The sequence below is a fragment of the Capilliphycus salinus ALCB114379 genome, assembly GCF_047276495.1.
Classification (GTDB): domain Bacteria; phylum Cyanobacteriota; class Cyanobacteriia; order Cyanobacteriales; family Microcoleaceae; genus Capilliphycus; species Capilliphycus salinus.
On sequence record NZ_CP178543.1, the window covers coordinates 1,425,857 to 1,541,199 of the forward strand.

The 115,343-nt window shown below is 43.7% G+C and carries 108 protein-coding genes (2 of these 108 running past the window's edge); 52 read left to right on the top strand and 56 right to left on the bottom strand.

Annotation, left to right across the window (positions count from 1 at the left end):
* From ACL6C3_RS05860 to ACL6C3_RS05890, 7 genes are all read right to left on the bottom strand, one after another.
* Positions 1-48: the 5' portion of a HEAT repeat domain-containing protein gene (locus tag ACL6C3_RS05860; RefSeq protein WP_413166145.1), read on the bottom strand. The gene continues 780 nt to the left of window position 1, outside the view; the window shows 48 of its 828 coding nt (coding positions 1-48); it begins with the start codon at positions 46-48; the stop codon falls past the left edge of the window.
* Positions 49-54: 6 nt separating this feature from the next.
* The gene (locus ACL6C3_RS05865; RefSeq protein ID WP_413166147.1) at positions 55-396 is read right to left on the bottom strand and encodes a phycobilisome linker polypeptide; all 342 of its coding nucleotides are present in this window, start codon (positions 394-396) and stop codon (positions 55-57) included.
* Between the two features lie 116 nt (positions 397-512).
* Positions 513-1,379 carry a phycobilisome rod-core linker polypeptide gene (locus tag ACL6C3_RS05870; RefSeq protein WP_413166148.1) on the bottom strand — a complete coding sequence of 289 codons (867 nt, stop codon included), beginning with the start codon at positions 1,377-1,379 and terminating at the stop codon, positions 513-515.
* Between the two features lie 260 nt (positions 1,380-1,639).
* Positions 1,640-2,128, bottom strand: coding sequence for a phycocyanin subunit alpha (cpcA, locus tag ACL6C3_RS05875; protein ID WP_413166149.1), 489 nt, complete (start codon positions 2,126-2,128; stop codon positions 1,640-1,642).
* A gap of 105 nt (positions 2,129-2,233) precedes the next feature.
* Positions 2,234-2,752 carry a phycocyanin subunit beta gene (locus ACL6C3_RS05880; protein WP_413166151.1) on the bottom strand — a complete coding sequence of 173 codons (519 nt, stop codon included), beginning with the start codon at positions 2,750-2,752 and terminating at the stop codon, positions 2,234-2,236.
* Positions 2,753-3,411: 659 nt separating this feature from the next.
* Positions 3,412-4,437, bottom strand: coding sequence for an ABC transporter permease (locus ACL6C3_RS05885; RefSeq protein ID WP_413166153.1), 1,026 nt, complete (start codon positions 4,435-4,437; stop codon positions 3,412-3,414).
* 781 nt (positions 4,438-5,218) lie between these two features.
* The gene (locus tag ACL6C3_RS05890; protein WP_413166155.1) at positions 5,219-5,545 is read right to left on the bottom strand and encodes a hypothetical protein; all 327 of its coding nucleotides are present in this window, start codon (positions 5,543-5,545) and stop codon (positions 5,219-5,221) included.
* 2,115 nt (positions 5,546-7,660) lie between these two features.
* Between ACL6C3_RS05890 and ACL6C3_RS05895 the strand changes: the two genes are divergently transcribed.
* Positions 7,661-8,638 carry a hypothetical protein gene (locus ACL6C3_RS05895; protein WP_413166157.1) on the top strand — a complete coding sequence of 326 codons (978 nt, stop codon included), beginning with the start codon at positions 7,661-7,663 and terminating at the stop codon, positions 8,636-8,638.
* A gap of 1,623 nt (positions 8,639-10,261) precedes the next feature.
* Here the strand turns inward: ACL6C3_RS05895 and ACL6C3_RS05900 are convergent.
* From ACL6C3_RS05900 to ACL6C3_RS05920, 5 genes are all read right to left on the bottom strand, one after another.
* Positions 10,262-10,606 carry a hypothetical protein gene (locus ACL6C3_RS05900; protein WP_413166158.1) on the bottom strand — a complete coding sequence of 115 codons (345 nt, stop codon included), beginning with the start codon at positions 10,604-10,606 and terminating at the stop codon, positions 10,262-10,264.
* Between the two features lie 218 nt (positions 10,607-10,824).
* A complete protein-coding gene (locus tag ACL6C3_RS05905; protein WP_413166160.1) occupies positions 10,825-11,430 on the bottom strand; it encodes a molybdenum cofactor guanylyltransferase in 606 nt (201 codons plus the stop codon).
* Positions 11,431-11,473: 43 nt separating this feature from the next.
* Entirely contained in the window at positions 11,474-11,986 is a 513-nt protein-coding gene (locus ACL6C3_RS05910; protein ID WP_413166161.1) for a hypothetical protein, read from the bottom strand.
* A complete protein-coding gene (locus tag ACL6C3_RS05915; RefSeq protein WP_413166163.1) occupies positions 11,976-13,049 on the bottom strand; it encodes an anthranilate phosphoribosyltransferase family protein in 1,074 nt (357 codons plus the stop codon). The genes ACL6C3_RS05910 and ACL6C3_RS05915 overlap by 11 nt, the downstream gene beginning before the upstream one ends.
* Before the next feature lie 51 nt (positions 13,050-13,100).
* Complete coding sequence (locus tag ACL6C3_RS05920; RefSeq protein ID WP_413166165.1) at positions 13,101-14,078, bottom strand: LysR family transcriptional regulator; 978 nt, start codon at positions 14,076-14,078, stop codon at positions 13,101-13,103.
* A gap of 233 nt (positions 14,079-14,311) precedes the next feature.
* On the opposite strand from ACL6C3_RS05920, the gene ACL6C3_RS05925 reads away from it, so the two are divergent.
* Positions 14,312-14,668 (top strand): four helix bundle protein, encoded by a 357-nt coding sequence (locus ACL6C3_RS05925; RefSeq protein WP_413166167.1) that lies wholly within the window; start codon positions 14,312-14,314, stop codon positions 14,666-14,668.
* A gap of 71 nt (positions 14,669-14,739) precedes the next feature.
* On the opposite strand, the gene ACL6C3_RS05930 is transcribed toward ACL6C3_RS05925, so the two are convergent.
* Positions 14,740-15,999, bottom strand: coding sequence for a HEAT repeat domain-containing protein (locus ACL6C3_RS05930; RefSeq protein ID WP_413166169.1), 1,260 nt, complete (start codon positions 15,997-15,999; stop codon positions 14,740-14,742).
* 158 nt (positions 16,000-16,157) lie between these two features.
* On the opposite strand from ACL6C3_RS05930, the gene ACL6C3_RS05935 reads away from it, so the two are divergent.
* On the top strand, positions 16,158-16,607 hold the full coding sequence (locus ACL6C3_RS05935) for an SRPBCC family protein (protein WP_413166170.1): 450 nt from the start codon (positions 16,158-16,160) through the stop codon (positions 16,605-16,607).
* Positions 16,608-16,647: 40 nt separating this feature from the next.
* Here ACL6C3_RS05935 and ACL6C3_RS05940 read toward each other — a convergent pair whose 3' ends face one another.
* From ACL6C3_RS05940 to ACL6C3_RS05960, 5 genes are all read right to left on the bottom strand, one after another.
* A complete protein-coding gene (locus tag ACL6C3_RS05940) occupies positions 16,648-17,154 on the bottom strand; it encodes a lipopolysaccharide assembly protein LapA domain-containing protein (RefSeq protein WP_413166172.1) in 507 nt (168 codons plus the stop codon).
* 136 nt (positions 17,155-17,290) lie between these two features.
* Positions 17,291-18,724: a pyridoxal phosphate-dependent decarboxylase family protein gene (locus tag ACL6C3_RS05945; RefSeq protein WP_413166174.1), complete on the bottom strand. Its 1,434-nt coding sequence runs from the start codon at positions 18,722-18,724 to the stop codon at positions 17,291-17,293.
* Between the two features lie 234 nt (positions 18,725-18,958).
* Positions 18,959-20,134, bottom strand: a complete 1,176-nt coding sequence (locus ACL6C3_RS05950; protein WP_413166176.1) for an NAD-dependent epimerase/dehydratase family protein — start codon at positions 20,132-20,134, stop codon at positions 18,959-18,961.
* 82 nt (positions 20,135-20,216) lie between these two features.
* Positions 20,217-20,807, bottom strand: coding sequence for a chromophore lyase CpcT/CpeT (locus tag ACL6C3_RS05955; RefSeq protein WP_413166177.1), 591 nt, complete (start codon positions 20,805-20,807; stop codon positions 20,217-20,219).
* 47 nt (positions 20,808-20,854) lie between these two features.
* The gene (locus ACL6C3_RS05960; protein ID WP_413166179.1) at positions 20,855-22,057 is read right to left on the bottom strand and encodes an esterase-like activity of phytase family protein; all 1,203 of its coding nucleotides are present in this window, start codon (positions 22,055-22,057) and stop codon (positions 20,855-20,857) included.
* An 849-nt stretch (positions 22,058-22,906) separates the two neighbouring features.
* Here ACL6C3_RS05960 and rocD point away from each other — a divergent pair.
* On the top strand, positions 22,907-24,145 hold the full coding sequence (gene rocD, locus ACL6C3_RS05965; RefSeq protein WP_413166181.1) for an ornithine--oxo-acid transaminase: 1,239 nt from the start codon (positions 22,907-22,909) through the stop codon (positions 24,143-24,145).
* Between the two features lie 111 nt (positions 24,146-24,256).
* Here rocD and ACL6C3_RS05970 read toward each other — a convergent pair whose 3' ends face one another.
* Entirely contained in the window at positions 24,257-24,424 is a 168-nt protein-coding gene (locus tag ACL6C3_RS05970) for a hypothetical protein (protein ID WP_413166182.1), read from the bottom strand.
* A 20-nt stretch (positions 24,425-24,444) separates the two neighbouring features.
* On the opposite strand from ACL6C3_RS05970, the gene ACL6C3_RS05975 reads away from it, so the two are divergent.
* Positions 24,445-25,773 (top strand): tetratricopeptide repeat protein, encoded by a 1,329-nt coding sequence (locus tag ACL6C3_RS05975; RefSeq protein ID WP_413166184.1) that lies wholly within the window; start codon positions 24,445-24,447, stop codon positions 25,771-25,773.
* Here the strand turns inward: ACL6C3_RS05975 and ACL6C3_RS05980 are convergent.
* Both ACL6C3_RS05980 and ACL6C3_RS05985 read right to left on the bottom strand, forming a co-directional pair.
* Positions 25,733-28,069 (bottom strand): pentapeptide repeat-containing protein, encoded by a 2,337-nt coding sequence (locus tag ACL6C3_RS05980; protein ID WP_413166186.1) that lies wholly within the window; start codon positions 28,067-28,069, stop codon positions 25,733-25,735. The genes ACL6C3_RS05975 and ACL6C3_RS05980 overlap by 41 nt on opposite strands.
* A gap of 527 nt (positions 28,070-28,596) precedes the next feature.
* Positions 28,597-28,902 (bottom strand): hypothetical protein, encoded by a 306-nt coding sequence (locus ACL6C3_RS05985; protein WP_413166187.1) that lies wholly within the window; start codon positions 28,900-28,902, stop codon positions 28,597-28,599.
* 1,214 nt (positions 28,903-30,116) lie between these two features.
* Between ACL6C3_RS05985 and ACL6C3_RS05990 the strand changes: the two genes are divergently transcribed.
* Positions 30,117-30,560 (top strand): T3SS (YopN, CesT) and YbjN peptide-binding chaperone 1, encoded by a 444-nt coding sequence (locus ACL6C3_RS05990; protein WP_413166188.1) that lies wholly within the window; start codon positions 30,117-30,119, stop codon positions 30,558-30,560.
* Between the two features lie 21 nt (positions 30,561-30,581).
* Here the strand turns inward: ACL6C3_RS05990 and ACL6C3_RS05995 are convergent, their stop codons facing one another.
* Complete coding sequence (locus ACL6C3_RS05995) at positions 30,582-31,379, bottom strand: Uma2 family endonuclease (protein ID WP_413166190.1); 798 nt, start codon at positions 31,377-31,379, stop codon at positions 30,582-30,584.
* A 132-nt stretch (positions 31,380-31,511) separates the two neighbouring features.
* Positions 31,512-32,360, bottom strand: a complete 849-nt coding sequence (locus tag ACL6C3_RS06000) for an endonuclease/exonuclease/phosphatase family protein (RefSeq protein ID WP_413166192.1) — start codon at positions 32,358-32,360, stop codon at positions 31,512-31,514.
* An 86-nt stretch (positions 32,361-32,446) separates the two neighbouring features.
* On the opposite strand from ACL6C3_RS06000, the gene ACL6C3_RS06005 reads away from it, so the two are divergent.
* The 5 genes from ACL6C3_RS06005 to ACL6C3_RS06025 all read left to right on the top strand — a co-directional run bounded on the left by ACL6C3_RS06005 (position 32,447) and on the right by ACL6C3_RS06025 (position 38,504).
* Complete coding sequence (locus ACL6C3_RS06005; RefSeq protein WP_413166194.1) at positions 32,447-33,799, top strand: hypothetical protein; 1,353 nt, start codon at positions 32,447-32,449, stop codon at positions 33,797-33,799.
* A 164-nt stretch (positions 33,800-33,963) separates the two neighbouring features.
* Complete coding sequence (locus ACL6C3_RS06010) at positions 33,964-34,662, top strand: DUF3120 domain-containing protein (protein WP_413166196.1); 699 nt, start codon at positions 33,964-33,966, stop codon at positions 34,660-34,662.
* 310 nt (positions 34,663-34,972) lie between these two features.
* Entirely contained in the window at positions 34,973-35,884 is a 912-nt protein-coding gene (locus ACL6C3_RS06015; RefSeq protein WP_413166197.1) for an FHA domain-containing protein, read from the top strand.
* Positions 35,885-35,960: 76 nt separating this feature from the next.
* Positions 35,961-37,529 (top strand): phytoene desaturase family protein, encoded by a 1,569-nt coding sequence (locus ACL6C3_RS06020; RefSeq protein WP_413166199.1) that lies wholly within the window; start codon positions 35,961-35,963, stop codon positions 37,527-37,529.
* Positions 37,530-37,634: 105 nt separating this feature from the next.
* Positions 37,635-38,504 (top strand): leucine-rich repeat domain-containing protein, encoded by an 870-nt coding sequence (locus tag ACL6C3_RS06025; protein ID WP_413166200.1) that lies wholly within the window; start codon positions 37,635-37,637, stop codon positions 38,502-38,504.
* 44 nt (positions 38,505-38,548) lie between these two features.
* Here ACL6C3_RS06025 and ACL6C3_RS06030 read toward each other — a convergent pair whose 3' ends face one another.
* The 6 genes from ACL6C3_RS06030 to ACL6C3_RS06055 form a co-directional block, all read right to left on the bottom strand.
* Positions 38,549-38,752, bottom strand: coding sequence for a hypothetical protein (locus tag ACL6C3_RS06030; protein WP_413166202.1), 204 nt, complete (start codon positions 38,750-38,752; stop codon positions 38,549-38,551).
* Between the two features lie 208 nt (positions 38,753-38,960).
* Positions 38,961-40,706 carry a trypsin-like peptidase domain-containing protein gene (locus ACL6C3_RS06035; RefSeq protein WP_413166204.1) on the bottom strand — a complete coding sequence of 582 codons (1,746 nt, stop codon included), beginning with the start codon at positions 40,704-40,706 and terminating at the stop codon, positions 38,961-38,963.
* 478 nt (positions 40,707-41,184) lie between these two features.
* Complete coding sequence (locus tag ACL6C3_RS06040; RefSeq protein WP_413166205.1) at positions 41,185-42,078, bottom strand: pentapeptide repeat-containing protein; 894 nt, start codon at positions 42,076-42,078, stop codon at positions 41,185-41,187.
* Positions 42,079-42,138: 60 nt separating this feature from the next.
* On the bottom strand, positions 42,139-42,780 hold the full coding sequence (locus ACL6C3_RS06045) for a hypothetical protein (RefSeq protein WP_413166207.1): 642 nt from the start codon (positions 42,778-42,780) through the stop codon (positions 42,139-42,141).
* Between the two features lie 315 nt (positions 42,781-43,095).
* Positions 43,096-44,706: a B12-binding domain-containing radical SAM protein gene (locus tag ACL6C3_RS06050; protein ID WP_413166208.1), complete on the bottom strand. Its 1,611-nt coding sequence runs from the start codon at positions 44,704-44,706 to the stop codon at positions 43,096-43,098.
* A 181-nt stretch (positions 44,707-44,887) separates the two neighbouring features.
* The gene (locus tag ACL6C3_RS06055) at positions 44,888-45,187 is read right to left on the bottom strand and encodes an RNA recognition motif domain-containing protein (protein ID WP_413166210.1); all 300 of its coding nucleotides are present in this window, start codon (positions 45,185-45,187) and stop codon (positions 44,888-44,890) included.
* A gap of 267 nt (positions 45,188-45,454) precedes the next feature.
* Between ACL6C3_RS06055 and ACL6C3_RS06060 the strand changes: the two genes are divergently transcribed.
* The gene (locus ACL6C3_RS06060) at positions 45,455-46,522 is read left to right on the top strand and encodes an AI-2E family transporter (RefSeq protein WP_413166211.1); all 1,068 of its coding nucleotides are present in this window, start codon (positions 45,455-45,457) and stop codon (positions 46,520-46,522) included.
* A gap of 120 nt (positions 46,523-46,642) precedes the next feature.
* Here ACL6C3_RS06060 and ACL6C3_RS06065 read toward each other — a convergent pair whose 3' ends face one another.
* Entirely contained in the window at positions 46,643-46,909 is a 267-nt protein-coding gene (locus ACL6C3_RS06065; protein WP_413166212.1) for a hypothetical protein, read from the bottom strand.
* 310 nt (positions 46,910-47,219) lie between these two features.
* Between ACL6C3_RS06065 and ACL6C3_RS06070 the strand changes: the two genes are divergently transcribed.
* The 11 genes from ACL6C3_RS06070 to ACL6C3_RS06120 all read left to right on the top strand — a co-directional run bounded on the left by ACL6C3_RS06070 (position 47,220) and on the right by ACL6C3_RS06120 (position 62,454).
* Positions 47,220-48,758 (top strand): hypothetical protein, encoded by a 1,539-nt coding sequence (locus tag ACL6C3_RS06070; protein ID WP_413166213.1) that lies wholly within the window; start codon positions 47,220-47,222, stop codon positions 48,756-48,758.
* A 16-nt stretch (positions 48,759-48,774) separates the two neighbouring features.
* Positions 48,775-49,812, top strand: a complete 1,038-nt coding sequence (locus ACL6C3_RS06075; RefSeq protein ID WP_413166214.1) for a DUF1822 family protein — start codon at positions 48,775-48,777, stop codon at positions 49,810-49,812.
* A complete protein-coding gene (locus ACL6C3_RS06080; protein ID WP_413166215.1) occupies positions 49,778-54,415 on the top strand; it encodes a CHAT domain-containing protein in 4,638 nt (1,545 codons plus the stop codon). Before ACL6C3_RS06075 ends, ACL6C3_RS06080 begins: the two co-directional genes overlap by 35 nt.
* Positions 54,416-54,607: 192 nt before the next feature.
* Positions 54,608-57,133, top strand: a complete 2,526-nt coding sequence (locus ACL6C3_RS06085; RefSeq protein WP_413166216.1) for a dynamin family protein — start codon at positions 54,608-54,610, stop codon at positions 57,131-57,133.
* A 435-nt stretch (positions 57,134-57,568) separates the two neighbouring features.
* The gene (locus ACL6C3_RS06090; RefSeq protein WP_413166217.1) at positions 57,569-57,961 is read left to right on the top strand and encodes a KGK domain-containing protein; all 393 of its coding nucleotides are present in this window, start codon (positions 57,569-57,571) and stop codon (positions 57,959-57,961) included.
* 198 nt (positions 57,962-58,159) lie between these two features.
* Positions 58,160-58,408 carry an HNH endonuclease gene (locus ACL6C3_RS06095; RefSeq protein ID WP_413166218.1) on the top strand — a complete coding sequence of 83 codons (249 nt, stop codon included), beginning with the start codon at positions 58,160-58,162 and terminating at the stop codon, positions 58,406-58,408.
* A 79-nt stretch (positions 58,409-58,487) separates the two neighbouring features.
* Complete coding sequence (locus ACL6C3_RS06100) at positions 58,488-58,700, top strand: hypothetical protein (RefSeq protein ID WP_413166219.1); 213 nt, start codon at positions 58,488-58,490, stop codon at positions 58,698-58,700.
* 50 nt (positions 58,701-58,750) lie between these two features.
* Complete coding sequence (locus ACL6C3_RS06105) at positions 58,751-59,008, top strand: cytotoxic translational repressor of toxin-antitoxin stability system (RefSeq protein ID WP_413166220.1); 258 nt, start codon at positions 58,751-58,753, stop codon at positions 59,006-59,008.
* 280 nt (positions 59,009-59,288) lie between these two features.
* On the top strand, positions 59,289-60,878 hold the full coding sequence (locus ACL6C3_RS06110) for a glucose-6-phosphate isomerase (RefSeq protein WP_413166221.1): 1,590 nt from the start codon (positions 59,289-59,291) through the stop codon (positions 60,876-60,878).
* Between the two features lie 219 nt (positions 60,879-61,097).
* Positions 61,098-61,766, top strand: a complete 669-nt coding sequence (locus tag ACL6C3_RS06115; protein WP_413166222.1) for a response regulator transcription factor — start codon at positions 61,098-61,100, stop codon at positions 61,764-61,766.
* A gap of 481 nt (positions 61,767-62,247) precedes the next feature.
* Positions 62,248-62,454 (top strand): hypothetical protein, encoded by a 207-nt coding sequence (locus ACL6C3_RS06120; RefSeq protein WP_413166223.1) that lies wholly within the window; start codon positions 62,248-62,250, stop codon positions 62,452-62,454.
* Positions 62,455-62,498: 44 nt separating this feature from the next.
* Here the strand turns inward: ACL6C3_RS06120 and ACL6C3_RS06125 are convergent, their stop codons facing one another.
* On the bottom strand, positions 62,499-63,863 hold the full coding sequence (locus ACL6C3_RS06125) for a response regulator (RefSeq protein ID WP_413166224.1): 1,365 nt from the start codon (positions 63,861-63,863) through the stop codon (positions 62,499-62,501).
* Between the two features lie 213 nt (positions 63,864-64,076).
* A complete protein-coding gene (locus tag ACL6C3_RS06130; RefSeq protein WP_413166225.1) occupies positions 64,077-66,266 on the bottom strand; it encodes an ATP-binding protein in 2,190 nt (729 codons plus the stop codon).
* A gap of 499 nt (positions 66,267-66,765) precedes the next feature.
* On the opposite strand from ACL6C3_RS06130, the gene ACL6C3_RS06135 reads away from it, so the two are divergent.
* Together ACL6C3_RS06135 and ACL6C3_RS06140 are read left to right on the top strand one after the other, a co-directional pair.
* Positions 66,766-67,371 (top strand): superoxide dismutase, encoded by a 606-nt coding sequence (locus tag ACL6C3_RS06135; RefSeq protein ID WP_413166226.1) that lies wholly within the window; start codon positions 66,766-66,768, stop codon positions 67,369-67,371.
* 114 nt (positions 67,372-67,485) lie between these two features.
* Positions 67,486-67,704, top strand: a complete 219-nt coding sequence (locus ACL6C3_RS06140; protein ID WP_413166227.1) for a hypothetical protein — start codon at positions 67,486-67,488, stop codon at positions 67,702-67,704.
* A gap of 210 nt (positions 67,705-67,914) precedes the next feature.
* On the opposite strand, the gene ACL6C3_RS06145 is transcribed toward ACL6C3_RS06140, so the two are convergent.
* The gene (locus tag ACL6C3_RS06145) at positions 67,915-68,148 is read right to left on the bottom strand and encodes a hypothetical protein (RefSeq protein WP_413166228.1); all 234 of its coding nucleotides are present in this window, start codon (positions 68,146-68,148) and stop codon (positions 67,915-67,917) included.
* A gap of 206 nt (positions 68,149-68,354) precedes the next feature.
* On the opposite strand from ACL6C3_RS06145, the gene ACL6C3_RS06150 reads away from it, so the two are divergent.
* Positions 68,355-69,584, top strand: a complete 1,230-nt coding sequence (locus tag ACL6C3_RS06150; protein ID WP_413166229.1) for a hydrogenase — start codon at positions 68,355-68,357, stop codon at positions 69,582-69,584.
* A gap of 34 nt (positions 69,585-69,618) precedes the next feature.
* Here ACL6C3_RS06150 and ACL6C3_RS06155 read toward each other — a convergent pair whose 3' ends face one another.
* The 3 genes from ACL6C3_RS06155 to psbN all read right to left on the bottom strand — a co-directional run bounded on the left by ACL6C3_RS06155 (position 69,619) and on the right by psbN (position 72,021).
* Positions 69,619-70,530 (bottom strand): MBL fold metallo-hydrolase, encoded by a 912-nt coding sequence (locus ACL6C3_RS06155; protein ID WP_413166230.1) that lies wholly within the window; start codon positions 70,528-70,530, stop codon positions 69,619-69,621.
* Between the two features lie 4 nt (positions 70,531-70,534).
* The gene (aroC, locus tag ACL6C3_RS06160; RefSeq protein ID WP_413168269.1) at positions 70,535-71,635 is read right to left on the bottom strand and encodes a chorismate synthase; all 1,101 of its coding nucleotides are present in this window, start codon (positions 71,633-71,635) and stop codon (positions 70,535-70,537) included.
* A 254-nt stretch (positions 71,636-71,889) separates the two neighbouring features.
* The gene (gene psbN / locus ACL6C3_RS06165) at positions 71,890-72,021 is read right to left on the bottom strand and encodes a photosystem II reaction center protein PsbN (RefSeq protein WP_413166231.1); all 132 of its coding nucleotides are present in this window, start codon (positions 72,019-72,021) and stop codon (positions 71,890-71,892) included.
* Positions 72,022-72,105: 84 nt separating this feature from the next.
* On the opposite strand from psbN, the gene psbH reads away from it, so the two are divergent.
* Positions 72,106-72,309, top strand: coding sequence for a photosystem II reaction center phosphoprotein PsbH (gene psbH, locus ACL6C3_RS06170; RefSeq protein WP_413166232.1), 204 nt, complete (start codon positions 72,106-72,108; stop codon positions 72,307-72,309).
* Positions 72,310-72,482: 173 nt separating this feature from the next.
* Entirely contained in the window at positions 72,483-72,740 is a 258-nt protein-coding gene (locus ACL6C3_RS06175; RefSeq protein WP_413166233.1) for a TatA/E family twin arginine-targeting protein translocase, read from the top strand.
* On the opposite strand, the gene ACL6C3_RS06180 is transcribed toward ACL6C3_RS06175, so the two are convergent.
* Positions 72,737-72,895, bottom strand: coding sequence for a hypothetical protein (locus ACL6C3_RS06180; protein ID WP_413166234.1), 159 nt, complete (start codon positions 72,893-72,895; stop codon positions 72,737-72,739). The genes ACL6C3_RS06175 and ACL6C3_RS06180 overlap by 4 nt on opposite strands.
* On the opposite strand from ACL6C3_RS06180, the gene pth reads away from it, so the two are divergent.
* From pth to ACL6C3_RS06205, 5 genes are all read left to right on the top strand, one after another.
* Positions 72,894-73,526, top strand: a complete 633-nt coding sequence (gene pth, locus ACL6C3_RS06185) for an aminoacyl-tRNA hydrolase (RefSeq protein ID WP_413166236.1) — start codon at positions 72,894-72,896, stop codon at positions 73,524-73,526. The genes ACL6C3_RS06180 and pth overlap by 2 nt on opposite strands.
* 6 nt (positions 73,527-73,532) lie before the next feature.
* Complete coding sequence (locus ACL6C3_RS06190) at positions 73,533-73,799, top strand: DUF3146 family protein (protein ID WP_413166237.1); 267 nt, start codon at positions 73,533-73,535, stop codon at positions 73,797-73,799.
* Positions 73,800-73,970: 171 nt separating this feature from the next.
* Entirely contained in the window at positions 73,971-74,459 is a 489-nt protein-coding gene (locus ACL6C3_RS06195) for a type II toxin-antitoxin system VapC family toxin (RefSeq protein ID WP_413166238.1), read from the top strand.
* Entirely contained in the window at positions 74,446-74,628 is a 183-nt protein-coding gene (locus ACL6C3_RS06200; RefSeq protein WP_413166240.1) for a hypothetical protein, read from the top strand. The genes ACL6C3_RS06195 and ACL6C3_RS06200 overlap by 14 nt, the downstream gene beginning before the upstream one ends.
* Before the next feature lie 263 nt (positions 74,629-74,891).
* Positions 74,892-77,789, top strand: a complete 2,898-nt coding sequence (locus tag ACL6C3_RS06205; protein ID WP_413166242.1) for a tetratricopeptide repeat protein — start codon at positions 74,892-74,894, stop codon at positions 77,787-77,789.
* On the opposite strand, the gene ACL6C3_RS06210 is transcribed toward ACL6C3_RS06205, so the two are convergent.
* The 3 genes from ACL6C3_RS06210 to ntcA all read right to left on the bottom strand — a co-directional run bounded on the left by ACL6C3_RS06210 (position 77,786) and on the right by ntcA (position 80,636).
* On the bottom strand, positions 77,786-78,196 hold the full coding sequence (locus tag ACL6C3_RS06210) for a pre-16S rRNA-processing nuclease YqgF (protein ID WP_413168271.1): 411 nt from the start codon (positions 78,194-78,196) through the stop codon (positions 77,786-77,788). The genes ACL6C3_RS06205 and ACL6C3_RS06210 overlap by 4 nt on opposite strands.
* A gap of 50 nt (positions 78,197-78,246) precedes the next feature.
* Positions 78,247-79,896 (bottom strand): DUF3084 domain-containing protein, encoded by a 1,650-nt coding sequence (locus ACL6C3_RS06215; RefSeq protein ID WP_413166244.1) that lies wholly within the window; start codon positions 79,894-79,896, stop codon positions 78,247-78,249.
* Positions 79,897-79,997: 101 nt separating this feature from the next.
* Positions 79,998-80,636 carry a global nitrogen regulator NtcA gene (gene ntcA / locus ACL6C3_RS06220; RefSeq protein WP_009782650.1) on the bottom strand — a complete coding sequence of 213 codons (639 nt, stop codon included), beginning with the start codon at positions 80,634-80,636 and terminating at the stop codon, positions 79,998-80,000.
* Between the two features lie 545 nt (positions 80,637-81,181).
* Between ntcA and fabI the strand changes: the two genes are divergently transcribed.
* Both fabI and hisB read left to right on the top strand, forming a co-directional pair.
* Positions 81,182-81,958 (top strand): enoyl-ACP reductase FabI, encoded by a 777-nt coding sequence (gene fabI / locus ACL6C3_RS06225; RefSeq protein ID WP_413166246.1) that lies wholly within the window; start codon positions 81,182-81,184, stop codon positions 81,956-81,958.
* 171 nt (positions 81,959-82,129) lie between these two features.
* Positions 82,130-82,780, top strand: a complete 651-nt coding sequence (hisB, locus tag ACL6C3_RS06230) for an imidazoleglycerol-phosphate dehydratase HisB (RefSeq protein ID WP_413166248.1) — start codon at positions 82,130-82,132, stop codon at positions 82,778-82,780.
* Between the two features lie 56 nt (positions 82,781-82,836).
* Here the strand turns inward: hisB and ACL6C3_RS06235 are convergent, their stop codons facing one another.
* The 3 genes from ACL6C3_RS06235 to ACL6C3_RS06245 form a co-directional block, all read right to left on the bottom strand.
* A complete protein-coding gene (locus ACL6C3_RS06235; RefSeq protein ID WP_413166250.1) occupies positions 82,837-83,508 on the bottom strand; it encodes a hypothetical protein in 672 nt (223 codons plus the stop codon).
* Positions 83,509-84,858: 1,350 nt separating this feature from the next.
* Entirely contained in the window at positions 84,859-85,161 is a 303-nt protein-coding gene (locus ACL6C3_RS06240) for a hypothetical protein (protein WP_413166252.1), read from the bottom strand.
* Between the two features lie 130 nt (positions 85,162-85,291).
* A complete protein-coding gene (locus ACL6C3_RS06245) occupies positions 85,292-86,548 on the bottom strand; it encodes a CCA tRNA nucleotidyltransferase (protein WP_413166254.1) in 1,257 nt (418 codons plus the stop codon).
* 116 nt (positions 86,549-86,664) lie between these two features.
* Between ACL6C3_RS06245 and ACL6C3_RS06250 the strand changes: the two genes are divergently transcribed.
* The 3 genes from ACL6C3_RS06250 to tsaB all read left to right on the top strand — a co-directional run bounded on the left by ACL6C3_RS06250 (position 86,665) and on the right by tsaB (position 89,500).
* On the top strand, positions 86,665-86,913 hold the full coding sequence (locus tag ACL6C3_RS06250; protein ID WP_413166256.1) for a Ycf34 family protein: 249 nt from the start codon (positions 86,665-86,667) through the stop codon (positions 86,911-86,913).
* Between the two features lie 212 nt (positions 86,914-87,125).
* Positions 87,126-88,844: a protein kinase domain-containing protein gene (locus ACL6C3_RS06255; protein ID WP_413166258.1), complete on the top strand. Its 1,719-nt coding sequence runs from the start codon at positions 87,126-87,128 to the stop codon at positions 88,842-88,844.
* Positions 88,845-88,867: 23 nt separating this feature from the next.
* A complete protein-coding gene (gene tsaB / locus ACL6C3_RS06260; protein ID WP_413166260.1) occupies positions 88,868-89,500 on the top strand; it encodes a tRNA (adenosine(37)-N6)-threonylcarbamoyltransferase complex dimerization subunit type 1 TsaB in 633 nt (210 codons plus the stop codon).
* Positions 89,501-89,594: 94 nt separating this feature from the next.
* Here tsaB and ACL6C3_RS06265 read toward each other — a convergent pair whose 3' ends face one another.
* Positions 89,595-90,227, bottom strand: a complete 633-nt coding sequence (locus tag ACL6C3_RS06265; RefSeq protein WP_413166262.1) for a hypothetical protein — start codon at positions 90,225-90,227, stop codon at positions 89,595-89,597.
* Positions 90,228-90,584: 357 nt separating this feature from the next.
* Between ACL6C3_RS06265 and ACL6C3_RS06270 the strand changes: the two genes are divergently transcribed.
* The gene (locus tag ACL6C3_RS06270; protein ID WP_413166264.1) at positions 90,585-91,670 is read left to right on the top strand and encodes a CAP domain-containing protein; all 1,086 of its coding nucleotides are present in this window, start codon (positions 90,585-90,587) and stop codon (positions 91,668-91,670) included.
* An 80-nt stretch (positions 91,671-91,750) separates the two neighbouring features.
* On the opposite strand, the gene ACL6C3_RS06275 is transcribed toward ACL6C3_RS06270, so the two are convergent.
* Positions 91,751-92,758, bottom strand: coding sequence for a tetratricopeptide repeat protein (locus ACL6C3_RS06275; protein ID WP_413166266.1), 1,008 nt, complete (start codon positions 92,756-92,758; stop codon positions 91,751-91,753).
* A gap of 392 nt (positions 92,759-93,150) precedes the next feature.
* Positions 93,151-93,951 (bottom strand): adenosylcobinamide-GDP ribazoletransferase, encoded by an 801-nt coding sequence (gene cobS / locus ACL6C3_RS06280; protein WP_413166268.1) that lies wholly within the window; start codon positions 93,949-93,951, stop codon positions 93,151-93,153.
* A 672-nt stretch (positions 93,952-94,623) separates the two neighbouring features.
* Between cobS and ACL6C3_RS06285 the strand changes: the two genes are divergently transcribed.
* Together ACL6C3_RS06285 and tgt are read left to right on the top strand one after the other, a co-directional pair.
* Positions 94,624-95,070: a hypothetical protein gene (locus tag ACL6C3_RS06285; protein ID WP_413166270.1), complete on the top strand. Its 447-nt coding sequence runs from the start codon at positions 94,624-94,626 to the stop codon at positions 95,068-95,070.
* A gap of 389 nt (positions 95,071-95,459) precedes the next feature.
* Complete coding sequence (tgt, locus tag ACL6C3_RS06290) at positions 95,460-96,605, top strand: tRNA guanosine(34) transglycosylase Tgt (RefSeq protein WP_413166272.1); 1,146 nt, start codon at positions 95,460-95,462, stop codon at positions 96,603-96,605.
* A 17-nt stretch (positions 96,606-96,622) separates the two neighbouring features.
* Here tgt and ACL6C3_RS06295 read toward each other — a convergent pair whose 3' ends face one another.
* Positions 96,623-97,432, bottom strand: coding sequence for a hypothetical protein (locus ACL6C3_RS06295; protein WP_413166274.1), 810 nt, complete (start codon positions 97,430-97,432; stop codon positions 96,623-96,625).
* Positions 97,433-98,003: 571 nt separating this feature from the next.
* Here ACL6C3_RS06295 and ACL6C3_RS06300 point away from each other — a divergent pair.
* From ACL6C3_RS06300 to ACL6C3_RS06315, 4 genes are all read left to right on the top strand, one after another.
* The gene (locus ACL6C3_RS06300; RefSeq protein WP_413166276.1) at positions 98,004-98,618 is read left to right on the top strand and encodes a pentapeptide repeat-containing protein; all 615 of its coding nucleotides are present in this window, start codon (positions 98,004-98,006) and stop codon (positions 98,616-98,618) included.
* Positions 98,611-98,769, top strand: coding sequence for a hypothetical protein (locus ACL6C3_RS06305; protein WP_413166278.1), 159 nt, complete (start codon positions 98,611-98,613; stop codon positions 98,767-98,769). Before ACL6C3_RS06300 ends, ACL6C3_RS06305 begins: the two co-directional genes overlap by 8 nt.
* Before the next feature lie 356 nt (positions 98,770-99,125).
* On the top strand, positions 99,126-99,902 hold the full coding sequence (locus ACL6C3_RS06310) for an endonuclease/exonuclease/phosphatase family protein (RefSeq protein WP_413166280.1): 777 nt from the start codon (positions 99,126-99,128) through the stop codon (positions 99,900-99,902).
* Positions 99,895-100,536 (top strand): YqiA/YcfP family alpha/beta fold hydrolase, encoded by a 642-nt coding sequence (locus ACL6C3_RS06315; RefSeq protein ID WP_413166282.1) that lies wholly within the window; start codon positions 99,895-99,897, stop codon positions 100,534-100,536. The genes ACL6C3_RS06310 and ACL6C3_RS06315 overlap by 8 nt, the downstream gene beginning before the upstream one ends.
* A gap of 281 nt (positions 100,537-100,817) precedes the next feature.
* Here the strand turns inward: ACL6C3_RS06315 and ACL6C3_RS06320 are convergent, their stop codons facing one another.
* Complete coding sequence (locus ACL6C3_RS06320; RefSeq protein ID WP_413166284.1) at positions 100,818-101,777, bottom strand: bestrophin family protein; 960 nt, start codon at positions 101,775-101,777, stop codon at positions 100,818-100,820.
* Positions 101,778-102,221: 444 nt separating this feature from the next.
* On the opposite strand from ACL6C3_RS06320, the gene purB reads away from it, so the two are divergent.
* Together purB and ACL6C3_RS06330 are read left to right on the top strand one after the other, a co-directional pair.
* Positions 102,222-103,517, top strand: coding sequence for an adenylosuccinate lyase (gene purB, locus ACL6C3_RS06325; RefSeq protein ID WP_413166285.1), 1,296 nt, complete (start codon positions 102,222-102,224; stop codon positions 103,515-103,517).
* A gap of 91 nt (positions 103,518-103,608) precedes the next feature.
* Positions 103,609-104,334, top strand: coding sequence for a M15 family metallopeptidase (locus ACL6C3_RS06330; RefSeq protein ID WP_413166287.1), 726 nt, complete (start codon positions 103,609-103,611; stop codon positions 104,332-104,334).
* Between the two features lie 4 nt (positions 104,335-104,338).
* Here ACL6C3_RS06330 and ACL6C3_RS06335 read toward each other — a convergent pair whose 3' ends face one another.
* Entirely contained in the window at positions 104,339-104,965 is a 627-nt protein-coding gene (locus ACL6C3_RS06335) for a 4Fe-4S single cluster domain-containing protein (protein WP_413166289.1), read from the bottom strand.
* Between the two features lie 300 nt (positions 104,966-105,265).
* The gene (locus tag ACL6C3_RS06340; protein WP_413166290.1) at positions 105,266-106,015 is read right to left on the bottom strand and encodes an SH3 domain-containing protein; all 750 of its coding nucleotides are present in this window, start codon (positions 106,013-106,015) and stop codon (positions 105,266-105,268) included.
* Between the two features lie 216 nt (positions 106,016-106,231).
* Between ACL6C3_RS06340 and ACL6C3_RS06345 the strand changes: the two genes are divergently transcribed.
* The gene (locus tag ACL6C3_RS06345; RefSeq protein ID WP_413166292.1) at positions 106,232-107,626 is read left to right on the top strand and encodes an NACHT domain-containing protein; all 1,395 of its coding nucleotides are present in this window, start codon (positions 106,232-106,234) and stop codon (positions 107,624-107,626) included.
* A gap of 22 nt (positions 107,627-107,648) precedes the next feature.
* On the opposite strand, the gene ACL6C3_RS06350 is transcribed toward ACL6C3_RS06345, so the two are convergent.
* Together ACL6C3_RS06350 and ACL6C3_RS06355 are read right to left on the bottom strand one after the other, a co-directional pair.
* The gene (locus ACL6C3_RS06350; RefSeq protein WP_413166294.1) at positions 107,649-108,623 is read right to left on the bottom strand and encodes an AAA family ATPase; all 975 of its coding nucleotides are present in this window, start codon (positions 108,621-108,623) and stop codon (positions 107,649-107,651) included.
* A gap of 51 nt (positions 108,624-108,674) precedes the next feature.
* On the bottom strand, positions 108,675-109,454 hold the full coding sequence (locus tag ACL6C3_RS06355; protein ID WP_413166296.1) for a RibD family protein: 780 nt from the start codon (positions 109,452-109,454) through the stop codon (positions 108,675-108,677).
* A gap of 125 nt (positions 109,455-109,579) precedes the next feature.
* On the opposite strand from ACL6C3_RS06355, the gene ACL6C3_RS06360 reads away from it, so the two are divergent.
* Both ACL6C3_RS06360 and ACL6C3_RS06365 read left to right on the top strand, forming a co-directional pair.
* Entirely contained in the window at positions 109,580-110,455 is an 876-nt protein-coding gene (locus ACL6C3_RS06360) for an alpha/beta hydrolase (protein ID WP_413166298.1), read from the top strand.
* 122 nt (positions 110,456-110,577) lie between these two features.
* Positions 110,578-110,751, top strand: coding sequence for a hypothetical protein (locus tag ACL6C3_RS06365; RefSeq protein ID WP_413166299.1), 174 nt, complete (start codon positions 110,578-110,580; stop codon positions 110,749-110,751).
* Between the two features lie 147 nt (positions 110,752-110,898).
* On the opposite strand, the gene ACL6C3_RS06370 is transcribed toward ACL6C3_RS06365, so the two are convergent.
* Both ACL6C3_RS06370 and ACL6C3_RS06375 read right to left on the bottom strand, forming a co-directional pair.
* Positions 110,899-111,951 (bottom strand): Fe(3+) ABC transporter substrate-binding protein, encoded by a 1,053-nt coding sequence (locus tag ACL6C3_RS06370; RefSeq protein WP_413166301.1) that lies wholly within the window; start codon positions 111,949-111,951, stop codon positions 110,899-110,901.
* A gap of 222 nt (positions 111,952-112,173) precedes the next feature.
* Complete coding sequence (locus ACL6C3_RS06375) at positions 112,174-112,677, bottom strand: pentapeptide repeat-containing protein (protein WP_413166302.1); 504 nt, start codon at positions 112,675-112,677, stop codon at positions 112,174-112,176.
* An 86-nt stretch (positions 112,678-112,763) separates the two neighbouring features.
* Here ACL6C3_RS06375 and ACL6C3_RS06380 point away from each other — a divergent pair, with 86 nt between their 5' ends.
* Positions 112,764-113,279 carry a YraN family protein gene (locus ACL6C3_RS06380; RefSeq protein ID WP_413166304.1) on the top strand — a complete coding sequence of 172 codons (516 nt, stop codon included), beginning with the start codon at positions 112,764-112,766 and terminating at the stop codon, positions 113,277-113,279.
* Positions 113,280-113,304: 25 nt separating this feature from the next.
* Here the strand turns inward: ACL6C3_RS06380 and ACL6C3_RS06385 are convergent, their stop codons facing one another.
* The gene (locus tag ACL6C3_RS06385; protein ID WP_413166306.1) at positions 113,305-113,694 is read right to left on the bottom strand and encodes a hypothetical protein; all 390 of its coding nucleotides are present in this window, start codon (positions 113,692-113,694) and stop codon (positions 113,305-113,307) included.
* Positions 113,695-113,928: 234 nt separating this feature from the next.
* On the opposite strand from ACL6C3_RS06385, the gene queA reads away from it, so the two are divergent.
* Positions 113,929-115,071 carry a tRNA preQ1(34) S-adenosylmethionine ribosyltransferase-isomerase QueA gene (queA, locus tag ACL6C3_RS06390; RefSeq protein ID WP_413166308.1) on the top strand — a complete coding sequence of 381 codons (1,143 nt, stop codon included), beginning with the start codon at positions 113,929-113,931 and terminating at the stop codon, positions 115,069-115,071.
* A 238-nt stretch (positions 115,072-115,309) separates the two neighbouring features.
* Here the strand turns inward: queA and rpmF are convergent, their stop codons facing one another.
* A protein-coding gene (rpmF, locus tag ACL6C3_RS06395; protein ID WP_413166310.1) for a 50S ribosomal protein L32 crosses the window boundary here: on the bottom strand, positions 115,310-115,343 show its end. It continues 146 nt past the right edge of the window; the window shows 34 of its 180 coding nt (coding positions 147-180); the start codon falls outside the window, past its right edge — the gene reads right to left on this strand; the stop codon is at positions 115,310-115,312.

Below are 115,343 nucleotides of genomic sequence, written 5' to 3' on the forward strand. Positions count from 1 at the left end.
ACTCTCTGGAGGTTGACTGAAGTTGTTAAGCTGTTCTGAAGCCGTCATTGAAATTTACTCTTGGGTATCGGAATCATCAGCGCCCACTGATTTGGGCTTACCTTCCCCGTCCAAAATTTGATTGACAGCGGTCGCTTGCATTTTGGCTTCGCTGCTGCCATCAACCGTCAGGGGTTCAATACTGAGGATTTTACCACCCATGCGGTTGATCCGCTTCATTTGTTCGCTCATCCGGTTGTAGGGAACCGTGATGTAAGTTTTGCGGGTGCTGCGGATGCGATAGCTGATGCGATCGGGGTTAACATTTTGACCCATCGCTTCTACTTCTATGCGATACATCCGGCTACCGTTATCGCTGAGGGCGGTTCTACCCGTTGATGTACTTTGACCAAACATGGCTGCTCAATTGCTCCTGTTGTCTGTAGATACTGATTGAAAAATTCACTTTTTCACCAAAGTGATGGCAAGCTTGATTGCTCAAATGCTTACCACCTCATGTTGATCTCGAGAGTTTAGGTTTCGCGAACGCTGACAATCTTGGCGCCACTGCGAAGAATTTGTTGCATCCGAGAAGATAGTTCTTCGTAGGGAACTAAATAAGCCTTATTCGAGCGACGAACGTTATTATCCCGTATAGAAGAACCAATGCGGTTGGTGACTTCTACCCGATAAACCCGTTGCTGACGATTTCCCAGTCCCCCAAAGGATTTTTGGGGTGCATCCATTTTTGATTTGCCTGCAATTGGTGAAGATTGAGGAATCGTACTGGCTTGGTTGCGAGCCACTTCTTTAAACAGGCGGCCATTTTTGCTTCCGGCTTGACCGCGATCGTTGTTGGCGTAACCGCGATACAATTGGAACATCCGGCTAAAGCCTACGGTTCTCGATCCGGGCAACACTTGGAAGCCGACGTAGTAAGGAACGATGTTGTCGCCGAATTTATTTTCGTATTCTTCGCTCTCGAAGTAATAGTTAATTTCGGCATCGTAGCCTTTATCTTCGACCAAACGGGTGTGGAATGCCAGTTCTTCTTCATCGTGGGGAGGACGTCCCAACAGATGTTTGAAGTTCAGTTCTACAAAACGTTGGTTGTTATTGGGATAGAAAAATTTCTTCTTGTATAACTCAGAAAGGGCAACGGCACGGACAAAATCACGAACCGTTAAATTTCCTTGTCTGAGTAAAGATTCTGCTGAAGTCAAACGTTCCGCTTTCATGATATACTCGTTGCCGAGTACCTGTCTGTAGGTGGCACGAAAAATCGCTTGCAGATCGCTTTCTGTCCAATCTGGACGCAATTCTACTTTGGTACCATCAAACGCATCCAAGCCTAAACGTCCCGCAGCTTGTAAATTGGCGGGGACTAATAATGTTGTCATAGCTACCTCCGGGACACACGACAAATAGAATCCCGTATTTTTCAATTAATTTTTTTCAAAGAAAAATACTGGGAAAAACTCAGAACTGCTTGGGTTGTTTTAGATCAAACAGCCGAGAACAGCAAAAAGATTTTAAAAGTTGCTGATGTTATTGCTGCTTTCTATCTAATAATAAGATGCCTGGAGCGTTAAATAACTGCTAACTCAACCAATTGCCGTTAGCTAACAGCTATCTATCGTTCCAGGCAACAAACCGCTGACTAGCTCAGAGCGTTAATTGCGTAGTCGATGTAGGAATTCGCTTCTACTGCCGGATCGCCGCTCAAACCATGATTGGCTTTGATGTACTTGAGAGCTTCGATGTACCAGCTAGGAGACAGTTCAAAAGTCCGGTTGATTTCATCGATACCAGCAATCAGGTACTCATCCATCGGACCGGTACCGCCTGCGATTAAGCAGTAAGTCACCATCCGCAGGTAGTAACCGATGTCACGAGCGCACTTATCTTTACCGCGTTGGTCAGCCGCGTAGTTCGGCCCTTGCATTTGAGTGGTGTAGGGGAACTTGGAATAAACGGCTTGAGCAGCACCGTTGATTAAGCTATCAGCTTTGGAAGTCAAAGCTTTAGCCGCTTCCAAACCGGCTTGGGCTTGGCGGAAACGTCCGAAAGCAACTTGAATTTCAGTGCTGCTCAGGAAACGACCCTGAGAATCTGCGGTGGTGACAGCTTCGGTTAAAGGAGTCTTCATGCTTTTAATCTCTTCTGGTTAGGTGTACAGAGTTTTTGAATGAGTGCGAGCCATACAAATGCGACTTGAGCGCAGTTGGTCAGAATCGGTTCTAAAGGCAGAATTTTAGCCAACTGCTGCCGCAGCACGATCAAAGTAGCTAGCGATTTCAGATTGCAGAGCGTTGCAGTCGCCTTGGGTAATACCGCTGGGGTCCATAACGATTGCTAAAGCCGCTTCTTTCATTTTTTGAACGCCTACTGCAACGGAAGCACCCGGAGTACCCAGAGCTTGGTAGGTTTCACGCAGACCATTCAGGCAGCGATCGTCGAGAACGCTAGGATCACCTGCAAAGATTGCATAGGTAACATAGCGGAGGATGATTTCCATATCGCGCAAGCAGGCGGCCATCCGGCGGCTAGTGTAAGCATTTCCACCGGGTTGGATCAATTGAGGCTGTTCGGAGAACAAAGAACGAGCAGCGTTAGCAACAATGCTGGAAGCGTTGCTGGTGATGCGGTTAACAGAATCAAGACGCTTGTTGCCGTCTGCAACCATTTGGCTGAGAGCGTCGATTTGAGAGGTGCTTAACATTTCACCCCGTGCGTCTGCTTGAGATACTACCTTAGTGAAGGCGTCAAACATGGATTCAATCTCCTACTCGATTGGTTTGAGTTTACTTTCGGTTCTCTTTTTTGAGATTTCCAAATCTTTGCCAACTTTATAGTCGTTGGATAAAGACTGGAGACAACAACCCGTTATTAATGGGATTGTCATTATCCTCTGGGGTTGCGATCGCGATTTTCCAGTTGCCCGGTTTCTCACGATCTTCACCTTGAGAATCTTAGAAAATTTTACACGGTTTATGAGAGAAATTTAAACTTTCTTAATGAACAGACGTTGGGTTGATTAATCTTTAGTCTGTGATTGTTCTCCCTCAGGTATCAGTTATACAATGGAGTCCGCCCGGGTTGCATTAAAAATTATTAACGCTATCCCCGGTAAATATTACGAAGTATTAAAAAATTTGTCCAAGAGCCGCTAATCCTGTTAGGATTTTCAGACTTTTGCCGTTTTAGGAGTTGAGGAGATACAGTGACCAGTGACCCTCCGGGAACGTCCGTTGCTAAGATTGCAAACTTTGCTCTATGCGCGAAGTTCCTACAACGGGGGGAACCCCCGCAACGGACTTCGCGCTCTCGACTATTCCGCGTGGGTCCGCACTGCCTCACCAGTGACCAGTGACCAGTGGTAAGTGATAACTGATAACTGATAACTGATAACTGCCTTTTCCCTTTCCCCTATTAATATCGAATCCGGGGATCGACGTAAGCGTTCAAAATATCAATACCAATACTGGCGATCGCCACAATACCGGCAAAAAACACGACAATTCCCTGAACAGTGGGATAATCTCGCAGGGTAATCGCTTCGTAAAGCCGATTCGCCAGTCCCGGCCAGGAAAACGTCACCTCGGTCAAAATTGCCCCGCCCAACAAGGCTGCCAAGGTCAACCCCAACACGGTAATCACGGGAATCAAAGCATTTTTTAGCGCATGAGCGATCAAAATCCGTTTTTCGGGAATTCCTCGCGCCCTCGCCGCTTCCACATAGTCGGCTTGCAAGGTTTGACGCAAATTCACCCGGACGATCCGCTCAAAAATGCCACTGAGCAACAACCCCAAAGTCAAACAAGGCAAACACAGATAGTACAGCGCGGTCAAAAACTGCCCGATATTAGCCGTTAACAAACTATCGAGGGTATACAGCCCGGTCAACTGCAAAGGCGGAGTCATGCTGACCGGGAAACGAGTCCCCAGAGGAAACCAGCCCAACTGCACCGCAAACACAAGCTGAAAGACCATCCCCGCCCAAAATGCGGGTACTGAATAAGTAATTATACCAAACAAGCGCCCGACGGTATCCCAAATGGTATTGGGACGAGAAGCGGACATCGCCCCGACACTCACCCCGATCGCCAAAGCTACCAACAGACTGAATACCCCCAATTCCACCGTCGCCGGAAAATAGTCCCAGATAATTTCCCAAACCGACTGTCCGCGACTGGTCAGGGATGTTCCCAAGTCAAATTGGAGTAAATCTCCCATGTAGTCGAGATATTGTTGGACCAAAGACCCATCTAGCCCCAATTGCGATCGCAGTGCTTCTTTGGCAGCGGCCGGAGCGCGGGGGCCGAGTATGGCATCGACCGGATCGCCGGGAGTTGCTCTGAGTAACAAAAATACGACGGTTGTAATGGTCCACAGCATTAACGGGGCTAACAGCAACCGAATCAAGACGTAATATTGCAGCGCTTTAGAACGAGACATGACACCTCATACAGTCACCAGTCACTCATTACCAGTCACCAGTTTTTACAGTTATCAGTTAACAGTAAACTGTGACCCGTTTTTACAGTTTCTTTTTTAATACATAAATTGTCTATTTTGTCAAGATGAAGATTTGGGGGTTGGGCTTGGGCTTTGAAAATTCGTGCGTCGGGGTTTTAATTTTTTGGTCAGAAAATCCTGATATTTCACGAGATAATCGGGGTTTTAGGCTTTGTTTTGACGTGTAGACAGAGTAACCCCTTGGGTGGTGTTTTTTATAGCCTACCAGAACCCCTATATTTTCGTCAACTTTTTAGGAAATTTTCTCAATAAAAATTCCAATTTTTTCGATAAAATTTTGATTTTCCAAAGGATTGGCGGTTTTTAATTAGATAAACTTATGGTTTTGGGTGGGACAGTCGGGGTTGATGGCTGTGGGTTAAAGTCTATTTTGATTATCTAATTTAATAGTGGAGGAAAATTAGCTTGATATCGGTTGTTTGTACTATCAGCTTCCAAAGCAAATTTTATTTTTTTGACTTCCTTTTGCTGTGAAATCGGGAGAATTGGGCTTTTTTAAAGCTTGTCACCCCGTTAGCAGATCGGGTCTACATCAAGAAATAGGAAATTATCTGAATTGTTCTCGAATATCAATCAATCACCCGAATGGCAATTCTATCCAATTAAGGGTTTTAAATGCTTTGAATGACTGGTGTTTCGAGTTTAATCTCAATCATAATTTCCCCTTCAACAATCAATCTAATATCAACCTAAATTAGACCTATATTGCGTCCTGGCGTAACAAATTGAGTTCTTCTACTAACGCAGGGAGATTGGCTTTTGCTTCCCGATTCAATGCCGTTCTGCTATTAACCCACTCGATAATTAATTCTTGTTCTTGCTGTTCGTCCCCTTCATCCATTGCCATAAACCGATAAAAGTAGGGAATATCAAACTCAAGATAGTGACTAATGATATCGTAGGGGGCAACTGTCCAATCAATCTGCCAAACCTGTTTGGTTAGAGAGACAATAACTCGGTTGACAGGGTTATCTTGGTATTTGGCGATCGCAGCGTCGAGGGATGCGATCAATTTGTCCTTATCCATAGAAATCTCCACAAGGATTACTCTTTTTGTTTATAACCGATTAAGCTTCCCTTTTCGATATCAAAGTGTTACAAGCTTTATCATTCTCGCAAACAATCTCCAAAAATCTCAATAACCAACCGGATAGTAATTTTGTGGATAATTTGTGGATAATTTCTTCGGGTTATCTTTTAGGGGAATTTTCAAATTTAACGGACTACTATCGGCTACAAGTTTTACAAATCTGTTCGGCTAATATAAACCGGGTATTTCTTCCTATATATATATGTCGGCACGGATTCCCATTCTTTAAGAGTAGGTCAAGTCCGGGGATTTGTCAAGGGAAAATCTCGGCAATTTGGCGAATTTTTTTGAGAAATATTGAGAGAAATAACTGGTCGGTCAAAAGTGAAGCGATCTTGGTAAATAAGGGAACAGTTCAATAATGGATAATGGATAATGGATAATGGATAATGGATAATGGATAAGGAGAGGTCTTAAACCTGATTAATTAATGAGCAATTATCAATTGTCAATTATCCATTGATAATAGTCGAGAGTCGGGGAAAAAGTGATCGCTGAAAATTGAAAACACGGTTTCGGAGGCGATATGCTTTCTTGAGGTTTGACCGATATTTTTTTAGAGAAGCTGCGCGATCGCCGAATTGATCTTCTTTGCGGATGGTGGGTTAGTTCTTTTGCTGAATAACTGCCCCCCACAGATAGAATTTCTATCTCTCGAATCGCGATCGCTTATTTGTGAGTTGAAATTCTATATATATATGTCGGCACGGATTCCCATTCTTTAAGAGTAGGTCAAGTCCGGGGATTTGTCAAGGGAAAATCTCGGCAATTTGGCGAATTTTTTTGAGAAATATTGAGAGAAATAACTGGTCGGTCAAAAGTGAAGCGATCTTGGTAAATAAGGGAACAGTTCAATAATGGATAATGGATAATGGATAATGGATAAGGAGAGGTCTTAAACCTGATTAATTAATGAGCAATTATCAATTGTCAATTATCCATTGATAATAGTCGAGAGTCGGGGAAAAAGTGATCGCTGAAAATTGAAAACACGGTTTCGGAGGCGATATGCTTTCTTGAGGTTTGACCGATATTTTTTTTAGAGAAGCTGCGCGATCGCCGAATTGATCTTCTTTGCGGATGGTGGGTTAGTTCTTTTGCTGAATAACTGCCCCCCACAGATAGAATTTCTATCTCTCGAATCGCGATCGCTTATTTGTGAGTTGAAATTCTATATATATATGTCGGCACGGATTCCCATTCTTTAAGAGTAGGTCAAGTTCGGGGATTTGTCAAGGGAAAATCTCGGCAATTTTGGGATTTTTTTTTAATGTGGAATTGGGGATAATTTTTACGGGTCAAGAATCTTTTTTTATGGGTAAAAATATTCTTCGCAAGCTTCCCAGTTGTCCGTGTCGGTTGTATGGCGGGTAAAAATAAGCGGATGATTGGGGAAGTAAAGAATAGAGGAGTTCTTAGAAGTCGTGAGGCAGAAAATTTTAGGGTTGAGGCAAGATCTGATCTGGCAAGAGGTGCTTGTTGTAATCTTGCAATAGAAAAGATCGCAACTATTTTCTGGCTTAAGGAAACGCTATCGGCTAAAAAGCGGTATAAAAGGTTTGAAATTATCGTAATTCGGGTTTATATATAAGTGTTGTTTCTGAGAGAGGCACTTTTGCGCTGTTGCAATCATGGAAACGGAGAAATTGGAGAAAGATTTGAAGTGCTACTTTGATAAGCGGATTCGGTCTAACAAGACAAACTTATAAAAGTGTAGATGAGTACATCTATATTATGACGTTAGAAATGTTTGAGTTGAAGATTAAGGGTTAATGGGAACGGGGTGACGCAGAATTTAGGGAGGACGAAAGGTGTAGTTGTCGATCTTCTAAGTAACCGTTTTGAACCGAACTCAAACGAGCGAACCGGATTAATTCTCTCGGGCCGTTTATTTGGGGAGGTTGTGGGTGATTGTTTGAAAAATAAAACAACTCAAACCTCAAAATAATCGAGATTAAAATTTTAAAAGTTTTGACAATTATGACTTGCCTATCGGTTTTTAATTTGTTATAGTCTCGGGATATAAATTGCAGACAATAAGGGGGATGTTTGATGTCTGTTTGTTTTGCTCAAAATGTTGTTTTAGGATTTGCAACGAACTTGGTTAATGAACGAGTTGAGATTTTTGCTAAAACCCTGCGCCAGGTTTATTCTCCTGCCGAATGTGATTTGGTTATCTACACCAATCAGGTCGATGATCAACTGGGGGATCTGGCTGAAAAATACTCAATCCAGTTTATCTATACTCCAAGTCAATATTCCTACCGCATGGGAAAAGTTGCCAAATTTTTCAGCCGCTTCTTGATTCAGCTAGGGTTCGTTTTAGCCAGATCAACCCGCAATATCGCCTTGGTTGAAAACCTTTTCTCTGGCGTTTATCCTCTGCTGATTGAACTTTGGCATCATCCTCATTTTGTTCGGTGGCTTTGTTACCAAAGCTTTCTCAAAACCCATAAAAGTTATCAAAAGGTTTTTCTTTCTGATGTGAAGGATGTGGCATTTCAATCGCCTTTTTTTGAAAGCTTGGGTTCCGACAATATCCATTTTTACGATATGGGGATCTTTTATGGCGATCCCACCTACAAAGAAGCTCAAGTCGATACGGATTGGTATCGGGAGGCTTATGGCTTAAAAGCTTTGAAAAAAGTACAGGGTCAACCGATTTTAAATATTGGTACGGTTTTGGGGGATTTTCGAGGAATTGAATTGTTTGTTGATTTAATCTGTGAGGAAATTCTCAAGCGGCCTTTCGGAAGAATTGAGCAAGTGATTCTCAATAATTTATACTATACTTCTAATGCTTTTAGCTCGGTCATCGCTCAAGCTCAACAGAATGTAGACAGTAGTGTTCTCACGCTGATTAGTCCGGTTCAAGAACAGATTACTGTCACGGATAAGGGAATATTGAATCCCAATCGTCAACTCATACCTGTTGTTCATATGTACAATCGCTATGGTCTTACAATGGATTTCTTTTCTCAGGTTTTAGGGCATGAAATTGCCCGTCAAGGTCTGGTCAAAAATCTTTGAAAGTAAGCTTTTAAGCCAACCTGCCGTGCTTTTTCAAATTCAGTGCCAACTCCGAATCGCGACTTAGCCGCCGGTTGTGGTATGATTGATTTGCTAATGTACGGCACTATTGTCGGCTAATAGTAACTCTGGAGTTCCGGGTCGTTCAATAATTGATAATTAATAATGGATAATGGATAATTACCTCGATCCTTTATGTATAGGATTGATAGAGAGGAAATAATTTTTCTTTTTTCTCCTTGAAAGGAGAGGTCTTCAACCTCATTAATTAATGATCAATTATCAATTGTCAATTCTCCATTGATCAAAGACCTCAACAGGCTTGGTAAAACTAACCTGTAAGTCCTGCAAGCCGATTTATACACGGCGACCGACCGGGCTAAACCGATTAGTCTGAACCCACAGGCTTAAATGACTTGGGTGCTGCCCAGGTAAAAGTTCCTGGTAGTCGGTGAGGATGCCACCTCTGCTCTACTCGCCAGATGAGAAAAGCGGATCTTCTACTGCCAAGCAATCAATCCCTCGTTGGGTTCACTCAGGCTGGTGCCAAAATTCTTCGGGGTGATTGCTCGATTTATAGATTGGCTGAGTTTTCACCGATTTTTTTAGTGAATCTACGCGATCGCCAAATTGATCTTCTTCCCGGATGGTGGGTTAGTTCTATTGCTGAATAACTGCCCCCCACAGATAGAAACCCAAAATATAATTTCTATCTGTCTGCTGGCGATCGCTCATTTGTCAGTTGAAATTCTTTATATATATGTCGGCACAGATTCCCATGATTTAACAATAGGTCAAGTCGGGGGATTTGTCAAGGGGAAAGGCGATCAATCTGATTGCTCGATTTATAGATTGGCTGAGTTTTCACCGATTTTTTTAGTGAATCTACGCGATCGCCAAATTGATCTTCTTCCCAGGTGGCGGGTTAGTTCTTTTGCTGAACATTTATCCCCAAAGATAGAAACTAGATATATAAATTCTATCTATTTAGTGGCGATCGCTCATTTGTCAGTTGAAATTCTTTATATATATGTCGGCACAGATTCCCATGATTTAACATTAGGTCAAGTCGGGGGATTTGTCAAGGGAAAATCGGGGAATTTTCGGGAATTTTTTTTGAGAAATATCGATATAAATAGGTAGTTGGTCAAAAGTGAAGCGATCTTGGCAGATCAGGGAAAAGGTAATAGTCGGGAGTCGGGGAAAAAGTGATCGCTGAAAATTGAAAACATGGGTGAGGAGGTGATATGGTTTCCTGAGTTTTGACCGATATTTTTTTTAGAGAAGCTGCGCGATCGCCGAATCTATCTTCTTCCCGGATGGCGGGTTGATTGTTTGGCTGAATAACTGTCCCCCTGAGATAGAAATTCTATTGATAAGAGGCGATCGCGAGCGTTCTGTGTTGAAATTTCTATATATATGTCGGCACAGATTCCCATGATTTAAGAATAGGTCAAGTCGGGGGATTTGTCAAGGGGAAATCGGGGAAATTTTGGGAATTTTTTAATGTTGGGAAGGGAAAAAAGCGATCGCCGTTGAAGAAAGGTTCTAGATCGGGGAGGGTTTACAAAGGTTATAGATGAGAGAGGAACCCGCCCTAGAAAACTATTCTGTTTTCAAGGATTAAGAGTCATTGAGGAGGGATTCAAAAGTTGTTCGCAGGGACTTAATATCCCCAACCCGAGCAACTAACAAACTATCGCGACCGGCATCTTCTAGACGAGACTTCCAATATTGAATGCTATCGGAATTATTCACCCAAAAGCCTATCACACTATCAACCACCTCATCGATATTCCAATTTTTTTGTTGAGAAACGGTTTCCACCGAGGAAAGAAAGGTATCAAGTTTGCATTGATGATGTCCCAAATATTCAACATCATTCAATGATTTTTCCTTAAGTTCTTGTTGTTGGTAAAAAAAGGATAAAATAGGAGAAATGCCAACCAGGTCGAATGCGTATTTCATCCGGTAACTCCAAACTTGTTTTTTAAAATTATTTATAGTAGATGATAATATCGAGTTTAGCCGATTTCAATCCGTCAAATGGTTGACAATCTTGACTCTAGTTTACTCCGGCCAATCCGAAAGTCCGAAAAATTGAGGGTTTGGGATTTTAGGGGTTTTAAAAATAAAGAAAAAATTAAAAGTATTCAAACGGATGGGCTAATTTTTTTAGTTTGAGTTTAGGTTTGCGACTCCGGTTTTAACTCCTGTAAATCTTGAGGAGTATTACAGTTAAACAGCATGGGTTTCGTTGTCGGTTCCAGCTTAAGCGGATGAACCGGAACTTGAGACAACCAAGTTTGAAACGAACGTCCTCCCTGTTGAAGAAACGCCTGTAAAGCCGTCAAAGCGCTGCGGCGATAAAATCCACATAAGGGTTCCCAACCGGACTCTTGACGGGGAACAACCGCCAAAGTAGACTGAGAAACATCAGTTAATTGACTCATCCAATCTTGCAAAATTTCCGGTTGTAGCTGAGGTAAATCGCAAGCCAAAAGCAACACCCACTCTGCATCAATTTGAGTCAATCCGTCTGTTAAAGCCATTAATGGACCTTGACCAACAGGAGAAGACTCCGGTAAAAATTGCACCGATTCTGAGACAATATCCCGATACCGTTCCGGCCAGGAGGTTAACACATAAACCGATGAACAACAGCAAACTGCAACCTGACAAACCCGGGTTAAAAACGGTTTTCCTTCCCACTCAATCAGGGCTTTATCCCGACCCATGCGGGAACTTTTTCCCCCGGCTAAAATCAAAGCAGCAATTGCAGAATCAGACATGGTTTAATGTGTAACAATCAAATTCGACACCGACCAAAAACCATCAAACCGTCTTCGTGTGAGAAGCCCAACTGGTAAACAACCCGCCACCGACTCCAAGCAAAGTTAATCCCCAGATATAAGCGGACCACCGATAATCTTCATCAATTTCCAGAACCGTATTTTCTGGATTATCAACAAAGTCGTTAATTTCGGCAACCATATCTTGAGCGTAGTGGTGATCGAGACGGTAAAACGGGAGAAAAACCCGACCATTTTCGGTCAATAGTGCCACATAAAAAGCACTATAATCCGAGTCAGCCAAATCCTCAATATTCTTCTTGATGATTTGGGCGCCTTGCAAACTCTTAATCGGAATTTCGGTCGAAGTTGTACCCAATAAACCCGATTCTTCGAGATCGCATTTTCCGAGGGCTTGTTCAGTCCGTTCACAAGTTAAATTAACGGTACTAACAAAACCAATCATCATCAATCCCGGCACAACCGAAAGACTTAATAAACCCAAGGAAAGAATCGGAATTTTCTTGAGCTTTTTGAGGAGTTTTTTAGGAAGCATGATTCTCCTTTGATGAACCCTGAACAGCTAGACGAAGGGTTTCCAGTTTGTCAGCAACGCCATCAATCAATAATTGTTTGGCGGTCGATAAACCGGATTCCAAATCGGAACACACTCCACACTGCCACAGGTAAAATCCCCCATTCCAAACTGCCGCTTGCATCAATTCGCAGGCTTTCCCCTCCAAAACCGCCTGCATATCGGCCAGCAATTGAGTAGAACTTTCCAGAGAAACTTCTTTTCCGCCAAACCCGTAATCACTCGGATGCAATAACAACCGTTCGATATCGGAATCTTCAGATTGATCCGAAACTCGATGCACGCCAATAATACAAGTGCGATCGCGAGGCAAATCACAACTGCCCTCTAACCCTTTAACGGTAATAAACCGAGTCGTTCCCCGCCATTTAAACGTTTCCCGAAATAAGACTTCGGTGGGAGGATGAACGTATCCGCAGGCGAGAGTCGCCACCCCCGCATAGGGACACCACATCAATTCCATCGTTGCCAGAGGGGGACGTTTGCCAATTTCCCGACGGTAGGGAACCAAAGATGCTGCTTCGGGAAAATGACGGGAAAGATAGACAAACCCCAAACCGGTGGTTTCGAGAACCGATTGAACCTGTTCGAGGGTGAGCGCTGTCCAGTCTACCCCCAAACCCTGCCAAATTTCAATCAGGGGAATCCCTTCTTTGGTCGGCATGGTATCCCCCCCGTGCAGTATCACCGGAACGCCTGCGGTTGCCAAAATTAACGCGGTTAGCGGTGCAACCGGAGCGGTACGGGAGCGCCCATCGTAGGGACAATTCAAGAGTAGGGGAGGGGTGGGGAGGGGTTGGAGTTTTGGGGCCAACTCGTCGCAGCCATCGAGCATTCCGGCTAATTCTTCGCCTGTGGGCCGTTTGATGCGGTGGGCGATTAAAAAGGCGCCAATTTGTGCAGGAGTGGCTTCCTGTAATAGCATCATTTTCATCGCATCTGCGGCTTCGGTGCGATTGAGATTTTCGCCGGTATGGGGGCCGCTGCCAATTTTACGAAGTAGGTCTCGAAAGCGATCGCTCATTACACCAAGTTAGAGGTTAAAACAACAAGGAAGTTCCCACCGATATCGGGTTTAGGAGGTACGATGAGCGGTTAATTTGCCAACTTCTGGGAGAACGGAATTTTCGGTTGGCGGAATAAACTCTTGTACCAGCTTCCAGAAATATTCTATCGGGGGAATTTGCATTCGGTCGGAAGTGGCAACCATGACGACTTCCCGACTCCAAGCGCGATCGCCGGCGGAGGGGGGTAGGTCATTTTGGGGAGAAATGGGACGAATGGCTAAAGTTGGATCGCTTTGGGATTCAATTAAAGCCGAACGGGGGAGTAAAGCCACTAATTCTCCCTGACGGACAACTCCGCGAAAGGCATCGAGGGTGTTGAGTTCTAGAACGGCGTTGAGTTGGCTTTGGGTTTGGTTGAATTTTTCGAGAACCCAACGCTGCATTCCGTAACCGTCTTTGAACACGACCTGGGGATAACGGACCAATTCCGACCAAGGGACTTGAGTATAACTGGCGAGGGGATGGGTAGAGGCCATCAATACTTCTATGGGTTCCCAATAGAGGCTTTCGACTATCAATTCTCCGGTTGCGGTAAAGGATCGGTTGTTCATCACGATGGCGACGTCAACTAACCCGTCTCGCAACACTTTTAACGCCCGATCGCTTCCTAAGGAGGTGACTCGCAGTTGTACTTCTGGGTAAGCGTAGCAAAATTTTTGTAAGACCGGGGGCAAATAGGAGGCGCAAATGGAATGAATGGCGGCGACACAGAGTTCGGGTTGTTTTCCGGCTAGCAAAGTCGCCAGTTCTTCTTTTGCACTGTCCCAGGTTTGACAAATTTTGCGTGCGTAGGGCCAAAACCGTTCTCCTCCAACTGTCAGCTTGGCTTGGGCGGTACGATGGAATAGGGGTAAACCGAGTTCGGCTTCTAGTCCTTGCACCTGGCGGCTGATGGTTGATTGAGTTACACCACAGATTTGTGCGGCTTGTTGAAAGCTTCCGGTTTCAGCTACACACAGAAAGGATTGCAACTGCTCTAAGCGCATGAAAATTTGATTAAGATGGCTCTACTCTATCCAATTTCATGGTAATTGATTTAGTATCCCCATTTGGTACGGGTTGATACAGCTTTTACAGTCACCAGTCACCAGTCACCAGTCACCAGTCACCAGTCACCAGTCACCAGTTTTACAGTCACTCATTACCAGTCACCAGTCACCAGTGTTTTCAGTTTTCAGTTTTCAGTTTTTTTTAGTGATTAGTTTTCAGTTAGATTCCTGTGAGTAAAAATAGTATTGCTTATGATAAGGCTTATCAGTTTGCAATTAGAATTGTGAATGCCTATAAATATTTAACTGAAACTAAGAAAGAGTTTGTTCTCAGCAAACAACTTCTGTGTTCGGGTACTTCTATTGGAGCCAATTTAGCTGAAGCTAATAGTGCCATTTCTTCGTCCGATTTTAGTGCAAAGGTTTCTATTGCTTATAAAGAATGTCAAGAAACAAAGTATTGGCTATCAATACTTAAGGATACAGGATACATTGACGAAAAGGCATTTAACAGCATTTATCAAGATGCGGAAGAAATCGCCAAAATCCTCTTTGCCATCCTAAAATCTACTAATAGAACCAACTGAAAACTTAAAACTGTTATCACTGGTGACTGTTCCCTATTCCCTGTTCCCTGTTCCCTGTTCCCTGTTCCCTGTTAATTCCATTCTTGTAGCGCCATATAAATTCCTTTTTGTAAATTGGGGTCGAGATTATTTTCTTGAGTTAATTGTTGGAGTCGTTGATAAATTGGGGGAGAGTTTATGGGAACGTTTAACTGTTTTAAGGCGGCGATACAGTGAAATTGAACGGTTTTTTGAGAATCGGCTAACAGTTGAACTAAAGCATCAAAAGCGTTAATATCTCCCAACTGTCCTAAACTTAAAGCAACCAATTGTTTAAGATTTGGAATGTCTAAAGCGGGATGTTGACTTTGGAGAAATTCTATTAAAATTTGACTGGCTTTTGTTTTGGCTTCGGGTCGGTTTGTTCGTCCGATTCCTTGAATAATTTCTTGATGAATTGCCAAAGATGAGGGGTGAGAATTAGATTCTTCTGGAATGGTGAATAAAATTTGTTTAAGCTGATTTAAAGCTGCGGGGGTTTCTATCCAACATAGCGATCGCACGGCATCAATTTTAACGCTGGCGGGGGTGGTTTTCGATTGAATTTGTTCGACTATTGCCATCACCGCTTCATCGGTTCCCAAACGGGAAAGGGCAATTTGTGCCTGCTGACAAACACCGGGGTTAATATCCCATAATAAAGGCTGGAGTTGTTCAACTAAATTCAATTTGTTTACTAAATCTTCTCGCCGACTTAACCCGATAATGGCTTCTTTTCTAACCGCAGGGTAAGGATCGTTTAAAGCGTTAATTAATACGGGAGGAATACGCGGATCGTGAAAACTGCCCAAAGCTTCAATACTGGTTTGGCGAACTTTTGGGTTAGAATCGTTAACGACTCTCAGTAGCGGTGCGATCGTTTCTGAGCGACGAATTTGAGCGAGTGCTTCTGTGACAAACGGTCTTAACTGTTCGTTTTCGAGTAAAATATTGAGAGAATCAACGGCGGAAGTTCCCAAATTGGCTAAGGCGGTTGCTGCCATTTCTAGTAATGAGTTTTCTGAGGACTCTTCGGTTTTAGCGGTTTGTAAAACGTTGACCAAAGCGGGTACAACCGCATCGCTGTTAAACTGTCCTAAAGTCCGGGCGACAAACCAACGCACTTCGGGATCTGTTTCGGAGTCTTCGAGAATTTCTATCAACGGGTTAATGGCAATTGTTCCCATTTTGGTTAACTGTTTGGCTGCATCCCAACGTTGTTGAAAGTCTCCGCTTTCTAACTCCGCGATCGCTTGGGAAAGTAAGGCTTGAGATTGACTATTATCAGATAAGTTAGAAAACCGATCACCCATAAATTAAATTCTAATTCTTGAAAACAGCTATCTTTTGACCTCACCCCCAGCCCCTCTCCTACGAGGAGAGGAGTGTCCGCAGGACGAGGAGAGGTTTTTAGTGTAGCAATCAGTTAATTCTCATGCAATTCTAGATCTAGAACTTCTAAAAAATAGCCATGCTACATTTTCGATATAGTTCTGTAATTGATGCGCCTGTCGAGGCGGTTTGGACCTTCCACGAACGTTCCGATATCTTACAATTATTAACCCCCCCTTGGCAACCGGTGGAGGTGATCCGACGTGAGGGAGGGTTGGATGTGGGGGCGATAACGGAATTTCGCCTGTGGTTGGGGCCGATTCCGGTACAATGGTTAGCGGTACATACCGAATGCGATTGCTATCGACTGTTTACCGACGAACAGAAACAAGGTCCGATGGAAAGTTGGGTACACCGACATCAGTTTTCTTCAGAAGGGGGAAAAACTCGCCTAACCGATGCCATTTCCTATTCTCCCCCTGGCGGTTGGTTGGCTGAAAACTTGTTGGCGTGGTGGGTCAATAGCCGTTTAGAAGATATGTTTCGCTATCGCCACGAAGTCACCAAACGAGAATGCGAGAAAAATTGATTGGACTGTTAAACGTCTGCGTTGACGGTTTCTTGATCAATTATTGAACGGTATCTGCTTGTTTTTCTGAGTCTTCTGTTGAATTTTCAGTTGAATTTTCAGTTGAATTTTCAGTTGAATTTTCAGACTCGGTTATAGGTTTGACTTCAGGTTTGGGAGAATTTGGGGTGGAAACAACGGTTTTAGAGTTATTGTTTTTTTCTTCAGCGTGAATTTGTTCAACATCTCCCTCTAATTCTTGAATTCGCTGTCCCTGTTGATGAACCTGCTGAAGATCTTTCTCTAATTCTTGAATGCGTTGTTCTTGCTGACGAATCTGACGCATATTTTGACGGGCGCTGACGATTCGTTGCAGTTGAGATAATAAAGCAAACAGCCAAGCTAGTAAAGCCCCGACTCCGGTTGCTGCAATGAGTTCAATGGCGAGGGGGGCTTCAAATTCAACCCCTTCGATCAATTGAATTGTGGCAAGTTCTGTATTCTGTAAACTAAATAAAACTAAGCCGATACAAACGATAAAAATTAACACAAAGTTAAGCGGTCGCATGAGGAAACTCCAGACTACAAGCGGATTACTGTTTCAATTTTACCGAATATTGTTCGGGATGACCGGATATTTTTGGGGGTTTTTGTTAATTGCGGAAGTTTGACCCGGTTGAGGGGTTAAGCAGATTATTGGGTTTTTAGCAATGAGTAAATGTATCAATCTGTTGAATCAGGCGATCAAGTTGTGTCCGATTGAGATAAGGATTAAGTAAAATAATTCTTAACCAACATTGTCCCCGATAAACGGGAAGAGAGAGAAATAGATTGGCTTTTTTCAGCAAATAAGCTTGTAATTGGGCATTCCATTTTTCCCGATTCTCCGGTAAAATTTTAGCAGGAATACTCCGAAAACAAATAATATTCATATCGGGTTGACCCACAACTTCTACATCCGATTTGTTTTGTAATTTTTGAAATAAATAATCGGTTAATTGATAGCTTTCATCGATTAATTTAGCGTAACCTTCTTTGCCGAAGTGTTGCAGCGATAACCAGAATTTTAACACATCAGCATGGCGGGTTCCTTGTACAGAAATTTCTCCTAAATTGATTAAATCATCTGCGGCTTGCATATAGGGCGCACCAATTCTAAATTCAGTTTCTAACTGTTGAACGTCTCGAAACAAAACCATTGCACAAGTTCGGGCAACGTACAACCACTTTTGCGGGTTAAATGTGATAGAATCTGCCTGTTCTATTCCTTGTAATTTTTGACGGTGTTGAGGTGAAAAAATAATTGCTCCCCCATAAGCTGCATCCACATGAAACCATAAATTGTGTTCCCGGGCAATTTCAGCAATAGCGGGTAACGGATCAATATTTCCGGTTGTTGTGGTTCCGGCGGTTGCGACGATACAAAAAGGTATTTTTCCCGCTAATTTCGCCTGTCTAATTTGACGGTTTAAATCTTCTATTTCGATTTGAGAGTTGTGATTTGTTTGAATCGGAATCACCGCAGAAGTTCCCAATCCCAACAACATTGCTACTTTTTGTACAGAGGTATGAGCAACTTCTGAAGCAAATAAAACCGGTTGCTGGCTGTGATTCCAAATTCCCGCTTGGTGCGAATGAAATGCCCGATTTCGGGCGACGGTTAAGGCTTGGAGATTGGCTAAAGTTCCGCCACTGACCATGACGCCACCGGAAGTTTCACCCAAACCAAATAGCCGTGCAAACTGTTTAATCAGGTGAAATTCCAGACGTGAAAATATCGCCGACATTTCCACACTCAACATATTATTATTCAGTGCGGCTGCAACCAATTCTGCTAAGATAGAAATGGTCGTCGGCATCGAGTCCATGTGACCCATATAACCGGGATTAGCCGCATTGGTTGAACTTTTAATTATAGTCTTTAATTGTTCCAGTAAAACCGATTCCGAGATGGGATGTTCGGGAATTAAAACCCAATCGCTGAGGTCGCCGACTTCGGGAAGCGGTGAATGGTTAATCGCAGTGGTTAAGTGAGATAAGATTAAGTCTAAAACTTGACTCGCCAGTTGTTCAATTTCCTGACGATTTTTCCCTTGAGGGTCAATAAAAGCGGTTAGCGGTAATTCCGAGAGATTCATAGATAAATTCTAGATTAATTCTATGATTACATTCCCAAAAGGGAGAATCTTCCTGTCTTTGTATTTTAGCGGTGAGTTCATCCACCCAAGATATTAATCGGTGTTTTCTGATAGTTGATAGAAAGACGCTGCATAGAACGCCCCTACCGTATAATTTAGTATTAATTGAAAAAGTTGGGTTTCACAGCGTTCAACCCAACCTACTCTTTCATCTGTTGAAATATTCGTTTGTGATTACTTAGTCATTTTTGCAGAACCGGGATTTCGCCAAGAGACTTTCGGTAAAATTTCATTCTTGTCTACCCGACCCTTATATTTCATCGCAAAATTCAACAGCGAATCTAACAACGAATCCGATAGAAAATGGGGTTGTAATCCCAAATCTAACAAATTGGTATTCTTCGCATTGAAATAATGGTTTTCCATTTCAACCCGAGGATTTTCCAGGTTTTGAATATCGACATCCAACCCAACTGCATTACCCGCTTTTTTCACCATCAGCGCCAAATCTTTAACGCTAAACATTTCGGTAAACTGGTTAAAGACGCGGAACTGACCGGCTTCTGCGGGAGTTGCAATGGCTAACTCCACACAACGAACGGTATCGCGAATATCGAGAAAAGCCCGAGTTTGTCCGCCTTTACCGTAAACAGTCAGGGGATGACCGATAGCGGCTTGAATGCAGAAACGGTTTAAAGCGGTACCAAAAACCCCATCGTAGTCGAGACGGTTAATTAACATCTCATCCATGCCGGTTTCATCGGTAAGAACCCCATAAACCACACCTTGGTTTAAATCTGTCGCCCGCAGACCCCAGATTTTACAGGCAAAATGGATATTGTGGCTGTCGTGAACCTTGGACAGATGATAGAAACTTCCGGGTTGCTTGGGATAGGGTAGGGTATCTTTTCGCCCGTTGTGTTCGATAGTAATATAACCTTCTTCGATGTCAATATTGGGGGTACCGTATTCGCCCATCGTTCCCAGTTTCACCAGATGACAGTCGGGGAAATGTTCGCGCATGGCGTATAAAATATTGAGCGTTCCCACGACGTTGTTAACCTGGGTGAGAACGGCGTGTTCCCGGTCAATCATGGAAAACGGTGCCGAACGCTGTTCCCCGAAGTGTACAATGGCTTCGGGTTCAAACTCCAGCAAACTATCGAGAAGGAAGCTATAGTCGTTGATATCGCCCACATAGAGGTCGATAGACTTCCCGGTTAAATCTTTCCAGCGTTGAATGCGTTGATGAATGGGTGCGATTGGGGTTAGGGTATCAATACAAAGCTGTTGATCCCAGTGTCGCCGCACTAAGTTATCTAAAATCCCAACTTCATAGCCTCGGTTGGATAAATGGAGGGCTGTAGCCCAACCGCAGTAGCCATCACCACCAATTACCAGAACTTTCATAAATTCAATTGCATCTCGTTTTGCTGATACTGGGTTAATGTATCAGGAATTGGTACCCTGTGAACTGTTTTGTTGAACTTGATTAGATTTTGACTTCGGAAGCAAAACTCGCCCAACGCACAAATTGAAAGGGTCCGGCGACCGACCCCCAAACGTGTTCGTGGGTTTCGGAGTCCAGTCCTCGGTCGTGGCTGGTCATGCCATTTTCATGGACTTCAAACCAACTGTCAAGATAGGTGACTTTCCCTTTCCGTTCTACAATACACCCTTTTCCGGGTTCAACTTCTCCTCGAAAGCTGTGACCCGTCCAACGGGTCATAAAGGTACAACCGGGGAGTTTTCTCAGTTGTTCAATTTTCAGGTCTTGTAGGCGTTCAGGTTGACGGGAGGCGCCGTAAAATTGTTCTTGGTTCTCGATGGCGTAATTTTCAATATCAATATAATCTTCTTGGGGAACGAGTTTGAGAATTCGTACCCGATAGGGCTGGTTAATAATGTAATCATAGGCTTGTTCGAGATAAAGACTCACCCCGTCTAAGAATTCTTTGGGTAACGGACGCATACAGACGCGAATATGGGCGAAAAGGGGTGGGTTGTCAAACGCCTGGGGTTGGTTGCTGAAGTCGGAAGCCATCCAACGGGCTAAGGTTTCTATGTCTGTTGAATGAGTCATTTTTGCAATCGTTATCTTATGGGTAAATTTTTGATTAGGATAACAGATTAAGTTTGCTTGAGGCTAAAGAGCAAAAATTGAGTGGTTTGGCTGTCATCCTCACTCATTAATAGTAAACTCTGATTTCCTGACGGTAAACGGGGGCCTAATGTCATGCTGGTCAGAGGATGGAGGGATATGTTGAGTTGGTTTAGGTCGAGTAAGAGTTTTTTTCGCATCGGTTGTACTTTTCGCAGTTCTCCCCGCAAACTGGCTATTCTGGATGTATCGGTTGCATCTCCGGTAAAGACTTGATAGATTTGACTGGAATTGGCCGATTGCTCTAAACTCAAAAAGTATCCGCCTTGATTGAGTGCAACCAGATCAATTAACTGATTGGGCGAGGTTTCTTCCGCTTCTAAAGGATAGAGATTTTCTGAGACGAGAAAAGATGCGCGATCGGCGATAACATAGTGTAATATTCTCAGTTTTGTTCCTATCTTTTCATCTCGATCTTGAACTAATGGCACTTCGGTTGAGGTAAATAAACGAAAGGGATCTTGTCCGCCCGGACTAAAACCATCGGGTGCAATACTCATCGCTTTAAACCCGGAATTGGCTTGGATGCCTTGCTGTTGTTTTCCGTCTTCTATTGCGGGAAAATAACTGGGGGGAATGGGAATGGTATTGCGAAGTTGTCCGGTTTTGAGGTCGTATTCTCCAATCAACGGTAAACTCTGTTCCTCTACAGTATTTTCTGTGGCGATAAACAGGGAATTCCGGGGCGAAAAGGCGAGACTTTCGGGGTGAGTTGTGGTTAGCAAAAGGGGTTGACCGTCTTGACCTTTGAGAACGGTTTCGTTTTCAATCTTAATCTGATTTAAGCGGGTATTTTCTGGGGAGTTTAAATCAAATTTTAGCGTGTAAAACCGAGCGGAATTGTCGTCTTGATTTTGAGTCAGGGCGTAGAAGTGAATTCCCTCTGTGGTGCTATTACTATATCCGGGAATTTCGTAGGTAATGGCAGATAGACGACCGATAGAATTATTGTTAAATTGGGTTGTGTTGGCGAGGGAATATTCTCCTAAAAAGTCTAGGGAGAAGTCGAGAAATATTCGATCTTCTGCGGAAACTTGAGGTAACGCGCAGGAGGTTAGGAGCGTTAAGAGTAAAATCATCGATCCCACAGACTGAAAGAGACGATGATGCCATTGACGCTGAATCACCTGGTGTTGTGATGCAGTGGGTTTGATGTTGTTGTGTTTGTTCACGATGCTTTTCTCAACCATCGCTGATATTATCCCATGCTTTCGCTTAGGCGTGGGAACACTGTTGAAATAAACTTCCCGGCTGCGATCGCCGATGGGGATTTTTTGTCGAAGTTCAACCTTGCGTTAAGTTCTCGTTTGTGCCAGAATCTATTGCAGTCTGGGCGGTTTGGCTTCTGTGATCTGTTGTGAACAAATCCCCTTTCGTCGCCGTCATCTTAAAATAGGTCACAATATGCCTAAATTGTACCCTATTGACAGTATAAACCATTTTTTCAGATTTTTACTGTTAAATTTAGACAATTTTTAGGCAATCCCCAATCACAAATCAAGTTCAATCAAAATAATTTTTAGGTTGACTTCAGCATTCCCTCAGTGATACTGTATGTAAAGTGTCAAATTTCCAGTGATTAATGGACTGGAAAGCAGATGCAAAAGTCTCAGAGGCAAGATGGCTTTGAGATTGCCCCTGGAAAGAAAAGATCAAGCAATCATGCAAAAGCCACGACAGCTAGAGGAAAAAGCTCTTATGTCTACCCGAATTTATACCCAAGTTGAATGGGTAACAGGTTTTACACAGCGTATCTAACTGAATAACTTTTGTGAAGAGTAAACAGAGGAGGAGTCGAGTCACTTTACTCTGTGTTTGTTAGGCATTCAAAAGTTTTGTAGTCAATTGAATAAACGGATATACCCTAACAGCAAGTCAGACATTTTTCAACTTGACTGCTTTGGGTATCAATTCCAGTTGTTCACACAAAAAATAGTCTCGCACTGTTGCTTGACCGTTAGAAGTTTTATTGCTTTCTAACAGTTGCGACAGGATTTTTCTCAGTCATTTTAGGAGAATTTATGCAAACCGCAATTCCTTCAAAAACTTCTACTCATTCAGATTTAAGCACTCAAACTTACATTGATCTAGAAACCGCCTATGGTGCGAATAACTATCATCCTTTAGATGTGATCATTAGTGAAGCAAAAGGTGTATGGGTTTGGGATACCAATGGCAATAAATATCTCGATTGTCTGAGTGCCTATTCAGCTTTAAATCAGGGGCATTGTCATCCAAAAATTTTACAAGCGTTGCTACATCAAGCCCAAAAAGTAACCTTAACTTCGCGTGCTTTTCGCAATGATCAATTAGGGCAATTTCACAAGAAACTCAGCCAAATTTCAGGTCTTTCTAAAGCTTTACCGATGAATTCGGGAGCAGAAGCCGTTGAAACTGCAATTAAAGCCATTCGGAAATGGGCTTATCAGGTGAAAGGTGTAGCCGCTCATCAAGCTGAAATTATTGTCTGTACTAACAACTTTGGTGGACGGACAATTAGTATTATTAGTTTTTCCACAGAAGAACAATATCAGGATGGTTTTGGTCCCTTTACTCCCGGATTTAAGGTGATACCCTACGGTGATGCGTCGGCGCTAGAAGCGGCAATTACACCCAATACGGCAGCTTTTTTCCTAGAACCCATTCAAGGAGAAGGGGGTATTATTTTACCGCCTGATGGTTTTCTCAAACAAGCTGAACAAATTTGTCGTCAGAATAATGTATTATTAGTCTTTGATGAAATTCAAACGGGTTTAGGGCGCACAGGTAAAATGTTTGCCTTTGAACATGAAGGCGTAAAACCTGATGGTATTACCATTGGTAAGGCATTATCAGGTGGTTTTTATCCGATTTCGGCTTTTCTCAGTACCGATGAAGTCATGGGAGTTTTTAACCCAGGAGATCATGGCAGTACCTTTGGGGGTAATCCCTTAGCGGCGGCGATAGGTTTGGCGGCGTTGGATGTGATTCTTGAAGAAGAACTTCCTGAGCGTGCTGCTGAGTTAGGAGAATACATGATTTCCCAGTTACAGTCTATCCAAAGTCCCTACATTCAAGAGGTTCGGGGACGAGGATTATTAATTGGTATTGAGTTAACTGTAAACGCTGGAGGCGCTCGTCAGTTTTGCAAAGCTCTGATGAAAAAAGGCATTCTTGCTAAAGAAACCCGCGAAAACATTATTCGACTCGCACCGCCACTGGTGATTACCAAGTCAGAAGTGGATTGGGTATTAGAACAAATTGAGCAAGTTTTAGCTTGAGAACAGCTTGCAGTGATTGAAATCAGCACGTTTGAAGTTCCCTGGTGCAGTTGCACTGGGGATTTTTTGTCGCATTTCTCGCTTGCACTCAATTCTCGTTTGTGTCAGAATCTAGGCTGTCTGCGGGGTTTGGCTGCTGTTAGCGATCGCGAACTTATCCCCTTTTGTCACCGTCTTCTTAAAATAGGTCACAATGCGCCCAAATTGTACCATAATGTCAGTATAAACCATCCAAGCGCCTTTTTTTGTTAAATTTTGAACAATTTTTAGGCTATCCATTTATTATTAAATACAATTCTATGACCAATCTATTCAAGCAAGTTTTCCGGGTTGGATGTGTAAGTCTAATAGGGGTAATTTTAGGGTTAACTTGTGGAAACTTAACGGCTTTGGCACAAAATGAAAACGGTTCAGAAACCGAACAAAACCCGCAAGTTCTCGATCAATTTTCACCAAATCCTTTAGAAAGTACCGAACCCGAACCCCTATTACCAAATCCTCCAGTTGTGGGAGATTTATTAAACGAAACCGAACAAGAAAGACTCGCCCCGGAATTAGACAAACTCAACGAAGAAGCGTTAATTTTACTCGAACAAGGCGATCCTTTTGGTGCTTTTAACCTGTGGACTCGCGAGTTGCGATTAAGGCGTTATTTTGGATTATTACCGGAAATTGCTGCTTTACAACGAGTGGGTTTAATTGCGTGGAATAATAACCAACGTCTCTATCTTCAATTTTTAGTTGAGCGTTTAGAGGAAATTTTACAGCAGGTTAAAGCCGAAGAAACACTAAACATTGAAATTTTAGAAGCCTTGGGTACAGCTTTTCAAGAAACCCGAGAAAAAGAATTAGGAATAGAAACCTATCAAACCTTGCTAAATTATGCTCGGGAACAAGAAGATATTCTCCAAGAAGAACAAGCTTTAAGTAAAATCGGTCAAATTTATCTCGATTGGTTAGATTATGAAGCCGCAGCGCTAGTTTACGAGGAATTATTAGAGATACAACAGCAGATTAAATTACTGCGAACGGAGGGAATTTTACCGCCTCCTCCACCCCCTCCGGTTAATGCGGAAGGGGAAACGGTCGAGCAACCGAGCGAAGTTCAATCTCTAGAAAATTTATCGTTTATTTATGAACAATTAGAAAAACCGTTAAAGTCAATTGCGGCTAGAGAAAGGCTGGTGGGTTATTATTCCCAACTGCAAAATTTCCAACCGATTCCCGATTTAAAATTGGCGATTGGTTTGAATTTTGAAAAGTTGGGTTTATTCCAACAAGCCGGTCAAAATTATCAAGAAGCTTATACGGTGGCGATGACGATTCAAGAGCTTGCAAATGCGAGCGAAGCTTTGGGGAGATTGGCGAAATTATACCGTTCTCAAGAACAAACCCAAGCGGCTTTAGAATTGTATCAAGCCCAATTATTAATTGAGCAGCAATCCTACAATTTTTATGGTATGATGAATGTATATGATAATATCGGGCAAATTTACTTCGATCAAAAAGCCTACCAGCGGGCTTTAGCCGCCTATCAGCAAGGCTTACAAATTGCTCAACAGTTGAAATATCGAGAAGATCATTTTGTCAAACGGATCGAGACGGTGAATCGACAAATTGCTCCATAAAGTTGGCATGATCGAGGTCAAATTGATCTTCAGCCAATATATGTTTAAGGGTATCGGGTAATCCCGAACAACATTCAAAAGTTACTCCTTGAATTTGGGTTTGATTGAGATGACTCCCAAACAAATTAGCGCCGACTAAATTCGCATGATCAAGATTGGTTTGGGTTAACTCGGCATGACGAATCGAAGTATAGCTAAGATTGGCTTCCGTCAGATTGGCTTGGGTTAAATTAGCCCGGGTTAAATCGGCATGAGATAAGTTAGCCTGACTCAAATTGACTTGAGTAAAGTTAGCATGACGCAGGTAGGTTGAAGTCAAGTTAGCCTCTTGTAATTCGGCTGATTTGAGATTAACACCGCTGAGGTTAACTTTGACTAAATTCGCTTGTTTGAGGCTGCTGTGACTTAAATTGGCGCGATAGAGGTTGGCGCCTCGCAAGTAAGCGCCATCGAGGTTGGCATGAGTGAGATTGACTCGTCTGAGATCGGCATAGGACAAGTTGGCGCCGCTTAAATTAACACCGCTTAAATTTGCACCCCGCAAGTTAGCATAACTCAAATTTGCACCGCTTAAATTGGCGCCTTTGAGGTTGACACATTCTAAATTAGCGTGAGATAAATTCGCTTCGCTTAAGTTGGCGGTATTTAAACTCGCCGCCATTAAATTCGCCGTGTTTAAATTAGCCTTTTTTAGGTTAGCATGACCTAATTTTGCACTGGTTAAAGTCGCGTGAGTGAGATTAGCAGATTGAAGATCGGCGCGGCGCAAATCGGCTTTGACTAAGCTGGCATCGGTTAAGTCTGTATTGCTTAAATTGGCGATTAACAGTCGAGCTTCGTTTAAAACGGCGCCGCTGAGGTTGGCTTGGGTGAGGTTGGCTAACCGCAAATCAACTTGAATTAAGTCCATTCCTCTTAAGTCGGTTTCTCGCAGATTGGCGCCTTTGAGATCGGCGCCGCTGAGGTTGAGAGATCGGAGGTTTGTTTGACGGAGATCGGGGCCTTTAAATTGACAAAATAAACGATATGTGTTTAATTCGGTCTCCGAGACTTCGTTGGATGGACTGTTATCGAGATTGACCAAATGATATTGAACATTGGTGGTAAATATTGTAAAAACCAGATTGAAAACTTCCAGGAATTTAATAAAGTGCTGACATTCTTCTTCCGGATAGTTTTCATAGTGTTGAAGCAAATTGGCAATGCAGCATTCTAAATAAATTTGGGCGGATTTATAAATTAAAACAATTTTCAGTAAAAGAATGGCTAGGGTGAGGTAGTTTCCCCGTTCAACTAATAAGACAAACGAGGTTGAGGGAGATTTGGTGTTTTCGGTTGTCAGCAGTCTGATTAATTGTTTGCAGGTTTTGGAAATATAGGGTTTGGTGATGGTTTTATAATTGTATTGAGCGTCAAATTTTTCGAGTTTGTTTTGCAGTGTTTCTCTAATTTGGTTAGCCGGATATCGAGAGGAAACGTGAAGCATTAAGTAATTGAGAAGGCTTTCTTTGAATTCTCGATAGTTATAACTTTGAGTTTGTTCTAAAAAGATATCGGCTTGATGTGCATAACTAAAAACTCGCTCCGTCGAGATGGTTTTTTTGATTAAGTTGATGGCTTCATCTCCTAACTGAGTCGGGTTATTAATGTTTGTGCTTTGCGATCTTGGCGTTTGAGAACGAGCCACGTACATGGCCAAATCAAAATTATATTTATCTTTGAGTTGTTTGGCTAGGTTGATGGTAACTTGATGTTGAACTTGAGATTCACTGCGATTAATTTGGGTCGATAACAGATAGGATTGATAGCGGTTTATCCATTGCGATCGCTGGTGTAAAGCATAGTGGCAAATTTCTTGATAATCTTGACTTTGTAAGAAGCTATAGGTCCATTTTCTCAGGAGATTGACGCTGGGGGAGATTCGTTCTTCTTGATAGTTAGCCAAGCCGATCCGGTCAAATAAAACTTGAATGTATTCTTGTTTTTTATAAATTGTCCAATTGTTGATTAAGATGTAAAATGATTGTTTGAGCGTCGCCGAAAACATTGACTGACTTTGATCGATAATCATGCGGTTTAACGCCTGATTAACCCGGTCGCTTTCGGTACAATTGAGATGGACAAAAATTTGTTCAAATTCATCAATGACTTGCTCGGGAGGCCATTGATTAACGATTTCCATCAAAAATTGACAAATTTCAACTTGTAGCTTTTCCAGCTTAGAATAGAAAACGCAGTCGTGTAAACTTGAGTCTTGAGGAGAAGAATAACTCTCCGACGTGCTTTTATTGATCATAGTAGAGACCCCCCTAGTCCATTGAATCCCGATGGATTATTCGTCATCCCAAGCTCTCCTGTCAGTAGTATAAACCTCCGTCGAGTTGAGCCTTTATTTTCTTTGGAAATCTTTAAGTTTATTTACTTCATTTTATAACTCAATTTTTTTAAACTTGCCAAGTTCTATCTCCGTCAATCCTGACCGAAGCGGGTTCGATCAACAACATCCTCTACAGTCCGACTCCCGGACTCAGGAGAAAACTCACACCGCAGTTAAAGACGCATCAACCCAGATGAAATCAAAATTTAACCCAACCCGAACAGAAGGTTCTTTGGGAATGGAGTTGCTCCCTGCACCTGTCTTGTACCGCAACCCCGCATTTTGACAATTGTAAGGGAAACCCATTCTAAAAGTAAGTAGCCTCGCGAACATTTGTCTAGATTCCTTTGAGTTTCAAGATTTAATCAGCTTTTGTTCATACTGATCTCTCGATGGGGGAACTTATGCAAATTCACCCGGTTAGATGGTCAGAATTCCGATCATTTTTAAGCGGACAAATTTCTGAATTTTAGTCCTAAAATTACATCATCCCATTGAGTTCCGAGATAACTAATGGTGTGAGTAATGCTATTAATACAGTAGAAACCATCGAGTTCCGAATAACTATCGGCTAAAATCTTCAGTTCATATTGAGTCGCAAGCTGAAGGTTTCGCTTCAATTCCCAGTTGATCTCATCTGGGTAAACATAAACATCGTCACCGGATTTCTCGATGAGCAATACTCCTTTGACTTTACGAATTGCAACCGTTGGGGGTATCCGACTGGGATTATATCCTTGAACAATATTCATAACAGCTTCCTCCTGTTCCAAATCAGGTTAACCTTAGCTAGTTTTTAGAGATTTACATCTTTCTACGGAAGTTAATTGATCGTTTCCGTAAGTCTGATTACAATTGATGGCTTTTATCGGCTAACACTACCCGCTTTTCACCCACCGCAACAGTTAAGATATTCATACCAGCCTGTTGGGGAACTGAAGGGGTTGTCGTTTAACCGAATGACACCTTTACAGACCTCTTTTGAGATCAAACTCCTTTATCTTGAACTCCGTTTACAAGGCTTCTCTAAAACTTAAAGACTTAACGCCAGTACGATAGCACAATTTAGCAGAATTTGGAGTGTTTTCCCAAGCCGAATTTTTTCTGCTACTTAACTATTTTAACAAACTTTCTTGATTCCGTAAAAATTTTTACCGAGAGAATATCAAATTCAACGGGTTTTGACCGGCTAACCTTTGGGTTTTTCTTGACCCTACAGGCGGCGCAAAGATTTTGCAAACGCTAACGAATGATCGCTCTTTTTCTTTTCCCCTTGGCTTGCAGCTTGCGAACAGATTCACAGGCTTTAAAATCCATGCTAAGATTTAAAAATTTATCTTGATGGTTGCTCCCTTTGTGAAAAGTCTTAGCATTCAACCGCCTCAATTTGTCAAGGGAGAAATTCTATAAATTTAACTGGGACTCGAAAGCCCAGGAAAGACTCGCAATCCCCAATATTTTTTAGATTTTCTCTACTTAAATCTTCTCAAAAATTCGGCGATCGCCCGCTTGACTTCCACCGATTAAACAGGTAAGATAAATTGGGAGCGATCGCGTCACATTGTCCCGGCGATCTTTTATTTTTCTAACATCCGCAAAGCTTGAAAAGCCAGAAAGAAAAATCCGAGCGATCCCAAAACCGTTAAAAGGGGTTCAACGAGTCTTGGTGTAAAGAATTCACCCATGATAAAGTTCTCCTCAAATAATGGTTGTTTTGAGAGCCTAGAGAATTTCGCCTATTAATCAGTAAAATCAAGGAAATTCTCAACTCAGATTATACATTCAAAGGCGGCTATAGGTGTTAATCGGAGGTCGGGAATTATTTGGGATGGTTTGAATTTTCCTCCAGGGAGAGGTCGCTCGGGGAGTCTCAGAGGAAAAGTTAGAGAAATGATACAAATTTCTAGCAGAAGGACCCGAAAGGTGTTAAAACGAGGTTAGAAGCATTAAGAGAAGCAAAATAGAGATGAGGTTTGAAACGCTCAAGCAAGAAGCTTGCTACGAAAAAATTGAACGCTGGATGCGGGAACTTTACGGTAAGTTTCCCTGTCCAAAAAATGAAGTTCCGGGACTAAGTTTATTTATGGGTTCGGCTCAAGTGGACGTGTTAGTCTTTCCTTGGGGAAACGACGATGCTATAATTACAACCCGATCCTATGTAGTAACCGGGGTTGAACTCACACCCGACTTGATGCGGTTTTTATTACGAGAAAATCACAATATGCGCTTCGGAGCATTTGGAGTAGACGAACGGGGTGATATCGTATTTGAACATACAATAGTCGGTTCAACCTGCGATAAACTGGAACTGGAAGCTTCGGTGAATGCGGTGTTAGAAATTGCGGATGATTACGATGATAAAATCGTCGAAAGATGGGGAGGGAAACGGGCGCTAGATCGGTTTAGTTAGATGCGGACATAAACTAATAAATTAGCTATTTCTGTTAATCAACGCCCGAATTTGTTCCGAAGAGAATCCCGTGATTTGCGCGACTTGTTCCCGACTCATTCCCTGCTGTAAAAGGTTACGAGCAACCTGATTCAGTTGAGACTCTGCAAGTTCTGCTCGTTGGCGTTCTTGTTCGGCACGTTGATATTCTTGTTCGGCAATTTCTTGAGGAAGTGGAAACAATTCTCCGTCTAAATTCCCCCAGCGCAACCAAGTCGCTTCAATCCCTTTATACTCACCGAACCAACGCACTAAACCTAATCCCAAAGCTTGACTAATGAGTTGATTTTGTTCGTTAAACGAAAGGGATTGAAAAACCCCTTGTTGTAGGGAAAAACCCGCAAAATCATCCGGATTAAACGGATCGAACCAAAAATATTCAGAAACCCGCAAACGATCTTGATAAATGTATTTTTTTTCAGTTTTATCGAATTCGGCGGTACTATCAGAAAGTAACTCAATCACCACATCAGGCGCTTTTCCTTCCTCCCAAACCACCCAACTGCGACGTTCTTTTTTAGGAACCCCCAACACCGCAAAAAAATCAGGCCCTCTAAAGTCTTTATTTCGGACTTGTTCTAAGCTATAATAAACAAACATATTCCCCCCAACAAACCCATCAGAACGTTCGCCGATCCAGGGTTGCAAACTATTAATCAGGATTTCCATTTGAAACTGATGACGTTGGCTTTCCATCGGTTCTCCATCATCATAGGGAAGTTCTTCCTGAGTGGGAGGAAGAGTGGTAAGATCGGGAGCAATTGGAGTCGTTTCAGACATAGCTATTTAATCAGAGTCAGGTTGAATAAACAAGTTAACAAAATTGACATCAAAAAAGCGATCGCGTAACTCAATTATAATTGTTCAAAGAAACAATCGCGATCGCCGTTCAATTAAAATCAGAATTGGCAGTTAAGGAATGCTAAAATTAGCCGTGAGGGGATAGTGGTCAGAAAACCCCTGTTTTTCTTGTTGACAAACGGGTTTTTGAACAAACAAAACATCAGATTCGCACGGCCAATTTTTCGCCAGTTGAGAGACAAACACATAATCTAAAATACTGGAATAGTTGGGATCGCATTGAGTCCCCGTCGGCGGACAAGAATTAGTTTTCAAACAATTCGGCTTAATCCAAGTCATCACATCTTTTTGTAAGAAAATATCAAAAGCCCTGTTCCCCTTTTTTGTTTCCAAATCAAAATCAAAATTATAATCCCCAACCGCAATCACAGGTAAAGATTGACCCTGCGCCCAATTCCGTAAATTTTCAGCCTGTTGGTTGCGTTTCGTCTCGCTTCCCCGGTTAAAATGATTAACCGTAAAAAGAAACTCTTGACCCGTCGGTAAAAACTTAAAACGAGCCACCAAAGGCGATCGCGAACCGCCAATGTTATCCAATTCTTCACTATCTTGAAGTTCAAGCTTATTTTGATTGTAGATAATTTGCAGCTTATCTAAAGTTCCCGTTGTTCCAAAAATCGACTCAAAATCCGATCCCGGAAAAGCAACCGCCCGAGTAAAAATATCGGCAGCCGCTCGATCGGCCACCTCCGAAAGTCCCCACAAGTCAGCCCCAGCAATGTCTTCCATCTCCTGGGCAACCAAACGCGGATCGGTATCCTCGAGATCGTCAGATTCGACATTATAGCTGATAATAGAAAGATGTTCAGCGCTTGCCGGAAAAGCCGGAGCGATCGCCACAAAAATAACCAGCAAAATCAGACCGAATCCCCATAAAATTGACTGAATTCTAGATTTCATAACCCTAGCTGTAAATTGGACAAGTTTTTGTCAGCTTGGCAATACAGACGCACACAGACGCAATATCGCAGTCCAAGGAGTAACTCATGCCTGTTGAAATCGTACCTGAAACTGACTTCAAATATTATCTAATCGCCTTTGATGAAAAAGGACGAGAACGCAACGACGATCCCGACGGACAGATGAGTAAACGAGTGATTGAGGTGTTAAAAACAGAACCCATTACTGATGTTTTTCTGATCGCTCACGGATGGCGCAGCGATGTTCCGGCGGCACGACGTCAGTATACTCGCTGGATTAAAGTTATGATAGAACAACAGGCCGACCTCGATCAGATCAAAGCGGTGCGATCGGGATTTTCTCCGCTGTTAGTGGGCTTACATTGGCCGAGTCTGCCTTGGGGAGATTATGACTTAGCAAATTCTTCGGCAATTTCCTACGGGTTTAGCGCCACATCTACAGCGACTGAGATCAATCAATTGGTTAGTCAGTACGCGGCTCGTTTGAGCGATACTCCCCGAGCAAGACAAGCCCTAGAAACCATTTTACTCTCAGCCCAACAAAATATCGCCCCGGAAAAATTACCGCCAGAAGTCGGCGAAGCTTATCGCATTCTCAACTCTGAAACCACTTTAACCAGTCAAAATTTAGGTTCATCGCCCGGGGCGGATAGAGAACCCTTCGATCCCGAAAGTACGTTTCTGGTCGCCCGTCGGGAGGCGTTAAGTTATGGCGGGTTTAGTTGGGGAGGAGTATTAGCCTCCTTGCGAACCCTATCGTTTTGGAAAATGAAAGATCGAGCGCGTCAGTTTGGCGAAGGGAGCGGACATGACTTTCTCCAAGACTTACAACGGGTCAGCGGCGAACAAGTCCGGTTTCATTTAATTGGTCATAGTTTTGGCTGTATTGTGATGTCGGGAATGTTGGCCGGACCGAAAAATTGGGGCGTGTTGCAACGTCCGGTTAATTCTTTATTTTTAATTCAGGGGGCGGTTTCCCACTGGTCTTATTGTCCCGATATTCCGGTAACGCCGGGGGTTGCGGGGTATTTTCACCCGTTAATTGCCGAGGGGAAAGTGTCCGGATCTATTATTACAACCTATTCTAAGTTTGATACCGCAGTCTGCAAATGGTACCCCTTAGCGGCGAGTGCTTCGAGTTTATTGACGCGATCGGTGAGTTTCTTTGAATTTAACGATTTTCCGATGTACGGCGCTCTGGGGGCGTTTGGCGCTCGGGGAGGAGATGATTTTCGGGCGGTGGATATGGATATGTTGGATCAAAATTCTTCTTATCCGTTTTATCCGGGCCAAATTTACAATCTCGACAGTCAGGAGTTTATTCGAGAAGGTTCAGGCCCAGAAGGCGCTCACAACGACATCGCCCACCCCGCAGTCGCCCACGCCGTCTGGCAAGCGGCGATCAGCAGTGACTGGTGACTGTTTTATCCCCCCCCTGGGGATATTGGTTTTGTGTTATCCTATAGATGCCCCCCTGGGGGATATGTGAAAAATCTCGGCTTAATATCTTAAATAAGATAAACTTAAGTAACGAATTTTTAAGAAAACGGATTTAAAGTTAGAAAGAGCTATAGGAGCGAACCTTGACTACTACTCAACCCACTCAAACGACAGATAAATTTCAGATTATCTTAAGAAAACTTCAACTTTCTCAGAAATGGATGCTGTTTGCGGCGGCGGTGTTTCTGGTGTCGGTCCCCGTGTTCTTTCAAGCGCCCCTGGTGCGAGCGTGGCCCGTGTTAAGCCTGCTAATGACCGGAGGATGGTTGGCCGGAAGCCTGTGGTTAATGCGATCGCGGCGAACCTGGGTGTGGGGGGACTTGTTACTTGGATTTACGTTAAGTTGGTTAACCGGATCGATCTATTGGGGTTGGTTGCGGGGAGAACCGCTTTTCCATCTTCCCATTGAAGCTTTAGGGGTTCCCTTTGCTTGGTGGTGTCTGCAACGGGGATGGGGTAAAGTCGGAAATTGGTTTTATTTGGGATCTTTATTTGGAACCGCAGTAACAGATGGATATTTTTACATCGCGGGTGTAATTCCCCACTGGCGACAGTTAATGACCCAAGATCCCACATTCGCAGTTTCCATCCTGCAAGATGCGTTAGAACAGGTGAGTACCCCCTGGGGGATCGGTTGGGCGGTGGTGTTGGTGACGGTGCTGTTGGGCGTGGGTTTGTGGCCGTTACAATCGAAACAATTACATAAATGGGTGTTCAGCGGGGCAGTATTGAGTACAATTTTAGTAGATAGCCTGTTTTTGGTCGCAGCCTGCGCCGCCTAAGGACGGACATGGGTGGAGGTTGGGATACATCTAACCCCAAAGCGGGAGGCTAAAATCGATCGCAGCCGTCAAAACCTGAAAAAGGAAAGAAAAAGATAGATCTTTTCAGATCAGAGACTAAAATAGAATCGATCAGGGCGACGCTGAAGAATCTCCCAAGTTCAGGTTGGGTGTTATAAACTTTTGTTGGGCGAGATAATAAACGATCGCGCCTTCCAATCTCCAAAAACCCAGTGTCTTTTGTCAATCTGTTGTGAAATTGCAACACACTCCTCACCTATTGATTCTTAGTGAAGGTGGCAAAAAGTATTTGCCACTTGTTGGTAAAAACTATTGGACATTGGGCCGCAGCGATGACAACAATTTTGTGATCCGCGATCGATGGATATCTCGTAATCATGCGATTTTCCAACGTATGGAAAGCGGCGAGTTTTATTTAATCGACCTCGGAAGTCGCAATGGTTCCTTTGTAAACGGTCGCCGAGCAACCATTCCGGTAACGTTGGAAGATGGCGATCGAATTATCTTTGGTCAAACGGAGATCGAGTTTCACTGTCCATCGAACCGACCCGAAGTTGACGAACCGGAACCGGAGTCGGAAGACTTCACCGCCACGCTGACGGTGCGCCGTTTAATCTCGGTGATGGTCATGGATATCCGAGACTTCACAGTATTAACGCGACAGCTAGATGAACGCTTACTCTCGGAAGTGATGGGGCGCTGGTTCCGCGAAGCCGGCGATATTGTCCGTCAACACGGCACCTGGGTAGACAAATACATTGGCGACGCCATTATGGTGGTTTGGTTTCATGGGGCGCAGGGGGTGAGTTCCCAAGAAATGCTACAAATTTGTAATGCTTTGAGAGCCTTACACCAGACGACGGAAGCCATCAGCAACGCCTATCCTCTGCCCTTCCCGTTGCGGGTGGGTGCGGGACTGAATACCGGCTATGCAATGGTCGGAAATACGGGCGGAAGCGGCAATTCCGATTATACGGCCTTGGGAGATACGGTAAACGCGGCGTTTCGACTGGAATCTTCGACCAAACAACTGGGGATGGATATCGCTTTGGGCGAAACTACCTACAAATACCTCTCTCAGTTACATTCAGACAATACCTTTGAACAGCATACCGTTCATCTCAAGGGTTATGATAGCCCCACCATTACCTATGTCTCAACGTTTGCCGGTTTAAATAAGTTCCTCGACCAGCTAAAGTAATCAAAACCCAACTCGGGTTAAACTCAGGTCTGAGATATCTTTTCAACTCCTAACTTTTATTGTGAGGCCATCCAACGTGATCGATCAAACATCTCCTGGAACTCAAACAACAGAAGTCGTCGTCATCGGGAGTGGAATCGGCGGTTTAAGCTGTGCGGCAATACTCGCCCGTTACGGGGTGGCGGTGACGGTTTGTGAAAGTCATACCATACCGGGTGGGGCGGCGCACGGCTTTGAACGCAACGGCTATATCTTCGACTCCGGGCCGTCTTTGTATTCGGGGATGTCCTACAGTCCCTCGACGAACCCGTTAAAACAAGTTCTCGATGCGATCGGCGAGGATATTTCTTGGAAAACCTACGACGTCTGGGGCTGTCGTTTACCCGAAGGTGATTTTGATACCTCGGTGGGGGCGGATCAGTTTTGTGAGGTCTTAACGCGCTTGCGGGGGCCGGAAGCCGTGAGACAGTGGCGGGAACTTCAGCGGGTGATGGCCCCGCTAAAAGATGCGGCGATCGCTTTACCGATGGCAGCCATGCGCTATGATTTGGGTGCAGTGTTGACTTTGGGTCGGTTTGCCCTGCCTTTATTGCAAAGTGTTCCCTACGCTTCTAAACTGACGGGATCATTCGGCCCGATCATGGATGAGGTGATTACCGATCCCTTTATCCGCAACTGGTTGGATATGCTCTGTTTTTTGTTATCTGGACTGCCTGCGAGCGGCACCAGTGCGGCGGAAGTGGCGTTTATGTTTGCGGAGTGGTACAGACCGGAGGTGGTGTTAGATTATCCCGTAGGCGGCAGTGCGGCTTTGATTGAGGCGATGGTCCGGGGACTGAAAAAGCACGGGGGCGATCTCAAACTCGGCGCCCATGTCGAACAGGTTTTGGTGGAAAATAATCGGGCGGTGGGCGTGCGTTTGCGGGGCGGCGAGGAAATTAAAGCGTCTTTGGCGGTGATCTCTGCGGCTTCGGTTTGGGATACGCTGAAGTTGATTCCGTTGGGGGCTTTACCGCAGGAGTTTGTTAAAGCGCGATCGCAGACTCCCGAATGTGAGAGTTTCATGCACCTGCATCTGGGCATTGACGGGACGGGTTTACCGGAGGATCTCGCCTGTCACTATATTACGGTGAATGACTGGGATCAGGGAATTACTTCGCCTCTGAATTTGATTGTCATGTCTATTCCGACGGTTTTAGATCCTTCTCTGGCGCCGCCCGGAAAACACGTTATTCATGTTTATACGCCCGGAAACGAACCCTATGACATCTGGGAGGGGTTGGATCGTCGCAGCCCGGAATATGCCCAACTCAAGGAAGAACGGGCGGAGGCGATGTGGCAGGCTTTGGAACGGGTGATTCCCGATGTGCGATCGCGGTGCGAGGTCACGTTGGTGGGGACTCCCCTCACCCACGAGCGCTTTTTGCGCCGTCACAGAGGCTCCTACGGCCCTGCAATTCCTGCCGGACAGGGAACCTTTCCCGGCCCTCAAACGCCGTTGGCGGGGCTGCTATGCTGCGGAGATTCAACGTTTCCGGGGATTGGTTTGCCTGCGGTGGCGGCCAGCGGGATGATTGCCGCCAATACGCTGACGTCGGTTCAGAAACACTGGCAAATGTTGGATGATATCGGTTGTGGGGTTTGAGGGAAATTGGGGTTTGCTTTGAGAACTCTGATGGTAGAATAGCAAGCGGTAAATTTACCAAGAATAAAAGCTGTAAATTGAATTCAAGGTGTGGTGTTTGAAATAATGTTGCAAAACCATTGGGTTCGAGTTTTCCGGGGTGTAAGAACGGTTTTTGGCTCGGTTGTTTTGGGGAGTTTGAGTGTTATTTTGAGTTGGGGAACGGTGCAAGTTTCTACTGTTGCTCAGTCTGATTCTTTTAACAGTTTTGCAGAGTGGTGCGGGGCGAAAGACAGTCTTTCCCCAGAAACTCAAAAAACGATAGAGGTGTTATTAGTTAAAGCTGGAACTCAAAATTGTCGGGATGCCGAGGTGTTTCTAGCGTTTGCTTCCAGTCTGAATCTAACCGCCCGGGGGATTTCCGATCTTAGACCTCTTTCCGGTTTTACCAAACTGAATCGGCTCATTCTCCATCAAAATAATATCACAGATTTAACTCCTTTAACGGGTTTACCGGAGTTAAAAATTTTATATCTGGCGGGAAATCAGGTTTCGGATCTCAAACCGCTTGCTTCGATGTCGGGGTTGAATCAGTTGGTGCTGCAAAACAACAAAATCTCGGATATTAGTCCACTTTCTAGTTTAACCAATCTCAAACTTCTTTATCTCGGTTTTAACCAGATTTCCGATTTAAAGCCTTTATCGGATTTGAGGAATTTGACTGAGTTATCGATCCCAGGAAATCAAATTTCGGATATTGATCCTCTATCGAGTTTAACAAATTTGACTGAACTCAATCTCAGTTCTAATCAGATTTCTGATGTGGGTCCTCTAAAGCCTTTAACTCAACTTTCTGAATTGAATCTCAATGGAAATCGAGTGTCTAACGTCACACCCCTGAGAACGTTACCCAATTTAACGGAGGTTTATCTGTTTGGAAATCCGGTTGAATCTCAGGTTTGTCCGCAAAATAAAGATGCTTTGTGCTTTCTTTAAATCAGCGGAAAAACCGAACAAGATTGCTAGAGAAAAACTTCTGATTAAGATCGAGCCATTCGCAGTATTTCCCGAGATTCTTGCTTTACTAAACCATCAATGGCTGCATTTTGGAGTTTAATAAAAGCTTCAAAATCTTCTCGACCATATTTGGTGGTTTGTAGAAGGTTTCTTAACTGTTTTTCTGTTTCTAAAGTTAGATAACCCGCATCGAGCGTTTTTTTGACTAGCTCGTTTATAACACCCATTTTGTCTCGAATCTCCTAACCGTGAGAAAGCTTGTACTCATCTTACCTCAAGTACATTACCATTCTACTCGCAATATAAACAACTGTTTATCCCAGACCGTATAACTTGTATATAGGCTTCCTAAAGAATTGTTAATCCGAATTGAATTGATTTGGAATTGAATTGATTTGGAATTGAATTGATTTGGAAAATTAGGTTAAAAATCAATTAAGGTTTTTTCCAAATTTTCACCTGACCATCCCAACCCCCGCTAACGATAGTTTCTCCATCGGGACTGATATCCACCGTATTAACATAGCTAGAATGACCGGTTAAATTCCCTTTTAATTGACCGGTTTCCAGATTCCAAAGTTTAACGGTTCTATCCCAACTTCCGCTAACCAAAGTGCGATTATCTGCACTGATCACCACTGACCAAACTCCATCGGTATGACCGCCGATCCGACGAATCGGTTGAGCGGTTTGGAGTTCCCATAAAGCAATTGTACCATCTGCACTGCCACTGGCTAAAATTTTTCCATCGGGACTAATTGCCAGGGATAAAACCGGGAGGGAATGACCTTTTAAAGAGTGAATTAATTCTCCGGTTTCGAGATTCCAAATTTTAATCGTATTGTCTTTACTTCCACTAGCTAAAATTTTTCCATCGGGACTAATGGCAATAGCGCTGACCAGTTGTTGATGTCCGACCAGGGTATTTAATAATTCTCCGGTTTGTACATCCCAAATCATAATCATATTATCCCAACTTCCGCTGGCTAGCTTGCGACCATCGGGAGTAAATTCTACTGATAAAACGGCGTTGGAATGTTCGTTTAAACTGTGTAATAATGGCAAAGTCTCGGTATTGATTGCGGTGGTTAAATCCCACAGTTTGATACTGCCATCATCGCTGGCTGTGGCTAAAATTTGACCGTTGGGACTGACGTCAATTCCATTAATTGAACTGTTGTGACCTTGCCAGGTTTTCCGCAGTCCACCCGTACCTAAATTCCAAACGGAAATGCTGCCGTTACTATTGCCAGTAATCGCGTAAGGGGGTACAATTTCTACAGAAAGAATCTCCCCGGATTTTTCCTCTAAACTGGTCGCCAAAGCGTAGGTTTGATTGGAATTAGAAATACTGGTATTTACTGGTGGAGTAGCCGGAGGTAAATTTGGGGCGCTTTGAGGCGGAGGAGAAGGGGGTTCGGCAACCAAACGTTCGGGAACTGTGGGTAACGTTGTCGCCTGTCGCCATGCTAAAAATTCCTTAATTTCGATGCCGGCTGAGACAATTTGATCGGGGTTAACGCCCAACTGAACAATGCCATTAATTCCGATTACCTCTCCGGCTTCATTTAACACCGGGCCGCCACTCATTCCACTTCTGACTAAATTGTTGTATACTAAAGTATATCCTTGGCGAGGTTCCTGTCGATATTCTACGGTTCCTTTTGTACTCAAAAATAATCGATTTCCCAGGGTACTCGCCGAACGGGGCCATCCGGCAACATAAACCACGCTTCCCTCATTTACACTTGCTGTATTGGTTAATTTAGCGAGGGGATAACGTTGGGAAGTTTGAAAGGGAACGACAGCAAGATCGAGTCCGGGAAGTTGACGAATTAGACTATAATAAACCTGATGACGTTGACCGTCGGGGGTCACAATTTCGTAATCCCCCGCTTGACTAACAACGTGCCAATTGGTAAGAATATAATAGGTGTTTTGTTGTTTTTCAATGATTACCCCTGATCCGCCTCTCGGCCCCTCAATTCTCACGGTAATTTCACTGGCAATTTTATTAATATCGGTGGGGGTTAATGCAAGCTGTTGGGGAGAATTAGATGGGTTATAAATTTCCTCTCTGGCTTCTTGACTCCAGACGGGAAAGTTGAGAACGAGGGTAAAAGTGAGTACAGTTGAACTCAGACTTTTAGAGAGTGTTTTCAATAGGTTTTGGCTGATCATCTTGAAATCAAATCTAAAAATAAAAAGCTTCTGAACAATTGTTGTTATCTAACTAAAAAGAATTATACTTACTCTATCAGGTGGGTGAAATCAAAACCGGATATTTTTAATGATTAACCTGTAAATTGTCATTTCCTACTCCTAATTGTAACTCGGTTGGGTGGGTGACATGAAAACCGGACTTTTTAATGATTAACCTGTAAATTGTCATTTCCTACTCCTAATTGTAACTCGGTTGGGTGGGTGACATGAAAACCGGACTTTTTAATGATTAACTTGTCAATTGTCACCGCCTACTCCTAATTGTAACTCGGTTGGGTGGGTGACATGAAAACCGGATATTTTTAATGATTAACCTGTAAATTGTCACCGCCTACTCCTAATTGTAACTCGGTAGGGTGGGTGACATCAATAAATTTGGGGTTTTCATCACTAACTTATTAATTGTCACCCACCCTACTAAGGGAAGTTAGGCGACTTAAGGTTTATCCCTGGCATAATTAATTGCACCCTCAAGTTCAGTTTCTCTCAAATCTACATGAGTGAGATTTGCACCTTCCAAATTGGCTTTATATAGATTCGCTCCTCTCAGGTTAGCATAACTCAAGTCTACCCCTTCTAGATTGGCTTGTGTCAAATTTGCACCCCGAAAATTGGCGCCTCTAGCATCGGCGTGATAAAGATTAGCTTTAGTGAGGTTGCCAAATCGAAAATCGGCTCGAATTAAATTCGCTTCAATTAAATTAGCATGAAATAGATAAGACCCGTTTAAATGAGCATCCATCAAATTGGTTTTGTAGAAGTTAGTCCGGTAGAGATAAGCAGCAATTAATTCGGCTTGATGAAGGTTGGCATTGTTGAGATTAGCATCGCAAACCGTAGCCGAATGTAAACAGGCTTTTCTGAGGTTAGCACGTCTCAACTGAGCGCCACTTAAATCGGCTTGTTTGAGGTTAGCATAGGTGAGATTGCTACTAATTAAATTTCCGCCACTCAAATCGGCATCTTGTAAATTAGTATAGCTCAAATTAGCACTAATTAAGTTAGCTTCGCTCAAATTAACGCCGATTAAATTGGCATAACTGAGGTTAGTTCCGGTTAGGTCAGCCCGGTGAAAATCTGCGTTTTGAAGTTGGGCTTGATGTAAATTTGCACGGGTCAGATTGGCCTGAGACAAACAAGCGCCAATAAGTTGAGTTTGAGTAAGATTCGCGCTTTTGAGATGAGCGAATTTGAAATCAATTCCCGTGAGATTAACACCGGTGAGGTTGGCTTCATTTAACTCCGGTTCGATGTCGGGATGGCTGTTTCTCCAAGCTTTCCAAAGATTTAGATCTCGTTTTAATAGGGCAAGATGTTCGACGTTAACCATATAAATTTGTGAAAATTGGCAGAAAAAAATAGAGTTCAATGTCCTCTATTTTCAAAAAAATTATTCCTCATTTTTTGGGGTATTCCTAGAACGACCCGAAACGTTTTCTAGGGCTTCTAAAGCGGCTTGAGAACCCGCCAAAATATCCCGTTCTTCCCCTCCGAGATAAAGCCGTCCAAAACTCCCCACCGCTTGAACTTGCAGGATATTAATTAAAGCGGCTTTTTCGGCTTCATTGGCGGCTAAAGCGGCATAGGCGGCGGGTTCCACTTCGAGAACATACAGGGTTTGACTGGAAAGCAAAAGCTGTCCCCGACGATTTCTGTTAATTAATTGAGCCTGGTGGGGATCAATATTACGAATAATTTGACTGGAGACAATTCGAGGTTTTAGGCGGTCGCGTTCTTGGACACCCAAAGCATCTAAAATTGCCCGTCCTGCGGTGACGGTATCGCCCTGACGACTGGAATGAATTTCTAATAGTCCATAGAGGCGTTCAACGAATAGAACACCCGGACGAACGGAGGTTGATTTGAGTGCAACATCGGTAATGCGATTAATTTCAATTCCCGGTGAAATTTCAATCCATAAAGAAGCGTCCCCAGGTAGGGGCAAAAATCCGAGCGCCACTGTTCCAATATAGGCGGCGTGTTGAGATTGTAAATTGTCTAGATAGACATAACTGCGTAATTCTACACCCAAGACTGAACTCTCCGTTTAGGGGGCTGTTAACGATCAAATCATATGATATCCGGTTGATTAATGCCTGTTCTGGGGCGGGGCGGGTTTATCTCAATCTTTGAGTAATCGTAAAGATATTGTCGAACCCGCCCCTACATCACAATTATCGATTAGTCGGATATCATATCACTATCAACCCATTATGCCAGACTTGAAAACGATAATCTACTCCATTAAGAATAAATTATTTTTTTGGCGACCGTCGGGGGTGTATTGACGGATTTTTTCCCAATAGAGATATAAAAATATATCACAAATTGAGAGGAATTTTCACGCTTAAGGAAGTGAACTTAAGGCGGTTTCCGGCTGAGAAAAATCCGGTTCGGTGTTCTCAGGTTGATCGAGTTGGGCGGTTTTTAGGGCGATAAATTCGGCGAGTTGAGCTTCAATTTGTTCGCGAACGGCTTGGCGATATTCGAGGAAATGTTCGTTGTGGGCGCAAAGGGTGAGATAATGTTCCCAAACTCCGGGATTGTGTTTGAAAATGCCAAATAAATGATGCCAAAATTTCCACCGAGTCCGACGTTTAAAGCCCTGTCGCCAAATCACAATTGCCAAGGCTTTTAAATCGGCTAATTCTGGAGTTTTAAAGGGGGCTTTGCAGGGAGAGGGAGCGAGTTTTAAGAAACAGCGATAAACCCGATCTAAATACCGTTCGGGTTCGTAGAGTGTCCAAAATGCGGTAATATATTCTTGGGCAATTTCTTCTATGGGACGGGTGGGAAGAAAGTTCATCAAACTGGTTTGATTGATGTCTTGTTTGGAATCTAAAAGCAAACGGTTTTCTGTTTCTAAACGGTTCCAAAGGGCGGTATTGGGTAAGGCTTGCAACATTCCAAACATTGCAGTGGGAATGGCGGCTTGTTCAACAAACTCAACAATGCGTTCACCCGCCCCTTTTTTTTCCCCATCAAACCCAATAATAAATCCGGCCATTGGTCGCAATCCCACGCGCATAATTTTATCGATAGAATCGCTCAAAGAACTGCGAGTATTTTGATATTTTTTCGTCAGTTTTAAGCTGGCTTCGTCGGGGGTTTCTATTCCCAAAAATACCGCATCAAAGTTACATTTTACCATCAAATCCATCAATTCGGAATCGGCGGCTAAATCGATAGAAGCCTCGGTATTAAATCGAAAGGGATATTGATGTTGGGCTTGCCAAACTTGCAGGTCTTTTAACAACAGTTTAACGTTGCGTTTGTTGCCGATAAAGTTATCATCAACCAAGAAGATTCCCCGACGCCAACCCAGTTCGTAGAGAAGATCCAATTCTGTTAATAATTGGGCGGGTGTTTTGGTGCGAGGTTTGCGACCGTAGAGGGTTATAATATCACAAAATTCGCATTGAAAAGGACATCCTCGGGAAAATTGAACGGACATCGAATCATAAGCATCGAGTTCTAATAAATCATAACGAGGAATTGGGGTGATCGTAATATCGGGTTTTTCTGAGGCGCGAAAGATTCCCGAAGTTTCGCCTTTTTGCAAAGCATCTACAAACAAAGGAAGTGTAATTTCTCCCTCATCTAATATCAGAAAATCCGCCCCGGCTTGGACAACTTCTTCGGGTACTGACGTGGGATAAGGACCGCCGACGGCTACTAATTTTTGCCGTTTTTTTGCTTCTTTAATTTGAGCGATTAAATCCATTTTTTGAACGATCATCGCCGAGAAAATCACCAGATCGGCGCTTTCCCATTCCGCCTCAGTTGCGGCACGAATATTGCGATCAACCAGGGTAAAATTCCAATTTTGAGGTAAAATTGCGGCTACGGTAATGAGTCCCAAAGGAGGAAGTAAGACTTGGCGATCAACCAACTCCAAAATTTTATCGTAAGACCAAAAAGTTTTCGGAAATACGGGATAAATGAGTAAAACGTTCATGGCTATAAAATTTCCCAAAATTCACAGTAATTTGGACTTACAATTTTAATCTTTCAAGATAAAAATATGCCCTGAGTTTAGAAAAAACTTAAAAAAGATTGAATAAAAACAGGACAGAATCGATTCCCTGCCCTGCAATTTGATGAACTTGGGAATTCGGTTAAAATTGAGACTTTAAAGCTTAATAATCATTGGAATAGCGATCGCGCCGACGATTCCCCCCGAAAGAATTCTTATTTTCCCGAGGTTTGGCTTTATTCACCTTTAAGTCGCGACCCATCCATTCAGCGCCGTCCAAGACTTCGATAGCGGCTTCTTCTTCGGAGTCCGAACCCATTTCCACAAACGCGAAACCTCGGGGGCGACCCGTTTCGCGGTCGGTGGGGATACTAATGCGCTGCACGGAACCGTATTCGACAAATACTGATTTCAAGTCTTCTTCTGTTACCTCGTAAGCGAGATTACCAACATAAATGGACATACATAATCTCCAAAGTTGCATCACATTGAGACTGTAGAGAGATTTCGGATCTCAAGCTGACTCCGATCAAACAGAACAATCAATTTCTACTCAAAGCAGAAACGAGAACCCGTCCCTAATCTCGAAGGCTATTGTAGCACGGGGAGTTGGGCGATGGGATTGGGAGGCAATTTTTGACGGTATCGGTGTTAAAAATCAAAATAGGCGAGAAAACAGTTAAAAGAACCATTAAGATATCAATTCAGTACCCTCTGTTTTTACAGGTCTATGAATTCAACTCAAAAATTACCTCGTTGGTTTTATATCGGGCTGGCTTTTCCGTTGTTGTTTTTAAATGCTTGGTTTTTGCTGTTGTTGTTTAAGTATTTGCAACCGATTCCCGGGATTGTATTAACCGCCAGTTTGATTGCATTTTTACTCGAATATCCGATTGTTGTTTTAGAACAGCGAGGGGTGCCGCGAGAAATTGCGATTACCGGGGTGATTTTGCTGGCTTTGGTTTTATTAGGACTTTTGGTGTTTGTTTTAAGTCCTTTAGTTTTTCAACAATTGCTTGAATTTGTCAATCGTTTACCGGCTTGGCTGGAGGAAGGACGAAAACAATTGGATACTCTCGATGAACAGACGGTTTTGCAATATTTACCGATGGATATTAGCGATTTAACGGCTCAGATTAGCAGTCAAGTTACCCGGACGTTTAAGGCTCTGACGGCTGAGATTATTGACTTAACGTTAAACACGATTAATAGTGCTTTAAATCTGATTGTAACGGTTGTACTCACGATTCTTTTGGTTCTCAATGGCGAGAAACTTTGGGACGGAATTTTAAGCTGGCTCCCCAGTGAATTGAGCCGTCAAATTGAGTTAACGGCTCAACAAACCTTTCGCGGCTACTACGCCGGACAAGCGATTTTAGCGTTAATTTTCAGTGTGGCTTTATCCCTGGCTTTTTTAATTCTAAAAATTCCTTTTTGGTTGTTGTTTGGGTTTGGGATTGGTTTATCGAGTTTGATTCCGTTTGGGGGAACCTTTGCCATTTTAGTGATTAGTACGTTACTGGCTTTACACAATGTATTTTTAGGTCTTAAAGTGTTGGTGACGGCGTTGATTATTGGTCAAATTAATGAGAATGTAATCGCCCCCCGTTTAATTGGGGGAATTACCGGACTGAACCCGGCTTTGGTGATTGTTTCTTTATTAACGGGCGTCAAAGTTGCCGGGGTTTTGGGTTTACTTTTGGCTGTACCTACGGCGAGTATCATTAAGAAAACCGCTGATAATATTCGAGGTTTGGGAGAGGTTGAACCGTCGAATTTGCTAGAAAAAGCCGAATGATTAAAGCCGGATATTTTGGCTCTAATCAAACAGCTTGATCAAGCTTAGAGGATGGATCGTCAAATGCTCGTATATTCAATTTTTTTGAGTATTATGGATTGGGAACCGCAGAAATTGAGATTAATTTAAGCGGGGTTTAATGGCTGGATGACTACTCAAATAGTTGAAATTGTCACTCGCAAAATCGGGTAGAAATCGAGGATGATAGAGATTTTGAGGGTCGAGGTCAACGGGAACTTGAAAATCCGGTTGGCTTTGGCTAATTTTCCGATCTATTTTCTGAGGGGACTCAACAGGAAAAGTTTTTGAGGAGTCGGTTTCAGAAGTTTTCTGTACGGGCGGAAAATGCAGCGTCAGAAAAGAGGGAATTGACGATAAAATATTCATATCTCAATCTCCTTGTCATCCGACGGTAGGATGCACTGAGTTTTCGCAGAAAGTTTAACCTTTCTGTTGTTTGCTCAGTAGAGGTTTAGAGTCGGAGCTAATGCAGTGGTTGACCTCAAGAAATAGCTCCTCGTTTTCATCACTCCCAGCATAACTTACCGGGTGTCTCCTCACAAGTGTTGCTCAACTGCATCAGTTCAAATGGCTGATATCTATAGATAAAATGCAGTCTAAAAGCAGACAGGAGGTGAGTGAAGCTTATACATTTGAATTCGCTTTGTACTCCTTTTGTTGTGGGAAACATCAAGTTATGCCTGATTTAAGAAGCCGGGGTGTGACAGCATCTTATTTACATCAACACCGCCCAACATCTACCTCCATGAGTCTATATAATAAAAATCCCGTGTTTATGGGTGTCTTGTCGAGATATTGGAAGATGTTCCGAATTCATCCAGCTAGTGACACGGCGGGATATCAAACTGATGGGATTACACTAGCACAGGAATTTTTGGAACAACAACTGATTAAATCTGAACATTCTCCCTCAGGAAAAGAGCCTTTTGAAACTCTACTTTTGAGTTATTTTAAAGCTCAAAATTCCCAAATTGATTTAGAAACTCGCGCTTTAGCAGGACTGTGTTTGCGCTGTGCGGTTTCCGAACCGATTTTGAGAGCTTGTCAAAGGATTGAACGTTTATTTGCAGGAGGAACAAGTTTTAGCTATCGAGATTTATTACCTTTTGTTTTGACTGATGATGGTCAAAGTTTGATTGTCTTCGACTCCGACGAGAAAACTCAATTAATTTTGCAGGAAGACGGAAGTCTTTGTTTGAATAATTATCCGTTTTTCTCGGTGGAAATTTTACAAACTTTTCGGGCTGATTCCGGCAACAATATGAGCCTGAAAAACTGGGTTTATTTTAAAACAAAACAGCACCCGGAACTGAAAAACTTTTTATCCGACTACGGATTTCAAAAAATTAGTGATTGGGCGCTGTTAAATCGAACCAGATCGGCACAACTCGAACAACTTTCAACTCGCGATCGCCTTTTAGTCGAAGTGTTTCATGGAGTCTACCGTCGCGATCGCCGTCAACAAGCAAAAGGAGCAAAAAAGTGTCCTGATCCCGGTTCTAAGCAACTGCAAGAAATGATTAGTAAACTTCAAGAAAGTGAGGTAATCATTAGCAGCGAAGCTCAACTGTTAAAAGATCTTAAACAAGTTGCAAAACAACTGAGAAAATATGAAGTTTGGAGCAACAGACAACCTCTAGAAGTCTATAATAGTGAGAAGGAACAATATGAAATTCGCTCTGATATTCGGCAGGAATATGAACCGCAAGTTGAAATTGAGCAGCAGGAACTCCTGGAGTTCTTACACCAGCAACTCAGAGCGATTTTAACCGAAGCCATTCGGCAAGAAGTTCAGCAGAAGATTCAAAAACTCAAAAAGAGTCGAAAATATGCGGAAAAAGCTTCTGAATTTATTCCGGGTTTGCGACTGTACTATGTAGAAGGAATGTCGCTCAAAGACATCGCTCCGGTATTGGAAATGAGCAGTTGGGATCAAGCCAGAAGAATTTTAAATCCCGGTGAACTTTTAAGCAAAATCCGAACCATTACGGTTGAAAATCTTCTGGAAAAAGTCTTAAATAAAGCCCACAAAATGGGTTTAACTTCTCTCCCCCCCAAAGCCGACTATTTAAACTTACTAATACAGGCGGTTGAAGCCTTTGCAGATCAAGAAGTTTTTCGGGCGGCAACGGAAGAAATGCGAACCGGAAAAAACCGTTCTTTCAAGAGCATTTATGCTCAATATCTACGAGCTTATCTCAGTCAAATTATCTAGCTAATTGGAGTTTGTCATGCTTGAAAATCAAAATGCTACAAAAGATTTCCGATTCACATTATCAGAAGCAATCCTGCTGGAAGCCGAAGACTTTGAACGGGCGATGGCTGTTAGTAATCCTGTAATTGAGGAAGACAAACAATGGCAAACTTACTTAAATGCTTTGGCATTGTTAGGTTTAGAACGCTGGTTTAATGAACGGTTATCTTCGGGACAAATTGATCAAAATCTCGATTCTAGCCGAGAAGAAATCGGCAGTTTTCAGTTTGGAAAATTCAAAATTGGTGTGATTGCGGTTGAACAGGTATTGGATGAAGCGGTTTCTTTCCCCCAAAATCTGTTCGTACAACCGGAACGTTTGGCGGATTTTTATGTGTTAGCTGAAGTGATGGAAGAAGAAGAAGAAATCATTTTCCAAGGGGCTATTTCACAACAAAAACTTTTAACGTTAACTCAGAATTGTCGTTATCGTTCATCGCAGACGGATTATTTAATTCCCTTAGACGAATTTGATATTGAACCCAATCACCTGCTATTTTACTGTAAATTTTTACAGTCGGAAATCATCACAACCTCCCCGGAAGTTGTTCCCGATTCTCAGGCAAATTTCCAACAAAATATCGCCAAAATTTCGGATTGGTTTAAAAATATCTTCGAGTCTGCTTGGCAACCGTTAGAAGCCTTAGTTTCTCCCGAACTTAGTTTGGCTTTTAATACCCGCTGTGTCTCCGAAGAAATTCGGCGGGGAAAACTAATTAACTTGGGGATGAAATTAAATCATCGGCGATTTATCATGTTGGTAACAGTCGCCGCAGAAGCCGAGGAAAAACGCCGGGTATTGGTGCAGCTTCACCCCACAGTAGAAGATGAATATTTGCCGCCCGGGGTGCAATTGACTTTACTCTCAAAAGAAGGTAAAATATACCAAGAAGTCACCTCCCGCAGCCGCGACAATTACATCCAACTCAATCCTTTTAAAGGAAAATCTGGAAAACAATTTAGTATAGAGGTCAGTTGGAATGATACCGGAATTAGAGAAGAATTTGAACTCTGAACTCAGCCGAGTCGTTGTGTTGTCGTTGGGGATGGGAAATTTACAAGTTGGTTTTCCGCGTGTTTGTGTCCAAATTCGTAATCAAGCCTCTTCTGTTTTAGCTCAATTCGTTGCCAGTTTACCGCCCGAACCCGCCTTAATTGAACTCTACCAAAGCTGGAAAATCGTTTATCAAAGTCTGTGTCAGCGTTACGCTTTGCTTTCCCTCAGCGATGAAGATGATGATGATTTTGAAATCGAACTCGGAGGAGTAACAAACGTTTCCCAAGTCAGTTTTGAAGACTTAAATCATCAATTTCAAACCCAACTGAATTCTTGGCTGAAATCCGACTCTTTTTCCCACCTCGAAAAACAGCTTCGTTCTCATCTAGACTTCACCCAAGAAATTCGAGTCATTCTTGAAACTCCCGACGAAATTTTACGACGCCTTCCCTGGCAAAATTGGGAATTTCTGCAAGATTATCCCCTCGCCGAACTCGCCCTCAGTCAACCCGAATATCGCATCCCTCAATCTTCCCAAGTCAAACCGACAAAAACCGCCGTTAGAATCTTAGCTGTTTTTGGAAATAGTCGGGGAATTGATTTAAGCACCGAGCGGAAAATGTTGCAAAATCTAAGCGATGCAGAACCGCAATTTTTAATCAATCCAAGCCGTCAAGAATTTGAAACCTATTTAGCCGATAGTCGGGGTTGGGATATCCTATTTTTTGCGGGTCACAGCCAAACCCAAAGCCAAACCGGACGCATTTATCTTAACGACCATCCCCGAGACAATAGCCTCACTTTAGAAGAACTTTCAACGGACTTGCAACAGGCGATTTTTAACGGTTTAAAACTGGCAATTTTCAATTCCTGCGACGGTTTGGGACTCGCCAAAGCCTTAGAACATTTGCATATTCCGACGGTAATTGTGATGCGCGAACCCGTCCCGAATTACGTCGCCCAGGAATTTTTAAGGCATTTTTTAGAAACCTTTGCCATTCAACGACTCTCTTTTTATCGCTCGGTTCAACAAGCCCGTTTTCAATTACAAACCCTCGAAGATGAATTTCCCGGCGCCTCCGGTTTACCGATTATCTGTCAAAATCCGTCTGTGGCGGCGCCAACCTGGTTAGAATTGGGGGGAAGTCCGCCCTGTCCTTACCGGGGTTTATTTGCCTTTAGCGAAGCAGATGCCGACTTCTTTTTTGGGCGAGAAACTTTTACTCAAACCTTAGTCAATGCCGTTCAAAATAATCCCTTAGTTGCGGTTGTTGGCGCCAGTGGAAGCGGAAAATCAAGCGTTGTCTTTGCGGGTTTGGTGCCTCAACTTCGCCAAGACAAAACTCAACAGTGGCAAATTATTTCCATTCGTCCGGGTTCAAATCCCATCGAAGCGTTATCGATTGCATTGATTCGGGAATTTGAGGAAAAATCCGCAGAAAATCCCCCGCAAAATGCACCCATTAACCCCCGTTTAGTCGAACTCGAATTGGCGATTGAACTCAAGCAAGATAAACACGCTTTAGCCGAAAGTCTCTATCGCTATCTACAAAACTTTCCCCCCCGACGAATTGCCCTAATTATCGATCAATTTGAAGAACTCTACACCCAAACGAACGAAGAAGAACGTCTGGCTTTTTTAGACGGATTATTAACGGCAATTAATCTCGTCCCCCGCTTTCATATCATTTTAACATTGCGGGCGGATTTTTACAGCCACGCTTTATCCTATCGACCCTTAAGTGACGCTTTGCAAGGTGCCGTTTATAACCTCGGTCCGATGAGTCGAGAAGAATTGCAAACCGCTATCGAAAAACCCGCCCAAAAAATGCAAGTTAACCTGCAACGGGGACTCACAGAAAAACTGATTGCAGCCACCTTAGAAGCCGGACGTTTACCCCTATTAGAATTTGCCCTCACCGAACTTTGGTCAAAACAACAACAAGGCTGGTTAACCCACCAAGTTTATGAAGAAATTGGAGGCGTAGAAAAAGCGCTCGCCCGCCACGCAGACGGGATATACGAAGAACTCAATCTCGCCGATAAAGAAAGAACCCAACGAGTGTTTTTACAGTTGGTTAAACCGGGAGACGGAACCGATTTTAGCCGTAGAATTGCCACTCAGGATGAAATTTATCCCGAAAATTGGGATATTGTTAGCCACCTCGCCTCCGCCCGTTTAGTCGTGACCAACTGCAACGAAAGTAGCGGAGAAAAAACCGTTGAAATCGTCCACGAAGCCCTAATTAAAAATTGGAAAAGACTCCAACAGTGGCTCAAAACCGACGGAGAATTTCGTTACTGGCAGGAACAATTACGTCACCTGTTTCATCAGTGGGAAAAAAGCGATTATGATGCCGGGGCGTTATTGCGAGGAAGACTGTTAGCGGATGCCGAATATTGGCGGGAAAAACACCCCCAAGAATTAAGTTCAAACGATAAATCTTTTATCGAAAAAAGTATTACTTTACGCGATAATGAAATTAAACAGAAAAAACGTCGCCGAAACCTTACTCTTTCCGGACTCAGTGGCGGTTTAGTAATAGCGGTCAGTTTGGCAACGGTTGCGGTCGGACAGTGGCAAAAAGCGCTCACCAATGAAATCACAGCCATTACTCAATCTTCCGAATCTTTATTTACCTCTAATAATCAATTAGATGCGCTGTTAGCCGCCCTACAAGCGGAGAACAAATTAAAACAATTAACCCGCTCAAATCCCGATCTCAAAAATCGAGTTGAACAGGTATTTCATCAAGTGCTTTATGGTATAATAGAATCGAACCGTTTGGTCGGACATCAAGATTGGGTTTGGCAAGTGGCGCTGAGTCCAGACGGTCAAACCATTGCTTCGGTAAGCTCCGATAAAACCATTAAATTGTGGAATCTTGACGGCAGTTTACGAAGAACAATTAACGCCCACGATAGCGACGTTTATGCTGTTGCTTTTAGCCCGGACGGTCAAACTATTGCTTCGGCGAGTCAAGATAAAACGGTAAAATTGTGGAATCTTGACGGCAGTTTAAGAACAACAATTAAAGCACATAATGCCGAAGTTTATGGGGTCGCTTTTAGCCCAAACGGTCAAATTATTGCTTCATCTAGCCGAGACAAAACGGTAAAATTGTGGAATCTGGATGGAACATTAATCACAACAATAAAAGGTCATCAAAAGCCGGTTCGCAGTGTCGCCTTTAGTCCCGACGGTCAAACCTTAGCATCCGCCAGCGAAGACAACACCCTGAAACTTTGGAACCTGAAAACCCCCCAAACCCCCGTTTTACAAACCACCCTCAACGGTCATAGGGGGGGCGTGTTTGGGGTCGCCTTCAGTCCCGACAGCCAGACGGTCGCCTCCGCGAGTTTGGACGGTACCGTGAAACTGTGGAACCGCGACGGAAGCTTGCAAAAAACCCTCACCGGGCATGATAATCAAGTGTATGCAGTGGCATTTAGTCCTGATGGTCAGACCATTGCTTCGACCAGCGCCGACCAAACCGTGAAACTGTGGAACCGCGAGGGAAGCTTGCAAAAAACCCTCAGCGGACATAATAATGAAGTCTGGAAGGTGGCATTTAGTCCCGATGGTCAAAAGTTAGTCTCGGCGAGCGGCGATAAAACCGTGCGACTTTGGCAGCTTCACAACAGCCTGTTAACGCCGTTGAAAGTCTCCGACGAAGAGGTTTGGGGGGTTGCTTTTAGTCCCGACGGTCAGACCGTTGCTTCGGCGAGTCGTGACAAAATCGTGAAACTCTGGAACCGAGACGACTCTTTACGTTCAACCCTGTCCGGTCATACGGCTGAGGTGAGCGGGGTGGCGTTTAGTCCCGACGGTCAAACCATTGCTTCGGCGAGTTGGGATAGAACCATTAAACTCTGGAATGGGGATGGAACCCTGCGCCAAACTCTGACCGACCACAAAGATTTAGTTTACGCCGTTGCTTTCGGTCCCGAGGGTTTGATGGCTTCGGCGAGTTCCGATAAAACGGTGAAACTCTGGAAACTCCAACCCAACGGAAAGGCGACCGTCTTAAAAACCCTTGACGGTTTTAACAGTCAGGTTTGGGATGTGGCGTTTAGTCCCGATGGCCAGACTCTAGCCGCAGGGAGTCGGGATGGAACCGTTAAAATTTGGAATCATCAAGGGGTGTTGTTGGCAACCGTCCAAGACCATCAGGGAGGCGTGAAAAGCCTGGCGTTTAGCGCCGATGGTCAAATCTTGGCGAGCGCCAGCCAAGACAAAACCGTGAAACTCTGGAATCTTGACGGCAGTTTAAGAACCACAATCAAACATGATGTGGAAGTTTGGGGGGTGGCGTTTAGTCCTGAGGGTTTGATCGCGTCTGCAACTCAGGATGGAACGGTTCAACTCTGGAGCGTTCAAGGGGTTTTGCTTTCCACCCTGAAGACTCACAGCGACCCGGTTCGCAAAGTTGCTTTTAGTTCCAATGGGTTAACATTGGCGTCGGCGAGTGACGATCATACTGTTGTTCTTTGGAATATACCACAAGTTTTGGATCGAGATCAACTGTTACGTCAAGGTTGTGCTTGGGTGAAAAATTATCTTCAGCATAATCCTGACTTAAGTGCAAGCGATCGCGAAGTTTGTGATTCAATTCAATAAAAACAAGACAACTCAGTAAAATCTAGCACGTTCTAAGTTTTCTTGAGTGTTTAGGAATACATCAGAAAACCCGGAAAACTCGGTTTTCACGATCGCGATCTGGGGGTAACAATGTTATATAGATTACTTCTCCCCGCCAAACTCACACGGAGAGAACAGTCGCTCATATTAACACACCAGGAGCTTGCGATCGTGAATCAGTTTATCCCCCAGTCCCAAAATTTGCAAGAACAGGTTGAAAGTATACTCCAACTGCTACACAGCGAACCCACACTGCGACAGCAGGACGTTAGCGGGGTACGCGGCGCCCTCGATAAAGTGATTTCTCCCACCTTTGAAATTGTTTTTGCGGGTGCTTTTAGTGCGGGAAAATCGATGTTAATTAACGCATTGTTGGGGCGAAAATTGCTTTACAGCGCCCAAGGACACGCCACCGGAACTGAATGTTATATTCGTTATGCAGAACAAGATCAAGAACGAGTTGTATTAACATTTTTGAGTGAAGTTGAAATTCGCGAACAGGTAAAAACCTTATGCGAATTGTTAGGTTTACCGTTAGTTGGAAATATTAATCAGCCGGAAACGGTCAAACATTTACAACAGCAAGCCCAAGCAATTTTAGAAATAGAAGGGGGCGAAGCGCGTTCGGAACGAGCCAAACAAGCCAAAGCATTAGAGTTACTATTAGAAGGATTTGAAGCCAACCGAGAGCGCATTCATACCCTGAATAATGCAACTTATTCGATGGAACAGTTTCACGCTAAAAACATCGAAGAAGCGGCGCAATATGCACGTCGAAGTAAAAACAGTGCGGTTCTCAAACGAATTGAATATTACTGTTATCATTCTTTGTTAAAAGATGGCAACGTAATTATTGACACGCCCGGAATTGATGCGCCCGTTAAAAAAGACGCTCAAATTGCTTACGATAAAATTGAAAACCCCGAAACTTCTGCGGTTGTATTTGTGTTGCGAACCGCTTCAACGGGAGAATTAGCAACAGAAGAAACCGAACTTCTCGAAAAAATGCAAGCCAGCGCCGCCATTCGCGATCGCGTGTTTTACGTGTTCAACTATATCGATGCAACTTGGTTTGACGACCAGTTAAAATCTCGGTTAGATTATCATATAAAAACCCAATTTCGCGATACAACTCGGGTTTACAAAACGAGCGGTTTACTCGGATTTTATAGCAACTTAGTTCAACACCGAACCTACCAGTCGGATCGTTGGGGATTAGATTCGATTTTCGCCGAGAATGTACAAAGCGAAAATGGAGTTGAAAATACACCCCAGTTTGTGAATGAATTTAACCGTTATTGTTTAGTTTCGGGACGTTTACCGTCCAGTAAGTTTCCGATACCAACTCAGGTTTTAGTTGCAGATCGTCCCAACGAAAAATATACCGCAATTCTCAATTCTTTGGGAAATTCGGTTCTCGAACATTTGATTAAAGATAGCGGTGTTGAAGAATTTCGCGACGCAATGACCCGATATTTAATGGAAGAAAAACGCCCACAGTTGTTTGAAGTGTTGGCGCATGATTTGCAGCCATTTTGTATTAGTTTGCGGGAATCTTATCTGAAAGCTTGGCGGGATTTAGACAGCCAACCTCGGGAGGTAAACGCCCTAAAAGAATACCAATTACGACAACTAAATACAGAACTAAAAGAAATTGGCGATGAATTTTGTAAACACATCGAAAAAGAGTTAAATTTGGTCGTTGCGAGCGATGAAAATCAATCTTTTGAGGAGGATTTTAAAAAGCTTCAGCGACGGATGATAGGTCGCTTAGATGTGTTAATTAGAAGCTTCTCTGTGGGTGAGACTCATAAACGCGCCCAAGCCAGCCACAAACGCAATGCTGTAGTCCCCATTATGGGAATTTTAGCCGAGGCTTTCTATTACTTAGCCAATGAGTTAGAAGCGGTTTTAGTCGAGGCGTCTAAGGAGTTGATGGATAATTTATTTTATCAACTTTCGGAACGGGTTCGTCAGTCGGATTATTACAGCAAATTGTATCGTTTGTTGGGGAATGATAGCGGTGTTGAACAGAATTTAGAACGCTGGTGTGAACTGGCGAAACAGGCGTTAGTTAATGAGTCTAAAACCGAATGCGATCGCTATATTCGAGAACGTCCTGAATTTTATTCTGAAGGTACGGTTTCGGTGTTTCAATTGCGTCAAGTTTTGCAAGAAGCTTGTCGGGGTTATGACTATGAAAGTATGGTCAAAGCTGAACCGGCTATTCGTCAATTGTTGAAGATTGATTTTGACCCAAAAATTGGGGAAACGATTCTCAGAACTTATCGCCCAACGGTGAATAAAACCCTGATTCATCATTTGTTAGAACCGTCTCGCACCCTGGCTAATTATATTTTGCAACAGCATGACAAAGCTTGCGAACATTTGGCGAAAACGTTGGATAAAGAAGCCTCCGCACAGTTGGAAGCGAATGAGAAACAAAAGGTAGAATTGAAGCAAAAAATTGAGGCGTATAATCAAGCGGTGAAGGGGATTAATCAGTGTTTGGAAATGATGAAATTAGATCGCCAAACTTTACCGGATATTTCTGAGATGGATTTGTTTACTTCTCCTGTGGTGATTGAGGTGAGTCCGACTGAGAGTTTACAAGAAAAGTTCGCGGAAATTTCTGAGTCTGAAAATGGATTGGTTTCGTCTGAAAATAGATTGATTTCGATGGATTTTTCTAACTAAATTACCTCTCCCCCAACCTCTTTTCTACGAGATTAAAGAACCTCTCCCCCAACCTCTTTCCTACGAGATGAAAGAACCTCTCTCCCAACCCCTCTCCACCTCTCCCTACCCTCTCCTACGAGGAGAGGGAAATGGTGTCCCTATGGGACTATTATTTAATGGAGAGGGGAGTAATAAAAGAGGTAATTAATCGCCTCATAATAGGTATCAAATCCCCCCTTTTTAAGGGGGGCGAGGGGGGATCTTTAGGAGGTTGGTGGGGGTAAAATCAATCAATAGCCTCCTCCTTTCAGGGGTAACTTTGTGAAGGTAAACTTAATCAATAGCCTCCTCCTTCCTCCCTTTCTAAGGGAGGTGCCGCAGGCGGAGGGATTGGGGAGGTTGGTGGGGGTCAGAGCGTGATATATAATGTAAGAGTTTAGGAGATTGAGTCAAATGGAAGATAATATTACGTTACAAAACTGTAGTGAGAACGATGTTTTTTCCTTTCAGGAGGAAACTCATAAAGTTAACAGTTTTAAGAAAAAAATTATCACAGTTTTAACGAGACAGCTTTCTAATCAGTTTGTTGCCTGTTTAGTAAATACAGGAGTTAAAAAGGCTGAAATAAAACATTCTGATGAACTGCAATGTACGAATGGAGAGTGGTTTAATAAGGGTAAAGAATGTGAAATCTTGAAACCAGGTTCAACGGGATGGCAAAAGGGGAAAGTCAGGTTAAAAGTTATTGTTGAGTTCTGTCCCGATGAACCCGAACTTTCCGAACCCAAGTCACCGTTAGATAGTTTGCGCCAAAAGTTAATTGAAAGTCAAACGCTGGATAATTAATTCGATGAAAAGTAGGGGCGTATGGCATACGCCCCCAGTTGAGGAACGAAACCCAACAGTAGTAGGTTGGGTTGAGGAACGAAACCCAACAGGTTGGGTTGAGGAACGAAACCCAACAGCCTATGATGAGATGGCGTGATAAGTTTTTGTTGGGTTTCACTGTGTTCAACCCAACCTACAGATCAGAGTAAAAAACAGATGAACAAAAAAACACCGAGAATTATGATTCCCCAACCCGTTAGAAAATATGTGTTTGAACGGGATAATTATTGTTGTCAAAGCTGTAAAAAAACTAATTTAGAAGCAGAATTAACCATCGATCATATAATTCCCTTAGCCAAAGGAGGAAGTAACGACATCAGCAATTTACAAACCCTATGTCGAAGTTGTAACCTGAAAAAAAGACATTATTTAGATCCCCGTTTCAAACGACGTTACACTGACTAACCCCAGTTTCAGACAATTGTGCAGTATAAAAGTTAGGATAGTCTTGTACACTATCGACTTGCGTATTGGACAATAAAAAATGAGATCGCGTCGCCAACAACTGCACAATTTAGTTGACCAAATGCCAAAAGATGAGTTAGAACGGGCTTGGGAACTTTTGACCAAGTTGTATTATGATGTTTATATGCTCAAAGCCATTCAATATGCTCAAAGAACCTTAAAACCCGGAGACTCTTTCACAACCGAGGAAGCGATGCGGGTGCTGTCAAATGATTATCTGATGAAACTTTGAGTAATAATCAAGATCCGGCTTATAATAATATGTGCGATTGCTAAATTTCTGTGAATCTTGACGTGCGGTATGCTCGCTCTTTCTTGAGAGACTTAATCAGTTTAGACCCTCCAGTTTATAAACGGGTGTATGATTTTGTCTTTGTTCAATTCCAGCAACTCGATAATTTATACGACTTACCCGAACTGCATCCGTTGGACTCCAGCCGGATTTTTTATCGCTTTACTCTCGATGAATATTTTATTGGGATTGAGGTAACAGGTCAAATTATTAAATTTATCCGTATTTTACCGAAACCCGAAATCTAATTGTGCTATAAAATCAGAAATTCAACCCTCTTTCAGTCTGACTTGTTACGGGGTCGGGGTTCGAGATGAACGAGCCAGACAATCTATAGATTTGGTAAATGAGACACCTTCTGTTTGCGAGACTAATGGTAAATTAAGGGCTGTTGTGAGAGTAGGCTCGCTCTAGCTGACCACAACTCAATTGAACGGGGAAGATAAGGCGCTGTGGTCCGGCTTTCCTCGTCAACGGCAGTTTGAGCGAATTCTGCATTAGCTTTTGTAATTAGCGGAAGACGATACTATGGATGCGATCGCACTTTGGCAACGCTACCAAGATTGGTTATACTATCACGAAGGCTTGGGGTTATACCTCGATGTCAGTCGCGTGCGCTTCGATGAGGCCTTCTATGAGTCGATGAAACCCAAGTTTGACAAAGCGTTCAAAGACGTGGAAGCTTTAGAAGGAGGAGCGATCGCCAACCCGGATGAAAACCGCATGGTTGGTCACTACTGGCTCAGAGATCCGGAAATTGCCCCGACTCCCGAAATTAAGCAAGAAATCATTGGTACCCTCGAACAAATTGAAGCCTTTGTCAAAAAGGTTCACAGCGGAGAAATTAAACCGCCAGGAGCGCCCAAATTTACCGACTTACTCTCCATCGGGATCGGTGGCTCCGCCCTCGGGCCGCAATTTGTCTCCCAAGCCTTGGCCGGAAACTCCCCGCCTCTGAAAATTCATTTTATCGACAATACCGATCCCGATGGCATCGATCGCGTATTGAACGAGTTGAAAGATAGACTCGGTAGCACCCTAACCCTGGTGATCTCCAAGTCCGGGGGAACTCCCGAACCCTATAACGGGATGAGAGAAGCCAAACACGCCTACGAAACCCAAGGGTTAGATTTTAGCAAACACGCGATCGCCACGACCGGAGTCGGCAGCAAACTCGACCAACAGGCCAAGTCCGAAGGCTGGATCGAGACGTTCCCGATGGCGGACTGGGTGGGGGGACGCACTTCCGAACTTTCGGCGGTAGGTTTGTTACCGGCGGCGCTGCAAGGAATTGATATTCGCGCCATGCTGGAAGGGGCGAAAGTCATGGATGCGGCGACCCGCAAACCCGACATGAAAACCAACCCCTCGGCGTTATTAGCCCTGAGTTGGTACTACGTGGGCAACGGTAAGGGCGAAAAAGACATGGTTGTACTGCCCTACAAAGACAGTTTACAGGTGTTGAGCCGCTACCTCCAACAGTTGGTGATGGAGTCATTGGGGAAAGAAAAAGACCTCGATGGCAATATCGTTAACCAGGGGATCGCGGTTTACGGAAACAAGGGTTCAACCGATCAACACGCCTACGTCCAACAGTTGCGGGATGGGGTGCCGAACTTTTTTGTCACCTTTATTGAAGTGTTGCAAGATCGCCTCGGCCCGTCCCCGGAGGTTGAACCCAATGTCACCGCCGGAGACTATCTCTCGGGCTTTTTGCAAGGGACTCGCCAAGCCCTCTATGAAAATCAGCGAGATTCGATTACAATTACAATCCCAGAGGTGACTCCTCGCAGTGTGGGGGCGTTAATTGCGCTGTACGAACGGGCCGTCAGTTTCTACGGGTTCCTGGTGAATATTAATGCCTACCATCAACCTGGAGTCGAAGCCGGCAAAAAAGCCGCCGCCGCCGTGTTAAACTTGCAGCAACAATTGCTGAACGTGTTAAAAGCAGAAAGTGGTGGGTTGTCTTTGGAGGCTTTGGTTGACAAAGCCGGAGCCAATGATGAAATCGAAAAAGCCTACAAGATTCTCCGACATCTAGCCGCCAACGATCGCGGTATAGTTATAGAAGGAAATCTGGGTGAACCTGCGAGTTTAACCGTCAGCTACAAGGCTTAAGTTCGGTCTCGGAAAATCTGAATACTGAGTGAGGAGCGGGGGAAATTAACCCCCTCACTCCCGTTGAAAATTGGAATTGAGCTTAAGACAAGGTATAATTGATAAGCTGAATCAATTTAAGTGATAAGAGTTGCTTTTTTTTCTGCTCTCAAAAAAAGCCGAATTTCAAACGAGCAACGCTGACTCATCTTTCCTGTTGGCATTTTCAGTCCCCGTCCTATGCCCCTAACAATATTGGTTGTAGATGACGACTTCGGGACTCGTCTCTCAATTAGTGATTATCTCGAAATTTCAGGTTATACTGTGATTTCTGCGGAGAACGGTCAGGAGGCGCTTGAGTTGGTAGACAAACACAAGCCTCACCTGATCGTCACCGATATTGCCATGCCTGAGATGGACGGTTATGATCTGGTCAAACGTATTCGTTCCCGTCCGGCTTTTCGTTTACTTCCTGTCATTTTTTTAAGCGCTCACACCGGCATTTCCGAACGCATTCGGGGCTATCAATTGGGCTGCGATAATTATTTACCTAAACCCTTTGAATTGGATGAATTGGGAGTGGTAATTCGGGCTTTATTGGAGCGATCGCAGTTGATCGAGTCGGAGTTGCGATCCCGAGTCAGCGAGTCCGCGATGGTGGCTAATGGAGTCTCCTCAAATTCATCCGAGTCGAAAGCTGTTTCTTCTGTTCAAATTAATTTGACCGAGCGAGAACAGCAGGTATTAGACTTATTAACCGAAGGATTCTCCAACGTACAAATTGGCGAATATTTGCATTTAAGCCCGAGAACAATTGAAAAATATGTCAGCAGTTTGTTAAGAAAAACAGACAGCAATAACCGTGCAGAATTGGTTCGGTTTGCCATGAAAAATCACTTGATTGATTAAAAAAAACAATCATGCAGACGTCCCGTCGGGGGCGTATCTGCCTAAATCTATCTTACCCAAAAATAAGTTACATAAACCCACTTTTTTCAGTCACCTCCTCACCCGTTATTATAGGGGCGGGTTTTAACAGTCACTCATTACCTGGGTTTGTAGGGGCGGGTTCTACAATATCTTTAATGACTACTCCAAAATTTAGATAAACCCGCCCTTCCCAGAAAGTAGACTGTAAGAGGGGGCGGGTTTATATCGGTTGAGGGTGGGACATGATCAATTTATTGAGAACCCGCCCCTACACCTGACACCGGGGCGGGTTTATATCAGTCATTTTTAGGAACACATACATCCTGACGGAACCCGCCCCTACAGGTGACACCCGAGTTGAAATCTTGAAATTCTGTTTAAAAACGGGGTTGAGGTGGATTTTCTGGTAAAATTTAAAATAGTGTTATTTAAACATTTACAGTCAAGAATTTGTCCGATTATGGTAGAACCCAAAAACGAAAAATTAACTCATGCTCTCAATCTACTGATTGAAGAACATGGCATTAAAACCGTGATTCAAGGATTGGCTTCTCATTGCCAAAAAGAAGCGGAATTTCTCAAAAAAGATCGCAGTACCGACTTAGCCAAAAATTGGGAAAAAGCCGGAGAGTCTTTACAGGATATAATGGATTCTTGGGGAACTTAACCCTTTGTTTTCAATGGATAGAATTCCCACTGAAATCAACACAGTTAACCGTGTATTTTAAGTTGGTCTTGACAGCGTTCAACATAGCGTTCTGCTACAATATCGGTGGGATCTCGTTCAATTACCCGCTTAAAATAGAGTAAAGCTTGACTAAATTCTCCACTTTGCCAAGCTTCTACTCCCTTTTCAAATAAACTCAACGTTTCAATTTTATAAGTATCGATGAGATAGTTTTCATTGCCAAATAACTCATAAATTTTAATCGCTTGTTGCTTTCCGCGAGGATTAACTTGATCCAGCCGTCGATAATAGAAAGAATTGCGGGTTTTTGGGAGTTGATCGAGCAGTTTTTCATCGGCTAACAAATTAGAATTTAAAAGCTGATGTGCATGAAAAATAGTGGCTTGACTCGCAATAATTTTGCAGCCATAGGTTTTCGTTAATCCCTCCAAACGGGAAGCGGTATTAACAACATCACCAATAACAGTTGAGTCCATGCGACTTTCTGAACCCAACGTTCCGATCATCCCGGTTCCGGTATTAATTCCAATCCCAATTTTAATCGGTTCTTTAATCTTAAAATTATGGCGTTGTTGGTTAAATGTTTTAAGACTTTTTTGCATGAAAACAGCCGAATTTAAAGCATCTTTTCCGTGACAATTTTCCCGGTCAAAAACCGCCATAATTGCATCACCAAGATACTTATCAATAAAGCCAAAATTTGACTCAATACAAGCGCTCATTTGATTAAAAAATACATTTAACCATTTATAAGTTTCGCTGGCGGTTTGAGACTCAGCAATAGTTGTAAATCCTCGAATATCACAAAATAAAACCGTTAATTCTTCTTCGGTGAAATTGCCCAGTTTAATCGAATCAACCCCTTGAGGTGCAATTCGTTCTAAAAATTGTTCGGGAACAAATAACCGTAACTTGTCCGAAGCATCTTCCTCTATTTGTATGGCAACTGAACCGTTATTATCCTCAGAGAGCGCTTGACTATCGGCTTCAAACCTTTGAGTTCGCATTTTATGAAGTTGCAAGGTACTCGAAACTTTAGCCAACAACAAACGACTATTAAAAGGTTTGGTAATATAATCATCCCCCATTAATTCCAGCCCTTTGATGCGGGACTGATCGTCATTTAATGCCGTTAAAAAAATCACCGGAATAATTTTCAGTTGATCATCATTTCGCAGGCGATCGCAAACTTCAAACCCATCCATTTCCGGCATCATTACATCCAATAAAACCAAATCTGGCTCGGTATGTTTTGCCAGTTCTAGTGCTTCTATTCCCGAAGCGGCCAAACAGATTTGATAACCTTGCGATCCCAAGAGTTCTTCTAGTAAAATAAGATTGGCCGGTTCATCATCAACAATGAGAATGTGAGGTGAGCGCTCTGACATGGGGTTAGTAAATAATTCACAGATAGCAAGACAATTAGGAAGAATCAGGTAAAAATAAGTTTTTCCCTAAACATCCTTTCTTTTTAACTTTAGTCTTGACCGGATTGAATCGTCTATCTCATTCTTGATGTTCTGATGACCATCAAAAAAGATACTGTGTTGGATGCCCCTGAAAGTTTTATAAAACTGTAAAAAAGCTTGTCACCTGAATATTTAGTTTGAGAGTAGAGATTTAACCGTTGCTAAGACCTGATCCACATCCAAAGGTTTACTCAGATAAGCCACAGCACCCGCTTCCAGACAGCGCGCGCGATCGCCAGGCATAGCCATCGCCGTAACCGCCACCACCGGGACCGACTGCCAAAGGGAATGTTTTTTAATTTCACGCATCAGTTCAAACCCATCAACCTCGGGAAGTTGAATATCCATCAAGATCACATCAGGCAACATACTCGCCCGTACAAAAGGCGAGTTAATCATCTCCATCATCGTCTGACCTTCACAAATCAGTTCAACCTGATACCCTTCCAACTCCAAGATCTCCGAAACCAACAATTGATTAAAAGGTTGGTCTTCAACCACCAGAATTCTAGGAGCCTTCCGAGCATGGGAAGTTAAACTCGCAGAAGCCAGATCCGATGATGTTTTCAAAGTAACACGAAGCTCGTTAGGATTATGGGTTAAAACCTGTCGCATCTCGGTTAAAGGAAGCCAAACGCGAAACACACTCCCCTGATTAACCTCCGACTGCATAGAAACCGTACCCCCATGAAGTTCAGCCAAACGTTTGGTCAAAGCCAAACCCAAACCCGTTCCCTCATGGCGTCGGGTCAGAGAAGCGTCAACCTGTTGAAAGGGACGAAATAGCAGATGCCAGCGATCCTCAGGAATACCAATTCCAGAATCCTGCACTTCCAGACATAAAAAAGGCGTGCTGGCATTAACGGGGGAACAATCGGGACGATAATCCCCCTCCATCTGAGATCCGTAAGCCAAGCGTCCACTCAGCTTAATACTGCCTGCCTCTGGTGTAAACTTGACCGCATTAGAGAGTAAATTGATGATGATTTGTCGCACCCGACGTTCATCGAGCGGCACATGGTTTAGTCGGTAATCTAATTCTAACGATAAAGCCAGCCGTTTTTTATCTGCCCGAGGTTGGATCATTTTTATACACTCGCTACAGAGGCGGTGAAGTTCAACCGCTTGGATATCGAGTTCTGTTTTCCCCGCTTCAATTTTGGATAAATCTAAAATATCGTTGATCAGTTGTAACAGGTGTTGGCCGCTTTTTTCGATTAATTTGACATGATTGATTTGACGGGAATTGAGTGAGCCGGAAATTTGACGTTTCAGCAGGTCAGAAAATCCTAAAATGCTGTTGAGAGGCGTCCGCAGTTCGTGGGACATGGAGGCGAGAAACTCCGATTTCATCTGAGAAGCCCGTTCTAGGTCTTCGTTGATTTGCCGTAGGCGGTCTTGGGCTTGAGCGCGTTCAATGGCGGCTCCCAGGGTGCGACAGGCCGCATAGAGCATATCCCGTTGAGGATAGGCTTGCAGTTGTTCGAGGTTGCGAGATTCGAGGGTTAATACCCCGATGATTCCTCCGTTGGTCGCCGGAATCGGAAAAATCCCCAACTGACCAATCCCCGGATGTCGAAATCCGGCTACGGCTTGGGGATGGCGGGCGTAGTCTTCGACGTAGACCGCTTGACCGGTTTCGACCACTTCCCAGAGCAAGCCTTGACCGTAGGGAATGCCTTGCTCGAGTAATTGCTGCATTTCCGCAACGGCCGGTTCTCCGTAGCTGGCAACGAATTGACTGGATACATTGTTGCTAATTGAGCCAGCCTGTCGTTGTTTGCCTTCTCCGGTGATCACTTTGACATCTCCGAAGGCGGCATTCATCACTCGGACCAGATAATTGAGCGCAAACTGAGCAATTTCTCGCAGGTTGTCGGAGTCTTGTAAGCGTTCGTTTAGACCCAGAAGGAATTTTAAGCGCCGAACTTCGGTGTTAAAACTGGCTTGGGAGTTGCGGTAATAGGTGACATCTCGAAAGGTGAATAAACATTCCCCGCTCGGCATGGCGGTGCTGTAAACTTCTAAACAGACTCCGTTGTTTTGTTCGATGCAAAATGCCGTTCCTTGAGATTGAGATTTGAGCAAACAGGCTTTTAGGTATTGGCACTGTTCCTCACCCCAATAGCCTTGATTGACAATTTTTCTAACAACACTCTCAAAATCCGGCTTCCCCTCTAAGAATTCCGTCGATAAGCCCCACATCTGGGTGAGTTTCAGGTTGAATAAGCTCAGACGATGATTTTGATCGAATTGGGCGATCGCATTGTCTATCTGGTTTAATATGAGTTCTTGTTCTTCCCTCCATTGCTCTACATTCATGTTTAGTTTGCCCTTGTTGTTGACTATGATTATTCTTTTGACCGTTAAAACTTTAAGAAACTCAGCAAATTTTAAAAACTCTTTATTAATTTTTACAAAAAGTTATGTTGATTGGGCATGAGACAGATCAAGTCCAAAACGTGATCCCGGACACCGGTTGAGGCTTGGCCTCACCAACGCTTTTGGGATCGATTGGAGTGATTTCTGTCTGTCGGTAGAGGTTCAAGCGAGTGACACTCGGTATTATAACCAAGGTTTTAGTAGACTGAGTTGATTGAAATTTGGCGATCCCCAGTCCATTGAGTCCGGGTGGGTCAAACTCAACAGAAAAGTTGGGAGTTAGATACCATTTGTTATAAGATCGAATTAATGTAAAGATTTATGTAGAGCAAATGAGGAACTCGTCGCTATTCCATTCGGGAGGGTGCGAGTAATGGTAGGCTCATAGCGTATCAAAGTCAACTCAGATCTACAGTCGTTCACGAGAGGATTGAACACGATGGCTTTTGAACTTCCAGAATTACCTTATCCCGCAGATGCCTTAGAATCGTCCGGGATGTCCGAGAAAACCTTCTCATACCATCATGGCAAACACCACGCCGCTTATGTTAACAAGCTCAATGGCATGATTGAGGGAACAGAGTTAGCCAACAAGTCCCTCGAAGAAATCGTCAAAGCGACAGCCAAAGATCCAAGCAAAGCGGGTATTTTCAATAATGCGGCTCAAGTTTGGAACCACACCTTCTTCTGGAAGTGTCTGTCACCCAATGGAGGCGGAAAGCCCTCGGGTGCTTTAGCCGAAAAAATCAATGCTGATTTCGGCAGCTATGACAAGTTTGCAGAAGAGTTTAAAAATGCAGCAGCTACCCAGTTTGGTAGCGGTTGGGCGTGGTTAGTCCTAGAAAATGGCACACTCAAAGTTAAAAAGACAGCCAATGCAGAAAATCCCATCGTTGAGGGAGCCGCTCCTTTGCTGACTTTGGATGTGTGGGAACACGCTTACTATCTCGACTTCCAGAATGCTCGTCCGGGTTACATTGATAACTTCTTAGAGAAGTTGGTTAACTGGGATTTTGTGGCGGAAAACTTAGCCAGCGCTCAATAATTCCAATCAGCGATTATAAGTTTTAGCAGTTTGCTGAAATCGAAATTAAGTTAAACTGAAAAGACAGTCACAGCTTTGGCGTGGCTGTCTTTTCCATAGCCGTTTTTAGTTTCTATGAATAGCGAAAATTTAGCCAAATATATCGAAGCAACTGGCGGAATTTCTAAGCCTTGGTTACTGATTCAACTGCGATTGCAAAAACTGACAGAACGCCGTTCGCAGCTTGATAGTGAAGCGTATCTGCAAGAGTTGGCGGACATTCAAAAAGACTTGATGAATTTAGGCGAGTGGTGGATTGGTCTTGAAGAGGAAGTTTTTGGAACCGATCAATAATGGATCAGTTTGATTGAATGGAATAAATTATCTATATCTATCTATAAGATTAGTCTGGACATCCAATAGATTCACGCGCTTCTGGAGGATAGGAATTTCCGAACCCGAGCCGTTCGTCAACCGATGATTAAAAGTTGAGTGTTCCAAGCAGGGTGGAATTTCCAAGTCAATTCTCATCTCAAAAGTCAGCAGATAGTCGGCAGTCGGCAGTCATCTGGCAGAACAAGATAACGCACAGCCGGACTCACGCTGCTTTTGCAGTAATTCCCGGGATTCTTGCCGAATCTGTCCGGCCATCGCCGCAAGCTGCAAATTGACAAAAGCATTCATTTCGTCAACCCCATAGTGAGTGGTTTGCAACAACTGTCGCAGTCGGTCTTCGGCTTCGATACTCAAGTAGCCTGTAGCTAAAGCGTGGTTAACAACTTCATGAATGCAAGTCATAGGATTCTCCTCATGCACAATCACTTTTTTCGTTTCAGTCTCCGAATCTTTCACTCTAGAACCCTAGAAGATGAAAACATCGGTGTCTATGATGTCATTAGGATCGACTTTGGGAATTTATGCAGTTTTCGCTGCTGATTTGTTCGGTAAAATTTTGTGATTGCGATCACAAACTCAAACGGGAAAGCCATTGACAGTAAATACCTATGGAATCTACAGATCAAACTTTACTCCAACAACTCTCGTCTCTATCCAAACGCTACGCCAGCTTGGGTTCACGTCTATCTCAAGCGGCCCAACACCTAAGCCAAGCGGGTATTCCCTTACCCGAAACCTTATTGGAGGAATTGGTCAAATACAATCGAGACTTTAACCACCTCCAACAACAGGCGCGCGCAGAAGACGAATCGATCTCGGACGCCGAGATGTCCCTGTCGGACTTAGAGAAGCGACTACAGCAGAAAATACAACCGGGTGACTCTCAAAATCAGCGCTCTTTTGCTTTAAGCTTGCTTGAGCGAGTTTTGAGTCTCGTTCATAAGGATCAGTCGGCTTTTGAACCCCTAGAACGGGTTAAACAAAGTGCCACTCAACTGCAAACTCAAATCAGCAATAACACTCCCGAGTTGTCCCCAGAAGTCAAAGCCCTAATCTCGGGAGAGCATCCTCTGTCTGCTTTACTGACTTTAATTGAAACTCCAGAGGATATAGACGATCAACACTGGGTCATTCTCGAAGAAAAAGTTTCTGCCCGTTTTGGAAAACCTCTGGCTGTGGCCATTTCTCGCGGAAAAATTGTTCGATCAACCAATTCCCCTGAGTTGACCTCCGCTTCGGCTCCTGCGGCCAATCCCGATCTTGTGATTTTGGGCGAACCGACATCTCGGGCGCCTCAAGATGTGATTATTGTTCCGAGCGTTGAAGTTCCCAAAACTCCTCCCACCATCGACGGTACTCATATTGTGTTTGGGAATGCGCCGCTTGCGGGAAAATCTAGCCCGTCAACCGCGAGTGGACTCGCCTCTGTGGGCTTGAAGGTCAGAGTTTCCATTCACAGACTCGGCGATCGCGAATTTGCGGCTCAAGAGTACGCCGGAACACGAGGTCAAGGTCTGCCTTTAGAAGCCTTTCAAATTGCGATCGCGCCTCCGGTTCCCGGTTTAAGTTTGCGCTACATGGCGCACATCTCGAACCTCGGAGATAGTCCGGCGACTCCCGAAGGACAACGGGTCGGTCAACCGGGTAACGGTCAACAAATTGAAGGATTTGCCATCGAACTCACCGGACCGCAAGCCTCGAACTATAAGATTCTCTACACGGCCCACGTGCAGAATATAGGTGACGTTCCCGTTTGTAGCAATGGGCAATATTGCGGAACTCGAGGTAAGGGACTGCGTGTTGAAGGGATTCAAGTTTGGATACAACCCAAAGCTTGATCGGTGGATTCAACACCAGATTTTAGGTGATCGGTTAAACTCCAATGGGCAGAATTAGGCCTTCTCGTGCCATAATCGCCTTCGGAAAAACCGCCTGTACCTCTTGTTCAATCTGATCGAGAAAGTCATCGCTGTGGGTGGGATCGTGGTGAAAAATCACGACTCGCTTCACCCCAGCCGCCTGTGCCATTTTGACCCCTTCTTGCCAGGTTGAATGCCCCCAACCGATTTTCGGAGATTTAGGGCTGTGATATTCTTCATCAGTGTACATAGCATCGTAGATGAGAACATCTGCATTTTGAGAGAGGTTCAAGACGTTTTCATCCAAGCCATCGGGTAAATGTTCGGTATCGGAACAATACACCACGCTTCTACCGTTCCAGGTGATGCGATATCCCATAGCGGTATTCGGATGATTCAGTTGTCCGGTTTCAATTTTAATGTCATCGAGCATCATTGAATCGCCGGCTTTCAGTTCATAAAATCTCAAATCCGCCTGTAGTCCTTTGAGAGGGACCGGAGAATTGGGGTGTAAAATTCGTTCGATAAAATGCTGTTTCATCGACTCCCCCTCTGGAGGAATCGCACCATAGATATGAAAGCAGTTACCCCGAACAAAAGCCGGGGTAAACAAAGGGAACCCTTGGATATGATCCCAGTGGTAGTGGGTAAAAAACATATAGGCTTCTACGGGCATTTCTGCCATCATCGCATCGCCTAACATTCGCAAGCCCGTACCGCCATCAAAGATTAGCCGTTTACCCGCCACCCGCATTTCCAAACAGGAGGTATTTCCCCCATAGCGAATCGTGCTTTTTCCCGGCGTGGGAATACTCCCTCGGACTCCCCAAAACTGAACGACAAAATCATCGGGGTTAAAAGAGGAGGGCGAGGGGTTTGGGCTATCGAGAGAAGTTTCCATAGCAAGCGTGGTCGCGGTTTCCATATCGTTAATCTTCAGGCTTTAATGTTCCACATTGGCCCTGATGACGCAACAAATGATCGCACATTACAAGCGCAACCATTGCCTCTACCATCGGGACGGCTCGGGGCAGGACGCAGGGATCGTGTCTTCCCTTGGCTGCCAAGATTGTTTCTTCTCCCTCACGGGTAACGGTTCGCTGTTCTTTGCGAATGGTCGCCGTTGGCTTAAAAGCAACCCGTAAGATGATATTTTCTCCGTTTGAGATGCCCCCTTGAATGCCACCGGAACGATTGCTCGCGGTGCGGATCGTTCCCTGTTCGTCTGTATAATATTCGTCGTTATGTTCGCTTCCGGTCAAAAGGGTTCCTGCAAAACCAGAACCAATTTCAAATCCTTTACTTGCAGGTAAAGACATTACCCCTTTGGCTAGATCTGCTTCTAGTTTATCAAATACTGGTGAACCCAATCCTTTCGGAACATTTCGAGCCACACATTCGACTACACCTCCGATAGAATCTCCCCGATCGCGGATTTGTTCAATCAGTTCGATCATTTTTTGGGCGCATTCGCTATCGGGACAGCGAACCATGTTGCTCTCGACTTGTTCTAGGTTAACCGTATCGGGATCGACAATTCCTTCTAAATCTTTAATCCGTTTGACGTAACCGACAATTTCCACGCCCATGACTTGCTTTAAAATCTTTTTGGCGATCGCGCCGGCTGCGACTCGTCCAATGGTTTCTCGGGCCGAAGATCGTCCTCCCCCTTGCCAGTTGCGAAGTCCATATTTGGCATCGTAGGTGGCATCAGCGTGAGAGGGGCGATAGGTGGTTGCCATTTCACTATAATCTTGAGGGCGAGTGTCTTTATTTCGCACTAAGATCGTGATCGGCGTTCCCAGGGTTTGCCCCTCAAAGGTGCCGCTGAGGATCTCGCAGGTGTCGGTTTCCTTTCGCGGTGTGGTAATCTTACTCTGTCCGGGGCGACGCCGATCCAATTCCACTTGAATTTCTGAGGCATCGATCTTTAATTTTGGCGGACATCCATCAATCACCACACCAACTCCACCTCCGTGAGATTCACCAAAGGTGGTGATCCGAAATAAATGCCCAAAACTATTCCCCATGATTAATAGATGCTCGTCGAGATTACTGTTTCCCGCATCGATTCTAGCAAATCTTGGTTTTTTGATCCCAACTTCAACCCCTATCCCCGAATGAAATCTATCTTGGGGTTGGTTTGTGTTGCTTGGTCGATCGCATTGAACGGCGATCGCGATCTCAAAGCGATAGTGATAAATTGGAGTTGATCGCGGTTGCAAGCGTTATACCTGCCCCTGACCCCAACTCCATCTCACACTCCTAGACGGTTCACCTTGTTCTAATCTTCGTGATCTTCAAAGGGATCGCTTAATTCCTTAGAAGGAGGTCCGAAAGCGGTATAGATAGCGTATGCGGTGATCACAACCACCACCGCCGCGATCGAAATGTTAAGAGCTATTGCAGGTTCCATAGGATTATTCTCATCTGACACTCATCCTTATATAATATTACGAAACATTAAAATTTGTTTTTGATATCGATCAGCAGGTAACTTATGGCACAACGCACTTGGTTGGGTGACGTCTTACGTCCCTTAAACTCCGAATACGGTAAAGTAGCCCCCGGTTGGGGTACAACACCTCTGATGGCTGTTTTCATCGGCCTGTTCTTTGTATTTCTGCTAATCATTTTACAGATTTACAACTCCTCACTATTACTTGAGAACGTTGATGTAGACTGGGCGAGCCTGACTCGTTAAGCCAGTGTTGGGCGTAGGAACGGAGGGTCGGGCGGCTCAATGGCTGTAATCATGCCCAATTAGCCCGGATTTCAGGGTTAACAGTGTTAATGCTGAGATTCCCTAACCTATGCCTAACTTAATCAAAATAGCGGTAAAAATCATCCTATAGAAAATCATTAGGAGAGCAAATTATGAATATTTTTGGGATTGGTTTGCCAGAAATGGCGGTGATACTTGTTTTGGCTTTATTAATTTTCGGCCCGAAAAAGTTACCCGAAATTGGTCGGAGTATGGGAAAGGCAATTCGCGGATTTCAAGAGGCTTCAAAAGAATTTGAAAATGAATTTAAACGGGAAGCCAAACAGTTAGAAGAAGCAACAAAAACCACCAAACCTCAACCCGAAAAATCGATGGCTGCGGCTACAACTGACGAAGTAATTGATGCTTAATCTCCATCAATATTGAGAACAATGTTGAGAACAAATATCGTTGAAAAATAGGGGAGAAAAATCAAAGTTTCTCCCTGTTTTAATGTGTCGTCATCAAAACCGATAAAAATTGCCACAGAAGTTTTTACTGATAACAAATACTGATAATAAACCATGACGGAGGCAACTTCATCTCAACCCTTAATCATTCCTCAACTGATTGTTGGTTTGGGAAATCCCGAACCAAAATATGATCGAACCCGACATAATATTGGTTTTGAAGCGATTGATATTTTAGCGAAAACCTGGCTAATTCCCCTCTCAGAAAACCGCAAATTTCAAGGACAATTTGGAGAAGGAACTTGGAGAGGAAGCGATAAAATCAGACTCCTCAAACCCCTCACCTACATGAACCGTTCCGGACAGTCCATTCAAGCGGTTGTGAATTGGTACAAACTCCCGCCAGAATCGGTATTAGTCGTTTATGATGATATGGATTTACCAGTAGGACGGTTGCGGTTGCGACTGTCGGGTTCTGCGGGGGGTCATAACGGGATGAAATCAACTATTTCCCATCTGGGAACCCAGAACTTTCCCCGCTTGCGAATAGGGATTGGTAAACCCAAAGACCCCGCAGCCAGCCAAACCGGAGAAACCATCTCTCACGTTTTGGGAAAATTTTCCCCGTCGGAAACTCAGACGATGGAAAAAGTGCTTAAACTGGTAGTAGAGGCGGTGGAATTAAGTCTTAAGCAGGGCGTAGAAAAATCCATGAGCCTCTACAATAGTCGCAGTATTGACCAATAAATATCAGTGAGTTCTAAAGGTTTACCAGAAACGACAGCCTACCTTCGGGTAACAAACCATTCCTGGCAACAAGGCATATTAGAAGGAGAAGTAACTGCGGGAGGATTTGAGTGGCGATTTCAATGGCGATTTAGACGCAATAAAACCCTAATTATTCAACCCTCTCAAGGTCGTGCGTTAATTCACGAACCCTTAGGTCGTTTTCTGGAAAAATCCGATTATAAACTCGAACCGGGGGGCGATTATTCGTTTACGATTCGAGCAAAATTTTAGGGATAAAATTCGAGAATGTACGACAATATTTGTAAGTATTTTGTAGGAGGGGTGACATCGTTATGGATTACTCTCCTAGCAACTCGTAAGGTGTACACAGTATTGGTAGCTGATCACCACAATAATGCTTATAATGACAATTGAGGTATAAAAACAAGTAATTCGCCATTTATGACCGAAACTGTCTACATCGACACTAGCATTGTTGGTTATCTAACGGTTAGGCTTAGTAACAATTTAATTCTGATGGCGAACTCCGAAATAACACGGGAATGGTGGGAGACTCGGCGACCTGAATTCACCCTTTATATTTCTCAAATCGTTTTGGATGAGGTGGCACGAGGCGACGCAGAAACCGCAAGCAAACGACTTGAAATTTTGCGCGATTTTTCATTACTTGAAGTGAATCAAGCTGTTCAGGATTTAGCCGTTGAGTTTCTGGCTAGAAGCAACCTTCCACCTAAAGCCGCTAATGATGCGCTGCATATTGCGATCGCTACAGTTTATGGTTTAGATTATCTATTAACGTGGAATTGTAAGCATATTGCTAATGCTCAGATTCAGAAAAAACTCTCGCAAATTAGCGTTGATGCTGGATATGAGCTACCAATACTTTGTACACCTTATGAGTTAATGGGAGAGACTGATGTGGAAGGATAGTGTTCTTGAGGAGATTCATAAAATTAGAGAAGAATATGCTCAATCTTTCAATTATGATTTACAGGCAATTTGTGATGATTTGCGAAAGAAGCAAGCTGAAAGTGGAAGGAAAATAATATCCAAGCCACTTAAACCCCGCAGCCAAAAATCTGAGAAAGTTCAACAATAATAGAACTTATAGAAGAACTTAAAACATCAGTTTTCTTCCCTCCTTTCAGGGGGGACTGAGGGGGGTCAAACTGAGAAAAACCTCTCCCCCAACCCCTCTCCTACGAGGCGAGGGGAGTTCAATTTTCCTCCCTCCTTTCAGGGGAAACTGAGGGGGGTTAACTTTCCTCCCTCCTTTCAGGGGGGACTGAGGGGGGTCAAAACTGCATAACTCAACACCCCTCAGACATAAGAGATAATGAACTTGATATCAGCATCTACCCGATGAAGCGAACTTCCCTCAAATCTTTCCTCTGGCTAACCGTTTTCGTTGGATGTTCTGGACTGTTAACGGGAACACCTCAACCCGTTAGCGGACAGACAAACTCTTCTATTCCACCTTGGATTTATTTACCTTCACAGCCGATTCAACAGTCGGATGAACTCGAAGAAGCCAAACAACTCCACCAACAAGTTATTCAACTGTATGAACAAGGCAAATATAACGAAGCCATACCCCTAGCAGAAAGGGTTCTAGAAATACGAGAGACTATTTTAGGAGAAAATCATCTTGATGTTGCTAGTAGTATGGCTTGGTTGGCATTCCTCTACTCCTCTCAAGGACGCTACAGCGAAGCCGAACCCCTGTACAAACAAGCTTTGGAGATGTTACAGAAGTTATTGGGAACTGAACATCCCCATGTCGCCACCAGCCTCAACAACTTAGCAGGACTCTACCGTTCTCAAGGACGCTACAGCGAAGCCGAACCCCTGTACAAACAAGCTTTGGAGATGTTACAGAAGTTATTGGGAACTGAACATCCCCATGTCGCCACCAGCCTCAACAACTTAGCAGGACTCTACAGTTCTCAAGGACGCTACAGCGAAGCCGAACCCCTGTACAAACAAGCTTTGGAGATGGATCAGAAGTTATTGGGAACTGAACATCCCCATGTCGCCACCAGCCTCAACAACTTAGCAGGACTCTACAGTTCTCAAGGACGCTACAGCGAAGCCGAACCCCTGTACAAACAAGCTTTGGAGATGTATCAGAAGTTATGGGGAACAGAACATCCCCATGTCGCCACCAGCCTCAATAACTTAGCAGAACTCTACAGTTCTCAAGGACGCTACAGCGAAGCCGAACCCCTGTACAAACAAGCTTTGGAGATGTTACAGAAGTTATTGGGAACTGAACATCCCCATGTCGCCACCAGCCTCAACAACTTAGCAGAACTCTACAGTTCTCAAGGACGCTACAGCGAAGCCGAACCCCTGTACAAACAAGCTTTGGAGATGGATCAGAAGTTATTGGGAACTGAACATCCCCATGTCGCCACCAGCCTCAACAACTTAGCATTACTCTACTTCTCTCAAGGCGATACAACTGGGGCGATTAACTTTCTCAGTCGAGGACTAAACGTAGAAGAACAAAACCTGAATGTTCTCTTGGCGACAGGTTCGGAACGTCAGAAACAAGACTCGATGAAAACAGTTTATAACACAACGAATTTTGCTGTTTCTCTACATATTAAAGATGCACCGAACAACTCAGAAGCGACTCGTTTGGCGTTAACAACTATTCTCCGTCGCAAAGGTCGGATTTTGGATGTAATGACCAATGATTTACAACTGTTGCGAGAAAATATTACCCCTGAAAATCAACAATTTCTCGATGAATTAGCCGCAGTTAGAACTCAACTGGCGACTCTCATTTACAATCAGCCTGAAAATATCCCCGAAGAACAATACCGTCAACAAGTTGCAAATTTAAGAGAAAAATCCGAACAACTCGAAGCCGAACTTTCTCGCCGCAGCGCCGAATTTAGAACGATTTCAGAACCCGTTACTGTGGAAGCGGTACAACAGTTGATTCCCGAAGATGCGGCGTTAGTTGAATTTGTATTTTATAAGCCTTATGATGCTAAAGCAAGACAATGGGGAAACCCTCATTATGCGGCTTATATCCTTAAATCTTCCGGCGAACCGCAATGGGTTGATTTGGGGGAAGCTGAACCCATTCACAAAGCGGCTTTCTTTCGCTTCAATTTAGCCCTGAAAGATAAAAAAGATGCTTTTATCGGAAATTCGGATAAAGTTAAACAAACCGGACGAAAACTAGATGAACTGTTAATGCAACCCATTCGGGAAAAGTTGGGGAACGTTAATCATATTATTATTTCACCCGATGCCCAGTTAAATTTGATTCCGTTTGCGGCGTTGGTTGATGAAAATAATCGCTATTTGTTAGAAACTTATCAAATTACTTATCTCACAACCGGACGGGATTTAATTCGTTTACAACTTGAATATTCTCACAAACAAGCGCCTGTGATTGTCGCCAACCCGGACTATGATAAACCCGGTGAACCGACAACGGTTGCTGTTTCAAAAAACTCTGAAAGCCCCCTAAATCCCCCAATAATGGGGGACTTGGAAAATTCCCCCCAAACTTGGGGGGACAGAGGGGGGCTATCCCAAACTCGCGGAATTAATCAGCTTTCGAGAGGAGTTGAAATGAGTTTTGGGGCGTTACCGGGAACCGCAGAAGAAGCAAGGGTAATTGCACCTTTGTTGTCTGAGGTGACGTTATTTACCCAATCTCAAGCCACAGAAAATGCGGTTAAACAGTTGCAAGCACCGAATATTTTACATATCGCAACTCACGGCTTTTTTCTCCCCAATCTTCCCCGAGTTGAACCCGATAATTCTTTTGGTTTTATCTCGGAAAACACTCAACAAAATACCCCTATTCAAGAAAATCCTTTGCTGCGTTCCGGTTTGGCGTTGGCGGGTTTTAATCCTCGTGAAAGTGGTTTGGATGATGGGGTGTTAACGGCGTTGGAAGTGGCAAATTTAAAGCTTAGAGGGACTAAATTAGTGGTGTTATCGGCTTGTGAAACGGGGTTGGGAGAAATAGAAAATGGTGAAGGCGTTTATGGTTTACGTCGGGCGTTTACGCTGGCGGGTGCGGAAAGTCAATTAATGAGTTTGTGGAAGGTAAATGATGAAGGAACGAAGGATTTAATGATAAAATATTATCAACGCTTGTTGCAAAATCAAGGGCGTTCGGATGCGTGGCGTCAAACCCAGTTAGAGATGTTAAATTCTCAAGAATATCAACATCCCTATTTTTGGGCGGCGTTTGTTCCTGTTGGAGATTGGACGCCGATGGAATTTTAATCGGTTTTTTGGGATTTTTGTGATAAATAACGTTCTATCAAAATAATCGCTACAATATCATCAATGGGGCGAGGAGGGGTTCGCATTCCTTTAGGAATTAAACGGGTTAAGCCTTGGGGCGGATACATTTCCCAATAGCGGTCGCGTGCTTCTAAGCTGCTATAACGTTCGTCTATTTGAATAATTTCTATGGTTGTCGGTAACGCTTCTAGAAGTTTTTGTTTCCAACTTTTTGAGGTGGTTTGATTTCCCATCACGCATAAATTAATGGGATATTTTTGAGACAACGATTTTAACGTTTCTATGGCTTCTATCGAGGGGATAACTTGATGATATTGCAGTTGGTTATTCTTCTCCATAACTGCAATTCCGCATTTATCTTTACCCGGATCGAAACCGAGAATCATGTCCATAATTTGCGTCCTGTTTTGCTTTTTCCACCTTGAGAAACGAACTGTTAATCATCGGTTAGAGAATGGGTGCGATCGATAATAAAAGGTGAATCTTCTGTCTCAATATCTTCTGGTTTTATCTCCTCGGTTTGCCATTGTTGAGTTTCCGTTTCTTCTGGATTTAGAATTTCTTGATCTTGGGGGCGGGTACTGAGAACAATTTCCCCATTTTTACGGGCGAGTAAATCTATTTTTAACGGCCCTATTGTGTAAGTATCTTCGGAGGCGACGGCTTGTAATTCAAGTTGTTGATCGTGTTCTTGTAACTTTTCAAAAAATTCTACCAAGGTTTCGACACGAGCATCCCCAATTTGAATTAATCCATCTACGTCTAATATTCCCACAAAACGGGCGCGAAATCTAGACGCATCTAACAACTGTTCGAGTTGTTGTTCAAGCTGGTCGTTACTGAGGGTTGAGGGTTTGATTGAAGTTCCGGCGATCACTTCTCCTGAGGTAAAAAGTAAGCGGTTGGGTTCGGCTTTTGTAAACACAGCCACGCGACTTTCGCCGGCTAAATAATTGGCTGCGGAGATAATCTGTACCACATAATCTCGACCATCATCAATCTCTGTAATCAATTCTTCGATTTCGGCTTTGGTAATCAGAATTACCTGATCTTTCTCGACAGTAGAATTTCCCATTTGTACAGAATTCATCGCATTCCGGTTGGCTTCTTGCAGAAGACTGTAAACCACATCTGTAGATTGTTTGGGGTCTTTTACCCGAATTAATCCGCTCGCCAAAACCGCACCCCGTTTCAACACAACACTCCCTTCTCGCAACAGTTGAAAATCTCGTTCAACCAATTGAAACTGCTCTTGAAGATAGGCTTTTTGTTCTTCGAGTTTGGCTTGTTGTTGTTCGAGATCTTTGAGAAGTTTTTCCCGTTCGGCGATTACTTGTTCCCGTTCGGCGATCACTTCATCCCGTGTCGCAATCACTTCATCCCGTTCGGCAATCACTTGATCTTGCTCGGCAATTTCGCGATCGCGCTCTTGTATTTGCGCTTTCACTTGTTCTCGCTGTTCGATTAGTTTTTCCCGTTCAGCTTGCAATTGTTCGATTTCTGACTGAAGGGATTGTTTTTGATCGAAGACTTCCTGAAGTTGATTTTCTGTGCGGTTCAGTTCGGATTCGGTTTGGTTTTTGGCATCGTTAATTTGACTCAATTGACTTTGCAATTCATTGAGTCGGCTTTGGGTTTTTTCCAGTTGACTTTGAGTTTGTTTGAGTTTGGTTTCTGTTTCCGTTGCTTGAGTGTTTGTTTGTGCTAATGAAGAATTAATTTGATTGAGTTGAGCCAAAGCTGCATTGAGAGCATTTTTAGCCTGCTCTAACTCATCTTCTACCCTTTCTTTTTCGTCCTCTGTGCGGGTTAGATCTTTGCGAGATTGATTGAGTCGTTCTTGAATTTCATCAATTCTAAAAACTCCCCGACGCAGAGGTTTACTAGCTGCAAATAAAATGCCGAGTGTCAAACCCGACAGTACGGTACCTGTGACCATCGTGACAACAACAGCAGTCGTGCGAGGGCGAAGCTTAAACAGACTCAGCCGAGCTTTGCCCACTTTTGTGCCTAAGCGATCGCTGACTGTTGCGATCACACCCCCCAATACTAATATTGCGATTACGAGGATCAATCCGGCAGTCATTTTAGTGATCAGTGATCAGTTGTCAGTGTTTTGTTTGGTTTGAAAGTTGTTTGATTCCCATTAACTCCTTATTTTGATGCACTGTTGGTTCAGTTTGTCATTTAGGTAAATTGTTGGCTGAGGGTGACAGGATTGTGAACGGTGATCTTTTTCTTGTGAATCGAGATCATGTTCTTTTGTCTGAGATCCCCCAGTAAACGAGTCACGGTCACTCGGGTCGAACCGATGGCCTCCGCGATCGCCTGATGAGATAACTTCAGATCGATTCTAATCCCCTCTTGGCCCGGTACGCCAAAATCTCTACACAAAATTAACAAAAAACTGACCAATCTCGATCCCATATCTCGGTGAGCGAGAGTTTCAATCATCATCTCCGTTTGTAAAATCCGAGACGATAGCCCTCGCAACATCACCATTGAGAGTTCCGGGTTACTTTTAAGAGCTTTTTCGACTTGTTCGATCGGAACTGAGAGTAGTTCTACGGGGGTAAAAGCGACGGCATGATAAAACCGATCTGATTTATGACCCGTAATCAAGGAGAGGACACCAAAGACGCTGTTTTCTCGCAATAAGGCGACGGTTATCTCCTCTCCAGCTTCATAGACTCTGGACAGTTTGACCGCTCCTTTTATGAGAACGTAAACGCGCTCTGCCGGATCTCCTGGGAAAAAGATGGTTTTCCCCCGTTCAAAGGTTTCTACAACGGGAGGATATGCCCCGCCTCCGATCTGGCGGAACATTGCTGCTAACGGTCTATCATACGTCACGTCCCGATCCCTTGCGCTAACCAATGCCCTACTTTACTTTACGACTTACTTTTTAGTGTGAGAGAGTTTGATCTCTAAGTCAACTCGGATCATCGTTTATCTGTAATAGCATAAGCTTAACAGAGAACCCGAGATTACGAGCAACTCCAATCAAAACATACAATTTGAGATTGAGCTTTCTCGGATGATTACTCAGTATACAGTTGGTGAAAGCGTTCCCTACCGCCTCATACACTAGCATATTCACGCCATAACCGCCTGAAATCGTAAACATCTGCTGGCGCGCGATCGCACAGAAGCCATCAACCCCTGTTCATCCTTGCTGCTGAAATAAACCCTGGCTTTGATGGATTGAGAAACAAGAGGAGATATTGAATCTGACTCTGTTCTTGGTTCTAGATTAACGAGAGTTGTTCAGCTTGACAAGCCTCTCGTGTGACTCGACCAATTCATCCTATGATAAAGAATCGGAATGTCAGCCCAGACCAACACACCGATAGCTTCTAGAATAAACGATTATGTTAAATTTGGACGGAAAAAACGCGCTAGTCACCGGGATCGCTAACAATCGGTCGATTGCTTGGGGAATCGCCCAACAACTTCATGCAGCCGGAGCGAACTTAGGAGTCACCTATCTTCCCGATGATAAAGGCCGATTTGAAAAGAAAGTCGGAGAACTCGTAGAACCCCTCAACCCCAGTCTGTTCTTACCCTGCAACGTTCAAGATGATAGCCAAGTTGAAACGGTTTTTCAAACCATCAAAGATCAGTGGGGAAAACTTGACATTCTGATTCATTGTTTGGCCTTTGCTGACAAAGACGATTTATCGGGAGATTTTAGCAACGTTTCCCGCGAAGGATTTACTCGGGCTTTAGATATTAGCGCCTATTCTTTGGTACAACTGGCGTCCGGGGCTAAACCCCTAATGACCGAAGGCGGAAGTATTGTTACCCTGACTTACCTCGGCGGTGTCCGGGTGATCCCCAACTACAATGTCATGGGAATTGCCAAAGCCGCTTTAGAAATGAATGTGCGCTATTTAGCCGGAGAAATGGGACCGTTAGGCGTTCGGGTCAACGGCATTTCCGCAGGCCCAATTCGCACGTTGGCGTCTTCGGCAGTCGGGGGAATTTTAGATATGATTCATCATGTCGAAGAAGTTGCACCCCTGCGTCGCACGGTAACTCAACAGGAAGTCGGAAATACCGCAGCTTTCCTCTGTAGCGATCTGGCCAGCGGAATTACCGGTCAAATTTTATATGTTGATTCCGGCTACTGCATCATGGGAATGTAACTTTACAGTGATCAGTGAACAGTTATTGGGAGTCAGGAGTCACCGAGTCAGGAGTCACCGAGACAGGAGTTCAGAAGTTACTGATAACTGAGAACTCTAAAAACTGGTGACTGGTGACTGGTGACTGGTGACTGTAAATTGCCTATTGCTAGATTGCCTTTTGAGAATATCATGCAAACTCACTTAACAGACAAGCAAAACGCTACAACCCCTTCTTCCGATGTGATCCCAACGACTCGCAAAGTAACGGTTAAACGGACAACCAAGGAAACCGATGTCACGGTAACAGTTAACCTTGATGGGACCGGTATCTGTCAAGCAAATACGGGGATTCCTTTCCTCGATCATATGTTGCACCAGATCGCCTCTCACGGCTTAATTGATTTGGATATACAAGCCGTTGGAGATGTGGAAATTGACGATCATCACACCAATGAGGATGTTGGTATTACCCTCGGACAAGCCCTCGCCAAAGCTTTGGGCGATCGCAAAGGTATTAACCGCTTTGGTCATTTTGTCGCCCCCCTCGATGAAGCTTTAATTCAGGTGGCGTTAGATTTTTCGGGGCGCCCTCATTTGAGTTATGGTTTGGAAATTCCCACTCAACGAGTTGGTACCTATGACACTCAACTGGTGCGAGAATTTTTTGTCGCTTTGGCGAATAATAGTTTGATGACTTTGCATATTCGTCAGCTTGACGGAATTAATTCCCATCATATTATTGAAGCGACGTTTAAAGCTTTGGCGCGATCGCTACGCATGGCGGTTGAAATTGACGAACGACGTGCGGGTACAATTCCAAGTTCTAAAGGGGTTCTTTAATTTTGTTGATTTTGTTAAATTTCTGAGGATTAAGGCGGGTTAAATGCTAACCTGCCTTAAATTTTTCCGGAGTTAGAACAGGGTGAACCTTCTACTGTGTTCCATTGGAACCAGCAGGGATTTAAAACTAGAAAACCTGTGATCCCAACTAACAACAACATCATTAATACCGAAACATCAATCGGAGATTGAGTGAGATTAATTTCTACGGGAAGTTCTTGAGAAAATAAGGTCTTGTCGGGGCTGTTAGGAGCGTATTCTATCCCGTGAATTCCTTTATTTTTGGCTTCACCTTCTGGGGTATTTAATCCTCGGTTCCAAACTTGTAAAGCGTTAGATTTCAGGTCTTGGCGTCCTCGGGCGAAGAAGTTTAAGCCATTAATTCCGTACAATTTCCCTTGGTTTTGACTGATTGCTTTTTCTCCCCAAGTAAAAACTTCTAGGTCTTCTTTTGTCCAGGAATAGTTACCCCAACGGGCTTCAAATGCTTCTAACTCGGATAATTCAATGATTCCATTTGCGTTTTGATCGCTTCCTTCAAAGACTCCTGAGAGTTGATGTTCTCCGACTTGTTGTTGAAATTCAAAGCGGTTAGTTTGCGGCGCTATTTTATTAATCAATCCCAAGCTGACAGCAACACCTGCGGCGATCGCAAATTTTTGAGCGAGACTGCATTTAAAAGAATTTTGGCGGGGGTAAACTTTTGAGTATTGTTTGTGCATAACCATAGGATATTTTCCTTGATGTGTCTGTTCAACTCATCTATACTTATATCTGCTCATTCACGACTTATGCAGTTATTCGCGATCGCTTCTCCTGTCGGTTTGATCCTTGAGTAGATCGGCTTATTCGCTCTTGAGATTATTTTTGGGATTTGTAAAAAACTCGGCGCCCTCGCCTATCATTCGGTTGAACGTTGAGACTTGGAGGTTGATTCCTCTTGACGGTTTAATCGTTCTGTGCGTTGATCTATCCAGTCCAACAGTCTTTGTGACATTTTGAATTGACCGTTGAGGATTTGATCGGATACCACGATTAGTCCGAAAAGCAATGAGAGTGAAATAATGTCCATCAATCAACTCGTCACTTAACTAGACTGTACAGTTTTATCAAAGCGTATTACAAAGCAGATCAATATAATAGATGATCTATCCCTAAGATAGACTGTACGGTTTGGTTTTGTCAAGGAAAAAGGCAGAAGGCAACAGGCAATAGGCAATCTTGGGAAAGGGGAAAGGGGAAAGGGGAAAGGGGAATTCTGAACTTCTGACTCGGTGACTCCTGTATCGGTGACTCGGTGACTCCTGACTCTTGAGAGACTACATAAATTCTCTGTTTTGTCAAGATGTCTATTTTGGGCTTGGCTTTGGACTTTCAAAATTCGTGCGTCGGGGTTGCTATTTTTTTGTCAGAATCTTCTGATTTTTAACGAGAGAATAGGGGTTTTAGCTTCTATTTTGACGTGTGGACACAGTAACCCCTTGGGTGGTGTTTTTTATAGCCTACCAGAAGCCCTATATTTTCGTCAACTTTTTGAAAATTTTTCTCAGTAAAAATTTCGATTTTTTAGCTTAACTTTTGTTTATTAAAACGATTTTGTGGTTTTGATTAAAAAAACTTATTGTTTTGGGGCTAAAGTTGAGTGCAGGGTTGAGAGTTGCAAGTGAATTAATTGAGAAGTTTTGGAAAGCCTAAATTTAAGCCTAAATTGTCGTGAAGCGGGGTGGAAAAAGTACATTATAGGTTGGCACATATTTCCATTCTTATAAAATAGGTCAAGTCCGAGGATTTGTCAATCGAAAATCGGCGAAATTTTGGGGGAATATAGCAGCACTTCGCGCTTTTGCAATAGGCAATCTTGGGAAAGGGGAAGGGGGAAAGGGGAAGGGGGAAAGGAGAAGGGGGAAAGGGGAAGGGGGAAAGGGGCAATAGGCAATCTTGCTATAAGCAGAAGGGAGTTATCAGTCACCCGTCGCCAGGAGCGCGCTGGTGACTGGTGAGGCAGCGCGGTCTTGGGGTCCCCCCAAGTGAAGCGACTGCCGAACCCGAAGGGTGACTGGTTAAGGGGTTTGTATCGGTTATCGGATCGATTGGACCGTCAAACTGAGATATTGCGAGGAATCTTTCGGATATTTTTGATTGCGGCGGCGTGAAGAGTCGCAAGCGGACTCTGAAGCCGATTTTTGTTGAATATTAATCAAACCAAACCCCAAAGGTTTTTGATCCTCGCATTCGGGAGAAGCAACCCAAGACGGAAATTGACTGACACCCGAATTAGACTGACGAGAAACCAAAACATCGGACTGAGGGCGGGAAATCGAAGAAATTGCAGCGATCGCACCGACCCAAATTAAACACTCCATCCAAGTCCAACGACTCATCACCAACACTCCTGACCAATTCTAAAGACTTTTTACGCAAACTCAATTTTCACGCAACTGAGAGTCGGGTAAGTATCTAGAAAAATTCTCCCGTCTGAGTCACGGCACAAGGAGAAGATAAAATGAAGGACTACTCGCCTTGTTCAAGGCTTTGGGCAGCCCATTGAAGGGCTTGAGAGGGAGTGAAGATCTGACCTTCTACTTGTGCAAGTTGGATCTTCATCAGCAGTTGACCAATTTTCGGACTGGGAGATAAATTTAAAGCTTTCATTAATTCATTTCCCGTCACCAACGCCCGAGGATAGGCAACCGGATCGTCGGGGTTCAAGAAACGTGCAACCAGAGGCGACAGGCTGGCCGATGAAACGCCGTTCGCGATCGCCAGGACTGCCAAAGCCGGAAACAGGGTTCCCACGTCTTGAAAGAGGAAATACTGCTGTCTCAGAGACATTTGGGAGGGGGGAGTCTCCTGTAAGGCTGATAAACCTTTGATCAGAGCGATCGCACTTTTGAGTTCAACTTTGCTGTATTTTAGTTGAGTTAACTCGATTTCGGCGACAACCGGATCGGGAGTCAGCAAACAGGTGAGTTTGGCGAGGGCGAGTAAAGAGGTTTTGAGGGTTTCTCGCAGAGGATGGGTAATTAGCGAGGTTAATTCGGGCGATTCGCGATCGAGATCGGCAACGGCAGGGTTAATCTTGAGGAGTTGGTGAAATTGTTGGCAGGCGTGGGGAAAGAAACCGGACAGTAAACCATCTTCCCAGGCTTGTTTGATCCAGACTGCACCTTGAGGGCAATTTAACAAATAGCCTAACTCGGTTTGGATTCGTTCGACGGCGACTTGAGAGAGTGCGGGGGCGAGTTGGCGGATGGTAGACTGGGTTTGAGGTTCGAGTTGACATCCGAGTTGGGCGGCTTGACGGTAGCCCCGCAGGAGTCGCAAGGGGTCATCCCGGAGGTTTTCCGGGGAGATCATACGGATCAGTCGCTTTTCGATGTCGGTTTGGCCGTTGTGGGGATCGATCAGTTCTTGGGTAAACGGGTTATAGGCGATCGCATTGAGGGTAAAATCGCGCCGTTGCAGATCTTGGTGTAAACTATTGGCTTCGGCTTGGGCAAAATCAACGGTGGCGTCGGGAAATACCACCCGTGCGATTTGGCGCTCGGCATCCAATAATACAAATCCGGCTTTATAATATTTAGCTATATTCTGAGCAGTATGAATCGCTTGTTCAAATAAGACAAAATCTAAGTCTAAATATTCTGCTTTTCGCCCAAGCAAGGCATCTCGGACTGCACCTCCCACCAAATAAGCGGGTTGGGGTAGCCATTGGAGATCAAACGGCCATGTTTCTGTAAACCCGATCGAGTGAAACGCTTTTGACATTGCAACAAAAATCAACCTAGTTGGCGCGGCCAGTATTGTCTTGCCTAAGCTACATTAGCTAAGAAAGGACTTGAATTCAATTGAGTCTGCTGAAATGCACAGAGGATATTTTTAAGATGTGTATTTGTGTCAATTGTCACTATGTCGATCGCTGTATGACCTACCACGCGGTAGAAACACAGCATCAAGAACGTCATCTGACTGAAAATCCAACCTTCGACCCGATTGAACCTACAATCAATGTTAACATTCGTTCCCGAGACGACGAGATCGAGATGGAATGGGATGTTGTGGGTTGTGAGAGTTTCACCGAAGAAATGGGGAAATGGGCGAAGTTGCGTCCGGGTGAGTTGATCCCCACCTAAAAACCAATGGTTGAGGGGATCAAAGGATGGAGAAAATAGGGGAAATTTTCCCAATCATCGGTGAGATTTAATTCATCGCGACCAGAAGGGATAAAAGCTAAAATTCTGTTATATTTCCCGTTCTCTGTCCTTTATTTTTTTCGCTTCCCTCGGATTTTTTCTGTTGATATTTTCAATTTTAAATCGATGCGTCTTCTGCATTCTATATTCAAATGAGTCATTGCTTTAATCCCAATTGTACTCGTCCACAAAATCCCAACGATGCCGAATTCTGTGAAAGTTGCGGTTCGGTTTTGGTCTTAAAATCTGCTGATGAAACGACTCAAACTTCTCGTTATCGAGGCATTCAATTAATTGGACAAGGCGGGTTTGGTCGGACATTTTTAGCGGTGGATGAGTCGAAAGTTTCTCAACCTCGGTGCGCGATTAAGCAGTTTTTCCCGCAGGGAATGAACGGGAAAAAAGCGGCGGAGTTATTTCAACAAGAAGCCAAACAACTCGAACGTTTGGGACAACATTCTCAAATTCCTAAATGGTTGGGTTATTTTGAACAAGAGGGCTATCAATATTTAGTACAAGAATTTATTGAAGGCAGAAATTTGGCCCAAGAGTTGTTTGAAAAAGGGTCTTATAGTGAAGAAAAAATTAGACAGTTATTAAAGGATTTACTGCCCGTTTTAGAGTTTATTCACAGTCATAAAATTGTTCATCGAGATATCAAACCGGAAAATATTATTCGCCGTCGGACGAGAGTAGAAACCGGGGGAAATTTGGTCTTAGTGGACTTTGGGGCGGCTAAATTAATGACCGATGGAATGTTACCGAAAACGGGTACAATGATCGGAAGTGCGGCTTATACAGCGCCGGAACAATTGATGGGAAAAGCGGTATTTGCGAGTGATATTTATAGTTTGGGAGTGACTTGTATTCATCTGTTAACTGAAGTTCCGCCTTTCGATTTATTTGATAGTCAAGAGGGAAGTTGGGCTTGGCGAGATTATTTAAAAACTCCTGTTAGCGATGAATTGGGACGGGTTTTAGATCAAATGTTGCAGGGGGCGACCAGCCGACGTTATCATTCTGCGGCTGCGGTTTTGCGACATTTAAACCCCCGTCCGACTTATATTGATGCTTTTCCGGGGTTAAAAATTCCGGCGGAAATTGATTCAACACCTTCTATAGAAAAAGCGGATGAAAATTCGACTTCGAGGTTAACCTCTTCTCAACCTTTACCCGTCACCAGAAGTCAGTATAGAATTCAATCTCAAGCTAAAATTATTCAAGAAAAATTACAAGCGGTCTTGAATAATTATGAGGTCAAGATTCAAGTCAGTTTGGTTAAAAAACATCAGCTTACTGTTGTGATTAACCGTCCAGACAGTCGGATTATTAGTTATGGTTATTTAGCGAAAATCATCGGTTATGAACTCACCCAACTGCAACCGAAGAATGTTCGCCAAGTGAAGTTACTGGGAAGACTTAAAGGAAAAAGTGTTCCCGAGTGGAAAAAGCTGTTAATTTTAGACCGAAAAACTCAACTGAGAAATCAATTGATTAAATTGCAAACTCATCCGGTTTATTTACAAGTCTCTCAACTCACTTCTCATAAGTTTTGGATGAACAAAATCCAGAAAAAAGAGTTTTGGATGGATGTGTTAATGGGGTCGATGATTAGCTTTATTTTTACAACCAATGTCATCGTCTTTACCCCGTTTATGGCTTTTATAATTGCCTTGGGTTTTCTCAAGGTCAAAAGCCTAGTTTCTCAAAGCGGTGAAATTGAAATCGGCGTTTTATTCGGTACAATAGCCAGTTTGTTTGTGTTATTTACTTTTTGGGAGATTAAGGAAGCAAATCAAGGCTTTTTTGGGATTATTTTAGCCGCGATTTTTATTGCAATGCCGATGTTTTACTCCAAAGGAAATTATTAAGTTTTGTCTACAGGTTTGAAATAATGCCCTCTGATAGCCTAAAATATGGTTTAGCCATTCATACCAGCAGCCCTGAACTTGGGTTAGCCGTTGGTAATTTTACCGAAGAAATTCGTTATCAATCTTGGAATTTGGGGCGAGATTTATCGGTACAACTCCATCAATATTTGGCGGAGTTTATTCAACCTCAAACTTGGTCAGATTTTAAATTAATTGCGGTTGCAAAAGGTCCGGGTAGCTTTACGGGGACTCGCATGGGCGTAGTGACAGCGAGAATATTAGCCCAACAGTTAGAGATTCCATTATTTTCGATTTCAACCCTGGCGGGAATGGCTTGGCAAATCTTTCCAAAAGATGCAACCTTATCGGACAATTTAGCCCTACAAATGCCCGCCCAACGGGGTCAGTTTTTTGTGGCTATTTATGGCAAACAAGAGACTTTAATTGAATATTTACCCGATAGCGTGATGTCATTGGAAGCTTGGCAAACAACGTTAGAAAAGTGGAAAAATCCTTATAAACTGATTAAACTTGAAGGAGGTTTGGGAGACTCAGCCATGAGTTTATTAGAGTTAGCCCATTTAGATTTTCAACAAGGAAAACGCCCTCATTGGTCGGAAGCTTTACCCTTTTACGGACAGCATCCAGTTGACTAAATTCTGAATGATAAATTTTGAATTCTGAAATCCCAATAAGGATTAAAAACCCGGTTTTTCAAAAAAACCGGGTTTTTGGGGTAGAAAGAGATAGTTACTTAACATTTAAAGTGATGGGAGTAGTAATGGGATAATCTTCACCAATGACTAACACTTGATAAACCCCATCTTGAGTAATAGAAGCCGTAACCAAACCTTCTTTTAAAGTTAATAATTGACCCGTCGGAGATTTAATCGCCAAGGAAACAGCATTCGCCCCAACCGTCAGAGTTTGACCAGTTTTACACCGAATATTGAGGGGTTGAATTTGTTCTTCAAACAAACTAATTTCTAGAGAAGTTTTCTCTAAATTTTCTCCAACTTCAACGAATCGACTGGCTTTATAAGTATATTCCAATAACCGCCAATCTTTAAACGGAGACTTGTCAGAATTTCTAGTTTGAGTTTGAGTTAAATCAACCTTAATCGCCGACTTGCTAGATTCTTCTTGGGGATAAACTAAAATTCGATAAATACCAGATTCGGGTAAAATCCCTTTCCACTCACCAGAATCAAGACTCGTTAATTTTTGTCCAGAAGGGCTTAAAAGTTTTGCTTTTGAAGTTCCTTCGTATACTCCCAGAGTTAAATATTCTCCTTGTTTTCCTTCAAAAATATAGAGAGTGGGTTGGTTGAGTGTGGCTTTGATTTCACCGAATTGAGAAATCGACTTGATGGGATAGTTCATGGTCAGGACTTGGGGTAGGGGTTGACAAAAAAGAAGTTATTTGGATGGACTAGCAGCAGTTGGGGGATGTTTCTTTATACAAAAAGTCTAAAATCTTCTCAGGAAATCTCAAGCTTATGTGTGATAGTTCTTTAAGCTACATAGCAAATCCGAAATTTTACGGAAGACAACGGGTTAAAAATTGTAGACAATTGGAGAAGTGACACAATTGAGGTAAAGTTTTGTTGATTTTTTCCAAATTTCAAGGGTTTGTTTTGAAAAAGAAAATTTGGGGGTACTCTAACATCAGGACGCAATGCTGTTGTTAAGCTTTACGGTGTTTGTTTAGCAAGATACGGATAAAAATCGGAGTAAATCATGGTTTTGGTACCGGATACAGAATTGGGTTTGTTGATGGGGGACAATTCCTCCGAGTTGATTACTCTTTCTGCGGGTCAATTAACGGATTTTCCTGGTGGTGTCTTAACGTTGGGGGGCGAAGATACGGTCAACGGTTCCGCTGATTCTGAATTAATTATTACGAATCAAGATGATGATTTTGTGTTGGGTGGAAGTGGAAATGATACGTTATTGGGGGGGAAGAATAATGATTCTTTAGACGGACAAGATGGCAACGATGTTTTGTTTGGAAATTTGGGGGAAGATACGCTAATTGGCGGGGGCGGTGATGATAGTTTATTTGGCGGTCGAGAAAATGACGAACTTACTGGCGGAAGCGGAAATGATACGCTTTATGGTGATTTAGGGGTCGATACGTTAACGGGTGGTCAGGGTGCCGATATTTTTGGCTTGCGAGAAAATGGTCAAGGAACTGATGTTATTACTGACTTTCAAGATGGTATTGATTTGATGGAACTTCCCGATGGGGTGACGGAGTTTAGAGTTGAAAATAACGGTTCAAATTTAACTCAAATTACCGTAGTCGCGACAGGGGAAGTGATCGCCAAACTTGAGGGAATTCAACCCTCTGAGATTACCCTTGATGATTTTGTAAACGCTCAGATTTTTCAGAGTTCTCAACCTATCGATCTTCCCGAAAATTTGATTAATCGTGTGGTACAATTAAGTAATGAATTTCGCTCCGAAAATGGTTTATCTCCTTTGACTTTCAATTCTCAATTGGGGATGGCGGCCGAAAATCACAGCGAAGATATGGCGTTAAAGGATTTCTTCGATCATATCGGTGTTGATGGGTCTAATGTTGGCGATCGCATTTTAGAGGTGGGTTATGATTATTCTACGGCCGGAGAAAATATTGGGGCGGGTTATTCGACTCCCGAAGCGGTTGTAGAAGGGTGGATCAATAGTCCCGGACATCGGGCGAATCTTCTCAACCCGGATTTTACCGAAATTGGAGTCGGTTATTATTTCCTCGAAAATGATACGGGAAATGAAAACTGGAATCACTACTGGACTCAGGTTTTCGGAAGTCAATTGAGTTAATAAAACTTCGGAATTTATCAGAATTGATTCTAAAAACCCGGTCACTTTTGAGAAACCGGGTTTTTCCCTCAAAAATGGGGTTAATCATCAATAAATTCGGCTTCACAAATAGTTGATTCTCGACAATTGAGATCGACTTCATCCCATACTCCTTCTAAAAAGGTGGTGTAAAAGTATTCTCCACCTTGATTAACTTCCATTTGAGGAGCGTTGCGAGAATAGCTTTCATCGTGGGGGGTTCCTCGCTGGGCTTGGTAGTAAAGATAGGCGTCAGCGTTGACACACATGACATGATAAAAGTCTTTATTTGCAGCCACGCGATCGCCCGATTTATAAAGTGCTAATCCTCGGTTTAGGTAGGCTTTAATGTAACTCGGATCGATGAGTAGGGCTTGATTAAAATCATCAATTGCAGCTTTCATTTCTTTCAAGCTGTAGTAAACGCAACCTCGATTATAGTAGGCGTAAACGTTATAAGTATCGATTTTTAAAGCGGTGTTATAATCTTCTATGGCTTGTTCATGTTCTCCGAGTTGATGATAGCAAAGACCTCGATTTATGTAGACTTTTGTGTAATTTGGAGCAAGTTCTATGGTTTTGTTAAAGTCTTGCAGGGCCTCTTGTTTTCGTCCGGTGATGTAAAAAGCTCGACCCCGGTTATAATAGGTCTTGTAGTTTTTCGGATTGAACAGTAAGGCTTTGTTGTAGTAGGTTAACGCTTCTTCGTATTCTCCGCTTTGAGCAATTGCCAAACCCAAATTATTGTGAATAGCATCGCTGGTTGGGTTAAATTTCAAGGCAATTTTTAAGTCTTTGATGGCTTTTTTATAATTCCCCAAATGACGCCAAGCATTTCCCCGATTTAGATAGGCTTCTGACAGCTTCGGATTAATTTTCAACGCATAATCTAAATCTTTGATTGCATTTTTATAGTCTTTCAAATGATAATAAAGTAAGGCGCGATTATTATAAGCAATGGCATGGTTAGGATTACGACTGAGTACCTGATTGAAGTCGTCCAATGCGCCTCTATAATTTCCTTGACGGGCTTTAGTTAAACCCTGCTGATATAGTTTTTCATTTTGCATGGAGTGACCTCGAAGATAACTCGGTGTTCTTAAGAATTTCAGTTAAAATTGGATGCTGTTGGAGTCAGGAATTGACCTACTGTTCTTGTTCTTAGACGAACACCCATGACAACAAGTTTAAGCGATACTCTCCAATAGATGAACTTGCAGATCTACAGCTTGCCAAATGGAGTTGGCTCAAGAAAGCTAATGTTTCCGATGTACCCTAAATTTTTTGGGCTTGAATCACAGAATGGTTTGGATTGCCCCCCGAGCCGAGCGAGTGTTAGGGGAAATCTCAACTTACAGGCTCAAGCTTTTCTCCTAAATCTATATATTATTCGCTATTCTCATCATACTTCCTGGATCTTAATATTTCAACTGGCCCGACAATGGGAGTGAACGGTTTGGAGTTAAGCGCTTTCTAAAGCCACCAACAAGCATAAAAGAAAAGTTTCTGTCCATTCGACAACGGCGCCATAAGTATCGCCTGTATGTCCGCCGAGTCGAGCGTTAAACCAAGCCCCGATCAAGATGGCGATCGCCCCTCCGCCCAAGGCCATTCCGACAGCAACCAACCACCGGCTCGGGTCGAGTAAAATTTGTAAACCGCTCAAACTCAACAGAAGTAAAATTCCGGGAATCAGATCGAAGGGAGTATAAGTAGAATCTTTGTGAAAAGCGCCTTTTCCGACGGCTTTAAGATAGGGATAACGGGCGATCGCCACCAACTGTCCCCATCGTCCCCAACCGGCAACCGCCATGAAGACGAGGGGGCGATATTGATCTAAATCGCTCAGGGCGGCGGTTTTCAGCAAAACGATCGCAATGGCGGCCATCACCCCAAAGGCGCCGGTGAGACTATCGGACATCACCTCAAGTCTGCGGTTGGGATCGGTCACGGCCAAACCATCGGCGGTATCCATCGCCCCATCGAGATGCAACCCCCCGGTAATGGCGATTCCCCCGACAACAATTAAAGCCGAACGCAGCAGGGGAGGAAACCCCAAGAGGTTTAACCCCCCATCAAGCAGTCCCAACATTCCTCCGATCGTTAAACCAATGACGGGAGCCAGCCGAGCAATCCCCCGAAATTCTAGCGTCCAGGATAGGGGGACGGGTAAGCAGGTGTAGAAGGCGATCGCGGCGGCTATGGCGGCGGTCTGCTGTCGCCAAAATTGTTTGATAGACTGAATCAGTCTGTCATTTGACATAGAAACATCCGGGTCGGGTCGATTTCTTTACTTTAGCGGAAATGTTTCCTTGATCTGCCATCGGTTTTGAGGTCGATAGCTACAATTTTTCAATCAAGGGGATACATATTTTCTTAGCTGTGCCACAATGAAAATAATACCTCTCTATTGCTTGCAGTCGTTGAGGTGGTTGTCAGATTTTGCCATCTGCAAAGGGTGCGAATTCGATCAATTTTGTGAAATTCGATTCGGCTTTTCCGATCGGGCAGCAAATTGTGACGATCGCCACAGCCAAGGCAGAATTATCAAATTAATTACTTAGATCTTTCTGTCTGAGCTTTGCTAGAATTGGTGCGTTGCAACAGCGTGTTATTTGTCAATAGCACCAAGTATGACTCTAAAACTCTAAATTTTGTCAAGAATAGAGGCAAAAATCTTTATTCGGAAGGGATTCTATTTTACGGCGACTGAATAAAAAATCAAATTCGTCTGTAGTTTAGAGAACTTCCGAAAAAATGACTCAAAGAAGCAGTTCCAACCGAACTGCGACTCCAGAAGCAGTAACTTTATCTCCAATTCGGATATACTTAAGTGTGGGGAAAAATTCAATGTTCAATTTCTTTCCACAACGCACGAATTGGACTAGATAGAGTTGCCACCAAGGGAACTTATCACATCAGAGGCTTTTGCTCCATGAGTTACGACCAATTAAATTACAGGGTGTCTGCTCCATGTATCATCGATACAGGCATAGTCGTCAACAAGAGTGATATGCAAAAACTGCTTGTTGATCTCGGCCATGTCCGTTATCTTCATATCAGAGACGGGCAGGTGTGCAACGAGGCGGAAGGCTATGTCTTAGAGGTGTTCGCCTCGGAGCAGCAAGCAACTTTAGTAGCGAATCATGCTCTCTACTTGAATGTCAACAGTTTTGATTATCTCGAACTGAAACAATCTCCCGACAAAGAAACCTATTTCGATCTCGTTCAAGAGGGGAATTTACTCCGGTTGATTCCGCTTTCTAACGCCTTAGAAGAACATTCGAGTCGCACGTTCAACGCTGCGGCCATCGATGCGGTGATGGATCAAGTCCTGTCGGGAAATTGGGATAGTCAGCTTGATGAGGACTGCCCTTTTTAGCATCAACGGCAAGAAACCTCACATCGTCATCTGTGATTAGATGTTGAGATCAATTGCCTGCGTCGTGATAGGATGACACACAACTCGACACGGCCAGAAGTATAGCGATAACCAAGCTAGACTCATAAACGTAATTGATGAAAACCGTGTATTTTGACCTGCGGGACGTGGGGCAAAGTCTGTCGCCAGAATGTAAGACTAGCTATTGCTTGTAATAGAAAGCTATTCTTTGGGCAATTGTCCTATCGCATAATCTATTGATTTGCTGTAGGTAGTTCACAGACAATGGGGAGTGAGAAATTAGAAGGAAACTTGGATGACATTGGCGGTCGAGCGACGTTTTCTGACCGTCTATCCCCTCTAATTTTGAGTCCCTCATTTGTTAATTCATGTCAGAACCTTTTTCATTTCAGATTCAGGCTCGCAGTTCTCAAACCTCAGCGCGAGCGGGTATTTTCTCGACTCCGCACGGACGGGTAGAAACGCCCCGATTCATGCCGGTTGGCACCTTAGCCAATGTCAAAACCCTGACTCCGGCTCAGTTAGAAGCGGCAGGCGCCCAAATGGTGTTATCCAACACCTATCACCTGCATTTGCAACCGGGGGAAAAAATAGTCGCCACCGCCGGCGGCTTGCATAAGTTTATGGCTTGGAAGGGGCCAATTCTCACCGATTCGGGTGGATTTCAAGTATTTAGTCTCAGTGAAATTCGCACCATCAACGATGAGGGCGTCATTTTTCGCTCGCCTCACGATGGTCAAATGATTCACTTCACCCCAGAACGCTCCATTTTCATTCAAAATGAACTGGGGGCGGATGTGATCATGGCGTTTGATGAATGCCCTCCCTACCCCGCCAGTCGCGAACAGGTGTTGGCGGCGACCGAACGCACCTATCGCTGGCTAGAACGCTGTATAACCGCTCATCAACGCTCCGATCAAGCCTTGTTTGGAATTGTCCAGGGGGGCGTTTATCCCGACTTGCGACAAGAAGCCGCCCGGGCGCTCGTTAAACTGAACCTTCCCGGCTACGCGATCGGCGGGGTGAGTGTCGGAGAACCGGCCGAATTAATTGAAAAAATCGTTAAAGTCACAACCCCCTTTCTTCCCGAGGAAAAACCCCGCTATTTGATGGGGGTGGGAACCTATCGGGAAATGGCCCAGGCGATCGCCAACGGTATCGACTTGTTTGACTGCGTGATACCGACTCGTTTGGCCCGTCACGGGGCGGCGTTAGTCCAAGGGGAACGCTGGAACCTGAAAAATTCCCAGTTTCGAGAAGACTTTCAACCCCTCGATGAAACTTGTCCCTGCTACACCTGCCAAAACTTTAGTCGGGCTTACCTCGGCCATTTAGTCCGGGCAAAAGAACTCCTCGCCTACACTTTACTCTCGATTCACAATGTTACCGAATTAATCCGATTTACCCAACGGATTCGAGAGGCAATTTTAGCCGATCGCTTTTCCGAAGAATTTGGCGAATGGCTAAAACCCGAGAGTGAGGAGTTGTCCGCCCCCAACTCGGGCGAGATCTAAATTCACCTCAAACCCTCTCAACGGTTGCGTCGGGTTTTAACCGGGGGAGGGAGAAAGTCCGTTTGGTCATCATAAAAAGCGTAGGGCCAAGCAAAATTAATCGGTTGCATGGGATACTTTTTCACATTCGACGAACGGCGCTGAGGCTGAGTGAGGACAAAAATCAAACTCAAGATAAAAATGCTTCCCCCCAAAAACAGAGCCACGACTATCCCCACCAAAACCCAAAGTACAGCCGTTTGAATATTAGAAGTCGCTCCCGAAGCCTGAACCGGAAACGGTTTGGACGAGCCACCCGTCCAAGTCATCATCCGCTGCTGTTCATTGAGTTGCATCAAAAGCTGCTCATTTCTGAGCCGGTGCTGCTCGGTTTGCGAGGTCAGTTGTTCGATTTGCAGGCGCTGGCGTTCCGTCTGCGTCGTCAACTGCTCAATCTGCATCCGATGCCGCTCCAGTTGAGTTGTAAGCTGTTGGGTGGTGTTTTGCTGCTGCTGAAGCTGGTTTTGGAGTTGAGGATCGGAAGTATTTTGATTCGAGCTATCGGATGGATTACTCGGTACCGGACTCAGGGGAGGGGGAGGAGGAAGTTGCAGTGAACCGTAGGGTTGACTGGATTGGGGTGGCCCAAATGGGAGGGTACCAAAGGGCTGATTGGGTTGAGTTGGATTGAAAGGTAACACTCCATAGGGTTGATTACTATTAGACTCTGAAGAATCTTTTGAGTTGCTAGAAGGCAAGTCGCCGAACAATAGCCACCCAATGAGCAGGAGGAGGGCGGTCATTACGGTGAACATACACCCCCCCATAAATGCTGTCGTTTGACTCATTCCCTTCTGCTTCACGCCACAATTCCACTAAGACAATATAATTTTTGAATCTCGGTGCAATCACCGGGGGTTTGTCCCGTTCTTCGCCTTGAACTTGAGCGCATTCCCAATAGGGAAGTATACTGCATTTGAGTCACAACCGACCAGAGCAGTAGACTCAAATCGTTAAAATCCTACTGTTCGCCCAAGATAGAAAGGATTAAACTCAAATTTGTCCAACTTTTGCAAAAATTGTCCAATTTTTAACGGCATCGCACGAGCTTCTTTTCAAGCTAGTTTGGCTTAAGATACTTTAGAAAATGGTTCCCTGTCAATCGGCTATCAAAAAATCGTTCAATTTTTCTCTGTCAATGGACAGGGCTTTGAATCCCGAATCGCCTTTACTATTTTTTAACACGACTCTCAAACCCCAAATTTCCAGATTGTCAACAACTTACCCCTTGAAAAAAGCAACAAAAGCTGTTAATCGCTGGCAATCTCTGTTACCCGTGATAAAATCGGTGGCACAAGCCCTCATGCGTTCATTTTGCCTTCATTTGTGGATTTTTTTGGCTGATTGGGGAAAACAATAATGAAACTGCAAGCTCTAGCAACCACGATTTTACTCTCGACCTTGGGGTTGGCAACCGAAACTTTGGCAGCAGATGAGGATGCGATCGCCCAACTGCGGGCCACCAATCGCTGTCCGGGGTGTGATTTACGGTACGCCGACCTACGCGGACTCGACCTCAGAGGAGCCAACTTGTTCAATGCTCAACTGCAAGGGGCGATTCTCAGCGATACGGACCTGCGGAGCGCCAACCTGTACGGCGCGAGTCTGTATCTAGCCAATTTATTTCGAGCCAACCTCGCCGATGCTAATCTTTACGAGGCTAATCTCACCTACGCAGACTTACAAGGCGCCGATCTGCGACAAGCCGATTTATCGGGAGCATCCTTAACCCGGGCGATCGTTCGCAAAGCCGATTTTCGAGATGCGAATTTATTTGAAGCCAACTTCAGCGAAGCCTACCTTTCCGAAGCCAATTTCGAGAACGCCGATCTGCGTCAATCTACCTTTTTCAAAGCCAATTTAGCCGATGCTAACTTTGAGGATGCTAATCTATTTGCGGCCGATCTTCGCGAAGCTAACCTCAAGGGGGGCCGATTTCTCCAACGCCAATTTACAAGGCGCTATCTTGATTAACACCAATATCGCTCAAGCGGAATTGTCGAATACCGATTTAACGAATGCTTTGCTGCAAGAAACCGGACTCGGGCCTGCTGTCTGTGTTCTCAATCAGGTGGTGAATTGCTTAGTTGAACCGGCGGGTTCTCCGGTTCGTCCTCCCTTCTAAGGTCTAGAATTGTTTCCGGGAAAAAGCTGACTGGGAAGATCAAGTTATCAATGGATAATTGACAATGGATAATTGATAATTAATTAATCAGGTTTAAGACCTCTCCTTTCAAGGAGAAAAAAGAAAAATTATCCAGGGAATCGAGTCATCCGCGATTCCCTCCCAATTCCGAAGGCGGTGAACGGATGACTTGCTCTGTATCAATCCTCTTGATTTAGATCGAGGTAATTATCCATTATCCATTATTAATTATCAATTATTGAATGATCCTTCAGACATTTTAAATGACTGTCTGAACCGATCAATGACTACTATACTTATAATTTCTCCTGTTCAGCTTTTTCGGTGTCGATGTGATGAAAATTGTTACATTTAACGTTCGTTATGATAAACCCGATCCGGGTAACAATGCCTGGGTCTGGCGGCGAAGGGTGATTGCTGAACTGATGGCGGACTGGGATGCTGATTTGATTGGAACTCAAGAAGCCAAAGCCCATCAGTTGCTTGACCTCCATCGACGCTTGAGCAATTATCAAAGTGTAGGAGTCGATCGCCTGGGTAACGGTTTGAGCGAATATTGTGCTATTTTTTACCCTCAACAGCGTTGGCACTGTCTCAAACACGGCGATTTCTGGCTGAGTGAGACTCCCCATTTGGTCGGAAGTATCACATCGGACTGGAAAAATCCGATTCCCCGCATGGTGAGTTGGGGAGTGTTTGCCGGTGCTGGATCAAACAAGCCGATTGTGATTTTTAATACTCATTTCGACTATGAGAGTCAACAGGCTAGAGAGTTGAGCGTTCAGTTAATTCGCGATCGCTTGAGTCAATTTAACCCGGATGAATATTTGTTTATGGTTACGGGTGATTTTAACGCCGAACCTCAAAGTCTTCCCCGCAAAACCCTACTTGAACCCCTCAGCAATGGCGTACAGTTGCACGATGCACTGGCTGAGATCGACTTAGAGGAACAAATGAGCTATCACGAATTTACCGGAAAAGGGTTCGCCGCAGTCGATACGATCTATTATGATAGCCGTTTAAACTTGGATCGAGTCAGCGTTGATCGCACTCAAATTGATCGCGTTTGGCCGTCCGATCATTTTCCTATTATTGCTCAGTTCAATGGATAAATCTTATATTTATTTACACGGGTTTGCTTCTAGTCCCAAATCAGCTAAAGCGGATTTTTTACGCGATCGCTTTCGAGAAAAACAGATTGATTTACAAATTCCCGATCTCAATCAAGGGGATTTTTATCATCTTACCCTCACCCGACAATTGCAACAAATTGAAAGCGAATTTAATCTCAAATCCGAGCAAAAAAAAGTGATTGTTGGTTCGAGTTTTGGGGGGTTAACTGCGACTTGGTTGGCTCAAAGAAATCCATCGGTTGAACGGTTAATTTTACTCGCTCCCGCCTTTGAATTTCTGATTCATGTGTTACCGCTTTTGGGGAATGAAAAGCTGGAAAAATGGCAACTTGAACGAGATTTATCGGTTTATCATCACGGCGAACAACGGGATGTTCTTTTAAACTATCACTTTATAGAAGACTTATCTCAATACTCGGATGAACAGCTAAACCGTTCTCTCCCTACGTTAATTATACATGGAAAACAGGATGAAATTATTCCGATTGAAGCCAGTCGCAATTATACCGCTTCTCGTCCTTGGGTGAAACTGATTGAAGTGGAAAGCGATCATGCTTTGGGGAATGTTTTACCGGAAATTTGGGAGGCGATCAAGTTAAATTTAGATGAATAAAATCTACGATTTGACTTGAGAAACCGGGTTTTTGAGCTATAAAAAGTTGCAAAAAACCCGGTTTCTGATCTGTTGAGAAACCGGGTTTTTCCGAAAAAATAACGGGATCGGTTAAAAGAAGTTGCAACCAACCCGGTTTCTGAGTTTTTCAGAAAAGTTGCAAAAAACCCGGTTTCTGATCTATACCTGAGAAACCGGGTTTTTTACAAAAAATAACGGGAGAAGCAAAAAGCGATCGCAAAAAACCCGGTTTCTAATAATTCCCCTAAATTAATCGATTTCTAATGTTTTCTCAAAGCGATCTCGACCAAATTAGAAGTTTTAGTCGGGGTTGGAGTTGACTCCTGTTCAACGGAGGAAATTGTATTTTCTACACCTTGAATTATTTTACCGCAAATTTCATCTAAGGGAAGATCGGTGGCGTCATCTCCAAAAGGATTATCCATTTGACTCCCAATTTCATCAACTCCGAGTAATACCAAAGCGATCGCCGCGACTGCAAACGCCACCCACCAGTTTAACGCATCGACCAAACTAAAGGGTAATAAACAACAGTAAATTAAGATTAATTTTCTCAAAAAATTGACATAAGCGGGAGGCGTTGATGTGGCGACTATTCGTTCACAACAAGTCAAGCCTTCGATGAGATGATTGAGTTGATTTAGCACGATCATTTGTTGTACGGATGTGAGGGTTTGGTGTTGACAGACTTGTTGTAAATGACTTCTAATTTCTAAGGAAATTTCTAGAGGTAAATTTTGGGTTTGACGACATTTATCTAAAAGTTCTGCTGACAGCCAATCATCTAATTCTGTGGTTGGGGTTTGTTGTCGCAGATGAAATTTAGTTGAAATTGCAAACGCCGCTAATAGTTTTAATAAAACTGTTTTTTTAGAGTGGATATACTCATCTTTTTCGGGAATAGCAACCTGAATTTCTCGGGATAAATTGCGAATTTCAACCGTTAAAATTCCCCAGGCTTGGCGTCCCTGACAAAACCGTTCATAGGCTGCATTTGTTCTAAAAACCAATAACAACCCCAACACCAAGTTACAAGCAACATTGGTGGTTAAACTTCCGACAACATTTAATTCTAACGTCGGTTGAAAAGCATGAAAACTCGCCACCCCAAGACCCCAACTGGCAAAAACAATTGTTCGGGGTAAAATCGCGCCTAAAATTTTACCTTCAGATTGGAGAGTTTCCCAAAACCAATTAAACTGATTAACACTGAAAAGCACGTTTAGATTTTCTCTAAAAAAGGGGATTAAAAACCCAATTTCTCTTGTAAATCTGGTTTTTAGGGTGTACCTTATGCGATCGCACAGTAGAATAATATTCTAGCTAAAGTATAAGGTATAATCAAATCAACGCTGTATCATTTGATGCGAGTTTCATCCCTTTTTGATGAAAAGATTATTTTGTAAATATTAGTTTTACAAAAGTTTAAAACCCGATACAAACACTCAGGCTTATTCATAAACTTTCCCGGTCAAATGTGAGTTTTGAGAACCCATGAAAGCGGCTCAAAGGGTAAAATAACAATTGACATCGCACCAGATCGCCACTGACCGCTAAAATAAAACGGTTATGCTTGCGAATACACAGATCCGTTATCTGCTGTCAAGCGGCATTTGTAAAGTCACCGAGTCCCTAAAAATTAGGTCAAATTCAAACAAATAAAAATGATTGAACGGTATACACTGCCTGAAATGGGCAATCTTTGGACGGATGAATACAAACTGAAAACCTGGCTGCAAGTGGAAATAGCCGTCTGCGAAGCCCAAGCCGAGTTAGGATATATTCCCAGCGAAGCCGTCGAACAGATCAAAGCCAAGGCAAATTTTGATCTCAAACGAGTGCAAGAAATTGAAGCCGAAGTTCGCCACGATGTGATCGCATTTCTGACCAATGTTAACGAATATGTGGGCGATGTCGGGCGCTACATTCACCTCGGTTTAACGAGTTCCGATGTGTTAGATACGGCTTTGGCTTTACAATTGGTTGCCAGTACCGATCTACTTTTAGAACGGATAGAATGTTTGAGTCAAGCCCTGCGTTATCAAGCCCAACAACATCGCAATACAGTAATGGTGGGGCGATCGCACGGGATACACGCCGAACCCATTTCTTTTGGCTTTAAACTCGCCGGATGGCTGGCTGAAGTCTGTCGCAACCGGGAACGTTTGGTGCGTTTGCGGGAGAGTATCGCCGTCGGTAAAATATCCGGGGCGGTGGGAACTTACGCCAATATCGATCCCCGTGTCGAAGCGATCGCCTGTCAAAATTTAGGGCTGCAACCGGATACGGCTTCAACTCAGGTCATTTCTCGCGATCGCCATGCCGAATATTCCCAAATTTTAGCATTATTGGGAGCATCTATCGAACGGTTTGCGGTGGAAATTCGCAACTTACAACGGACCGATGTTTTAGAAGTTGAAGAATACTTTTCTAAAGGTCAAAAAGGGTCCTCAGCAATGCCTCACAAACGCAACCCGATCCGCAGCGAACGGTTAACGGGACTGGCGCGAATTTTGCGGGGTCATGCGGTTGCGGCTTTAGAAAATGTGGCGTTGTGGCACGAGCGGGATATTTCTCACAGTTCTGTAGAACGGATGATTTTACCGGACTCCTCTACCATCACCCATTTTATGTTAGTGGAAATTACAGATTTAGTCAAAAATCTGTTAGTTTATCCCGAAAACATGGCTCGAAATATGAATCTCTATGGAGGTGTTATCTTTAGTCAACGGGTTTTGTTGGCTTTAGTTGAAAAGGGATTAAGTCGCGAAGAAGCCTACAGTATTGTTCAATCTTGCGCCCACCAAGCTTGGAACAAACCCGGAGGCAATTTTTACGATTTAATTGTCAAAGATGAGCGGGTAACGGCCAAACTTTCAACCGCAGAAATTGAAGCCTGTTTCGATCCTCAATATCATTTGAGGCATTTAGAAGAAGTGTATCAACGCTTAGACATTTAATCATCAAGATCAGGGGTTAGTGGGTTGACTTTCGTCTGACCCCAATTGATTCACTTCTTTTCAAGTTGTATCGAGTTCTCAGACGGAAAATATGACTCGAAAATTGGTTTTATTTGTTAGTGTATTGTTTGCCATCATCGGATGTCATCTAATCACGGTTCCTCGGGTTAAAGTTGAGGTGAATTCCCGGCCGGCAATGGCGGTACAAATGGCACAAAATCAGTCAACTCCTCCTTTTATTCAAGCCTATTCTCAAGTTCAAGATTGGGAAAGATTGGTTGATATTGGGGATATTAATCCTAATATTAAACTGGATATTCGTTACGCCACGACAAACAACTTTTTAAAGCGAAAATTGTATTCAGTTCCCCGCTGTTTGCTGCGGGCTGATGTTGCCAAATCTCTTTCAAACGTGCAGCAAGACCTAGAAGAAATGGGCTTGGGATTGAAGGTTTTTGATTGTTATCGACCTTGGTCTGTAACAAAACAAATGTGGGATATTTTACCCGATAATCGATATGTTGCCAACCCTCAAAGAGGTTCACGTCATAATCGCGGCGCTGCGGTGGATTTAACTTTAGTTGATCTTCGCACAGGGGAAGAATTAAAGATGCCCACCGATTTTGATGATTTTACCGAAAAAGCCGCCCGAGATTATTATTATAATTCTCCAGAAGTTCGCCGCAATAGTAACTTGTTGGAGTACAAGATGAAACAGTACGGCTTTGATTCTTTAATTACGGAATGGTGGCATTTTGATGCGGGGGATTGGCAACAATATTCCCTGTTAAATGTAGAATTGGATCGGGTGCCTTAAATTCTCATTCACCCAAATTCATTTGACCCCGAAAACCGGTTATAATTCGACTGCCATCTTTGAGAACGTGAATCTCAATTTGATCGCTCGCCCAGGTCAGTTGATCGGCAAATTCGGGATTAAAAACTCTCACTTTTTGATTGCGAGAAGATACGAGAGAATCCGGTGAATGAATGGCTACAGATTCGACAAACGGCCCATCAATTAACAGGTCCAATTCCTTTAACAATTCTTGAGAACCGACGGGGGCATTTGGCGATCGCAATTCGTCCAAGGTAAAGCCGGAAAACGACATTATATTTAACCCTTTGGCTTTTAAAAGTTTCGCCAGTTGAGTTAAAGCGGGGGCTTGCCAAAAGGGTTCCCCGCCCGAAAATGTTACCCCTTGATTGCGAGAATTACTAACAATTTTATCGGCTAATTCTTCGACTTTTATTAACTGATTGGCTTCAAAAGACCAAGAGGGCGTGTTAAAACATCCCCCGCATTCTCGCTGACAACCCTGTACCCAAACCACCGCCCGACAGCCGGGACCGTTGACTTCGGATTCATCAACATAACCCATGATATTTAGGTATCCGGGGGGAATTTCTGCTAATAAAGCGGGAGGATCAAAAATTAATTTGTTCATCGGTAATATTTGGTTAAAAAGAGTTAACTTTTCGGAAACAGTCACGTAGGGGCGGGTTCTACCCCGATCTATATTTTCCCACCAATAACTGACATAAACCCGCCCCCAAGTCGGAGAAAACTGTCAGGTCGGGGCGGGTTTAGCAACGCTGTTTGTAAGATTAATAAATCTATGCGAACCCGCCCCTACATTACTGGTGACTGAAAAAACCCGCCCCTACAGATTGGGTAATTTGATTCTATTGTAGAGAAATTATCTTCAAACTCTCCTGTTCTGAATTTTTATTTAAGATTTTATCCCTTACTGAACTTTCACCAAAAATTCGTATTCATATCCGCGAAAATTAGAATCAAGTTCTAAACTATATTCTCCAGTTTGGGGAAGTTCACCCGTCCATTCTGTGCGATCGTCAGTATAAGGATCGCCGGCTAAAAGTTGTCCGTCTGGGGTAACAATCCGGGGAAAAACCTGTTCGCGACTTTCAACAGTTAACGTTTGACCGGCTTGTGCATTGAGCGTATAACGATGACTTCCCCCGCCAATAATTTCACCTTTAATAATCGCCGAATTTCCCCCCGGAAAAAAGTTGATCGCTTGATTGACATTTGCACAGCTACTTTTCGTGCGATTTTTCGCCACCCATCCTTCAACCGGACTGCTAATTTGTAACCAACCTTGGTCTTCCTTAACAACAGAAATAAAGGTATTATTATCGAGTTGACCGACAATATTACCCTCTTTCACTTCCGGGGATGAACGAACATTTAAAGGCGGTTCGGGATCGTCAACCACCGCCATATTAATGCGACAATTCTCTACAGGCGGTCGAATCACCATCGGGTTAGTTTCGCCAGAAGGCGGAGATGGGGGGGCGTTGGCGGGCGCTGCGGCGAGGGGAGAAGGGGTGTTTTCCGCTGGCGTGGTGGAGTTGGAAGTGTCGGAGGAGGGAGCTTGAGAAGAAGGAGTCGATACCGTAATATAGGCTACAATCACGGCACTAGCGAGTCCGGCGGCACCTGCAATCACTAACTGGCTAGGTTTGAAGGACATCAGTATAAACCTCGTTTCTCGGGGAAAATTGAGCGGACATTCAGTCGGAAAAGCTGTTATTGGGTGTAAGGAGTTTCAGGATAGTGTCTGAAAAGTCAGGATTTTATCCTAAAATTTGACATCGAGATTTTAAACGATCGTCTACCATGTATATTTTAAATTAAATCCAATTAAACTTAAGCTGGCTAGAATTTGACGCCAATATCTTTTACTTCTATGTTACGATTCAATTCCAATCGACTCCCCTATCAGAAACGTTATCAACTGCTTCAGCACGTTAAAAATGAAGTCAAGCAATATCGGTTACAATCACCTCACCGAGCGGTATTAACCCATTTAGTCCGTGAAACTCCCCCCTTACGAATGCGGCGAATTTGGGATATCGAAGCCAAGGTGGGAAATCGTCCGAGTTTTCGGCTATCCTCCGACTGTGGGATTATCCCAATTTTCGATCGCATCGGGGGAAAGTTGTTGATTCTCGGGGGAACCGGTGCGGGAAAAACAACAACATTAATGGGGTTGGCGAAGGTATTGGTTAGACGGGCGTTAAATGATGAAGGGGAACCGATTCCGCTTTTATTAAATTTAGCAACTTGGACGGATAGCGAACAATCGATTGAAAGTTGGATTGTTGAACAGCTTAAGATTAAATATGATGTTCCCACCGAGTTGGCTAAAGATTGGATCGAACACTTACAAGTTTTACCTTTATTGGATGGGTTGGATGAGGTTTTAAAACCCCAACAAAATGGATGTATTCTCAAGCTGAATGAATTTTTATCGAGCAATATTTGTCCTCTTCATATAGTGGTTTGTAGCAATGTAGAAGCTTACCACAATTGCGAGGCGGTTTTGCGGCTTAACGGTGCGATTTTGCTGCGTCCCCTCACCAAAAAACAAATTAGAACTTATTTGATGAATGCTCGCAGTCGAGAACTTTGGAATAATATTGAAAATGATGAGAGTTTATTAAAGTTGGCGAAAAAACCGTTGTTTCTCAGTCTGATGACGTTGGCTTATGAAGAAATTTTAATTTCTTCTTGGAAACGGTTGCAGACTTTAGAAGAACAGCGACAATATTTATTTAATGCTTATATTAGAACTCAAATCGCCCCCCACAGAGAACAGCCAACTTCTCGTAAAAATTGGGAAGAAAAAAACTTGGAAAAGGTTAGACATGGTTTGGAATGGTTGGCCAAACGTTTGGAGGAAGAAAATAAGTCTGAGTTTTCAATTCAAGAGATTTCTCCGAGTTGGTTGCAGGATTATGAACAGGAAAAAAAATATAGTATTGGGGTTAAATTTGTTTCGGGTTTGATTTGGTGGGGAATTGTCGCTTTGATTGCGCTTGGTGTCATTTTTGAATCAATTTGGGTTGTTTTGTTCGGGTTAATTGTCGGTTTGATTTGGGCGTTTCTCTACAAACGGTTGGCGATCAATAATTGGATAGAACAGTCTATTTTGCGGGGATTTTTGTCTTATAAAGGTTATCTTCCCTGGCAAACTAAACAGTTTTTAAATACTGCAACTAAACGGTTACTTTTACAAAAGGTTGGTCGCCGTTATCGGTTTATTCACCGTCTACTCCAACAACATTTTTCCCAAATGTAATCGGATATTATCGGATACTCTATTACTCATAATTTTGATAGAAAACCCGATCTTCTTTTGACTTGATCAAAGTTCCGAGTAAGGCAATTTGTTCGGGTAGATTTTCTAAAGAAATTTGAGCTTGTTTAACGGGTTTTTGCAGTAAAGCACCTATAAATTCAATCACTTCGCCGGTTCCGGGTGGTCTTCCTTCGGGACGTTCTTGGATAATTTCACGCATCTCCAAACAACAGGCGATCGCATTTTCGATTAGCTGATTTTGACTGCGGTTTAATTTCGGAAAACGCAGTTGAATAATTTCTTCTAAGCGTTCTTCATCGGGAAATTCAACATAAAAATAAAAACATTTTCGCAAGACATCATCCGCTAAAGGCGTTTTATTGTTGTGAGTAATAATGATTATTGGTTTATTTTTCGCTTCAATAATTTCTCCGGTTTCCTTGACTTTGTATACCATTTCATCGAACTCTAACGGTAAATCTCGGCTAAAATCTATCTGGGCTTTATCGATACCATCAATTAACACAATCGGGCGATAATCTTCCTGTTGGAAAGCCTCAGCTAACGGTCCCCATTCCCGATAACTCCTGCTCTCTTTTAAGCGGTTTATCCGTTGTTCAAGTTCGAGAGGATCGATAGATTTTTCTAAAGAATTAAGGGATTCAAAGAGTTGATTTTCTCTAAAGAGTTTGATACAATTATAACGGTAAAATCCATCTTGCAGGCGAGTTTCTGAGGTGATTTTCCAGAAAAAATAAGGCCATTGGCGAGTCGTTCCTTTGAGATATTTTTGAGTGAATTCATAGGCGATCGCAACAGCTAACCCTGTTTTTCCACATCCCGCTTCCCCCTCTAACAACAGAGGTCGTTGTTGTGCGATCGCCAAGTTAACCGCTTCGATCAGATCCCCGCTCGGTAAATAAGGATAAATTCCCTGCTGTTCAATTTCTGCGGGTGTCGGTTGGTATTTCCCAGTATATTCTAGCGGTTCATTCATGGGGGAGTTCACTAAAAATTGGGTTGAATCTGATTAATTTTACCCGGTCAATTATTCCGGTTTTGTTCGCCGAACTTGATAATGTAAAAAAACCTCCTGTTCAATTTGTTTAACCTCCAATAACTGCAATTGGGGAGCCAGATCGGATAAAAAACCCTTTCCTTCGACGGGAGTAGGCGCATCAACACCCCCAATAATTATCGGACAAACCGTTAACCAGAATTCATCAATTAAATCCATTTGAATTAACGAACCAACCAATTCACCCCCGCCTAAAATTGCCAGTCGTTTGAGTCCGAGTTGCACCAATTGTTGAAAAGCATCATTCCAGTCAATCGAATTAGAATTTTTGGGGAGAGTAGGAGCGATTAAAATCCGTTTAAAAGGCGCGTAATAATCCGATTGTATTTCCGAGTTTTCCGCCAATTGCGTTAGCTGTAAATTTTCTCGTTTAGCCTGTTCAAATCCCTGAGAAGTGGTCAACAACCACCGGGGAATAGACTGCTGAAAAAAACGCCAATTTGGGTTAATTTTACCCGAATTGGAACAAACAATTTGAATCGGTTGCACCGATTTCCCTTGCTGTTGACGTTGCTGCAATAATTTCTCAGAAGAAACACTCAAAGTTGTACCGTAGCTATCGAGGGTTCCTCGTCCGAATAAAACCGCATCAGCACCAGCAATTTGAGCCTCCAGATGGCTGCTATCTGTCGCCGAACCGAACCGAGCGGGTGAACGGTTTTGATCGGTAATTTTACCATCTGCACTCATCGCTAAAATTACGGTTGTATGAGGTCGATTAAACGATTGTTCGGAATGTAGATTATTCATTAATTTTTAAAAGTTTCCGGAAAGTTAACTCGTCGGGTGCGATCTTGAATCTGGCGGTTCTCAATTCATTTGAAAACCCGTTTATAATAGTAAACGATTGAAGGAAATTTGCAAAATTAGCTTGTATGGCAGACACAACCCGGATTATTTTAGGACGACTAGAACTTATTTTAGCAGTAGCCTCTGCACTTGCTTACACCGTTGCTTGTCTTATTCTTCGTTTTGCTCAAAGTCGGTTTATTTTTTTCCCTTCCAGAGAAATTAAAACCACACCCGAAGAATTGAATTTACCTTATCAAGAAGTTTGGCTACCTGTAGCAACAAAAACAGGTAAGCTAGAACAGGTTCACGGTTGGTGGATTCCTTCAGATTCTAATTCCTTGAAAGAAGAACGAGTCATTCTTGATTTTCACGGGAATCGCAGCAATATTAGCGCCAATTTAGATTATGCTCAACAATTTCATCGGATGGGTTTATCGGTCTTTTTAATTGATTATCGAGGATACGGACGCAGTACCAAACGTGTCCCCTCAGAGACAACCGTTTATCAGGATGTAGAAATCGCCTGGAATTATTTAATCTATGAACGGCGAATTAACCCCCGAAATATTTTTGTTTTTGGTCATTCTCTCGGCGGTGCCATTGCCATTGATTTAGCTTCTAAACATCCAGAAATTGCCGGATTAATTATTGAAAGTTCTTTTACTTCGATTCGGAAAATGGTTGATTTTAAAAAAATATATTGGATGTTTCCCGTCGATTTATTGTTAACTCAAACCTTTAATTCTATTGCCAAAGTTTCCAAGCTGAAAATGCCGATTTTATTTACTCACGGCACCAACGATCGCGTTGTTCCGGTAGAAATGAGCAAAGAATTATTCGCAGCCGCCACCGAACCCAAACAGCTTTTAATTGTACCCGGTGCCGGCCATAATGATGTTCGTCAAGTTGGCGGAGTGATGTATCAGGAAGCTTTGCGCGAGTTTATCGAACAGTATTGATTAACTTGGCTTATCTGTTACCCCAGAAATTTCTATTAAAAAAACCGGGTTAAATGGCCATATTTTTTGTAATTTTCCCGAAAATCAATTACAATAAAAAGTCTAAGCTTTCAGGTGCAAATATGGATACAGGTTTAATGTCCGGTTTATTACTGGTATTGGTTAACGGTGCAATCTGCCTAAGCTTACCGGCGATTTTAGCGGCGAGTCAGAGAAAACCTCAGCAAGTCAAAGATCTTAACGCTCTATCCACATCATTAAAATCATCGGAATTGATCTCTCAAGAAGCAAATTAGTAGGCTTTCTTGACTGCAAGCACCACCGCAATACAACCAACTGTTAACTGATGAATCAAGCCACAATTGAGGAGAGGGATAACCTAAGAATAGTTGAGATTTTAGGTTATCCCTCTTGTTTTCAATCAAAAACGCTTGAGAATCCGATTATTTCCAACCCGAGCGATCCATCAATCGAATTGCTTCAGCATTTTTCTGACCATAAGCAGCAACATTCATCGAGTCACTTTTGAACGTTCCATACTGACTTAAAACACCCGAAACAGGGACTTGTGAAACCACCGGATATTCATGGTTTTTAAGCGCAAATATTTTTTGAGCCTCAGGACTGACCAAATACTCTAAAAACTTCACCGCTCCGGCTTTATTGGGTGCTGATTTGATCACTCCCGCACCACTAATATTAATATGAGTTCCCCGCTCTCGTTGATTCGGGAAAAACATCCCGACTTTTTCAGCAACAGCCTTATCTTCCGGCTTACCCGAACTGGCTAACCGAGCCAAATAATAACTATTGGCAATTCCGACATCGCCCACACCCGCAGCAACCGCTTGAATTTGAGCGGTATCATTTCCTTCCGGGGGACGAGCAAAGTTCGCCACTAAACCCTTAGCCCAATTTTCCGTCTGGGCGGCACCGTGAACCTCGAGCAACGATGCGACGAGAGATTGATTGTAAATATTATTAGAAGAACGAATTAGCACTTTCCCTTTCCATTTGGGATCGGCTAAATTTTCATAGGTCGAGAGTTGAGCCGGATTCACTCTAGCTTTATTGTACATAATCACTCTCGCCCGTCTAGACAGACCAAACCAGTGATTTCCCGGATCGCGCAAGTTGGACGGAATGGCATTATTTAACACCGAAGAAGAAACCGGCTGAAAAATCCCTTCCTGTTGCGCTCTCCAGAGATTTCCCGCATCAACGGTAATCAGCACATCCGCCGGACTATTGGCGCCTTCGCTCTTGATCCGTTCAATTAACTGGGTGGCGTCTCCTTCGACCAGATTCACCTTAATGCCAGTTTTTTGCGTGAAGCCGTTATACAGTTCATCATCAGTGTCATAATGACGGGATGAATACAGGTTAATCGTTCCCGACTGGGCCAAACTGCGGTTGCTTCTGGTCAGTTCTCCCAACGTGACAGCAGCGATCGCAGTTCCACCTGCTAAAAATACTCGACGTGTAATTTTACTCATTGCGGCTTTATCCTTGACAAAACGAATTTGCAGAGATTTAACACTCTAGACCCTGCACATAGACTTAAGGTGTTAATGCAACTAATTCTTAAGTTGAAGATTCGACCTATGATTCTATCACAAGAATTCGTTTTGATTAAGAACTTTTTTCATCAGTTTTAGAGAAACCCGGCTTCTGGGTGAAACCGGGTTGGGGAGGAGTATTTGAGGCGATCGAGGGATTTAATCGCAGTAAAGAGTATCGCGAGTCTGACGCCCCGTCACCGGGTTAGTTCCTTCGGCTACAGCACAGAGTTTATCTTGCATATCTCGACGCAATAAAACATCGGTGAAATCAGCGCCGGAAATAATTGCATCCGAAAAATCAGTATTATAAGCAAAAGCGCCTTCTAAGATGGCATTGGTTAGGTTTGCTCTGTTAAAACGGGCTGTATCTAAAGTGGCATATCTGAGATCGGCCCCTTCAAAATTCGTCCGTTGCAGCTTCGCCCCAAACAAACTCACCCCCCGCAAGTCACTATGACTAAAATTGCTATCGCGCAGGTTTGCAAAATCAAACTCGGAGTCCGTAAGAACCTGTCCCGAGAAATCAGCCTCGATCAGGGTTCGCTTCTCGTAATTTTCCGCCCAAGCACTTTCGGGACTAATTGCGGTTAAAATTAACCAAAGTCCAACCAGAAAAGCTAGACTAATTGCCTGCAATCGCGAGAAAATATTATTATTCATGTTCCAACTCTTTGGAGATCTGAACTTTGATCAGTATTTATCTTAATCGAGCCTGTGAACAAGTTTAATCTTCATTTTAATCACCCGTGAGCGTTCCCTTTTCAAGCCGTGATTCTTCCGTTAACCCGTCTCAAAATATTGGGACTTGGGGAGAACAACTCGTCCAAACTTGGTTAAACCAACAAGGTTGGGAAATCATCGCCCATCAGTATCGCTGTCGGTGGGGAGAAATCGATCTGATCGCGCGAGAAGCCGGGGGACAAGTCAAATCAAAATCCGACTCAACGGTGGTTTTTGTCGAGGTCAAAACCCGCAGTAAACGCAATTGGGATGAGGATGGACTATTAGCGATTACCCCGAGCAAACAAGCCAAACTGATTAAATCAGCCCAAACCTTTTTAAGCGATCGCCCCGAATTGGCTGACTTCCCGTGTCGGTTTGATGTCGCCCTCGTTCGATGCGATCGCCTCAAAGAGTATAATTTTAGTTCACTGCCCTCGTTTCCCCTTTTCACTCTCGGTCAACCTGTAGAATTTCAAGGCTACCGACTCACCCTCCAAAACTATATTCAATCAGCATTTGAGGATGATAGTTCTTTCTAAGCTTCGGGGAAAGGAGGCAATCGCTCTAAGCCAGAGCTTCGGGACAATAACCCAAACCTTGCACAAACTGAGTTCGGAAGGCTTCAATATCTTCTCGACTGGGTTGACCGTGAGACACCACAGCAACTTGATAGCGACGCATCACACTCAAGGGAGACTGTCCGGTTTCCAAACCCCAGAGCGCCATCTTGATGCGAATATTGGGTTCATAAGGAATGCCCAATTCACTCATAAACGCTCTGAAATCTCCGTGCTGTTTAGCCGTGAGAGACTGACTCATCTTAATTTTGACAATCCATCCGTCAATTTGGTGGATCACAGTCACGAGTCTAACCGGGAGTTGAGTATGAGTCCGCAAATGATCAACAACTCTCAGAGTTAGGCTGGTATTGGCAATGTAGTAAAGGTATTCCATCAATCTTCTCCCGCATAGTCCTCCCGCCATTGAGTCACTCGCCTATTTCAAGGCTTGCGATCTTGAGCAAACAGGGCGGGTTCTGTGCTTCTGTCGGTATTACCGCTTTATACTTATATCGTCGCGAGATTAACTTACTCTTGCCAGGGGAAAAGCACCCGATTTGAGATGGGGGATTCTACCCAAAGTTATTTCCGATGAGGTAACAAATTTTTCTCAAGACATCCCAAAACTATGGATACAGACAGACTCGACTGGACAACAGAAGGTTACGACTATGAACTCCCGGAGGAACGAATCGCCCAAAACCCCGTTACACCTCGGGATCAATCTCGCTTATTGATCGTTGACTCACTCACTTCTCACCATCACCGTATTTTTCGGGATCTCCCTCATTGGCTCAAATCCGGTGACTTACTGGTATTCAATAATACTCAAGTAATTCCCGCCCGTCTCTACGGTAGCAAATCCAGCGGGGCTTCTGTTGAGATCCTGTTACTCGAAGAACGACAGCCCAATTGTTGGTTAGCCTTAGTTAAACCCGGAAAACGCTTTAAAATCGGCGTCAGGGTTGAATTTGAACCGATCAACTCGACTGCGGGAGATTTAGAACCTTTAAGTGCGACGGTTGTAGACACAGACGAAGCCACAGGCGGACGTTTGTTAAAGTTTGATGTACCTGCCGGACAATCTCTGATCGAACAATTGGAACACTTCGGTCACATTCCGTTTCCTCCCTACGTTACCGAATCAGAAGCCTTACCTCAACAGTATCAAACAATTTATGCTAAACGTCCAGGGGCGGTAGCCGCACCAACTGCCGGTTTACACTTTACTGAGGAACTTTTTCAACAGTTAGAGCATCGGGGCATAAATAAAGCCTTTGTTACCTTACACGTTGGCGTCGGAACGTTTCGCCCGGTCGAGGTTACAGATATTACCACCCATCAAATGCACGCCGAATGGATCGAAGTTTCCCCCGAAACCGTAGAACAAATTCAGAAAACTAAAGCTAAAGGCGGGCGAGTCATTGCAGTCGGAACAACTGTCGTGCGAACCTTAGAAGGCGTCGCGATGGCTGAGGGGAAACTGACACCCTACTGCGGAAAAACAAACGCTTTTATTTATCCCGGTTATCAATTTCAGGCGATCGACGGGTTAATTACCAATTTTCACCTTCCCCGTTCTAGTTTAATGATGTTAGTCGCCGCTTTGATCGGCCGTCAACGACTGTTAGATTTATATCAAGATGCGATCGCCCAAAGTGCCGAAGGTTTTAACCATCCCTACCGTTTCTATTCCTTTGGCGATGCCATGTTGATCCTACCCGGATCGGTTATTTCAGTCACCAGTCACCAGTCACCAGTCACCAGTTAAAAGGCAGTGATCAGAGTTCAGTGAAGGGGTGCAAGGCTTGCGCCCCGAATTGCTGTAAACGGGTCACTGATAACTGTTCACTGGTCACTGATAACTGGTCACTGGTCACTGATAACTGGTCACTGATAACTGGTCACTGTTCCCCGTTCCGGTGTTCCCTGTTCCCTGCGCGTTGCGCTATAACTGAAAAGAGGTTGACAAACCCTGCCAACCCCTGCGCCAAGCTGTATAATAAGCTTTATTCTTCGTCGTCCTCTTCTTCTTCGTCACTG

Excerpts from the sequence above, each read along its gene's own strand:
- ACL6C3_RS05865 (WP_413166147.1), bottom strand. The coding sequence starts at position 396 with ATGTTTGGTCAAAGTACATCAACGGGTAGAACCGCCCTCAGCGATAAC.
- ACL6C3_RS05870 (WP_413166148.1), bottom strand. The coding sequence starts at position 1,379 with ATGACAACATTATTAGTCCCCGCCAATTTACAAGCTGCGGGACGTTTA.
- cpcA (WP_413166149.1), bottom strand. The coding sequence starts at position 2,128 with ATGAAGACTCCTTTAACCGAAGCTGTCACCACCGCAGATTCTCAGGGT.
- ACL6C3_RS05880 (WP_413166151.1), bottom strand. The coding sequence starts at position 2,752 with ATGTTTGACGCCTTCACTAAGGTAGTATCTCAAGCAGACGCACGGGGT.
- ACL6C3_RS05885 (WP_413166153.1), bottom strand. The coding sequence starts at position 4,437 with ATGTCTCGTTCTAAAGCGCTGCAATATTACGTCTTGATTCGGTTGCTG.
- ACL6C3_RS05890 (WP_413166155.1), bottom strand. The coding sequence starts at position 5,545 with ATGGATAAGGACAAATTGATCGCATCCCTCGACGCTGCGATCGCCAAA.
- ACL6C3_RS05895 (WP_413166157.1), top strand. The coding sequence starts at position 7,661 with ATGTCTGTTTGTTTTGCTCAAAATGTTGTTTTAGGATTTGCAACGAAC.
- ACL6C3_RS05900 (WP_413166158.1), bottom strand. The coding sequence starts at position 10,606 with ATGAAATACGCATTCGACCTGGTTGGCATTTCTCCTATTTTATCCTTT.
- ACL6C3_RS05905 (WP_413166160.1), bottom strand. The coding sequence starts at position 11,430 with ATGTCTGATTCTGCAATTGCTGCTTTGATTTTAGCCGGGGGAAAAAGT.
- ACL6C3_RS05910 (WP_413166161.1), bottom strand. The coding sequence starts at position 11,986 with ATGCTTCCTAAAAAACTCCTCAAAAAGCTCAAGAAAATTCCGATTCTT.
- ACL6C3_RS05915 (WP_413166163.1), bottom strand. The coding sequence starts at position 13,049 with ATGAGCGATCGCTTTCGAGACCTACTTCGTAAAATTGGCAGCGGCCCC.
- ACL6C3_RS05920 (WP_413166165.1), bottom strand. The coding sequence starts at position 14,078 with ATGCGCTTAGAGCAGTTGCAATCCTTTCTGTGTGTAGCTGAAACCGGA.
- ACL6C3_RS05930 (WP_413166169.1), bottom strand. The coding sequence starts at position 15,999 with ATGGGTGATCGGTTTTCTAACTTATCTGATAATAGTCAATCTCAAGCC.
- ACL6C3_RS05935 (WP_413166170.1), top strand. The coding sequence starts at position 16,158 with ATGCTACATTTTCGATATAGTTCTGTAATTGATGCGCCTGTCGAGGCG.
- ACL6C3_RS05940 (WP_413166172.1), bottom strand. The coding sequence starts at position 17,154 with ATGCGACCGCTTAACTTTGTGTTAATTTTTATCGTTTGTATCGGCTTA.
- ACL6C3_RS05945 (WP_413166174.1), bottom strand. The coding sequence starts at position 18,724 with ATGAATCTCTCGGAATTACCGCTAACCGCTTTTATTGACCCTCAAGGG.
- ACL6C3_RS05950 (WP_413166176.1), bottom strand. The coding sequence starts at position 20,134 with ATGAAAGTTCTGGTAATTGGTGGTGATGGCTACTGCGGTTGGGCTACA.
- ACL6C3_RS05955 (WP_413166177.1), bottom strand. The coding sequence starts at position 20,807 with ATGACTCATTCAACAGACATAGAAACCTTAGCCCGTTGGATGGCTTCC.
- rocD (WP_413166181.1), top strand. The coding sequence starts at position 22,907 with ATGCAAACCGCAATTCCTTCAAAAACTTCTACTCATTCAGATTTAAGC.
- ACL6C3_RS05970 (WP_413166182.1), bottom strand. The coding sequence starts at position 24,424 with ATGGATAGCCTAAAAATTGTTCAAAATTTAACAAAAAAAGGCGCTTGG.
- ACL6C3_RS05975 (WP_413166184.1), top strand. The coding sequence starts at position 24,445 with ATGACCAATCTATTCAAGCAAGTTTTCCGGGTTGGATGTGTAAGTCTA.
- ACL6C3_RS05980 (WP_413166186.1), bottom strand. The coding sequence starts at position 28,069 with ATGATCAATAAAAGCACGTCGGAGAGTTATTCTTCTCCTCAAGACTCA.
- ACL6C3_RS05985 (WP_413166187.1), bottom strand. The coding sequence starts at position 28,902 with ATGAATATTGTTCAAGGATATAATCCCAGTCGGATACCCCCAACGGTT.
- ACL6C3_RS05990 (WP_413166188.1), top strand. The coding sequence starts at position 30,117 with ATGAGGTTTGAAACGCTCAAGCAAGAAGCTTGCTACGAAAAAATTGAA.
- ACL6C3_RS05995 (WP_413166190.1), bottom strand. The coding sequence starts at position 31,379 with ATGTCTGAAACGACTCCAATTGCTCCCGATCTTACCACTCTTCCTCCC.
- ACL6C3_RS06000 (WP_413166192.1), bottom strand. The coding sequence starts at position 32,360 with ATGAAATCTAGAATTCAGTCAATTTTATGGGGATTCGGTCTGATTTTG.
- ACL6C3_RS06005 (WP_413166194.1), top strand. The coding sequence starts at position 32,447 with ATGCCTGTTGAAATCGTACCTGAAACTGACTTCAAATATTATCTAATC.
- ACL6C3_RS06025 (WP_413166200.1), top strand. The coding sequence starts at position 37,635 with ATGTTGCAAAACCATTGGGTTCGAGTTTTCCGGGGTGTAAGAACGGTT.
- ACL6C3_RS06030 (WP_413166202.1), bottom strand. The coding sequence starts at position 38,752 with ATGGGTGTTATAAACGAGCTAGTCAAAAAAACGCTCGATGCGGGTTAT.
- ACL6C3_RS06035 (WP_413166204.1), bottom strand. The coding sequence starts at position 40,706 with ATGATCAGCCAAAACCTATTGAAAACACTCTCTAAAAGTCTGAGTTCA.
- ACL6C3_RS06040 (WP_413166205.1), bottom strand. The coding sequence starts at position 42,078 with ATGGTTAACGTCGAACATCTTGCCCTATTAAAACGAGATCTAAATCTT.
- ACL6C3_RS06050 (WP_413166208.1), bottom strand. The coding sequence starts at position 44,706 with ATGAACGTTTTACTCATTTATCCCGTATTTCCGAAAACTTTTTGGTCT.
- ACL6C3_RS06055 (WP_413166210.1), bottom strand. The coding sequence starts at position 45,187 with ATGTCCATTTATGTTGGTAATCTCGCTTACGAGGTAACAGAAGAAGAC.
- ACL6C3_RS06060 (WP_413166211.1), top strand. The coding sequence starts at position 45,455 with ATGAATTCAACTCAAAAATTACCTCGTTGGTTTTATATCGGGCTGGCT.
- ACL6C3_RS06065 (WP_413166212.1), bottom strand. The coding sequence starts at position 46,909 with ATGAATATTTTATCGTCAATTCCCTCTTTTCTGACGCTGCATTTTCCG.
- ACL6C3_RS06070 (WP_413166213.1), top strand. The coding sequence starts at position 47,220 with ATGCCTGATTTAAGAAGCCGGGGTGTGACAGCATCTTATTTACATCAA.
- ACL6C3_RS06075 (WP_413166214.1), top strand. The coding sequence starts at position 48,775 with ATGCTTGAAAATCAAAATGCTACAAAAGATTTCCGATTCACATTATCA.
- ACL6C3_RS06080 (WP_413166215.1), top strand. The coding sequence starts at position 49,778 with ATGATACCGGAATTAGAGAAGAATTTGAACTCTGAACTCAGCCGAGTC.
- ACL6C3_RS06090 (WP_413166217.1), top strand. The coding sequence starts at position 57,569 with ATGGAAGATAATATTACGTTACAAAACTGTAGTGAGAACGATGTTTTT.
- ACL6C3_RS06095 (WP_413166218.1), top strand. The coding sequence starts at position 58,160 with ATGAACAAAAAAACACCGAGAATTATGATTCCCCAACCCGTTAGAAAA.
- ACL6C3_RS06100 (WP_413166219.1), top strand. The coding sequence starts at position 58,488 with ATGAGATCGCGTCGCCAACAACTGCACAATTTAGTTGACCAAATGCCA.
- ACL6C3_RS06110 (WP_413166221.1), top strand. The coding sequence starts at position 59,289 with ATGGATGCGATCGCACTTTGGCAACGCTACCAAGATTGGTTATACTAT.
- ACL6C3_RS06115 (WP_413166222.1), top strand. The coding sequence starts at position 61,098 with ATGCCCCTAACAATATTGGTTGTAGATGACGACTTCGGGACTCGTCTC.
- ACL6C3_RS06120 (WP_413166223.1), top strand. The coding sequence starts at position 62,248 with ATGGTAGAACCCAAAAACGAAAAATTAACTCATGCTCTCAATCTACTG.
- ACL6C3_RS06125 (WP_413166224.1), bottom strand. The coding sequence starts at position 63,863 with ATGTCAGAGCGCTCACCTCACATTCTCATTGTTGATGATGAACCGGCC.
- ACL6C3_RS06130 (WP_413166225.1), bottom strand. The coding sequence starts at position 66,266 with ATGAATGTAGAGCAATGGAGGGAAGAACAAGAACTCATATTAAACCAG.
- ACL6C3_RS06135 (WP_413166226.1), top strand. The coding sequence starts at position 66,766 with ATGGCTTTTGAACTTCCAGAATTACCTTATCCCGCAGATGCCTTAGAA.
- ACL6C3_RS06140 (WP_413166227.1), top strand. The coding sequence starts at position 67,486 with ATGAATAGCGAAAATTTAGCCAAATATATCGAAGCAACTGGCGGAATT.
- ACL6C3_RS06145 (WP_413166228.1), bottom strand. The coding sequence starts at position 68,148 with ATGACTTGCATTCATGAAGTTGTTAACCACGCTTTAGCTACAGGCTAC.
- ACL6C3_RS06150 (WP_413166229.1), top strand. The coding sequence starts at position 68,355 with ATGGAATCTACAGATCAAACTTTACTCCAACAACTCTCGTCTCTATCC.
- ACL6C3_RS06155 (WP_413166230.1), bottom strand. The coding sequence starts at position 70,530 with ATGGAAACCGCGACCACGCTTGCTATGGAAACTTCTCTCGATAGCCCA.
- aroC (WP_413168269.1), bottom strand. The coding sequence starts at position 71,635 with ATGGGGAATAGTTTTGGGCATTTATTTCGGATCACCACCTTTGGTGAA.
- psbN (WP_413166231.1), bottom strand. The coding sequence starts at position 72,021 with ATGGAACCTGCAATAGCTCTTAACATTTCGATCGCGGCGGTGGTGGTT.
- psbH (WP_413166232.1), top strand. The coding sequence starts at position 72,106 with ATGGCACAACGCACTTGGTTGGGTGACGTCTTACGTCCCTTAAACTCC.
- ACL6C3_RS06175 (WP_413166233.1), top strand. The coding sequence starts at position 72,483 with ATGAATATTTTTGGGATTGGTTTGCCAGAAATGGCGGTGATACTTGTT.
- pth (WP_413166236.1), top strand. The coding sequence starts at position 72,894 with ATGACGGAGGCAACTTCATCTCAACCCTTAATCATTCCTCAACTGATT.
- ACL6C3_RS06180 (WP_413166234.1), bottom strand. The coding sequence starts at position 72,895 with ATGGTTTATTATCAGTATTTGTTATCAGTAAAAACTTCTGTGGCAATT.
- ACL6C3_RS06195 (WP_413166238.1), top strand. The coding sequence starts at position 73,971 with ATGACCGAAACTGTCTACATCGACACTAGCATTGTTGGTTATCTAACG.
- ACL6C3_RS06200 (WP_413166240.1), top strand. The coding sequence starts at position 74,446 with ATGTGGAAGGATAGTGTTCTTGAGGAGATTCATAAAATTAGAGAAGAA.
- ACL6C3_RS06205 (WP_413166242.1), top strand. The coding sequence starts at position 74,892 with ATGAAGCGAACTTCCCTCAAATCTTTCCTCTGGCTAACCGTTTTCGTT.
- ACL6C3_RS06210 (WP_413168271.1), bottom strand. The coding sequence starts at position 78,196 with ATGATTCTCGGTTTCGATCCGGGTAAAGATAAATGCGGAATTGCAGTT.
- ACL6C3_RS06215 (WP_413166244.1), bottom strand. The coding sequence starts at position 79,896 with ATGACTGCCGGATTGATCCTCGTAATCGCAATATTAGTATTGGGGGGT.
- ntcA (WP_009782650.1), bottom strand. The coding sequence starts at position 80,636 with ATGTTCCGCCAGATCGGAGGCGGGGCATATCCTCCCGTTGTAGAAACC.
- fabI (WP_413166246.1), top strand. The coding sequence starts at position 81,182 with ATGTTAAATTTGGACGGAAAAAACGCGCTAGTCACCGGGATCGCTAAC.
- hisB (WP_413166248.1), top strand. The coding sequence starts at position 82,130 with ATGCAAACTCACTTAACAGACAAGCAAAACGCTACAACCCCTTCTTCC.
- ACL6C3_RS06235 (WP_413166250.1), bottom strand. The coding sequence starts at position 83,508 with ATGGTTATGCACAAACAATACTCAAAAGTTTACCCCCGCCAAAATTCT.
- ACL6C3_RS06240 (WP_413166252.1), bottom strand. The coding sequence starts at position 85,161 with ATGAGTCGTTGGACTTGGATGGAGTGTTTAATTTGGGTCGGTGCGATC.
- ACL6C3_RS06245 (WP_413166254.1), bottom strand. The coding sequence starts at position 86,548 with ATGTCAAAAGCGTTTCACTCGATCGGGTTTACAGAAACATGGCCGTTT.
- ACL6C3_RS06250 (WP_413166256.1), top strand. The coding sequence starts at position 86,665 with ATGTGTATTTGTGTCAATTGTCACTATGTCGATCGCTGTATGACCTAC.
- ACL6C3_RS06255 (WP_413166258.1), top strand. The coding sequence starts at position 87,126 with ATGAGTCATTGCTTTAATCCCAATTGTACTCGTCCACAAAATCCCAAC.
- tsaB (WP_413166260.1), top strand. The coding sequence starts at position 88,868 with ATGCCCTCTGATAGCCTAAAATATGGTTTAGCCATTCATACCAGCAGC.
- ACL6C3_RS06265 (WP_413166262.1), bottom strand. The coding sequence starts at position 90,227 with ATGAACTATCCCATCAAGTCGATTTCTCAATTCGGTGAAATCAAAGCC.
- ACL6C3_RS06270 (WP_413166264.1), top strand. The coding sequence starts at position 90,585 with ATGGTTTTGGTACCGGATACAGAATTGGGTTTGTTGATGGGGGACAAT.
- ACL6C3_RS06275 (WP_413166266.1), bottom strand. The coding sequence starts at position 92,758 with ATGCAAAATGAAAAACTATATCAGCAGGGTTTAACTAAAGCCCGTCAA.
- cobS (WP_413166268.1), bottom strand. The coding sequence starts at position 93,951 with ATGTCAAATGACAGACTGATTCAGTCTATCAAACAATTTTGGCGACAG.
- ACL6C3_RS06285 (WP_413166270.1), top strand. The coding sequence starts at position 94,624 with ATGAGTTACGACCAATTAAATTACAGGGTGTCTGCTCCATGTATCATC.
- tgt (WP_413166272.1), top strand. The coding sequence starts at position 95,460 with ATGTCAGAACCTTTTTCATTTCAGATTCAGGCTCGCAGTTCTCAAACC.
- ACL6C3_RS06295 (WP_413166274.1), bottom strand. The coding sequence starts at position 97,432 with ATGAGTCAAACGACAGCATTTATGGGGGGGTGTATGTTCACCGTAATG.
- ACL6C3_RS06300 (WP_413166276.1), top strand. The coding sequence starts at position 98,004 with ATGAAACTGCAAGCTCTAGCAACCACGATTTTACTCTCGACCTTGGGG.
- ACL6C3_RS06310 (WP_413166280.1), top strand. The coding sequence starts at position 99,126 with ATGAAAATTGTTACATTTAACGTTCGTTATGATAAACCCGATCCGGGT.
- ACL6C3_RS06315 (WP_413166282.1), top strand. The coding sequence starts at position 99,895 with ATGGATAAATCTTATATTTATTTACACGGGTTTGCTTCTAGTCCCAAA.
- purB (WP_413166285.1), top strand. The coding sequence starts at position 102,222 with ATGATTGAACGGTATACACTGCCTGAAATGGGCAATCTTTGGACGGAT.
- ACL6C3_RS06330 (WP_413166287.1), top strand. The coding sequence starts at position 103,609 with ATGACTCGAAAATTGGTTTTATTTGTTAGTGTATTGTTTGCCATCATC.
- ACL6C3_RS06335 (WP_413166289.1), bottom strand. The coding sequence starts at position 104,965 with ATGAACAAATTAATTTTTGATCCTCCCGCTTTATTAGCAGAAATTCCC.
- ACL6C3_RS06340 (WP_413166290.1), bottom strand. The coding sequence starts at position 106,015 with ATGTCCTTCAAACCTAGCCAGTTAGTGATTGCAGGTGCCGCCGGACTC.
- ACL6C3_RS06345 (WP_413166292.1), top strand. The coding sequence starts at position 106,232 with ATGTTACGATTCAATTCCAATCGACTCCCCTATCAGAAACGTTATCAA.
- ACL6C3_RS06350 (WP_413166294.1), bottom strand. The coding sequence starts at position 108,623 with ATGAATGAACCGCTAGAATATACTGGGAAATACCAACCGACACCCGCA.
- ACL6C3_RS06355 (WP_413166296.1), bottom strand. The coding sequence starts at position 109,454 with ATGAATAATCTACATTCCGAACAATCGTTTAATCGACCTCATACAACC.
- ACL6C3_RS06360 (WP_413166298.1), top strand. The coding sequence starts at position 109,580 with ATGGCAGACACAACCCGGATTATTTTAGGACGACTAGAACTTATTTTA.
- ACL6C3_RS06365 (WP_413166299.1), top strand. The coding sequence starts at position 110,578 with ATGGATACAGGTTTAATGTCCGGTTTATTACTGGTATTGGTTAACGGT.
- ACL6C3_RS06370 (WP_413166301.1), bottom strand. The coding sequence starts at position 111,951 with ATGAGTAAAATTACACGTCGAGTATTTTTAGCAGGTGGAACTGCGATC.
- ACL6C3_RS06375 (WP_413166302.1), bottom strand. The coding sequence starts at position 112,677 with ATGAATAATAATATTTTCTCGCGATTGCAGGCAATTAGTCTAGCTTTT.
- ACL6C3_RS06385 (WP_413166306.1), bottom strand. The coding sequence starts at position 113,694 with ATGGAATACCTTTACTACATTGCCAATACCAGCCTAACTCTGAGAGTT.
- queA (WP_413166308.1), top strand. The coding sequence starts at position 113,929 with ATGGATACAGACAGACTCGACTGGACAACAGAAGGTTACGACTATGAA.